The following is a 112,629-nucleotide window of genomic DNA, read 5'->3' as shown; positions in this document are numbered from 1 at the left end:
GGTACCCATTGAATGGGCGATGATGTCGATGCGCTTGGCGCCCGAGCGGGCAACCAGCCGCAGGGTCTGCTCCAGCGCGTCGCGCGCGGCCGTGGCGCTGTTGTTGTCATAGACGTAGTCGGAAAGCCTGCCGCCGGAGGCCCAGGAAAACAGCACCGGCGTTCCGGCATAGTTCGCGTCATGCACGATCTGCGTCAGTCGATAGACGGCGCTGTCGAAGGCCGTGTTGTAGCCATGGACGAAGACCAGCGCGCGACCGCCGCGCGCGGCGATGTCGGCTCGTAGCGACCTGGCAAAGGCATCGCTGCTGTCGAAGGTGGTGATGCCCTCGGCGGTGAAATATTTGGTAGGGTCGGGGCGCTGGCTCTGCTTGCGCCGCTCGATCGCGCCGGCCTTGTGGATGGCGGGTACCGTCATTGCCACCTCGGCGAAGCTCACCGTGGGGGAGCGCTCGCCGGCATAGACCTCGCGTGTATCGGTCGCCTTGGCACGGGTTGTGGCCACGAATATCTGATGCCGCCCGGCGATTGCCTCGGCGGGCGCCTCGACGGTCGAGCCGACAAGCAATTCGCGGGCGTTCTGGCCCGCGCAGCCGGCAAGCATGAGCGCCAGCACCGCAACAATCCCGAGCCTGACGGACAAAGACCGAAACATCATTTTAAACCTGATAGGGCGTGCAGCGCCCCCGGTCCAGCCGTGACGCCGCCGCGGCCCGCTCGATTGTGCCGGCTTGTTGCCGTCCGGAGACTCTACCGCCCCCAGAAGGTGGGCGTGAAAAGCACAAGCACGGAAAGGATTTCAAGTCGCCCCAGGAGCATCGCTGCCGACAGGATCCATTTGGCGGTGTCGGGCAGGGAGGAGAAATTGCCGGCCGGGCCGATTATCGGGCCAAGGCCGGGGCCGACATTGGTAAGCGCGGTGAGCGCCCCGGTCATGGCTGTGACCAGGTCGAGGCCGGTTGCCCCGAGAAGAATGGTGGCGATCGCCCACAATACGATGAAGGACGAGATGAACAGGACCACGGCGCGCTGCATGTCGGCATCGACGGTGCGTTCGCCATAGCGCACAGGCTGGACCGTGCTGGGATAGATCAGGCGGCGCAGGCCGTTGGCCAGCAGTTCGAACAGGATCAGGAACCGGTAGGCCTTGATGCCGCCGGTGGTCGAGCCGGAACAGCCGCCGAGAAAGGTGGCCACGAAGATGCAGGCGACGGCGAAGGGACCCCATTGCGTGTAGTCGTCGCTGGAAAAGCCGGTGGTGGTGATGATCGACATGAAGTTGAACGCCGAATGAGTCAGTGCCTCGAAAAAAGGCACGCCCTGTTCGATGCGCAGATAGATCGCCACCGCTATCGCAAAGACGAGGCAATAGCCGGCAAAGACCCGTATCTGAGGGTCGCGCAAGGCATCGAAACGCCCGCGAATGGCAAACAGGATCATGATGGAGAACGGCAGGCCGCCGATGAACATGAAAATCGTGCCGATCCATAATATGGCAGGTGAATCGGCATAACGGACGAAAGATGTGTCGTGTGTCGACAGACCCCCGGTCGCTAAAGTGGACATGGCGTGATTGACCGCATCGAAGGTGCCCATGCCGGCGGCCGTGTAGCAAATCGCGCAGACAGTTACGAGCGACGTATAGACGCCGATCAGGCTGACGGTGAATGTCTGGAAGCGCTCGAAGGGCCGATCCTCGATGTCGGACGATTCGATCTTGAAGTAGGAAATCCCGCCAATGTTCAGAAAAGGCAGGAGGAACAGGCCAAGTGCGATCACACCAAGCCCGCCCATGAAGTTCAGCAGTGAGCGCCAAAGCAGCAAGCCTGGAGGAGCGGTATCGAGACCATTGATCACGGTCGACCCGGTGGTGGTGATGCCGGAGACGGATTCGAAGAAGGCATCGGCAACACTGAGTTCTAGAGACGAGGCCATGAACGGCACAGCACCCGCAATTGCCAGGGTGAACCACAAGAGGTTGACGAGAAGGAAGCCAAAACGTGTGTTGACCGGGGGCGTATTGCCGCGTGTCGCCAAGGCTATGGCCAGGGCAAGGCCGCCCATGAACAGCGCCGAAAACCCAAAGGCCTGCCAGTCATTGTTGCCGTAGTAAAGATCGGTCGCAGCTGGAATCAGCATGGCGGCGGAGAGGTAGATGGCAAAGACCGCAGCAACGTGGATCGCGGCGCGAATGGCTATTCTATTCACGAAAAGACGAGACCCCTGCTGTCGCGGCCGTGCCGATCCCCTGGACGCGGCCGCAGGCGGGCGACAGTGGCGTCATCGCGGCGAATATGCAATAGGCGGGCGCGGGTCTCTTGTGTACGAAGCAGGCACGGCATGCTTAATCCGGCAGGCCCGGCAAGGAAACGCCGCCTGGGGCGGCGGCAAAGGACTGTTGTGATGACAAGTTTTGCCGACAAGGTTTCAGTGGCAGCAACCGCCTTGCGCGAACTGTTTCCGCAGACGCCGCTGCAGGAAAACAGCTATCTGTCGCGCAAGACGGGAGCGCATGTTTTCCTGAAGCGCGAAGACCTGTCGCCGGTCCGTTCCTACAAGATTCGCGGCGCCTTCAATTTCTTCCGCAAGACGCTGGCTGCCGGTAATAATGCCGAGCTTTTCGTCTGCGCATCGGCTGGCAACCATGCCCAGGGTTTTGCTTTCGTGTGCCGGCATTTCGGCAAGAAGGGCGTCGTCTTCATGCCGGTGACCACGCCGCAGCAGAAGATCGACAAGACGCGGCTGTTCGGCGGCGATTTCGTCGAAATCCGCCTCGTTGGAGATTTTTTCGACGCCTGCTATCGCGCGGCGCTCGATTTCACCGAAAGTGCAGGCGCCCACATGGTGCCGCCCTTCGACCACAAGGATATCATCGAGGGGCAGGCGACGGTCGCGCTTGAGATCATGGCCCAATTGCCTGAGGGCCGGACGGCAGATATGGTCGTGCTGCCGGTGGGCGGCGGCGGGCTGGCGGCAGGCGTGACCGGCTATTTTCACGAAATCGGCCAGGAGCCGCGCTTCGTCTTTTGCGAGCCGGCCGGCGCCGCAAGCCTGAAGGAGAGCCTGCGCACGGGCAAGCGCGTCAAGCTCAACCAGGTCGACAATTTTGTCGATGGCGCGGCCGTGGCCGAGATCGGGCGCGAGACCTTCCGCCATCTCAAGGAGTTCGACGAGAGCGCGGTGCGGCTTATCCCAGAAAATCGCCTTTGCGCCACCATGATCGAGATGCTGAACATTGAAGGCGTGGTGCTAGAACCCGCCGGTGCGCTGGCGATTGATGCCTTGAAGGATTTTCCGCGCAAGGAAATTCGCGGCAAGACGATCGTCCTGGTGGTTTCCGGCGGCAATTTCGATTTCGAGCGCCTGCCCGATGTGAAGGAGCGGGCGCTGCGCTTCGAAGGCTTGAAGAAATATTTCATCTTCCGCTTCCCGCAAAGGCCAGGCGCATTGCGCGATTTCCTCGGCCTGCTCGGGCCGGACGACGACATTGCCCGCTTCGAATATCTGAAGAAGTCGGCCCGCAATTTCGGCTCGGTGCTGATCGGCATCGAAACCAAGGACCGCAAGAATTTCGAGGTGCTGGCCAAGCGCTTCCACGAGGCCGGCTGGGCCTATCAGGACATAACAGACAATGAGACGATCGCCGGACTGGTGATCTGACCGGAGGGCAGATGACTGTCTTCATAATACTGTTTCGAGGCGTCGGCGGGGCAACCCAGCTTCCCACCAAGCCGTTGCGCGAGGCGCTGGGCAAGGCCGGCTTCGAGAATGTCGCCACCTATATCAATAGCGGCAATGCGGTGCTGAAGAGCAGGAAGGCACGCGAGACGGTGATCTCGACAATTGCCGCGATATGCGCACGGGAATTCGGCTTCGAGAAAGCGATCCACGCTGTGACGCAAGCCGAATGGGACGAATTGATCGCTAACAATCCGTTCCCCAAGGCTGTCTCCACGCCGAAGTTCCTGCATGCGGCCGTGCTGGCCGATGAGCCGGACAAGGGCAGGGTGGAGGCGCTGCGGGGTTTTGCAGCATCCGGCGAGGGAATCGAAGTGGTGGGCAAGGTTGCCTATCTGCATACGCCGAACGGTTTCGGCACGTCGAAGCTCGCGGAGAAGTTCGACAAGGGCATCGGCGTGGCCAACACAGCGCGCAATTGGAACACGGTGCTGAAGCTCGCCGAACTGGCGAAGACGGCAGCCGGATAGTCGGCCTGACCGCGTTTTGCTGCGCTGCACAAGAAATCATTTGCTTTTCCGCCTGCCTTGCCCCATATGCGGCATCATAGGCGCTTGGACCGGGCAATCCGGTTTTCCCCGAGGATGGGACTGGTTGCGTCTGTTTTCTCCTTTCCGATGAGCGGATTTCGGAGAAAGAGCCCTGCGGACATGGTGTCTGCGGGCACGACAGCGCAGCCGCGCGGGCAGAACGATGCCCGCCGCCTTGTCGTTTCCATAAATGATTTCGCCGGCAGGTTTGCGCCTTGCCGCGAGCGATTTTTGCGGCCTCAGGCTGCGTGAAAGAAGATTGAATTGACGAATGAAAACACTGCGGAACTGAACGGTTTCGCCAAACTTGGAATTTCCGGCGGCCTTTTGAAGGCAACCCATGCGGCCGGTTTCGATATGCCCAAGCCGATACAGGTCCAGGCAATCCCTGCACATCTGGAAGGCCGTGACGTGCTGGCTGTTGCCCAGACCGGATCGGGCAAGACGGCGGCCTTCAGCCTGCCGATCCTGACCAAGATCGTGGCGCTCGGCACCAAGCGGCTGCCGAAGACGGCGCGGGCGCTGATCCTGGCGCCCACCCGCGAACTTGCCGTGCAGATCGAAGACACGATCCGCGTGCTGACCAAGGGCCTGCATGTGTCGACGGCATTGGTGCTCGGCGGTGTGTCGCGCTTCAGCCAGGTCAAGAAGATGGCGCCCGGCGTCGATGTGCTGGTCGCGACCCCCGGCCGCCTGACCGATCTGGTGCGCGAGGGCGAGGTCAATCTGTCCGACACCCGCTGGCTGGTGCTGGACGAGGCCGACCGCATGCTCGACATGGGCTTCATCCATGATGTCCGGCGGCTGGCCAAGGCTACCCACAAGGACCGGCAGACGGCGCTGTTTTCGGCGACGATGCCGGCCGAGATCGAGGCGCTGGCCCGCACCATCATGAAGGACCCGGTGCATGTCCAGGTCGCCCCGCAAAGCACGACCGCAGCCGAGATCAAGCAGAGCGTGGTGCTTGCCCGGGTCAAGCAGAAGCGGCAGATTCTTTCCGAGATGCTGGCCGATGATGCGATGCGCTCGGTCATCGTGTTTGCCCGCACCAAGCATGGGGCCGACCGCGTCACCCGCGATCTCGGTCGCGATGGTTTCGAAGCAGCCGTGATCCACGGCAACAAGTCGCAAAATGCCCGCCAGAAGGCACTCAACGGTTTCCGTGACGGCTCGGTGCGCATTCTTGTCGCTACCGACATTGCCGCGCGTGGCATCGATGTTCCGGGCATCAGCCATGTGGTGAATTTCGACCTGCCGGACGAGGCGGAGAGTTATGTCCACCGCATCGGCCGCACCGGCCGCAATGGCGCCGACGGCATCGCCATCACGCTTTGCGACCCCTCCGAGAATGCCAAATTGCGGCAGGTCGAAAAGATCATCCGCATGAAGTTGCCGGTCGCAGCCGACTATCTCGACCAGCCCGACCCGAAAAGCCCGCCCCGCACCGGCCGCCCGCCGATCGAGGCGGCCAATGACAGCGATGCCAGGCGCGGTGAGGGCAGCGGACGGCCGCGCGGCGAGCAGAAGCCGCGAAACGGCTTCGGCAAGAAGCCTGCCGCGGGCAAGCAGGCGACCGACAGGCCGCAGGCCAAGAAACCGTTCCGCGGCAAGCGCCGCGGCTTTGGCGGACGCAAGCCGGCCACGCGGGCGGCCTGACCTGCAATTGGCCCATTTGGCAAGTGACTATGGGCTAATTGTAGAGAGCGAAACGATGCGCTAGGGCGGCTGTGGTGCCGTGTGTCAACTCGACGCGCGGCATCGTAAAAGCTGAAACGCCGCATGGCCGTCGGAATTGATTCTGATCGGCGTTGTGTGGCAAGGCGGTGCCTGTGCCGCTGTAGGGGACGTGATTTGTCCGGTATCGCCGCGCTCGCAATCGGCTATGTGCTTTCGCAATTCTATCGGTCGTTCCTTGCGGTCCTGACCCCGGTGCTTACGGCCGAGCTGGGCGCGAGCAAGGCCGATCTTTCGGAAGCATCCGGCGCGTTTTTCCTTTGCTTTGCCTTGTCGCAGTTCGCCATCGGCGTCTCGCTCGATCGTTTCGGCCCCCGCCGGACGGCCGGTGTGCTTCTGGGTGTGTGCGGCGGCGGCGGCGCGTTCCTGTTTGCCGTGGCGACGAAACCCTGGATGGTGACGGTCGCGATGGGATTGATCGGCATCGGCTGCGCGCCGGTGCTGATGGCCGCGCTGTTCATCTTCGCACGCATCTATCTGCCGGCGCGCTTTGCGGTGCTGGCATCGTGGATGGTGGCCTTCGGAACTGCCGGCAATGTCATCGGCGCATCACCGCTGGCCAACGCTTCGGAGGCATTCGGGTGGCGCCCGGTGATGGTGGGGCTCGGCGTGCTGACCGTGTTGACGGCAGTAGCCGCGCTGGTGCTGGTGCGCGACCCAAAGCAGTCCGCTAGCGAGCAGACAGGACGCTCAGGCTTTTCGGGCTATATCGAGCTCCTTTCCATGCGCAAGCTGTGGCCGATCATACCGTTGACGGCCATTGCCTACGCCCCATCGGCGGGTATTCGCGGCCTGTGGGCAGGCCCTTATCTGGCCGATGTGTACCATGCCGATACGATCCTGATCGGTGACGTCACCTTCTTCATGGCCTTGTCGATGGTGGCGGGAGCATTCGTCTATGGGCCGCTCGACCAGATCTTCCGCACGCGCAAATGGGTGGCGGTGGCGGGCACGCTCGTGAGCCTGGCTTCGATCTCCTACCTGGCTGTCAATCCACTCACGACGATAACCGGCGCGACGGTGCTGCTCGTGCTGATCGGCATTTCGGGCGGAAGCTATGGGCTGCTGATGGCGCATGCACGCGCCTTCCTGCCGGCGCATCTGACCGGCCGTGGCGTCACCCTGATGAATTTCTTCTCCGTCGGCGGGGTGGGCCTGATGCAATTCGCCACCGGAAGCGTGGTGACCGCGAATCTGGCGCCGAATGGCGAGGATGCCGCCTATGGTGCGCTGTTCACCTTCTACGCAGCCGCCCTGGGCATTGCCTTGCTTATCTATCTGCTTGCCCGCGACGCCAAGCCCCACCGGGACCTCGCCACCTGAGTCGAGGCGAGAGGCTTTTACATCTGCCGCTCGATGCGCGAGCGCCGGCAGGCCGCCATCGGTTTTTTCTTCCATCCGGTCGCCTTGTGGACGAACGCGTAGCGGATGGAAAAGGGCAGGACCCGCAGCAGTTTCATCAGCAGGGTGAAGCGCAAGGGGAAGCTCGTCTCAAAACCGCCGGTGCGAAAGGCGCGCACCATGCGCTTGGATGCGTCGGTGGCCGAGATCATCGCCGGCGCTGTAAGCCGGTTGCGCTCGGTGAGCGGGGTATCGACAAAGCCCGGATTGATGATCTGCAGGCGGATATTCATCTTGTCGAAATCATGCTTCAGTGCTTCGGCCATATTGTTCAGCGCTGCCTTGGAAGCGCCATAGGCGGCAGCCGAAGGCCAGCCGAAATAGGACGAAGCAGAGCCCACCAGCACGACATGGCCATGCCCGCGCAGGCGCATGCGGTCGACAACGGGAATCAGGCCATAGAGGACGCCATAGAGGTTGATCTCGAAGGTCTTCAGGATATTGAGGGCATCCAGCCGCTCGCCGCGCGTGGGAAAATAGCTTCCGGCATTCAATACGCAAAGGACGATCTTGCCGGCTTCCCGCTCGATTCGGGCAGCCATCGCCTCCATACCGGACTGATCGGTGACGTCGCAGGGGAAAGATATGATCTTTCCGCGCATTCCGGCAGTTTCTTCGACAAGTGTGGCAAGGCGCTCCTCGTCGCGCGAGGTCACGGCAACGGTATAGCCTTCACTTGCAAGCTCGCGTGCGAGGGCGCGGCCGATGCCGGTACTGGCACCAGTGATCCAGGCCACGCCGTCTTTCGGATTGGCCCGGTAAAGTCCAGTCATATAGTGGCTCTTGATCTCTAATGGCTCATCTGAACTTGAACGTAACTATCGTTCTCTATCGTCTATGGGAAGGGCAGAGACAGGATTTGCGGATGCGAAGGATATCGCATGGCTTCGATCCTGGCTGAAAATCGAAGCCATTGGCCTGCAAATGCCGGCCAATCCTGTCCGGATTACGTCTGGACCAAGCAATTTCCTACCTTGAAAGCGCCCGGCTCGGTTTTTAGTGTCACCCGCACAGCAGAAAGGAAAATCCCATGCACCGTTCGGTGATAGACGCTATCGGCAACACGCCGCTGATCCGGCTTCGGCGCGCTTCCGAGGAAACCGGTTGCGAAATCCTCGGCAAGGCGGAATTCATGAATCCCGGCCAATCGGTCAAGGATCGTGCCGGCCTTTTCATCATCCGCGATGCGGAGGAAAAAGGCTTGCTGCGGCCGGGCGGGGTGATCGTGGAGGGGACGGCCGGCAACACCGGCATCGGCCTGACGGTGGTTGCCAAGGCGCTCGGATACCGCACCGTGATCGTGATTCCCGACACGCAGAGCCAGGAAAAGAAGGATGCTTTGCGCGTTTTGGGGGCGGAATTGATCGAAGTTCCTGCAGTTCCCTACAAAAATCCGAACAATTATGTGAAAATATCGGGCCGTTTGGCAGAAAAACTTGCCAAAAGCGAGCCGAATGGCGCGATCTGGGCCAATCAGTTCGACAATATCGCCAATCGCGACGGCCATATCCGCACCACGGCGGAAGAAATCTGGGCGCAGACCGACGGCAAGGTCGATGGCTTCGTCTCGGCTGTCGGCACCGGCGGCACGCTGGCCGGCGTGGCGATCGGGCTGAAAAGCAGGAAAAGCAACGTCAAGATCGCGCTGGCCGATCCGCTTGGCGCCGCACTCTACAGCTTCTACACCAGCGGCGAGTTGAAAGCCGAGGGCAGTTCGATCACCGAGGGCATCGGACAGGGGCGTATCACCGCCAATCTGGAAGGCTTCACGCCGGACTTTTCCTACCAGATTCCCGATGCCGAGGCGCTTCCGATCATATTCGACCTGATCCAGGAGGAGGGGCTGTGCCTTGGCGGCTCGACCGGCATCAATATCGCCGGGGCGATCAGGCTGGCGCGCGATCTTGGCCCCGGCCACACCATCGTGACCATCCTTTGCGACTATGGCACGCGCTATCAGTCGAAAATGTTCGACCCGGAATTCCTGCGTGAGAAGGGCTTGCCCGTTCCCGGCTGGATGGACACGACCCCGCAGATCGAGGTTCCGTTCGAGGCGGTGGGGTAAATGGCATTTTCAACCCAGGCTGTCTTCCGCGATGATGCCTATCTCGCGGAAACGAAAGCGGTTGTCTCAGCCATCAATGAGCGTGGCGGCATCCTGCTCGATCGCACGATTTTCTACGCGACTTCAGGCGGGCAGCCGGGCGATACCGGCATCCTGACACGGGACGACAACAGCAAAATCTCCATAGCTTCCACCATCACAGGCGAGACCAAGAACGAGATCATCCATATTCCGGCACCCGGCCAGACGGTGCCGGAAATCGGCGAGGAGGTCGCGCTTGCCATCGACTGGCAGCGCCGCCACCTCCTGATGCGCATGCATACCGCCTGCCATCTGCTGAGCGTCGTCTGTCCCTATCCAATCACCGGCGCTTCGGTGAGCGAGGATGATTCGCGGGTCGATTTCGACCTGCCCGATGCCGGAATAACCAAGGAAGACGTGACCGAGCGGCTGATGGAACTCGTCAGGGCCGATCATCCGGTGTTCACGCGCCTGATCACCGAGGCGGAACTGGCCGCCAATCCGGGCCTGGTCAAATCCAAGAATGTGCGCCCGCCGGTCGGGACGGGCCAGATCAGGCTGGTCTGCATCGGCGACGATGCGCAAATCGACAGCCAGCCCTGTGGTGGCACCCATGTCCGCAGCACCGGCGAGGTCGGTGAAATCCATATCGGCAAGATCGAGAAGAAGGGACGCGAGAACCGCCGCTTCCGCATCCGTTTCGGGCCGCTGCCGGCTTAAGGCCGGCTGCGTCGGGTTTCGTAGAAGCTGGCGCGCTCGTCCCACCTTGTCAGAAGCTGCTGGGCGGCGCGCGGCACCGATACCGGATCGGCTGCTTCCGCCTTCAGCGGCGCAAGGTTCTTTTCCGTGTCGAAATTCATCACCCAGATGAATTCAACCTCGTCGGCCTCGATCCGGCGCAGCAGCTCCATGTTCTTGTAGCCGGGAAGCCGCAGCCCCTCGATTGCGGGAAACATCAGCGTATCCATGAGATGTTCATATGCGTCCGCTTTGTCAGGGGTGGTGTAGCTGCGCCAAATCCGCGTAATCATATGGTCCCTCGTCACTCGAATCCTGCTGCCGCCGCCGCAACTTTCCCGACGTGGTGACTGGGGCTGCGCAATGCAAGGTATAGGGCGTTAAAAAAGCGGTGGAGATGCGAGGCTCCTGCCACATTCCGGCGAAGCGTTCGGCGCCAATATGGAGCGCGGCGGCGAACGGACTTTTCCTGACCTCGCTGCGGGTCTATGCATGAGTCTAGACATATCCTGAGTTGGAGATGGACATGCCCGAAAAGAGCCCATTCGTGATCGACGCCGACTGGCTGCAGCAGCGGCTCGGATCGCCGGGCGTGGCGCTCGTCGATGCCTCTTGGTATCTGCCGGCGCAAAAACGCGATGCGCAGGCCGAATACGATGCCACTCATATTCCGGGTGCCGTCTTCTTCGATCTGGACCAGGTGGTCGATCCTGATTCGGACCTGCCGCATATGCTGCCGCCGCCTGAGGTGTTTGCCCGCTATGTCGGTTCAATGGGCATTTCGGCTGACGATACGGTGGTGGTCTATGATGGTCCCGGCTTTTTCTCCGCGCCGCGCGTGTGGTGGATGTTCCGCGTCATGGGCATGTATCAGGTCTATATTCTCGATGGTGGCTTCGACCGGTGGAAGGCTGCCGGCCGGCCGGTGACCGCCGAGCCGACCAAGATCGCGCCCTGCGTGTTCCATGCACGCCTCGACAAGAGCCGGGTGGCATCGCTGGCCGACATGCGCGGGATCGTGGAACGCGGCGCAAGCCAGATCGCCGATGCCCGCTCGCCCGGCCGCTTTGCCGGAACCGATCCGGAGCCGCGTGCCGGTTTGCGCTCGGGCCATATGCCGGGTGCCCGGAACGTGCCGTCATCTGCCTTGTCCAGGGACGGTGAACTGCTGTCGGTGGAGGAATTGCGTTCCGTGCTGCAGGATGCGGGGCTGGACCTGTCGAAGCCGGTGGTCACGTCATGCGGCTCCGGCGTCACGGCAGCTGCCATCACGCTGGCATTGGAAAGTGTCGGCCACATCGACAACCGGCTCTATGACGGCTCATGGACCGAGTGGGGCGGGCAGGCCGATACGCCCGTTGCCACCGGCAAGGCCTGACCGATGCGCGACGACATGCGGCAATCCATTCCTGTCACGGTGACTTTCCTGGAGATGGCCACCCCGCCTGCCCACTATCCGCCTTTGCCAATGAACAAGCAGATCGCCTTGATGAGGGTGCGCGAGGTGCCGCTGCATTTCTATCGCTACCTGCTGGATCGGGTCGGACGGAAATGGAACTGGGTCAACGGACTTCGGCTCGATGACGAGGAGCTTGTCGCCGAGCTTCATCGCCCGGATCGTGATCTTCGCGTGCTCTATCTGGACGGTGCGCCGGCCGGCTTCTTCGACATCAAGCCGCATCTGCCGCGCGAGGCGGAACTCGCTTATTTCGGCATGATGGAGCATGCGATCGGGCAGGGGCTGGGCCGCTGGTTCCTGGGTGCTGCAATCGAGGCGGCATGGTCGCACAAGCCAGCGCGGGTGAGCGTGCAGACCTGCACCATGGACCATCCCGCCGCATTGCCGCTTTACCAGAAGTTCGGCTTCTCACCTGTCGGCCAGAAGAACGAAATCGTCCACACCATGACCTTTGCCGAACGCAGCGCGAGCGTGATGCGACCCTAGGACCAACGTCAGGAAACGGGTGGGCGCGCGGATACCGGGCGCGTAATTTCATGGCATCCCGATGACGAGGAGGATGCCATGTCACTTCGCTATATTGCTCTTCCCACCGACCGTGTCCGTGCGCTTCAAGCTGGAGCGGTTGACGATTACGGGCTTATGCCCGAGCGTCGCGTTTCCGACGGCGATGGAATGCCGTGCCGTCATTGCCTGAAAAATATCGAGGCGGGGAGCGGTTATCTTATCGTAGCCTTTCGGCCGTTTCCCGCCCTTCAGCCCTATGCCGAAACCGGGCCGATCTTCCTGCATGCGGAGGAATGCAAGCGGGCAGAGGAGGGTGATGTGCTGCCGCAGATGTTTCGGGAAACTCCCGACTACATCCTGCGCGGTTACGACCATGACGACCGCATCGTCTATGGCAGTGGCGCAGTCGTGCGCACGGAAATGATCGGCGACTATGCCGGCGAATTATTGCGGCAGCCCGAGATTGCCTATGTCCACATGCGTTCGGCCCGCAATAATTGCTATCAATGCCGGATCGAGCGGGTGCACACGGATTTGTGAAATGGCAGGGAATCCGGTCGCAGCGTCGTGATTTGTCGACAAAGCATTACGTACCTACCTGCCTGTTGTCGGAGACACCTCCCTGATCCGACGAATTGAAACTGGCAAGCCAGGGCTACCAAACGGCGATACGAACCTGACAGGGCGTTCGTCGAGCGGGATTGCATGGCCTGTCCGCGCAAGGTCGGACCACGACTTGCGACGAGGAGAAAATGAAATGAAAAAGATGCTTTTTGCTTTTGCAGCGATTTTGTTGGGTTCGGGTGCCGCACTGGCCGAATCTGCACCGGCTTCGGTGGTCGTCAACCCGGATCACGTCGTCCAGGACCGGATCGGCTCGGCGCTGGAGCTTGGCTATACCGGCCAGCAGGCGCTTAACAACCGCGACGGCGATGCCGCTCCGAATGTCAACATCGTCGCGGCCGGCCAGATCGACCGCACCGGCGTTGCCGCCATTCAGGCGCCGAGCCATGCCATAGGTTTCAATGACCGTTATGGCGACGCCCAGCCTTCCGTCCGTTGACGCGGTGTGAATTCAAACTGAATAACGGGCGGCGGGTTTCGATCCGCCGCCCTTTTTGTTCCGCCAATCAAGCCACCAGCGCGGCCATCGGTTCGGTCATTTCATAGCCGAGGGATTCGGCCACGGCGCGATTGGTGATTCTGCCCTTGTGCACATTGAGCCCGTTGCGCAGATGCGGCTCATCCTCCAGCGCCTTGAGGCCCTTGTCGGCAAGTTCGAGCCCGTAATGCAGCGTGGCATTGTTCAGCGCATGTGCGGATGTGATCGGCACCGCACCCGGCATATTGGCGACGCAGTAATGGATGATGCCGTCGACAACATAGGTCGGCTCGGCATGGGTGGTCGGGCGTGACGTCTCGAAGCAGCCGCCCTGGTCGATGGCGACATCGACAAGAACGCTTCCCTTCCTCATGCCAGACAGCATTTCGCGCGAAACCAGCTTGGGAGCCGCCGCACCCGGAATGAGCACGGCGCCGATGGCGACATCGGCGGTAAAGCATTCCTCCTCCACCGCATCGGTCGTGGCATAGCGGGTGTGGATGCGGTCGGTGAAGAGTTCGTCAAGATAACGCAGGCGTGCGAGCGAGCGGTCGATGATGGTCACGTCCGCACCGAGCCCTATCGCCATGCGGGCCGCATGCATGCCGACGACGCCGCCGCCAATGACCGTGACCTTGCCGGGAGAGACGCCTGGCACGCCGCCGAGCAGGACGCCACGGCCGCCATTGGCCTTTTGCAGCGCCGTCGCTCCGGCTTGGATCGACAGCCGGCCGGCAACCTCCGACATCGGCGCAAGAAGCGGCAGGCCCCCGCGCTCGTCGGTCACGGTCTCATAGGCGACCGCAGTGACGCCCGAATCCAGCAGGCCTCTGGTTTGTGCCGGGTCCGGGGCAAGATGCAGATAAGTGTAAAGGATCTGGCCTTCGTGCAGTTGCACCCACTCGGCAGGTTGCGGTTCCTTGACCTTGACGATCATGTCAGCTCTGGCGAAGACCTCTTCGGCCAGCTTGATGATGGTGGCGCCGGCGGCCTGATAGGCCTTGTCATCTGCACCTATTCCGGCACCGGCACCAGATTCAACCAGAACGTCGTGGCCATGTGCGGCATATTCGCGTACTGCGCCCGGTGTCAGGCCGACTCGGTATTCGTTATTCTTGATCTCCTTTGGACATCCCACACGCATTGCAGTTCTCCCCGCGCTCGCGTGATTTTTCCGTACCCTCCATGAGAACACACAAGGGGTCGCAGGTCCTTGCAAAATTACTTGAGAAATTTTGCAGAGATCGATATTAATTGCATAAATTGCTAGAAATTTCGAAGGAAATACCGAAATGTCCCTCGACCGGATAGATATTGCCATTCTCGACACGCTTCAGCGCGATGGCCGTATCCCCAATGCCGCGCTGGCCGAGAAAGTCGGACTGTCCCAATCGGCCTGCTCGCGCCGGCTGGATAACCTTGAAAAAAGCGGCATCATCCGCGGTTACCACGCAAGGTTGTCCAATGCCGCGCTCGGGCACCAGATGACGGCGATCGTGCATATTTCGCTGTCGGGGCAGTTCGAAAAGACGCTGACCGAGTTCGAAGCCGCCGTCAAACGCTGCCCCAACATCCTGTCGTGCCATCTGATGTCGGGCGAATATGATTACATCCTGCGCATCGCCGCCCGCGACCTTGCCGACTATGAGCGCATCCATAAGGAATGGCTGTCGGCCATGCCGCATGTCACCAAGATCAACTCGTCCTTCGCGCTGCGCGAGATCATCGACCGCACCGCGATGGGCATGAAGCCGGAACTGGCCTGACCTGCGTCAGATTGACTTCTCGGTGATGATCCGGTCCATCGGAATGTCATGGGCTTGCGGATGGATTGTCGCAATGCGGCCGATCTCATAGCCGATACCGATGACCAGCGCCTTTGTCGGCATCGCCGCAAGGGTCCGGTCGAAGAATCCGCCGCCATAGCCGAGCCGGTAGTTTTGCGCATCGAAGCCGACGATCGGCGAAATCACGACATTGGGAATCACGCTTTCGCCTTCGGCCGGGATCGGGATGTTCCAGACGCCTTTTTCAAGCTTGTCGCCGGGCTTATAGGCACGGAAAACCAGCGGATGGCCTTTCTCGACCACGACCGGCAGGGCGACAGCGCCGCCACGCTCGATGATCGAAATCATCCAGCCGCGCAGATCGGGCTCGCCGCGAAACGGCCAGTAAAGGCTGACCAGACGCCCCTTCATGTCGCCGATGGCTGCATCCAGTCCCTTGATGATCCGGGCTGCCATTTCGGCGCGCTTTTCAGCGGAAATTTCCAGCCGGGCCTCGATCAGCCTTGCGCGCTCGGCCTTTCGCCATGCCGCCACCTCGGGCCATGGCATTTGCTGGTCTTGTGCCTTGGTGCTCATCCTCACTCCTCAATTGATGCATGCCCAATGCATGAAACAGCAGATTAGGATTTGTGCAAGCGGACTATCGGCCAAGAAACGACGTTTCGCCGGCGCAGTAATCCATGCGAGGCGGTCATTTGCCTGTCACCCGATCCTGCTGGACTTGCCGGAATTTCGGCGCGAGACTTGCCGTTTCGACGTCGATTTTTCAAGGCAACCCACCAGGAGAAGTCCCAATGTCCCAGATGCTTCAATCCCTGTCGCGCCGCTCGTTTCTGGCTGGCGCGGCGGCCAGCGGAGCTATCGTGGTCCTGCATCCGTTTTCAGCGAGAGCACAGGCCAACCAGGCCCATCTGCGCATCATGGAGACGACAGACATCCATGTGAATGTGTTGCCCTATGACTACTACGCCGACAAGCCGAACGACACGATGGGACTGTCGCGTACTGCTTCGCTTATCGACGCGGTGCGCAAGGAAGCCACCAATGCCATGCTGATCGACAATGGCGACCTGTTGCAGGGCAACCCGATGGGCGACTACATCGCCTATGAAAAGGGCATGAAGGAGGGCGATCTCCATCCGGTCATGAAGGGCATGAACCTGCTCGGTTATGACTGCTCGACGCTCGGCAACCATGAGTTCAACTACGGCCTGTCCTTCCTCGACAAGGTGCTGGCCGGTGCGAATTTCCCCTTCGTCTGTGCCAATCTGGTGCGCGGCACCGAGCTTGCCGCCAATCCGCGCGACGACAAGCTCTATCTGAAGCCCTACATCATCCTCGACAAGACGATAAAGGACGGCTCGGGCGGCGAGCATCCGATCAAGATCGGCGTCATCGGCTTCGTGCCGCCGCAGATCATGATGTGGGACGCCAAGCATCTGACCGGCAATGTGGTCACCCGCGACATCGTCGAGGCCGCCAAGGCCTGGGTGCCGGAAATCAAGGAGGCCGGCGCCGATGTCGTGATAGCGCTTTCGCATTCGGGCATCGACATCAAGCAGGGCGACATGATGGAGAACGCCTCCTTCTTCCTCGCCGGCGTCGATGGCATCGATGCGGTGTTCACCGGCCACCAGCATCTGGTGTTTCCGGGCAAGAAGGATTTCCAGGACCTGGAGGCGGTGGACACGCAAAGCGGCACGCTGCAGGGCAAGCCTGCGGTGATGGCCGGTTTCTGGGGCTCGCATATGGGCCTCATCGATCTGCTGCTCGAACGTGACGGCAGCAAGTGGAAGGTGGTTTCGGCGACTTCGGAAGCCCGGCCGATCTTCAACCGCGTCGAAAAGGACAATGTGCCGACAGTGGCCGACGACCAGCGCATCGTTGACGCCCTGAAGGAAGACCACGAGGCGACGCTGAAATATGTGCGCACGCCGGTCGGCAAGACCTCGGCGCCGCTGCATTCCTATTTCGCGCTGGTTGCCGACGACCCGTCGGTGCAGATCGTCAGCCAGGCGCAGACCTGGTACATCAAGGACATGCTGAAGGACACGGAGTACAAGGATTTGCCGGTGCTTTCGGCCGCAGCTCCCTTCAAGTCCGGCGGGCGCGGCGGCGCCGACTACTATACCGACGTGCCGGTGGGCGATGTGGCGATCAAGAATGTCGCCGACCTTTATCTCTATCCCAACACGGTCCAGGCGGTGGCGATCACTGGCGCGCAGGTGAAGGAGTGGCTGGAGATGTCGGTCGGCATCTTCAATGCGGTGGAGGCCGGCAAGACCGACCAGAAGCTCATCAACTCCGATTTCCCGTCCTATAATTTCGATGTGATCGACGGGGTGAGCTACAAGATCGACCTGTCGCAGAAGCCGAAATATGACCCGAAGGGCGCGGTGCTCAACGCCGGGTCCAACCGCATCGTCGATCTGATGTTCGACGGCAAGCCGATCGATCCGGCGGCGAAATTCGTGGTGGCCACCAACAATTACCGTGCTGGCGGCGGCGGCAATTTCCCGGAGATCAATGGTTCGAAGGTCATCTTCCAGGCGCCGGACACCAATCGCGACGTGATCGTGCGCTACATCATCGATCAGGGCACCATCAATCCGGCAGCGGACGACAACTGGACCTTTGCACCGCTTGAGGGAACGACGGTGATTTTTGAGACCGGGCCGAAGGCCAAGGAGTTCATTGCCAGCGTCAAAAGCGTGAAGATCGAGCCGGCAGGCGAGGGCGCCGATGGATTTGCGAAATATCGCATCATGCTTTGAGCAACCGGTTTAGATCGGCAGGCATGGCCTTGAATCGACAAGGGCGGCAGACGACCTGCCGCCCTTGTCATTGGGCAGGGAAGGAATTTCCGGCAATCAGCGATTGTCGGCGCGCTGCTGGATGATCGTTGCGCGCTCCTGCAAATTGGTGGCACCGACTGTCGCGGTGACGGATGCGGTCGATGAATAGTCGACGCTGGTGGGCTGATTGACCACGACCGATGCGGGAGCGGCATCGGCATGAGCGGGATAGGCGGCACTCTGCGCGAAAGCCATGCCCGAGGTCATCATAAGAGCGGTAAAAGCAAGGACGGTATTCTTCATCGGTATTCTCCTAAATTATGCCGGTAGCGATCATTAGAAAATTAGGGATATACTTGGAGAGCCGACGTATTACGCCTGGGTTGCCATTCATGTAATGGCGTCTTCTTCCAATCCTTCAATTTCCAATGCTGCTTGACCAGCTACACCGGATATGACGCGGCAGGAGCGGAAAAGTAAGCCGGCTGACGATCAACAGAGCGAGAGCCGTGATCAGCAGCTTGTCACCGTGTTGTGATGACACTTTTTTGAGGCGCGAGCGTCTGCTGCCGCTTGTGACGGCCGGCGCGTACCGGGTGCGCTGCGCATGGGAATTTCGACGATGTAGGGCAGCCGTTGCGCTCACAAAAAAGTGAACCTGCCCCGGCTTCGATCCATAGCTGGAGCGTGATTCGGCTCAGACAAGTTTCGTGTCGGCCGATCACGCTCCGGTTCACGCGCGTGTGGTGGCGCGCGCTACGCTCACTGCGGCTGCGGCACGATACGGATATAAGGCTTCGGCGCTTTCCAGCCGTCCGGATAGGTGCGTTTTGCTTCTTCGTCTGACACCGAGCCGGAGATGATGACGTCTTCGCCGTTCTGCCAGTTCACCGGGGTCGAGACCTTGTGCTTGGCGGTGAGTTGGAGCGAATCGATGACCCGTAGCACCTCGTCAAAATTGCGCCCGGTGGTCATCGGATAGGCAATCATCAGCTTCAGCTTCTTGTCCGGCCCGACGACATAGACATTGCGTACGGTCTGGTTGTCTGCCGGGGTGCGGCCCTCGGAGGTGGAGCCGGCGCTGGCCGGCAACATGCCGTAGAGCTTCGAAACCTTCAGGTCGGGGTCACCGATCATCGGGAAATTCGGCGCATAGCCCTGCGTTTCCTCGATGTCCTTGGCCCATGAGGCATGGCGATCGACCGGATCGACGCTGAGGCCGATGATCTTGGTGCCACGCTTGTCGAATTCGGGCTTGAGCTTTGCCATATAGCCGAGCTCGGTCGTGCAGACCGGCGTGAAATCCTTTGGATGAGAGAACAGGACTGCCCATTTGTCGCCGATCCAGTCATGGAAGCGGATCGGACCTTCGGTCGTCTGAGCTTCGAAATCAGGCACGGTTTCACCAATCTGTATGGCCATGGAAATCTCCCTGGTTGCTGCCGATGCGGCTTTTTCAGGCGCGCTTTCAGCACGATTGTGGACGTGAACGGCAAAATGTACGGCTTTTCCGGCGCGTTGTCAGACGAAAACATTTACGAATGCGAGTCGCGCCGCTGGCGACCTTGCAGCAATTGGGGTGGCCGGGACCATCTGATTGCCGCCTGTCCCAAACGCCGAATCTGACGCATTGACGTTACGGCGATGACGAACCAAAAGACGCCAGCAGAATTCGGGAGACTGGGTTGATCCGGCATATCGTATTTTTCAGCGTCAAGCCCGACCATGATGTCGAGACTGTTCGCAACGGCCTGATGGAACTCGCTACGATACCGTATTCGAGCCATTTCGAGGTGACGGTCAACAGCAAGGTCGATCCGATGTGCGATCGCATCGACATCGTCGTCTATGCCGAATTTGCCGATGCCGCCGCTCTTGCCGCCTACAAGGCCCACCCGACCTATGCGGAGACGACACGCAAGGTGCGGCCGATGCGCGAATTGCGCTTTTCGGCCGATGTCGAGTCCACGACCTGAAGAAGGTCAGATCCAGCGGCGTACGCGCTTGGCGTAGTCGCGGTATTTCTTGCCGAAGCGCGCCTGCAAGTGGCTTTCCTCCGGGTCGATCGCAAGCTTTTGCGTGGCAAAGGCGGCAAGAAGGGCAATCAGGAAGAACCACAGGCTTCCTGTGATGAGGCCGATGCTGACCACCACCAGCGTATTGGCCAGGTAAATCGGATTGCGGGTCAGCCCGAACGCACCGCTGGTGACCAGATGCAGTGGGATGGAGCCGGGGCGTATCGGCGTGGCGGCGCGTCGCATGGCGCCGATGGCCGAGATATAGAGCGCAATCGCCGCCACGACCGCTAGCCCGCCGGCGGCAAACAGCACATCGGCAAACGGTCCCTGCAGCCAGGGCAGGGGATAGAGGCGGGTGAGCGCGCCCGCAGCGACGATCGCGACCAGATAGATGATCGGCGGCCAGGGTATGTGGCTGGATGTTGCCTGGATATCTGTCATGGCGTTCCTTCCTCGATTGCCTGCTCGTCGGCAGTGACCGTGCACAGGCCGGCGCTTTCCTCGATCCTGCTGCGCAGTTCGGCCGTCTCGTTGCCAGCGAAAAGCTGGTTGAGACTGTCGTCCTTTTCGAGCGTGTCGAGCATGCACGCACAGTAGCGCACGCAGAATTCGGCGTCGCGTGTCTGTTCGCAAGTCGCCTCGCAGGATTGGCGAAACCTCACCTCCTGCGTCTGCACCTGGGCAGGCACGACCTGCGAGAACAGCCACAAAAGAGCGATCAGCACCGGCTGGTGCACCAGATAAAACGCCAGGCTGTGGCGTCCGGCAAGGATGAAGGGGCGCGACCAGAACCCCGCCTGCATGCCGGCCAGACGGGTCAACAGGCCGGCAGACGCGGCAAGCCGGGTGAGCGCGATGCCGGCCAGCACCGCTCCGAACCAGGGAAACAGCGGCACGTAATCGTTGGAACGCGGATTGCTGGAAGAAAGGCCGACCCACCACCAGGCCGGATGGTCGAAGAAGGAAGAGCGCAGGAAAGAAGGAGCGGCGATTACCGCCGCCGCCAGAGCAAGTGTCAGCAGGGCGGGCAGGCGCAGGAACAGGAGGCCGAGCACACTGGCAAGGGTGATCTGGTGCAGGATGCCGAAGAAGATGAAGCCGCCGGGAACCGCGATATAGGTGACGAGCGAAATCGCCAGCGCAGCACCCGCAATCATCGCGAGCCGCCGCCAGAACCCTTTCCAGCGGATGCCGTTGCCATGGGCCAGATAGAGGCTGACGCCGACAAGAAACAGGAAGCTAGTGGCAATGCAGCGCGCAAAAAGCTTCCAGCCGCCCACCGCCGTCATGCCTGGATCGGTGTAGCCGAAGAACTCCAGATCCCAGGTGAAATGGTAGGCAGCCATGGCCAAGAGCGCCAGGCCGCGGGCAATATCGAGCGCCTGGATACGCCCAACCTGTCGTCCAGGCTCTTGAATCGATTGTGTTTGCGGATACATGCCGAGGGTGCCGATTGGTGGTCGCGGGCGCAATCCCTATCACGGATCAGGCCGGTAATGAATGAATGTGGAGACGGCGATGCACGGCGTGGATGCCAATGGCGCGAAAATACCCGCTCTCGGGCTGGGCACATGGACGCTGGGAGGCGAAGAATGCACCCAGATCGTGGCGCATGCGCTGCAGCTTGGCTACCGGCATGTCGACACCGCCCATATGTACAGGAATGAGGCTGCCGTCGGGGAGGGGTTGCGCCTCTCGGGCGTGGCGAGGAACGATCTGTTCGTCACGACCAAGGTCTGGCCGACCGACATCGCGCCCGGTGACCTCGAGCGTTCGGCAGAAGCCAGCCTGAAACTGCTCGGCCTCGATCAGGTCGATCTTCTGCTGATCCATTGGCCGAACTCCAAGATTGCGCTCGAAGGCTCAATCCGGGCGCTGAACAACGCCAAGCGTGCGGGGTTTACCCGCCATATCGGCGTTTCCAATTTCCCGACCGCGCTGCTTTCGCGAGCCTTGGAACTGTCGGAGGCGCCGCTGGTTGCCAATCAGGTCGAGAACCACCCCTATCTCGACCAGACCAAGGTCTTGCGCATGTGCCGGCAGGCCGGCATGGCGATGGTGTCCTATTGTCCGCTGTCTCGTGGCAGCGATCTGTTCGAGCAGGAGGCGGTTCGCTCGGCTGTCGTCCGTCACGGCAAGACGCCGGGGCAGATCGTGCTGCGCTGGCATGTGCAGCAGGAGGGCGTGGTCGCCATACCGTGCACGACGAAAAAGGAACGGCTGGCCGAAAACGCCGCCATTTTCGATTTTGCCCTCAGCGACGAGGAGATGAAGGCGATTTCTGCCCTGACGGTCAGGAATGCGCGCATTTGCGATGGCGAGTTCGCGCCCGAATGGGACGCCCCAGCGCTGTGAGCTGCGCCCGGCTTTGGGCCAAAGCCGGCTGCCTGCTGGACAGTGTGGTTTTGCGACTGCCCGGCGTCGGTTTCGTGACATCTGCCGGCGATTTTCCCCTGCAAATCTGAGGCAGTGACTTCAGGGCAGGTTCATGGCAACGCAGGTACGGCATCCGATCTGGCTTCCGGCAGTTCGACCGGCCGGCGCGCGCACTTTTGCCACGCTTTACACGCTGGAATCCTTTGCGCGCGCATCGATTGCCAGCGTGATTCCGATCCAGGCCTACGATCTGCTGCGCAGCGAGCAAAGTGTGTCGTTGCTTTACACGATGGTGGCGCTGATCGGGCTGTCGGTGACGTTGTTCATGCCGATGATCATCGGCTGGCTGTCGCGGCGCTGGGTCTATACGGCCGGTGTGTGCCTGCTTGCCGTCGGCGCGCTGTTTTTCATGACGGATACGCTATGGGGCCAGCTGATCGGCATGCTGGCCCGTGTCATGGGTGCGAGCGCGCTGGCGATCACGCTCAACCTCTACATCATGGACAATATCCGCAAGACCGAGTTCATGCAGTCCGAATCGCTGCGCATGGCGTCTTCGATGCTCGCCTGGACGGCCGGGCCGACGCTGGGCGTCTTTCTCTACAGCAATTACGGCCTGCTTGCCGCGCATGGCGTGGTGGTGCTGTTTTCGCTGACCCTGCTTGCCACATTCTGGTATTTCCGCCTGGGCGACAACAAGATGATCCGTGCCGGCAACGTCGCCGCCGTCAATCCGCTCGCAAATATCGGCCGGTTCGTTTCCCAGCCGAGATTGCGATTGGCATGGGTGATCGCCTTCGGCCGCTCCTGTTTCTGGACGACATTCTTCGTCTATGGGCCGCTGCTGATGGTGGTGACGGGGCAGGGCGAGCTTGCCGGCGGGCTGCTGGTATCGGCCGGCAATGCGCTGCTGTTCACGGCAATCTTCTGGGGCCGGGCCGGCAAGCGCTTCGGCGCCCGTGCCACGATGGCGTTTGCATTCGTCGCACTCACCGTCGCCTTGCTTGCTGCCGCCCTTGCCGGCGAATCGTTGCCGCTGATCGCGGGAGGTTTCCTGTTGTTCGCAGCCTTTTTCACCATCGCGCTCGACGCGCTTGGCTCGACTGCTTTTCTGCGGGCCGTGCGCAGCTATGAACGGCCGCAGATGACGGCCGTCTATCGTACCTTTCTCGATTTTTCCGAACTCATTCCGCCGCTGGTCTATTCGGTCGTTCTGGCTTTTTTCGGTCTTGGCGCGGTATTTTGCACGCTTGCGGTCTTTACGGCGATCTGTGGTTTCTTCACCTGGAAGTACCTGCCGAAGTCGCTTTGAACGCGGGTGAATGGAAGGTCCGGGCATGGCATCACGGGTAATGGCGCTGACACCGCAACTGCTGGCGCGCTGCCACCGTGTGATCGAGGATACCGGCCCCGAACCCGGCCTGGCCTATCTGGACGAGGCAGATTACGAAGCCATGCTCGACGAAGCGCTGGCGGGACATCGCATTGGCGAGCCGGTGTGGCTGTTTGCCTATGGCTCGCTGATCTGGAAACCGGAGCTTGAGCATCTCGACGAGCGTCTGGCACTGGTGCGCGGCTGGCACCGCTCCTTCTGCATAAGATTGACGCGCTGGCGCGGCACGCTCGACCGGCCGGGCCTGATGATGGGGCTGCATCGCGGCGGCCAATGCCGCGGCGTTGCCTACAGGCTGCCGGAGCAGAATCTGCGCGACCAGTTCGACAAGCTGTTCCGGCGCGAAATGACGGCAAAGCCTTCCACCTATCTGCCGCGCTGGCTGAAACTGGAAACCGCGGAGGGGCCGATGCGGGCGCTGAGCTTCGTCGTCAACCCGAAAGGCCGCACCTTTGCCGGCAAGCGCAGCGAGGACGAAGTGGCGCAACTGCTCGCAGATGCTTGCGGCCACCTCGGCTCCGGCGCGGATTATCTCTATCACACGGTGAAGAATCTCGAAGCGCACGGCATCCACGACCGGCATCTGTGGCGATTGCAGCAACTCGTGGCCGAGGTGCTTGCGCAGCCGGTCTGACGGCAGCGCGACGCCGCGCGTCCGACGGCGCCGAAATTGGTTTGCCCGGCTTCCGTTTCTTGCCTATAGTTTGACGATCGTCGGTTCCGCGAGGAATCAAGAGGGAATGCGGTGCGGGAATTTCCCAAAGCCGCGGCTGCCCCCGCAACTGTGTGCGGTTGGCCCTCTCCAAATGCCACTGAAGGATATCCTTTGGGAAGGCGGGGAAGGGCCGTGAACCGCAAGCCAGGAGACCTGCCGGCGATGGACAGAAACTAAATACCCTCGGGTGGAGGGTGAAAGGACATGATATGACTACGGCTTCTTCCGTATTGGGTAGCGCCGCGAATTCATCGTCGCGCGTGATCCAACTGGCTCTGGCAGCACTTCTCGGCACCTTCATCGTCGGCTTTGTCGGCTTCTCGCATATGGACGCCGTCCACAATGCCGGGCACGACTATCGCCATTCGATGGCATTCCCCTGCCACTGACGAAAGGCCGTTTCCATGACACTGTTTCGTAACGTCGTGTTCGTCGCGGCGCTAGCCGGGCTTTTGTCCGGAATATTGATGACGGCCATGCAGAGCTATGCGACCGTTCCCCTGATCCTGAAGGCCGAGACCTTCGAAAATGCCGGCGGCCACGACCATGGTGCGCCAGCGGAGGCTGCTCCGGCGGAAGCTGTGGCGCCGGATGCGCATAGCCATGACGCCGCCACGCCGGCGCATGAGCATGACGAGGAAGGCTGGGCGCCGGCCGACGGGTTCGAGCGCTTCGCCTATACCGCGCTCGCCAATATCGTGACCGGTATCGGCTTTGCGCTGATTCTGGTTGCGGTTTCGGAACTGGCGGGCGGCATCGCCAATTGGCGCCAGGGCATTTTCTGGGGCTTTGCCGGCTTCGCCGTCTTCACGCTGGCGCCGGGCCTCGGCCTGCCGCCGGAACTGCCGGCCATGCCTGCCGCCGATCTCGCCACCCGCCAGCTCTGGTGGATCGGCACTGTAGCCGCGACCGCCGCCGGCCTTGGCCTCATCGCCTTCCGCGGCTCGCTGCTGTTTTCGCTGATCGGCCTTGGGCTGATCGTCGTGCCGCATCTTATCGGCGCGCCGCAACCCGACAGCCATGAATCGCCGATCCCGGTGGACCTGCATCATCAGTTCGTGGTGGCGGTGACGGTAACCAGCCTGATCTTCTGGGTCGTTCTGGGCGCTGCCGCCGGCATTGCCCGGTCGCGGATATCCGGCACGGCGACAAGCCTGCGCGACAGCCTTGCCTGAGGCAGGCGAACTGACGTTCCTGCTTGGCGGTGCGCGCTCCGGAAAGAGCGCGCATGCCGAACGACTGGTGACGGCCTGGCCGTCGCCATGGACCTATATCGCCACCGCGCAGGCCTTCGACGAAGAGATGGTGGAGCGTATCGCGCTTCACCGGACGCAGCGCGCGCAGGGATGGCAGACCATCGACGCGCCGCTCGATCTGGTCGAGGCAATCGCCGACGTGCCGGACGGGGTGCCGCTGCTGGTCGATTGTCTTACGCTATGGCTGACCAATCATATGCTTGCCGAACATGATCTGGAGCAGGAAAGTGCTCGGCTGGAAGCGGCACTTGCCCGGCCGCGTGGGCCGTGGTTCGTCGTTGCCAATGAGGTCGGGCTGGGTATCGTGCCGGAAAATGCGCTCGCCCGCAGATTTCGCGATGAAGCCGGCCGGCTCAATCAGCGCATCGCCGCGCAGGCGGATGCGGTGTTGTTCATGGTCGCGGGATTGCCGCTGAAGGTGAAATGAGATGAAGACAAGCGAGGATGAACGCCACAAGGCCAAGATGATCAAGCGCAAGGCGGTTCAGGACGCCGAAGTCGCCAAGAAGACCATCGAAAAGGGTCTGCTGATCGTCAATACCGGGCCGGGCAAGGGCAAATCGACCGCCGCCTTCGGGCTTGCCTTGCGCATGCTGGGCTATGGCAGGCGGGTCGGCGTCGTCCAGTTCATTAAAGGCGCATGGCACACCGGTGAAAAGGACGCCTTCGCCGCCTTCGGGGACAAGGTGGTGTGGCACACGATGGGTGAGGGCTTCACCTGGGAAACGCAGGACTTGAAGCGTGACGTCGCCGCCGCTGCCGCCGCCTGGGAAAAGGCGCTGGAATTGATGGCGGACCCTTCAATCAGCCTTGTCGTGCTGGACGAACTCAACATTGCGCTGCGCTACGACTATCTCGACCTCGACAAGGTGGTGGAGGCGTTGCGCAACCGGCGCGAGGGGCTGCATGTCGTGGTCACCGGCCGTAACGCAAGGCCGACATTGATCGAGGCGGCCGATCTCGTCACCGAAATGGGGGCGGTGAAGCACCATTTTTCCGCAGGTGTGAAGGCGCAGCAGGGCATCGAGTTTTAAGGCAGGGTCCGATCAGCTTGCAGCCAAACCCGCCGCGCCGATCAATCCGAACAGCGTGATGAGCAGGAGATCGGCGGTCCAGTAGAGCCGCAGCGCGCGCCTGATGTCCTTGGGCGTGGCCATGCGCTCGCCGCCGATGGTCGGGTCGCCGACGGTGACGCCGCCATAGACGCGCGGCCCGGAGAGCGCCACGCCGAGTGCGCCGCCCATCGCGGCTTCCGGCCAGCCGGCATTGGGCGAGCGATGCTTGGCGGCATCGCGCCAGACCGCTCGCCAGGCTGCGCCGGCGCTTGCGCCAGGCGTGATCGCTGCGGCGACGACAAGGAGAAGTGCTGTCAGCCGCGAGGCGGGCAGGTTTATCAGGTCGTCGAAACGTGCGGCCGCCCAGCCGAAGGCCTGATGGCGCGGCGTGCGATGGCCGATCATGGAATCGGCGGTGTTGGCGGCCTTGTAGGCCACACCGGCCGCAAGCCCGCCAATCCCCAACCACAAGGCAGGAGCAACGATGCCATCGGAAAAATTCTCGGCAAGGCTTTCGATCGCCGCGCGGCTGACCCCTGCCTCATCGAGCTGGTCGGGGTCGCGGCCGACGATCAGCGACACCGCCCGGCGGCCTTCATGCAGCCCGTTATTTTCCAATGCATCGGCGACCGCCCCGACATGGGCAGCCAGGCTGCGTTGCGCAAGCAGGCTGGAGGCGACGAGGGCGACGACCACCATGCCGAAGGCCAGCGGAGCAAGCAGTGCCTCGACGGCAAGGGCGATGCCCGCCGGAATGCCGACAAGCAGGATCAAGGCGAGAATGCCGGCGATGCGACGCAAACTGTCGGTCCAGGTCACGCGGTTGAGCTTGCGGTCGAGGAAAGAAATGAGCTGGCCGATCCAGATGACGGGGTGGCCGATTGCGCGCACGAGCCGATCCGGGTAACCGAAGCCCAGTTCGATGACGAGTGACAGGAAGGCGAGCAGGAAGAACATGGAGCTTGCGATTGCAGGTGAGGTGGCCGCGGTGACTGATCATGGCGGCAGTCTCGATCGGGCCCGCGCGCTGTTTCCGCAGGCGCCGCTGCCCTGGATCGACCTTTCGACCGGGATCAACCCGCACTCCTATCCGCTTTTCGACCTGCCTGCCACCGCCTTGTCGCGCCTGCCGGAGCCGGCGCGCCTGCGGGAGCTGACCGGTCTCGCCGCCGAGGTCTATGGCGCGCCATCGGCCGACAATGTGGTGGCTGCGCCGGGCACGCAAATCCTGCTGCCGCGCGTTGCCGCGCTGGTCAGACCGGGGCGGGCGGCAGTGCTGGGGCCGACCTATGCCGAACATGCGCGCGCAGCAGCCCTTGCCGGCCATGTGGTGGATGAGGTGAGGGACTTCGCCGCGCTTTACGATGCCGACCTCGCCATAGTGGTCAACCCAAACAACCCGGATGGACGGATCGTGGAGCGCGAGATGCTGCTTGATCTGGCATGGCACTTGCGCGCCAAGGGCGGCCTATTGGTGGTCGATGAAGCCTTCATGGATGTCGGCCCGCAGGCCGAACGCATGGACGGCGACGTCAGCGGTGGCGGGCTGGTGGTGCTGCGCTCCTTCGGCAAGTTCTTCGGCCTCGCCGGACTACGCCTTGGCTTCGCTATTGCGGCCGCACCGGTTGCAACGGCGCTGGAAGCGAGACTCGGTCCATGGGCGGTTGCCGGCCCGGCACTGGAATATGGCATCAAGGCGCTCGGCGATCGTGACTGGCAGGAGGCGACGCGGCGCAGGCTTCAGGATGCGGCGGCACGGCTCGATGCGCTTCTTGCCGGATTTTCAATTCCCGTCGGCGGTGGCACCAGCCTGTTCCGGTTTATCAACATGCCTGACGCAAAGAGCCTGTATCTGGAACTGGGTACGCAGGGTATAGTGCTGCGCAACTTTATCTGGGATAATTCGGCGCTTCGCATCGGCCTGCCGGGAAGCGAAGACGAGTGGCGGCGCCTGGAGGCGGCATTGGCCGGCTGGGCGAAACGGAACATGCCAATCGATGCGGGAGCGCGCTCATGATCTATGTCTGCCCGCTGTCGAAACTGGACGAGACCGTGGCACTGTCGGGAGCCCGCCGGCTCGTCTCGCTGCTCACCGATCCCGCGATGATGACGCGGCCGGCGGTGATTGCGGCAGAAAACCACCTGCTTTTGACCATGCATGATATCAGCGAGCCGCTGGAGGGCATGTTGGCGCCAGGCGAGGAACATGTCGGCAGCCTGATCGATTTTGCCCTTCAGTGGGATCGTGCCTCGCCGCTGGCGATCAACTGCCTGGCCGGCATCAGCCGTTCGACCGCCTCGGCCTATATCGTCGCGTCGGCGCTGTGCCCCGGCATCAACGAACGCGAACTGGCTGACAGGCTGCGCAAGGCGTCACCCTCGGCGACGCCCAATGCGCGTCTGATCGCGCTGGCGGATGACATTCTGGGCCGCGGCGGGCGCATGGTGGACGCCATCAAGGGGATCGGCCGGGGCTCCGATGCCTATGAGGGCACGCCCTTCAGGCTGGATATCGATAGCTGATTACGGAAGCCATTCGGCCAGCTTTGCCTTGCGCATGTCCTGAAGCAGCCTGACGAAGCCTTCGGCCTGATGCTCGGCCGTCAGCCGGCCCTTTTCGGCAGTGGCGATTGCCGCATTGCCGACCGTGCCGTGGCTATTTAGGTCGCTTGCTATCCAGGCGAAGGCGTGCGTGCCGGTCTGGCGCAGCAGGTCGAAATTCTGCTCGGCCCTGGCGACATTGGAGACGAAATTCTCCGCCTTGGCCATGTCGACCAGGTCGGGGCGGAAATGCAGCATCAGCGATGTCTCGACGTCGCCGCCATGGATGCCTTGGCGGTCTTCCAGTTCGGGATACATGCCGGCCGGCCGGCCGAAGCGCTGCCAACTCGTCTTGACCGCCAGCATGTCGAAACGCACGCGCAATTCGCGCGTCACGATGCCCATGATTTCCTCATTGCCGCCATGCGAATTGACCACCACCAGCTTGCGAATGCCGGTGCGCGCGATCGAGACGCCGAGTTCGGTCCAGGCCTCGATCAGCGTGGTGGGGGGCAGGGTAAGTGTGCCGGGCGAGCGGATATGCTCGTTGGATTTGCCGACCGCCTGTATCGGCAGGATGCGGATATCGAGATCGTCGGGCAGGCGCGCAATCACCGTCTCCAGCATGCCCTGCATGATCGTGGTGTCGGTCGAGACCGGTAGATGCGGGCCGTGTTGCTCGATCGCGGCGACCGGCAGCACGGCGATCGTCGCCTCGCGGTCGAGCTCGACATATTCGGTGGTCTTGTAGTCGCCCCACCAGACGCGCCGTGCTGTTCCGGCCATATGAACCTCTTTTGCTTTCTGTCGTCGCGATTATGCAGCCGCGACCACTTCGATCTCGATCTTGAACTCCGGCCGCGAGAAACCCGACACGATGAGCAGGGTCGAAGCGGGCGCCGGATTTGGAAAGAGCCGGTCGCGGACTTCCATATAGGGCTTCATATGAGCCCGATCAGTGACGAATGCGTTGATGCGCACAATGTGGCCGAGCGTCAGCCCGGCTTCGCCGAGCACGGCCGCGATATTGCTGAAGCTTAGTTCCGTCTGCGCGCCGACATCATCGGGAACCGTGTCTTCAGGGCCGATTCCAAGCTGGCCCGAGCAGAAGACGAGCCGCTTGCCGGCCGGCACTTCGACGCCATGGCTGTAATTCGCGAAGGGTGGCCGGATCGATTTCGGCGTGAGGAATCTGAACATTGCGGTCTCCAATTCAACCAAGCCTAGGCCCGGATGTATCTTCTGTTCAAGCCACTTGTCCGGCGCTCTTAACATTCTGGACTTGCATCACAAAAATGGGCACTCTGAGGTTAGAGCGGCACGACAATCCTGATGGCTCGGCTCGATTGAAAGTGGGAACCAGAGCCCTGCTGTTTGCTTGATTGTCCAGAGCCTGACGGGTCAGGCCAAAACAGGGAGGCGGGCAGCATGATCGGAAGGTTCATCATTTCCGTCGGTTCGGCAGGAATTCTGGCCGCATCGGCGCAGTTTGCCGTAGCGGCCGAGGATGTCACCTTCGGTACCAACTGGTTGGCGCAGGCCGAGCATGGCGGCTACTACCAGGCCGTGGCCGACGGCACCTATGAAGCCTGCGGCCTGAACGTGACGATTTCCCCCGGCGGGCCGCAGGTGAGCGGGCGGCCGCTGCTCCTGGCCGGCAAGCTCGACTTCTACATGGGCGGCAACCTGCTGCAGGCCTTCGACGCCGTGCAGCAGAATATTCCGCTGCGCATCGTCGCCGCGAGCTTCCAGAAGGAGCCGCAGGTGGTGATGTCGCATCCGGGGCAGGGGCTGGACAAATGGGAAGACCTGAAGAACGCCGAGCAATATATCCTCGGTGACGAGGGCGCCCAGAGCTTCTTCCAGTGGATGATTACCGACTACGACTTCGATCCGGCCAAGCGGGTTCCCTACACCTTCAATCCGGCACCCTTCATCGCCAATCCGAAATCGATCCAGCAGGGCTATGTGACCTCCGAGCCCTTCGCCGTGGAGCAGGCCGGCGGCTTCAAGCCCAATGTCTTTCTGCTGGCCGACTATGGTTTCGACACCTATGCGACGACGATCGAGACGATGCAGGAGACGATCGACAAGAGGCCCGAGGTCGTGCAGTGCTTCGTCGATGGCTCGGCCAAGGGCTGGTACAATTATCTCTACGGCGACAACAAAGCCGCCAACGAGATGATCAAGAAGGACAATCCCGACATCACCGATGAGCAGATCGCCTTCTCCATCAAGCAGATGAAGGATTATGGCATCGTTGATTCCGGCGAGGCCGAGACGCTCGGCATCGGCGCCATGACCGACGAGCATATCGCCGGCTTCTATGCCAAGATGGTGAAGGCGAAGGTCGTGCCCGAAGGGATCGACATCAAGAAGGCCTATACGCTTGATTTCGTCAACAAGGGCGTGGGGCTCGACCTGAAAAAATAGGTCCTGACCCTAGCTCCGGCTCTCGCAGGATGCTTTCAAAAACAAAAGAGCGGATGGTGACGATGGGCAAGGGAGAAAAACCCCTCCTGGCCCTGCGTTCGGTCGGCAAAACCTTTTCCAACGGTGTCACCGCGCTCGCCGATGTCGACATGACGATCCGCGAAGGTGATTTCCTCAGCCTTCTCGGACCATCGGGCTGCGGCAAGTCAACGGCGCTGCGGCTCATCGCCGGGTTGATGACGCCCACCACTGGGCTGATTGACTGGGACCGCAAGGCCGGCGACGACATCTCCGTGGGCTTCGTGTTCCAGGAACCGACGCTGCTGCCCTGGGCGAGCGTGTTCGACAATGTCTGGCTGCCGCTCAGGCTCAAGGGCGTGTCGCGCGGCGAGGCAAGGCCGGCGGTGATGGAGCTACTGGAGCGGGTCCATCTCTCCGGTTTCGAGAATGCCGTGCCGCGCGAGCTTTCCGGCGGCATGCGCATGCGCGTCTCGATCGCCCGGGCGCTGGTGACCAGACCGCGCGTGCTTTTGATGGACGAGCCCTTCGCGGCGCTGGACGAGATCACGCGCTTCCGGCTCAACAACGATCTGCTCGAGCTTTGGCAGGACCAGCGATTCACCGTGGTTTTCGTCACCCACAGCGTTTTCGAAAGTGTGTTTCTCTCCAGCCGGGTGGTCGTCATGGCTGCGCGCCCCGGCCGCGTTTTCGACGAGATTGCAATCGACGCAGCCTATCCGCGCGACGCGGCGTTTCGGACGTCGCAAGATTATGCAGCATTTTGCCAGCGCACATCCGATGTGCTTGGGTCGGCCATGAACGCAACGGGCAGATCGCGCGATGACGGTCACTGACACGAATTCGGCTACGCAAGTGCTGGACCCGGAGGAGGCGCGCCGCCTGCGCAACGAGCAATTGGAGCGGATCGGCAGTTTCGTGCTGCCGGTGGCTATCATGGTGCTGGCGATCTGGCTGTGGGACCGCATCTGCGTGTGGAACGAAATCCCGCAATATATCCTGCCGCGCCCCGGCGTCGTGCTGCAAACCATTCACAGCGATGCGGCGCTGTTGTTTTCCTCGCTGCTGGTGACGCTGAAGATCACCTTTCTGAGCCTGCTTCTGGCGGTCATCGGTGGGGTCGGCCTGGCGGTGCTGTTCGCGCAGTCGAAATGGGTGGAGATGTCGTTCTTCCCCTTCGCGATCGTGCTGCAGGTGACGCCGATCGTGGCGATCTTTCCGCTGATCAACATCTATGTCGACAACCAGACGGCCAAGCTGCTCTTGTGTTCGTGGATCGTGGCGTTCTTCCCGGTGCTGTCCAACACCACGTTGGGGCTGAACTCTGTTGATCGCAATCTGCGCGACCTGTTCAAGCTCAACCACGCCAGCCGCTGGCAGGAATTGTGGCATCTGCGGCTTCCGGCGGCGATGCCCTATTTCCTCGGCGGGTTGAAAATCGCCGGCGGCCTGTCGCTCATTGGCGCCGTGGTGGCCGAATTCGTCGCCGGAGCCTCCGGCCAGTCCTCGGGCCTCGCCTCGCGCATCATCGAGGCGGGCTACCGGCTCAACGCCCCACGCCTTTTTGCGGCATTGATCCTGGTGTCGCTTGCAGGCATCGTCATCTTTCTGGTGCTGTCGCTGATCGCCCATCTGATCCTGCGGCGCTGGCACGAAAGCGCGCTGAAGCAGGAGCGGTGATGGTAGTTGCCCTGAAAGTTCCCCCTCATCCGGCCCTTCGGGCCACCTTCTCCCCGATGGGGAGAAGAGTGAGCGCGACCTTGCCGCTGCGGCCTCCTCTCCCCAGCGGGGAGAGGGTGGCTCGCGCAGCGAGCCGGGTGAGGGGGCATGTATCGACGCCGGGGCGATAGATGTCGATTTCCATCCCCACTTCCGGTTCGTTCAAGCTCGCCAATGTCCGCCTGCATGCGTCGCTGACGCCGGGACTTTCCGCGCCCGCCGATGCCGATGGCTTCGCGCTGGCCGATCTTGACGTGACGGATGGGCGGATCGAGCGGATTGCCGCCGCCGCGCGGGGGGAAGGGCGAGCCGGAGCCGTCGATCTCAAGGGCCGCATCGTGCTGCCTTGCTTCGTCGACTGCCACACCCATATCGACAAGGGGCATATCTGGGCGCGTAGCCCGAACGCCAACGGTTCCTTCGCCGGGGCGCTGGCAGCAACCGATGCCGACCGGGAAGCGCGCTGGAGTGCCAGTGACGTTGCCCGGCGGATGGAATTTTCGCTGCGCTGCGCCTATGCCCACGGCACGAAGGCGCTGCGCACACACATCGACTCGATCCCGCCGCAGGAGACGATTTCCTGGCCGGTCTTTGAGGAGATGCGCGAGCGCTGGCGAGGCCGGATCGAGTTGCAAGGTGCCTGCCTGTTCGGCGTCGAGCGGGTCGGCGACGAAGACTGGTTCGGCCGGATGGCGAGGCGTGTGGCCGAGGCAAGGGGCGTTCTGGGCACCGTCACCTATATGGTTCCGGATCTCGACGAACTGCTCGACCGTGTGTTCCGGACCGCGATAGCGCATCGCCTCGACCTCGATTTCCATGCCGACGAAACCGACGACCTTGCCGCCGTGTCGCTGCGCAAGATAGCCGAGGCCGCACAGCGCCACCGGTTCGAGGGCAGGATACTGGTCGGGCATTGCTGCTCACTGGCGCGCCAGCCCGACGCGGAAGTTCTCGATACGCTGGACAAGGTGGCGCGCGCCAACATCGCGGTCGTCTCGCTGCCGATGTGCAATCTCTACCTGCAGGACCGCCGCCATGACGGCACCACGCCGCGCTGGCGCGGGGTGACGCTGTTGCATGAAATGAAGGCGCGCGGCATTCCGGTCTGCGTCGCCTCCGACAATACGCGCGACCCATTCTATGCCTATGGCGATCTCGACATGCACGAGGTCTATCGCATGGCAACGCGCATATTGCATTTCGACCACCCGGTCGGTGACTGGCCGCAGGCGGTGACCGTCACCCCAGCGCAAGTGATGCGCCTCGAAGCAGCGGGCACGCTGCAGGTGGGCGGCCCGGCGGATTTCATCATCTTCAGGGGACGTAGCTGGACGGAGCTTCTGTCGCGACCCGAAGCCGGCCGCACCGTGGTGCGCGACGGCAGGCCGATCGATGCCGAACTGCCCGACTATGCCGAACTCGATGAGCTGATGGGCTGACGCGATGGATATTGCCACACTCAAACGCGAGCTCGACGGGCTGAAGATCGAGGACAATGAAAAGATCGTCCAGCAAAAGAGCCGCGACTTTTACTGGTACAGCCCGGTGCTGAAGCGGCAGCTCGACCATATCAGCGGCGACCTGATCGTCTCGCCCAAGAACGAGGTTGAGGTGGTGCGGGTGCTCGCCGCCTGCCATCGGCTGGGAATTCCGGTGACACCGCGCGGCACCGGCACGGGCAATTACGGCCAGGCGATGCCGCTCTCGGGCGGCGTCGTGCTGTCGCTGGCGGAAATGAACGAGATCGTTTCGATTGCGTCGGGGCGCGTGGTGGCAGGGCCGGGGGCGATCATTGCGGATATCGACCGGGCGACGCGGACCCATTCGGGCCAGGAACTGCGGCTGCATCCGTCGACCTACAATACTGCCTCGATCGGCGGCTTCATCGCCGGTGGTTCGGGCGGCGTGGGCTCGATCAATTTCGGCGGCTTGCGCGATTTCGGCAATGTGCTGCGCCTGCGTGTCGTCACCATGGAGGCAGGACCGCGCATATTGGACCTTACAGGCGAGGATTTGCATAAGGTCACGCATGCCTACGGCACCAACGGCATCATCACCGAAGTGGAAATGCCGCTGACGGCTGCCTATGACTGGATCGATGTCATTGTCGGTTTCGATACCTTCATGGGCGCGGCTCGCTACGGCAATGCGCTGGCCTGCCAGGACGGACTGCTGACCAAGCTGATCACCCCGATCGCAGCTCCGGTGCCACAGGACTATTTCAAGCGGCATCAGCGCTTCTTTCGCCCCGGCCAGAGCATCTGCCTGGTCATGGTCGCGCCGCATGCACTGGATGCCTTCCTCGCCTTCACAAGGCGCGAGGGTGGCGAAGTGGTGTTCAACGCCGCGACCGAAGAGGACAAGAAGGGCTTGCCGCCTGCCTTCGAACTGGCCTGGAACCACACGACGCTGCGGGCGCTTCGCGTCGATCCGTCAATCACTTACCTGCAATCGCTCTACCCGTTTCCCAACCAGCTTGCGCTGGTGGAAAGGATGGACGCAATGTTTCCCGGCGAAGTATTCTCGCATCTGGAATTCGTGCGCTTCGACGGCAACATCACCTGCTTCGGTCTACCGCTGGTAAAGTTCACCACCGAGGAACGGCTGGACGAGATCATAAGGCTGCATGAGGAAAATGGCTGCCCGATCTTCAATCCGCATCGCTACACGCTGGAGGAGGGCGGCATGAAGCAGACCGACGAGATCCAGCTTGCCTTCAAGCGCGAGGCGGACCCGCAGGGCCTCCTCAATCCAGGCAAGATGATCGCCTGGGAAGACTCCAGCTACGACTATCATTCCAGCAAGACGTTTCTGTTCAAGGGCCTGCAACGGGCAGGATAACGGGTGTCGCATGAAGGTTCTCGTGCTTTATGCCCATCCGGTCGAGACCAGCTATCATGCGGCGCTGCACCGCCTTGTGGTCGAAAGGCTTGTCGCACGCGGGCATGAGGTCGATGATTGCGACCTCTATGCGGAGGGCTTCGAGCCTTGCTTGAGCCGCGAGGAGCGCATCCGCTATCGCGACGTGCCGGAAAATACTGAAACCGTGTGCAACTATGTCGAGCGGCTGCGCCGGGCGGAAGGGCTGGTTCTCACCTTTCCGGTATGGAATTATGGCTATCCAGCTATTCTGAAAGGGTTTTTTGATCGCGTCTTCCTGCCGGGCGTGTCGTTCAAGATGGTCGGCGACAAGGCCAAGCCGTCGCTGCACACGATCCGCAAGCTCGCCGCAGTCACTACCTATGGCGGCAGCCGCCTCAACGCATTCCTGCTGGGCGACCCACCGCGCAAGCTGGTGAAGCGGGTGCTGCGGCTGACGGTGAAGCCCGGGGCGCCCGTTTCTTATCTTGCGCATTATTCGATGAATTCCTCGACCGAGGCTTCCCGCAAGGCGTTCATGGCCAAAGTGATGGCCAGGATGGATGCATTCTGACCAGCCGATTGGCACTTTGATTGAGCATCGGAATATTCCGAAAACCGGTCCCCACTTTTCGGTCCGATGCTTTACATGCGTACCCGTTCCGCCTTCGGATCATACATCGGCTTGAGCGAGGCTTCGGCGGAAAAACGTTCGCCGGCGATCTCGATCTCATAGGTCGAGGACAATATCTGTTCCTCGCTTTCACCCTTTGCCGGCACATAGCCGAGGCCGACCGCGCCGCCGAGATGATGGCCGTAATTGCCCGAGGTGATGGTGCCGACGATCTCGCCGTCGCGCACGATCGCCTCATTGTGGAAAAGCAGCGGCTCGGGGTTCGTAACGCGGAACTGGACGAGCCGGCGTGACAGGCCGGCTTGCCTTTTGGCAAGCACCGCGTCGCGGCCAATGAAGTCGCCCTTGCCGGTCCTAACCGCAAAACCGAGTCCGGCTTCCAGCACATGGTCCTCATCGGTGATGTCGTGGCCGAAATGGCGGAACGCCTTTTCGATGCGGCAGGAATCCAGCGTATGCAGGCCGCAGAGTTTCAGGCCGAATTCGCGTCCGGATTCCTCCAGCGCCTCGAAGACATGGGCGGCCTGGTCAGTCGAGATGTAGAGTTCCCAGCCCAGTTCGCCGACATAGGTGACGCGGTGGGCGCGCGCCAGCCCCATGCCGATCTCGATCTCCTGCCAACTGCCGAAGGGGTTGTGCTGGTTTGAGAAATCGTTCGGGCTGACTTTTTGGATCAACTCGCGCGACTTCGGCCCCATCAGGCAAAGCACGGATTCGGCTGCGCTCACATCGGTGATCACTACGAACTCGTCGTCAAGATGCTTTCGTAGCCAGGCAAGATCGCGCTGCAGGGTGGCGCCGGGTACGACCGCGAGAAAAGCGGTTTCCGACAGGCGCGAGATGGTGAGGTCGCTTTCGATGCCGCCGCGATTGTTCAGCATCTGGGTATAGACGATGCGACCGGGCGCGACGTCGAGATCGTTGGCGCACAGACGCTGCAGGAAGGCGAGCGCGTCGCGCCCCTCGATCCTGATCTTGCCGAAGGAAGTCATGTCGAATAGGCCGACATTATTGCGCACCGCCAGATGTTCCTCGCGGTTGTTGTCGAACCAGTTCTGCCGCTTCCAGCTGTAGCGGTATTCGCGTTCCTGGCCTTCGCGCGCGAACCAGTTGGCACGCTCCCAGCCGGTAACTTCGCCGAACACCGCGCCGCGCGCCTTCAAATGTTCGTGGATCGGCGAGCGGCGCACGCCGCGCGAGGTGGTGACCTGCCGATAGGGGAAGTGATCAGCATAAAGCAGGCCGAGCGTTTCTGAAACGCGCTCCTTGAGATAGGCGCGGTTCTTCTGGAAAGGCTGGGCCCGGCGGATATCGACCTCCCACAGGTCGAAAGGCGCTTCGCCGTCATTGATCCACTGCGCCAGCGCCATGCCCGCTCCACCGGAGGAGACGATGCCGACGGAATTGTAGCCCGCTGCGACCCAATAGCCTTTGAGTTCCGGCACTTCGCCGAGATAGTAGCGGTCGTCCGGCGTGAAGCTTTCGGGGCCGTTGAAGAAGGTGTGGATGCCGGCGCTAGCCAGCATCGGCATGCGGTTTACGCCCATTTCGAGGATCGGCTCGAAATGCTCGAAATCCTCGGGCAACTGATCGAAGCAGAAATCTTCGCGAATGCCTTCCATGCCCCACGGTTTTGCCCTGGGCTCGAAGGCGCCCAGCATCATCTTGCCGGCGTCTTCCTTGTAATAGGCGCATTCGTCCGGAACCCTGAGCACTGGCAGGCGCGACAGGCCGGGAATGGCCTCGGTGACGAGGTAGAAATGCTCGCAGGCGTGAAGCGGCACGGTCACGCCCGACATGGCGGCCAGTTCGCGCGCCCACATGCCGGCGCAGTTGATGACGATGTCGGTTTCGATCGTGCCCTGGTCCTGCCCTTGCGCCCAGGAAACGCCGGTGACGCGGCCGTCCTTCTGGTGAACGGCAGTGACTTTCACGCCTTCGACGATCTTGGCGCCGCGCTGGCGCGCGCCCTTGGCAAGGGCCATGGCGATGTTGGCTGGGTCGCACTGGCCGTCGAGCGGCAGATGCACGGCACCGACCACATCCGATACATTGAGATGCGGATACATCTCCTTGACTTCGCTGGGAGAAATCTCGCGCACATCGACATCGAAGGCGCGCGCCAGCGAGGCCTGGCGATAGATTTCGTGCTTGCGCTCCTCGGTCAGCGCCACGGTGATCGATCCGACCTGGCGCATGCCGGTGGCCACCCCGGTCTCTTCCTCCAGCTTGACGTAGAGGTCGGCCGAATATTTGGCGAGCCGCGTCATGTTCTGCGAGCCGCGCAACTGGCCGATCAGCCCCGCCGCGTGCCAGGTGGTGCCGCAGGTAAGCTGCTTGCGCTCCAGCAGCACGATGTCGCTCCAGCCGAGCTTGGCCAGATGATAGGCGACCGAGCAGCCCGAAACACCGCCGCCGATGATGACGGTGCGGGCCTTGGCGGGGATGGATTGCGCACTCATTCAGACAGGCTCCGATAGGTGGCGGCAAAGCGCCGGATGCGTAGGGCGGCTTCGGTGAGAACGGGTTCGGGCTGGCAAAGGCTGATGCGGATATGGCCGCTTGCCGCCTCGCCGAAGCTGGAGCCCGGCATGACGGCAAGCTTCTCGCCTTCCAGCAGCGCCCAGGCGAATTTCTCGCAGTCGGGCTCGATCCGGCTGATGTCGAGCATGACATACATGCCGCCTTCCGAACCGCGGACGGTGACATTGTTGAGGCCGCATATGGCATCGAGGAACACGGTGCGCCGCGCGGCATAGCGCTCGGCGATTTCCTTGACGCCATAGGCATTTTCCAGCGCCGCGACGGCGGCCCGCGAGACGAAATCGGTCAGGCCGTAGGTGGTGACGAGGTTGAGATTGACGAGCAGCGCGATCAGGTCGCGCGGTCCGGTCAGCCAGCCGATACGCCAGCCGGTCATGCCGTGGCTTTTCGACATGGAATTGATGACCAGCGTGCGCTCGGCCATGCCGGGCAGGGCGCGCGGCGAAACATGCTCGCCACCGCCAAGCGTCCAGTAGACCTCGTCGGAAAACAGCCACAGATCGTGCGTGCGGCAGATTTCCGCGATGCCATCCAGCGTGGCGCGCGAATAGACCGCGCCGGTCGGGTTGTTGGGCGTGTTGATGAGCAGCGCCCGCGTCTGCGGGGTAATGGCGGCCGCGATATCTTCCGCGCGCGGCTGGAAGCCGTCTTCCGCGCGGGCTTCGACCACCGTGAAGCTGGCGCCGGCTGCGCGGAACGTGCCGGGATAGGTGGCATAATAGGGCGCAACGACGATGGCGTGGTCGCCGGGGTCGAGCACCGCCTGTGCCGCCGCATAAAGCGCCTGCTGCCCGCCCGGTGTCGCAATCACCTCGTCGGCGCTGGTGGCAACGCCGGTGCATTGGGTGGAGACGCGCGCCATTGCCTCGCGCAGGCGGGGAATGCCGGGAAGCTGGGTGTAGTGGTGATAGCCGCCGCGCACGGCGCTGACGCAGGCTTCGACGGTTTCAGAAGGCGTGTCGAAATCATGGTCGCCGACCGACAGCATGATGATGTCCTCGCCGGCCTGGTGGCGCGTCATGGCGGTGAAATGCACCTCCCAGCCGTCCTTGCCGGAAGGCACGATGCGGGAAATGCGGGAAGAGGGTTTTGGCATGACTAGATTTCCATATCGCTTCGGCAAGCACCCCCACTCCGCCTCGCTTCGCTCGGCACCTCTCCCCCTGCCCGGGGGAGAGGAAGCACGGCGGCTAGGCAGGCTTCCTTCCTCTCCCCCGTCGAACGGGGGAGAGGTGGTTTGCGTAGCAAACCGGAGTGGGGGTCGAACATGAGCGCTCTCAGCTTCTCAGCCTCTCATTGAGCGGGTCCCAGAGTGGCTTGTCTTCCTGCACGATGGCAGGGCAGCTTTCGCCGAAGATCTCGACCTCGATCCTGGTGCCCGCAACGGCAAGGTCGGCCCGGATCATGCCGAGGGCAATGGATTTGTCCACCCGGTTGCCGAACCCTCCTGACAAGGTTTCGCCCACCACTTTTCCGTTGTGCCACAGCGTCGACATATAGGGCGCGTCGCACTCACCGGCCTCGACCACAAGCGTGACGAAGCGCTTGGTCTCGTCCCGCTGCTTTTCCTGTTCAAGGGCGGCCTTGCCCCGGAAAGCGGGCTTGTCCCATTTGACGAAACGCTCCAGCCCACCTTGCAGCACGGTGTAGTCGGTGGAGAGTTCCTGCTTCCAGGCGCGGTAGCCTTTTTCCAGCCGCAGGCTGTCGAGCGCAAACATGCCGAAGGGCTTCAACCCGTGTTTCTGGCCGGCCTGCCAGACTGCATCGAATATGGTGGCGGTGTCCTCGATCTTGGTGTGGATTTCCCAGCCCAATTCGCCGGCAAAGGAGACGCGCACGAGCTGGCACCAGCGGCCTGCGATCTGTACCGACTGATGCGAGAGCCAGGATTGCGTTAGGTCCGCATCGGTGATTTCCGCCAGAATGGCGCGGGACTTCGGCCCGCTGAGGATCTGGCAGGAGAAATCATCGGTCACGTTTCTCAATGAGATGCCGGATGCTTGCGGCAGGTTCTTCTGCAGCCATTCGAAATCATGCAGTTCGGCCGCGGCTGCGGTGATCAGGAAGAAGAAGTCCTCCTTCAGCGCCATGATCGACATCTCGGTGACGATGCGCCCGCCCTCGTCGGCGAAATAGCCAAGGCCGATGCGCCCCGGCTTTGGCACCACGCCGGTGATCATCGAGGACAGCCACTCGCGCGCGCCCGGACCCTCGAGGCGAAAACGTGAGAAGCCGGGTAGGTCGAGTACGCCGGCGGCATCCCTGACGGCGAGGCATTCCTCGCGGATACGCTTTTCCCAGGGGCCGGCGCGGTTGAAGGTCTGGGTGGAGGCCTCGGACGTATCGTCGCCCGGCGCGGCGTACCAGGTCGCGCGCTCCCAGCCATTATAGGCGTCGAACTGTGCGCCAAGGGCAGCGATGCGGTCGTGGATGGGGGAGAACTTGCGGTTCCTGCCCGCCGGCCAGGCGTGATGCGGGAAATGGATCGCATATTCGTTGCCGTAGACCTCCATGCCCTTGGCCACGCAATAGTCGTGGTCGGCGGCAAAGGCGGTAAAGCGGCGCGGGTCGCAGGACCACATGTCCCACTCGGTCCGGCCTTCGGTCACCCATTCGGCCAGCACCTTGCCGGCGCCGCCGGCCTGAGCGATGCCAAAGGTGAAGACGCAGGCCTCGAAGGCGTTGGGCACGCCGGGCATCGGCCCGATCAGCGGGTTGCCGTCGGGCGCATAGGGGATCGGTCCGTTGATCATCTTGGAAAGCCCGGCGGTGCCGAGGATAGGCACACGCTCGGTGGCGTCCTTGAGGTGCCATTCCAGCCGCTCCAGATCGTCGGGATAGAGCTGGAAGGAAAAATCCTCCGGCATCGGATCGTCAGGCGTGGCCCAATGGGCGCGGCAGTTCTTTTCGTAAGGGCCGAGATTCATGCCGTTCTTTTCCTGCCGCAGATACCAGGAGGTATCGACGTCGCGCAGCAGCGGCAGCTTGTGGCCGGCTTCCTTCGACCAGGCGGCGAGTTCGGGGATTTCCTCGAACAGGATGTATTGATGGCTCATCACCATCATCGGCACGGTGCGGCCAAACAGCCTGCCGACCTCTTGCGCGCGGTAGCCGGCGGCGTTGACCACATATTCGCAGCGGATCTCGCCATGCGGCGTCGTCAGCACCCATTCGCCGTTTTCGCGCCTTGCCGCCGTGACCGGGCAGAAGCGGACGATTTTCGCGCCCATGTCGCGCGCGCCCTTGGCCAGCGCCTGGGTGAGCTGTGCGGGGTCGATGTCGCCATCACTCGGATCATGGAGCGCGCCTTGCAGATCGTGCGTCTCGATGAAGGGGTAGCGGCTCTTGATCTCGTCAGGCCCGACCACCTCGATATCCATGCCCTGATAGCGGCCCATGCCCCTGGCGCGCAGGAATTCGCGCATGCGCTCCTTGCTGTGGCCGAGCCGCAGCGAACCTGTGACATGGTAGTTCATCGGATAGTCGACCTCTTGCGCCAGCCCGCGATAGAGCTCGGTCGAATAGCGCTGCATGTTCATCAGCGACCAGGAAGTCGAGAAGGTCGGCACATTGCCGGCCGCATGCCAGGTCGAGCCGGAGGTCAGCTCGTTCTTTTCCAGAAGCACGCAATCGGTCCATCCGGCCTTGGCCAGATGATAGAGCGACGAGACGCCGACCGCGCCGCCACCGATGACGACCACGCGCGCCGTTGATGGAATATCGGCCATTTCCTGCTCCTCCCTTAAGTCTCAATAAACTGGCGGCGAGATCACCCAAATCACCACCGCGGGTTCGTTTCCCGGGTTTTTCCAGCGGAACGGCTTGCCGGCGAAGGAGAAGCTGTCTCCTGCGGCCAGCTGATGCCAGCGCCCGTCGATCTCGATGTCGAAGCGGCCGGAAACGACATAGCCGGCCTCTTCCGTCGGACGCCGCGCCGATGCTGCCAGCTCGGCGCCGGCTGCGAATTGGGAGCGCACCATCTCGAAGCTGCCGCCAAGGTCGGGCGATAGAAGCTCTTCGACCAGGCCGGTATCGCTGCTGCCAAGCGGCCGGCGCCTTCCGGCGCGCACGATGACGCCGCGCTCGGCCTCGTCAGCCACATCATGGCCGAAGAACAGGCTGACCGGAACGCCGAACAGGTCGGCGAGCGCGCGAAGATCGCTGATCGAGGGGCGCGACAAGCCGCGCTCGACCTGGCTCAGCCAGCCGACCGAACGGCCAAGCTGGAGCGCGATTCCCGATAGCGTGAGCCCACGGGATTTGCGCAGCGCGCGGATATCGCGCGCCAGAAGCTCATCGGCGCTCAGGAAGCGGTTTTCAGCGAGTTCTTCCTGCGGGGCGAGCGAGACCGTCATGAAAAAACCTTTCAGAATTTCATATGAGAGCAAATTGATGAAAAATTCAACCTGAATTTCATGCAAGTCAGGTATAACTTGCGGCGGGCGGCCGGGTCGTGCAAATGCTGCACTGCGGCGAACAGGCCGCGTCGAGAAGGAACCATCCATGTTGTCACGAGGAACCGTAGCCAGTTCGCAGGGCGCCGGCGAGATCGTTGATGAAGCCATCGTCTCTCGCCGCTCGGTGCGCGCCTTCCTGCCCACGCCGGTGGACGAGGAGACGATCCGAGACATATTGCAGGTCGCGGCACGCGCGCCTTCCGGCACCAATATGCAGCCGTGGAAGGTCTATGTGACGACCGGTGAGACCAAGCAGCGCATTTCCGATGCCATCCTGAATTCCGGCATCCGCGCCGAGAAGGCGACCTGGGACGAGTACAAATATTACCCGGACCAGTTCTTCGAGCCCTATCTGCAGCGGCGGCGCGAGAACGGTTTCGGGCTCTACAGTGTGCTTGGCATCGGCCGGCGCGAGGTCGAGCGCATGCGCGCGCAGCATGACCGCAATTTCGTGTTCTTCGACGCGCCGGTCGGCATGATCTTTACCATCGATCGGCGGCTGAACAAGGGCTCCTGGGTCGACTACGGCATGTTCCTGCAAAACATCATGATCGCAGCGCGGGCGAGGGGCCTGCACACCTGCCCGCAGGCGGCCTTCGCGCCCTATCACCAGCAGATCAGGCCGGTGCTCGGCATTCCCGACGAGGAGATCGTGGTGTGCGGCATGGCACTCGGCCATGAGGATACGTCCAAGCCCGAAAGCACCTTCCGCACCAGCCGCGCACCGCTGGACGAATGGGCCGTCTTTGTCGACTGAGACCCAACCCCGCTCTTACTGGACCTCGTATCCTACCTCTTCGCTTGCCCGGCATAGAGCTTGCCAGAAGCTTCTGGCGAAGGAGCGGAAGACGTAAAGTTCGAACTGTGTCGGCGCGCTGCGCTGGATATGCACGAAAATCTCGTGATGGACGGTCGAGCGGCCGGCGCCGATGGGAAAGGCGGTCGCGGAAAAGTCGATCGCGAAGAATTTCGACAGCACCCATTCGGCCTTTGGTCCGGCAATGCGGATCGCCGTGCGGCCATGCGAGAGGTCAGTGACCGTTCCCGTCTCGATGTCGAGCGCCTGCGTAAAGCGTTCGGCCAGGCCCTCCTGCTCATCGATGACAAGGAATTTTCCCGGAGCGAAGCCGAAGGCTGCACGAGCCTCGCCGGGGGCACCGCCGCCGGCGCCATCCGGCAGCTTCAGGCCGGCAACCGCCTTGATTGCCTGTAGCACCGCTTTCTCCTTGCCGGCCCAGGCGGCAAGCTGGACGATCGATCCGGGCGCGCTCTCGCTCAGATAGACGCCGATGCCGGCGGCGAAATTGCCATGCGAGCCCGGTTGCCACACCGGCTTCAATGGTGATTCCTGCTCAACCATGCATGCGGCTCCCTTCGGGATCGTAGAAATGGTGGCTGACGATCTCGATGGGACCGAAGCGCCTGCGCAGCGGATCGGAGACGAAGGCGCGGCTGCCGTGCCGTGCCTTGCCGCCGCTCACCAGCGCCAGCCCGATATATCGCCCGAGCACAGGCGAATAGCAGGCGGCCGTGAGATGGCCGATCGAGCCATGCGGGTTGGCCTCGTCCAGATGCTCGACAATATGCGCGCCGCCGTTGAGCGGCCGGTTGTCGAGCGAGATTATGCCGACAAGCTGGAGCCGGTCTTCCGCTAGCAAGCCCTCGCGATCCATCATCGCCGAGCCGATGAAGGGCTTTTTCTTCGACAACATCCAGTCGAGATGCAGGTCGCGCGCGGTGGTGCGGCCGTCGATCTCGGCGCCGGTGACGTGGCCCTTTTCGATCCGCATCGTGCCCAGCGCCTCCAGCCCATAGGGCACGATGCCGAAATTCTCGCCCCCCTTCATCAGGGTCGCCCAGACATGGGTGCCGTGGCCGGCGCCGCAATAGACCTCATAGGCAAGCTCACCGGAGAACGAGAGGCGACAGATCATCACTGGCGCGCCGTCGATCTCGCCATGCACGATGCCCATGAAGGGCAGGGCGTCGTTATCCACGGCGGTTCCAGTGACACAGGCCGCCAGCACCTCCCGTGATTTCGGACCCGAGATCGCGGCCCCCGCCCATTGGTCAGTGACGGAGGTGAGGTGGACCCTGAGTTCCGGCCAGACGACATCGAGCAGATATTCCAGATGCTGCATGACCTTGCCGGCATTGGCCGTGGTGGTGGTCATGAGGAAATCATGCTCGCCAAGCCGCCATGTCGTGCCGTCATCGAGGACAAAGCCATCCTCGCGCAACATCAGCCCATAGCGCGCCTTGCCGACCGCAAGCGTGGAAAACATGTTGGTGTAGACGCGGTCGAGGAAAGCCGCGGCATCCGGCCCCTGCACGGCGATCTTGCCCAGCGTCGAGACATCGACCAACCCGACGCCACCACGCACGGCCTTCGTTTCGCGCACATAGGCCTGTTCGACGGTTTCTCCGGCAAGGCCATAAATCATCGGGCGGTGCCACAGGCCGGCGGCATAGAGCGTCGCGCCATTCTCGACATGCCAGTCATGCATCGGCGTCAACCGCTCGGGGCGGATGTCGCCATAGCGTTCGGCGGCCAGCGCTCCCACCGACACGGGCGCAAAGGGCGGGCGAAAGCGAGTCGTGCCGACTTCGGGGATCGGCTTGCCGAGCGTCTCGGCCATGATGGCAAGGCCCGGCACGTTGGAGGTCTTGCCCTGGTCGGTCGCCATGCCGAGCGTTGTGTAGCGCTTCAGATGCTCGACCGAGACGAAGCCTTCGCGATGGGCAAGCCGCACATCGTCGGCAGTGACGTCGTGCTGGTGGTCGACAAAGGCTTTCCCGGGCGCCTTAATCTCAAAGATCGGGGCGGGGCAAGGATCAAGCGAATCTGCATCGGCAATGGGGAGGTCGCCCGGCTCGGCACTCTTGGAGTCTGCTGCCTTGGCACCAGCGGCATGGCCTTGTGAAATCGCTTCCTGCGTGGAGAAACTGCCGGTGATGGCCCCGGCAGCGAGCCATTTTTGCGTCGGCTGCGGCGGCAAGAATGCCTGTAGTTGCTCAATCCAGACAGGCTTCAATCCGGCCTGGCTGGCGAGATGGATGGTTGGCGACCAGCCGCCCGACACCAGCAGGCAGTCGGCATGGAGACTGCGCGGATCGCCGGACACCGAGGCTGTCGCAATGTCGAAGGGCTGGACTTTTATGCCCGAGACTTGCTTGCCGCCCTCGGTCGCCACGACGGCATGGCCGGTCAGATGCTCGCCGACGACGCTCGCCGCGATCTGGCGCGCTGCGTCGGAAACCTCGCGGCGTAGGTCGATGATGGCGACGATGGCAGCCCCGGCTTTTTTCAGCGCGTGAGCGGCCCGGTAGGCGCTGTCATTATTGGTGAAGATGGCGATCTTCTCGCCCGGCAGCACGCCGAACTGGTTGACATAGCGCCGTGCTGCATCGGCCAGCATCACGCCGGGACGGTCATTGCCGGGAAACACCAGTGGCCGCTCCAGCGCCCCGGTCGCCAGCACTACGGTCTGCGCGCGGATGGTCCAGTGGCGATGGCGCGGCTCGCCCTTTGCGGGCGCGCTCTTGTGGTCGGTGACGCGCTCGACCGCCGCAAGCGTGTTGTCGTCATAATAGCCCCAGACGGTGGTGCGCGGCAGCAGCCGGACGTTTTCAAGAGCCTTCAGCTTGCCGACGGCCGAGCTTGCCCATTTCGCCGCCGGCATGCCGTCGATCGCCTCATCGGACCAGTTGGCCGAGCCGCCCGGAACTGCTTCGAGTTCCGCAAGGATGACTCGCGCGCCGCTTTCCGCGGCCGCTTGCGCTGCCATCAGCCCGGCAGGGCCGGAACCAACCACCAGCACGTCGCAGAATGCGTTCATGCGCTCGTAGCGCGCCGGGTCCTTCTCCAGCCCGGCGCTGCCGAGGCCGGCGGCGCGACGGATGAAATATTCGCACGCCATCCACAGGCGCGTACCCTTCAGCGGGCCGATGACCGGTCCCATGAAGGTCTTGTAATAGAAGCCCGCGCTCAGAAGCCTGCCGCCAAGCTGGTTCAATGCGCCGATGTCGTAGGAAAGCGTGGGAAAGCGGTTCTGGCTCTCGGCTGTCAACCCGTCGAATATCTCCACCGTGGTGGCGGGGATGTTCGGTTCGCGCACGCCGCCATTTACGATGGTCACCAAGGCATTTGGCTCGTTGACACCGGCGGTCATGACTCCGCGAGGCCGGTGATATTTGAACGAACGGCCGAACAGCGTGACACCGTTGGCCAGCAGCGCCGAAGCCAGCGTGTCGCCGGCATGGCCGGTGAACTGGTGGCCGTCGAAGGTGAAGCGGATGGTGCGCTGGCGGTCGATGCGCCCGCCGGCAGTGGCGCGGCGCGGGCTCATGCGTGGGCTCCCGGCTTGCGGTGGCGTTCGGATTTGCGGTGTCCCGCATCACGAGCGAAAGAGACTTCGGTGACAACATGCGTCAGCGTGTTGCGCGTTACGCGAAGATGAGCACGGCAGCCGCCGGAATGCTGCCAGATTTCATGATGGTCGCCGGCCGGATTGAGCCGATCATAGACATATTCGTTCCATGCCGCCTGGTCCGTTGAGGCGGGATCGGGGCGGGTGCGGTTGCCGTCGCCCTGATAGGTGTATTCGCTGACGTTGCGCGGGCCGCAATAGGGGCAAGTAATCAGCATCTGGAATTCCGCTCAGTGAAGCCGAGGGGTTGAGCCCTGGCCCTTGTCGTCGATGAGGATGCCGCGATGGAAGCGGTCAAGCGTGAAGGCTGCGTTGAATTCGTGCGGCTCGTCGCGGGCGATGGTGTGGGCGAAGCACCATCCGGAGGCGGGGGTGGCCTTGAAGCCGCCATAACACCAGCCGGCATTCAGATACATGCCGGGCAGGGGGCCGGTGGTGATGATGGGTGAACCGTCCATCGACATGTCGCATACCCCGCCCCATGAGCGCAGCACGCGCACGCGCGCCAGGCTTGGAAACAGCGCCAGCATCTCGCTCATGACATCTTCCATGACCGGCAGGCTGCCTCGCTGGGCGTAGCTGTTGTAGCCGTCGAGGTCGCCGCCATAGATCAGCCCGCCCTTATCGGATTGCGAGGCATAGAAATGGCCCATGCCGAAGGTGATGACCGTGTGCAGGAAGGGTTTGAGCGATTCCGACACGAAGGCCTGCAGCACATGGCTTTCGATCGGCAGGCGCTCGATGCCGGCAAGCTTCATGACATGGCCGGTATGGCCGGCAACCGCCACCGCGACCTTGCTGGCGCGGATTTCGCCGCGCGTCGTGGTGACGCCGACCACGCGGTCACCATCGCGGAGGAAGCCGGTGACTTCGCAATTTTCGATGATGTCGACGCCGCGCCGATCGGCCGCCCGCGCATAGCCCCAGGCAACCGCGTCGTGGCGCGCCGTGCCGGCCCGCCGCTGCATCAGCCCGCCGATGATCGGGAAGCGCGCCGATGCTGACATGTCGAGGCCGGGCACCAGCCGCTCGATCTGGGCAGGCGTCATCAGTTCGGCGTCGATGCCCTCATGGCGCATGGCGTTGCCGCGTCGCGCATAGTCATCGAGCTGGCCCGGCGTGTGCGCCAGGTTGAGGCAGCCGCGCTGCGAGAACATCACATTGTAATTCAGCTCATGGGAGAGGTTTTCCCACAATTTCATCGAGTGCTCGTAGAACCGGCTGTTTTGCGGCAGGAGATAGTTGGAGCGCACCGCTGTCGTGTTACGGCCGACATTGCCGGAGCCGAGCCAGCCCTTTTCGAGCACGGCGACATTGGCGATGCCGTGCTCCCTGGCAAGATAATAGGCGGTTGCCAGGCCATGCCCGCCGCCGCCGACCACGATCACCTCATAGGAAGGCTTTGGGTCGGGCTTGCGCCAGGCCTGCTTCCAGTCCCGGTTTCCGTTCAGCGCGTTTTTCAGGAGCGAGAAAGCCGAATATTCCGCCATGCATCTGGTCCAGGTGAGATAGGCCGGAGACTATAGAGCAGGCGAAGCCGCGAAAGCCAATATTGCGCCATGGCTTTTCATGACGCCGACCTGTTGCCCCGCTGTCCCGCCATCTTTATCACTATCGGACCCTTTTGCAGCCGGTTCGTGAGCCAGTGAGTCGCCCCGACAGACGATTGCGTGGAATTTTGTGCCGCCTTGTTGCGCTTCTGGCGATGCTGTTTGTGGCCGCCGGATGGCCTGACGCAGCGCTTGCGCAGGCTGTAACGCCGGCCAATGGAACGACCGGTGGGGTCGTTGCGGAACAGCGCCAGACGATCGAGAGGCTCGCAGCCCAGCTCGACACGATCGAAAAGGAAATCGAAGCCGGCGGCGAGGACGAGGAAGGCCTTGTCGAGAACCGGGCCGAACTGGAGACGATCGGCAAGTCTCTGCTGGGCAGCGGCGTGGCATTCCGGCCAAGGCTGACAGAAATCAACTCACGCATCGAGCAGCTGGGCCCCCCGCCGGCTGAGGGCCAGCCCGCCGAGCCCGAACTGGTTGCGAAGGAACGTCAGGCGCTGACCACCGAAAAGGCCGAAATCAACGTCCTTCTCGGCAATGCCGAAGACTTATCGGTTCGCGTCCACGGACTGATCAACACGATCTCGACACTGCGGCGCGAGCTTTTCACCACCATGCTGACCAAGCGCTACCGGCTTGGCGACGCATTCAGCGGCGAGGTGGGAGGAGCAGTCCAGCACGAGTTTGGCGCGCTCTATAAATCGATATCGTCCTGGCTGCGCTTTGTCGTCCAGTTCAAATACAATGCGGTGCTGACGGCGACATTCCTGGCGCTGCTGGCCGCAGCCGCATTGCAATTCGGCGGAAAACGCCTCTTTCGCCGGCTATTCTACCGCGACGCGGAAGACGAAGATCCGTCCTATCTCTCCCGGCTGTCGGTTGCCTTCTGGTCGACGCTTCTGCCAAGCATCGCCGTCAGCGTGTTCCTCAACGCGACCATTGGTCTTTACAATTATTTCAATGTGTTGCGTGGCGATATTGGCGTCCTGCTTAACGGCGTAGGCGTCGTCATCTTCATAGCCTTCTTCGTCAACCGGCTCAGCCATGCGGTGTTTTCGCCGGATATGCCGGCATGGCGGCTTCTGCCGATCGAGCCAAGGCCCGGCCGCCTGCTGGTCTGGCTCATGACGATAATGGCGCTGGTGGTCGGGTTCGATTATCTGATGGGCGTCATCAGCGAAACGCTGAGTTCGCCGCTTTCCGTCACCATCCTGAAAAGCCTCGTTGCCGCGATAACCGTCGGCCTGCTCCTGGTGCTGATAGGCACCGTCAGGCCCTTTGCCGATGAAGAAGGAGCGCCGCGCCCATGGCCGCCAACGCTGCGCTTCCTGTTCTATTTCCTCGGGGCGGTAACCATCATCTCGGCACTGTTGGGCTATGTCAGCTTCGCGCAATTTGTGTCGCGGCAGATCGTCATAACCGGCGCCATCCTGGCAACCGCCTATATAGGCTTCCTGTCCTCGCGCGCTATTGCCGAAGAGGGCAGTTTCGCCAACACCGCCGTCGGCCGCCGTCTGCAGGAACGCTACGGCACTGACGAGACCATGTTCGACCAGCTTGGCCTGGCCGCAAGCGTCCTGATCAACATACTGATTGTCGCCGTCCTGTTGCCGCTGGTGCTGTTCCAATGGGGCTTCCAGCCGGGCGATATTGCCACCTGGCTGGACAAGCTGGCGACCGGCTTCAAGATCGGCAGCTTCTCGTTCTCCCCCTTCGCCATCGTCACGGGGCTGATCGTCTTTGCCATCGGCTACTTCCTAACCAGATGGTTCCAGGGCTGGCTGGACGGCTCGGTCATGGCGCGCGGCAAGGTCGACACCGGCGTGCGCAACTCGATCCGCACTGTGGTCGGCTATGCCGGTCTGGCGATTGCTGCGCTGATCGGCATTTCGGCGGCGGGCATCGACCTTTCGAATTTTGCCCTTATCGCCGGCGGCCTGTCGCTCGGTATCGGCTTCGGCCTGCAGAATGTGGTGTCCAACTTCGTCTCCGGCCTGATCCTCCTGGCTGAGCGCCCGTTCAAGGCTGGCGACTGGATCGTGGCAGGCGCGGTATCGGGAACGGTCAAGAAGATCAGCGTGCGGGCGACCGAAATCGAGACCTTCCAGCGCCAGACGGTCATCCTGCCCAACTCCGAACTGATCAACAGTGCCGTTGGCAACTGGACGCACCGCAACAAGCTCGGCCGCATCGAGGTCAAGGTCGGCGTCGCCTATGGCTCCGACGTCAGGCGTGTACATGAAATCCTGCTGGAGATCGCCCGCAACCATCCGCTGGTGCTCAAGAACCCCGAGCCCTTCGTGCTGTTTGCCAATTTCGGACCGGCCGCGCTTGAATTCGAGATTCGCGCCTTTCTGGCCGATATCAACAATGGCAGCGGCGTCCAGAACGATATCCGCTTCGCAATTATCGACGCATTCGAAGGCGCCGGCATTCCCATTCCCTCAACGCCCCGTTTCATCGAGCCGCCGCCGGAACCCAAATGGCCCGCCGACGATGAGAAGGCCGAAGCACAGCATTACGAGGCCGAGCAGGCCAAGGCCCGGCAGGCGGCCGAAGCGCGACCGCGCCGCCGGTCGAAACGCCCCGACCCGGAATAACCCCGCGGGGCGGGGCCTTTGCCAAATTTGGCATGAATGTGTCATTCAGTTGCCGTTCAGCTTGCAACTCATATAAGGTCGCTGCAAAGGCGGCAGTGCCTTGCGAATGGCAACAGAGGCGGTGGGAACACCGACATTGCGATGATGAGATTTCTTCTTGCGGCGGGCGCTCTTGTCCTTGCCGGCAACACGGCCTTTGGCGCAAGCGCGATCAACAAGGACACCGAGCCGCGCACGCTGATCGTCACTGAAGGCGGCAGCAAGACCGAGCTTGCCCTTGCGGCTGGCGAAACCGTGGAGTTCTGCGCCAATGGCTGTTTCGTGACCATGCCCAATGGCGATCGCGAAGCACTGACCGGCAGCGAAACCATCGAGATTTCGGGCGGAGTGGCCCGTATCAAGTAAGTCGGCTCGAGTAGGATAGAAACAGGGAAGGCCGGGCAAATGTCCGGCCTTTTACTGTTTTCGGTAGCAGGCACTTAACGATGGCACGCAAAATTTGCGTCCGGCCTGTTTCTGCAACTGCTCGTTTAACCTTCCCTACCGCTATGGTCGCTATACCCCATGCCCAGACGCCGGCGAACGGCGCAACATCGAAACGGGGCAGGGCGGGCGAACAATGGATGCGCGATCCGACAATAGCGCGATACCGCTTGCCGTCGATCTGGACGGCACGCTGATTGCAACCGATCTTCTCTGGGAAGGTCTGTTCCTGCTCGTTCGCAAGAACCCGCTTTTCCTGTTTATGGTCCCCTTCTGGCTAGCCAAAGGCCCCGCCCGTTTGAAACAGGCGATTGCCGAACGGGTGGACATTGACCCGGCAGCCCTTCCTTATCGCGATGCGGTTGTGGCCCGTCTGCGGCAGGAGCACCAGGCCGGTCGTGAGATCGTTCTGGCCACCGGTACGCCACGCAAATTCGCCGAGGCTGTAGCGGCTCATCTTGGTCTCTTCGATTCCGTTCTGGCCACCGATGGCGCCGAGAATCTGACCGCCGGCCGCAAGCGCAGTGCGCTGGTCGCCGCCTATGGCGATGGCGGCTTCGACTATGCCGGCAACAGCCGGCACGACCTCAAGGTCTTCGATGCTGCCCGCAAGGCGATCGTCGTCGCTCCCGACAGGCAGGCGGCGCGTTGGCAGGCTGAGCATGGCTGCGAAACCGTCGCCGCGCCGAAGGTGACCGTGCGAACGGTCGCCAGGATGCTGCGCATGCATCAGTGGCTCAAGAATTCGCTGATTGCCGTGCCGATGGTGTTGGCGCACGAATATTTTGACGAACGGATGCTGCTGGCCTGTCTGCTCGCCTTCATCTCCTTCAGTACGGCGGCTTCGGCCATCTATATCGTCAATGATTTCTTCGATCTGGGGCTCGACCGGCGCCACCCGACCAAGCGCAATCGGCCCTTTGCCAGCGGTGCCTTGTCCATTCCCTTCGGCCTCGTGTCGATTGTCGTCCTGCTCGCTGTCAGCATCGGCGCTGCCCTATTCCTGCCGGTGGCATTTGCGCTGGTGCTGGCCGGTTATCTGGTTGCGACTACCGCCTATTCGCTGGCGGTCAAGCGCATGCTACTGATCGACGTCCTGATGCTTGCGGCCCTCTATACGGTGCGCATCCTCGCCGGTGCGGCCGCCACCGGGGTCAACGTCTCGTTCTGGCTGCTGGCCTTCTCGATCTTCTTCTTCCTGTCGCTGGCGCTGGTGAAGCGCTATGTCGAACTGCGTTCCTCGGTGCTCGTGCCGGGCGAGCGTATCGCAGGCCGCGGCTATCGCGCGGAGGATCAGGAAATCATCGCCCAGGCGGGCATGGCTTCGGCATTCTCGTCGGCGCTGGTGCTGGCGCTCTATATCGATAGCGCAGCGGTGCGCGAACTTTATCCGCATCCCTGGATGGTGTGGCCGCTGGCGCCGATCGTGCTCTACATGACGATGCGGGTCTGGATCCTGGCGCGCCGTGACGAGATGCATGACGATCCTGTCGTCTTCATCATTCGCGACTGGCGCAGCCAACTCGTGGCGCTGGGTGGCGGCCTGCTGTTGGTCGCGGCCGGGTTATGGCCATGAGCGACGTTTATGCAAGCTTTGGGATGGCCACGCCAGCGGCCGGACAGGCAATGGCGGCCGGCGACGCCATCGGCCTGCTGAAAGGCGGCGCTGCGGCGCCCGCGTCGTTGCTGGCCTATGGTAATGGCCGGTCCTACGGCGATACCTGCCAGAACGGTGCCGGCAGCATCGTCGAAATGCGCTCGCTGAGTCATATCCTTTCTTTCGATGCCGCGACCGGATTGCTGGAGGCCGAAGCCGGCACGCTGCTTTGCGACATCATTGCCCATGTCGCGCCGCATGGCTTCTTCCCGGCAGTGGTGCCGGGCACGCAATTCGTCACGCTTGGCGGGGCGATAGCCAATGATGTGCACGGCAAGAACCACCACCGACGCGGCACCTTTGGCTGCCATGTCGAGTCCTTCACCTTGCTGCGTTCCGATGGCAAGACCTACAATTGCTCCAACACCGAGAACGCGCCCCTGTTTCGTGCGACGATCGGCGGGCTTGGCCTGACGGGACTGATCCTGACGGCGACGATCCGCCTGATGCGCGTGCCGTCGCTCGACATTCTGGAACGGGTGGCGCCATTCCGCGACCTTGGCGAATTCTTTGATAGTGTCGAGGAAGCAGAATCGGCCAACGAATATGCAGTCGCCTGGATAGACCAACTGGCGGCGGCGCATGGGGCAGGGCGTGGCCTGCTGATGATCGGCAATCACGCCGCGTCCGGTGCTCGTTCGGCTGCAGGCGCAAAAAGCCTGCTCGGTGTCCCGTTCCAGCCGCCTGTCAACCTGCTCAACCGGCCGGTTCTCAAGGCTTTTAATACGGCCTACCGCATGCTGAAGGGCAGGCAGAACGAACCGCATGACGTTGCCTACCAGAAATTCTTCTTCCCGCTCGATGGCCTCAGCAACTGGAACCGCCTCTACGGGCCGCGCGGCCTGTTCCAGCATCAAAGCGTGGTTGCAGAAGAAGCTGCCCGAACAGCCATTCCCGCCTTGCTGGCTGCGACAAAAAAGGCGGGGCAGAGTTCGTTCCTGACCGTGTTGAAGCGCTTCGGTGCGGTGCGTTCGCCCGGCCTGATGTCGTTTCCGCGGCCCGGCTATACGCTGACGCTGGACTTCCCCAATCGCGGAGCCTCGACGCTGGCGGTGCTGAAAGAGCTGGACGCCATAACGATGGACGCTGGCGGCGCGGTCAATCCCTACAAGGACGCGCGCATGAGTGCCGAGACTTTCGCCGCCTCTTTTCCGGGTTGGCGGGAACTGGAAGCACTGCGCGATCCGGCTTTCATGTCGAGTTTCTGGATGCGGACAGCCGGGCGGCTTGCCTTGACGAAGACGAACATTCCGCAGGCGGCCGAATGAAAAGGGCCAGCCCCGGTTATCAATGAACAACGATATTCAGAAAGAAATGCGCTCGTTGTTTCACGGAATATTTTCGAGTTTATAATAGAGCGTCCGGCAGATAGCGGGGAAAGATGAAATACATAGGATTCATACTGTTCACGGTCATGACCAATGCGGCAGCCCAACTTATGTTGAAGCAAGGGATGCTGTCGCTTGGGGCGGTTTCATTCGAAGGCGTCAATCCGATCATCAGGATGCTCCAGATCGTCTTCAGTCCGTGGGTTTTCCTCGGGCTGTGCACCTTCGTCATTTCCATGGCTTCGCATCTCTATGTGCTGTCCAAGGTAGAGCTGTCCTTTGCCTATCCGTTCCTCAGCCTGGCCTATGTCGCGGTGGCGGTCTTTGCCTATTTCATCTTTCGCGAGGACCTCAATGCCTGGCGGATTGCCGGGATCGCACTCATCTGCGTCGGCACTGTGCTGATTGCCCAGAGCGACCGGTCGCACCGCGACACGACGGTGGCCTCTTCCTCCACATCCACTCAAACCAGCGAGTTCGTCCAATGAGACATATCATTTTCGGAGGCGACGGCTTTGTCGGTCGCCATCTTGCACCCAAACTGCTTGCCGAAGGCGAGGAGGTGATCGTCGCCGACATCGTCAGGAGCGAGCTCGCGCACTACCGCACCGCGCATTTCGTTCATTGCGACGTGACCGACCCTTCGGCCGTGGCGGCCGTGGGGATCAAGTCGGACGATATGGTCTACAATGTCTCGGCCAAGATGTTGTCGCCGCTGCAGGTACGCGCCAAGCGGCACGATTTCTTCTGGCCGGTGAATGTGCATGGCACGCAGCATATCATCCAGGCGATGGACAAGGCCGGCGCGGCTCGGTTCGTCCACTACACGACCGACATGGTCTACGGCCACACCTATACCTATCCCCAGACCGAGGACCATCCGGCCGTGCCGCTTGGCGAATATGGCCTGTCGAAGCTGAAGACCGAGGAGATGGCGGCCGAGTGGCGCGAGCGCGGCATGCGCATCTCGCTGTTTCGCCCGCGCCTTATCATCGGCCCCGGACGGCTCGGCATATTGGAGAAGCTGTTCAAGCTGATCGATTGGAACCTGCCGGTGCCGATGATCGGCTCGGGCAAGAACCCTTATCAGTTCATTTCGGTGTTTGACTGCGCTGAAGCGGCGCGTGCCGCCTGGAAGGCCGGCGTTCCCAACGAGGCCTATAATCTCGGCTCGCTCAACCCGCCGCCGGTGCGCAAGCTGCTGGGCGATCTGGTCAGGCATGCCGGATCGAAGTCGATCCTCCTGCCCACGCCGGCCTGGGCGGTGAAGCGCACGCTCGACCTGTTCGACCTGATCAACATGCCGATCATGGACCCTGAGCAATATCTGATCGCCGACGAGATGTGCATTCTCGATGTCTCTAAGGCCAAGCGCGACCTCGGCTGGGTGCCGCAATACCGCGACGAGGACATGCTGATCGCCGCCTACGACGAATATCGCGCCAAGAAGTCCGGCCAGGCGCTGGCAGCCAGTCACGTTCCGGCCGAATAGGAGAAATCTCGATGACAGTCATGACCAAACCGAGCACGGCCGATGGCCGCGCCGTCGTCGCAGCGCCGAGCCTCTCGCCGGCGGCACAGCTTGCCAAGCCCGCACTGCTCAGCGTCGAGCAGGCCAATGCGATGGATGTCGCGCGCATGACCGACCTGTTCAAGGCGCATCTCAATCCCGGCCAGCTGCATTTCATGAAGCTGCTCGGCTTTCACAAGGTGAAGATCGAACGTGCCGAGGGCATGTTCTACACCGACCAGAACGGGCGCAGGATACTGGACTTCTTCGGCGGCTTCGGGTCGCTGGCGCTCGGCCACAACCATCCGCGCATCCTGGCCGCGCGCAAGAAGTTCCAGGAGGAGAACCGGCACGAGATCGCCATCGCCTTCATGTCGCAATATGCGGCGGCGCTGGCTCATAACCTTGCGCAGATTTCACCTGGCGATCTCGATATGGTGTTTCTCGGCTCTTCCGGGTCGGAGGCGATGGAGGCGGCCATCAAGCTTGGCGAACGCGCGGCCGGGCCGAAGCGGCCGAAAATCGTCTATGCGGAGAATTCCTTCCACGGAAAGACAAGGGGCGTGCTGTCGGTCACCGACGGCCAGCTCTACCGGGGCGAGTTCAAGCTTATCGACAACACGCTGCGCATTCCCTTCGGCGACATAGAGGCGGTGGAAAACGCCTTCCGTTCCGATCCGCAGATCGGCGTCATCGTGCTGGAAACGATCCAGGGTGGCGGCGGTATCATCCAGGCGCCGGATGGCTATTGGCAGAAGCTGCGGGCGCTGTGCGACCAGTATGGCGTGCTGTGGATTGCCGATGAGGTGCAGTGCGGTGTCGGCCGCTCCGGCCGCTTCTACGCCTTCGAGCATTTCGGCGTGGTGCCCGACATCACGGCAGTCGCCAAGTCGCTCGGCGGCGGCAAATCGGCCATGGCCGCGATGATCGCGCGCCACGACGTCTATATGAAGGCCTATGGCACGCCCAAGACTGCGATGATCCATGCGGCCGCCACCTTCGGCGGCATCGGCGAGGCCTCGATCACGGCGATCGAAACGCTCAACGTGCTCTATGACGAGGGGCTGATCGATAACGCCGCCGTCACCGGTGACTATCTGCTGCTACGGCTGCGGCAACTGCAGGCGAAATATCCCAAGATCATCAAGGACGTTCGTGGCCAAGGCTTCATGGTCGGCCTCGAATTCCATGATTTCTCGCAGACCCTGCCCATGGTGCTGCGGCCGGTTGTCGGCGTGCTTGACGACAAGCTGAAGGGCTCGCTGTCGGGCTTCGTCGGGGCGCTGCTGCTTCGCGACTATGATGTGCTGGTTGCCTTCACCGAGTATAACCGCAATGTCATCCGCCTGCTGCCGCCGCTGATCTGTCAGCGCGAGCATGTCGACCAGTTCGCCGACGCGCTCGACAGCCTGCTGTCACGCGGCATCGTTGCGATCGTCAAGGATTTCGTCAAAAGCCAGATGAAATAGGCGATCGAAAAAGGAGCGCGCTTGAAAAGCCGGGCTCGCCCGGCTTTTTTATTGACTTGGCAAGCCCGGATCCGAGCCAAGTGATGCCTCGAATTTTGGGTGGATGAAAGCGTCGTAGCATTGATCCAGCCTGATGCGGCGGTGCTTGGTCAGCGCGTCCTTGTACATGTCGTAGAGCAACGCGTTTGCCGTGGTCGGAGGGCAGGTCGGGTACAGCACCAGGTCGGTGTCTGTGACCGCATTCTCCTCCTGGGAGCCAGGATCGGGGACCGCGCGCATCGGGTCGGCACCGATTGCGATGTAGAGCGGGGCCGAGCGTTCCATGAGCCATGGAAACGGATTGACGAAGTTCAGCGACATGATGGTATCGAAATGAATGCCGCGCCGGGCCTCTAGGCCCCGGATGGATTCGATGGCGATGTCAACTGCGCTCAGATAGCTGATCTGGAAATCGAAGTCGGAATAGAGCATCGGCGTCGGCAGTTCGCCCGCGGCGACGAGTTCTTCGAATGGCGCCCGGAGCTCTGGATATAAGCGCAGCATATGCTCGGTGCGCGTGGCGACTTCCGTGCGCATGTCGACGGCGCCGAGCGTTTTCAGATTGCGGTGTTCCAGGGGCACATTCTTCAACGCGCCGACATAGGTGCGTGCCGCGCGCTCTGCAACGCGAACGGCTGGCGGCAATGCGGTTGCGGCGACCAGCGCCATGATCAAAAGCACGAGTATAGGGCGATCCACGAGCTTGCCCGTCTTGAGGAAGGCGGAAAGCAGCACCGGCCACAGGAAGATCAGCGCCTGGCTTCCGGTGTTCTGCGTTTCAAAAAGGATGCCCGCGAAAAGAACCACGAGAAGCCATGGACCGTCATGCGTAAGCAGCGCCGGTGATGTACCGGCGCGCGAGGTCTGTTGCCCGCCAAAAACGCCGGAGGTTAAACTCCGTCGATCCGACCATAGAAGGAGAAGGGCCAGGCTGCCCGCGGTCGCCACGATGCCGAAATTGAGGGAGGTGGCCTGGAGGAAGCGCGGCAGCAAGGTTCCCTTGTTCATGGCAACGAGGCTCATGATGTCGAAGATATACTGGCTGGCCAGTCCGCTGGACAATTCTATGCCGGCCAGCACTGCAAAGAAGATGAGCGAGCACAGGATGGCGATCCTCCACGTCACCCGGCCCGAAAGAAGCGCATAGGCGGCGATTATGCCGCCGGCGACGAAGCCGGTGATCTTGAGGAAGAACAGCGCGGACATGGAGGCGGTGATGAGTATCGTCAGCAGGCGGCGGTCGCGCACGAAGAACAGTGCCGCTACCAGGATATACAAGACCTCGCTGGCCTGGCGATTATAGATGCCGAAGCCATCCGACCCCGGGAAGGGATAAAACTCGCGCGTATTGAAGGGCAGCAGCGCGAAAACAAGGAACGGTATCAGCAGCGCAAACGCGGTGCCGCGCGATCGCTGATCCACATGCCAAACCAAAAGTGCCATCAGCGGCGCGGTTACGGCAAGCAATGACCAATGCGCCAGGAGCACGGGCTGGGCATTCGGGAATATCGCCAGCCAACCGGCAAACAAATAATAGCCAAGCGGACCAACAGGCGTGAAAAAATCTGTGACTGGCACCTGGCCGTCGAAAATTCTGTTTGCGGCATCGTAATAGAGGAAAACATCCCAGTACATCGGACCGATCGGCAAAATGATCGGCAGTGTAAGCAGTGTGAAGACGAACAGAAGCGCGATCGCCAGTAGCGCCAGGGGCGATTTCAACAGTGCAAAGACGCCGGACGCACCGGTCGCTGTCGTGTTTTTGGCAGTTGAGGTCATAATAGGCTTCCAAGGGCCGCTGGGATTGAAATCCCAATCATTGTTTCTGCTTATCCGTAAATAGCGATGAAAATGTTAACCTTGTCGGCCAAGCTGGCCACAGCGCGACATGGCCTGTGTTCGGTCAAGTCGCGGTGCGTTTGTGCGGTGTCGCAAACAGGCTGTAATCGAGCCGTACCGCTCTATAGTGTGCCGGAAAATTCCATCTCGGAGTCAGGGAAAATGGCAGGATTTCCGGAACAGGCGAAGGTCGTCATCATCGGGCTGGGCGGTATCGTCGGCGCTTCGATCGCCCATCATCTGATCGAACGCGGATGGGACGATATTGTCGGCATCGACAAGTCCGGAATCCCCACCGACATCGGCTCGACCGCGCATGCATCTGACTTCTGCTACGCTACCAGCCATGATTTCCTGTCCTGCTGGACCACGCTCTACTCGATCGACTTCTACGAGAAGATGGGCCATTACGCCCGCGTCGGCGGCCTTGAGGTGGCGCGCGTGGGCGACGATGCGCGCATGGACGAGATCAAGCGCAAGGTTGCCTCGGGCAAGGCCTTTGGCACACGCGCACGCCTGATCGAACCTGCCGAGATCAAGGAAAAGTTTCCTCTGATCGAGGAGAGCCTGGTCCAGGGCGGGTTGTGGGACCCAGATGCAGGTCTGGTCATTCCGCGCTCGCAGACGGTCGCCGGCAAGCTGGTCGACCAGGCCGAAGCCTCAGGCAAGCTGAAGGCCTTCGCCAATACGTCGGCAACGTCGCTGCTGATCGAGGGTGGGCGCATCAAGGGCGTCGTGACCAACCGCGGCACCATCAAAGCCGATCATGTGGTGGTCTGCGCCGGCATCTGGGGCCGGCTGATCGCGGAAATGGCCGGCGAGGACCTACCGGTCATGGCAATCGACCATCCGCTCACCTTCTTCGGTCCGTATGAGGAGTTCGCCGGTACCGGCAAGGAGATCGGCTGGCCGCTGCTGCGCGATCAGGGCAACTCGGCCTATATGCGCGACACGGGCGATCCCAAGACCGCCGAGGGTGGGCAGATCGAATGGGGCTATTACGAGGAAACCAACCCGCGTCTCTGCCATCCGCGCGATCTGCTGGAGAAGGATCAGGCCCGGCTTTCGCCATCGCAGCGCGACCTCGACATGGAGCAGATCATCGAGCCGCTGGAGCGCGCCATGGAGCTGACGCCCATACTTGGCGAACTCGGCTACAATGAGGGCCATTCCTTCAACGGCCTGTTGCAGGTGACCACCGATGGCGGCCCTTCCATGGGCGAGAGCCAGAAGGTGAGGGGGCTGTGGTATGCCGTCGCCATCTGGGTCAAGGACGGGCCCGGCATGGGCAAGCTGATTGCCGACTGGATGACGGACGGCCGCACGTCGATCGATCACAACCGCATCGACTATGCCCGCTTCCAGCCGCACCAGCTTGAGGAAAAGCATATCGAGGAGCGCTGCACCGAGACCGCCATGAAGGTCTATAACCCGGCGGTGCATCCGCGCGAGCCCTTCGGCGGGGGCCGTAATGTGCGCCGCTCGCCCTTCTGGGAGCGCGAGAAGGAACTGGGCGGCTATTTCATGGAACTCGGCGGCTGGGAGCGCGCCCATGGCTATGCCGCCAATGAGCACCTGCTGGAAAAATATGGCGACCGCGTACCGGTGCGCGAAAACGAGTGGGACAATCGCCATTTCTGGCGCGTCTCCAATGCCGAGCACCTCGCGCTGAGCGAAGATTGCGGCATCATCAACCTGTCGCATTTCGCGGTCATCGACGTCGAAGGCCCGGATCACGTCGCGTTGATGGAGTGGCTGTGCGCGGCCAAGATCGGCGGCGACAACATGGTGGGCAAGGGCATCTACACCCACTTCCTCGACGACGAAGGCATGGTGCGCGCGGATTTGACCGTGATCCGCATGGAAGACCGCTGCCGCGTCATTGATGGCGCCGATGCCGGTCCGCGTGACTACCACTACATGCGCCGGGTGGCACAGGATAAGGGCTTTGACGTCACCATCACCGATGTGACCGAGAAATATGTTACCGTCGGCATCTGGGGCCCGAATGCCCGCACGACGCTGCAGAAGGTGGTGGAAGACCCGGAAGGCCTGTCGCTGGAAAACTTCCCCTTCGCGGCGATCAAGCCGGTTCGCATCGCTGGCAGGCAAGTAACGGCTTTCCGTATCTCCTATGTCGGCGAGCAGGGTTGGGAACTGCATATGCGCTATGAGGATGGCCTGGCCGTCTGGGATGCACTGCGTTCGACCGGCGTCATGGCTGTCGGCGTCGAGACCTATGCCAATACTCGCCGCATGGAAAAGAGCCTACGCCTGCAGAATGCCGACCTACTGACCGAATATAATCTCTTCGAGGCCGATCTGGCCCGCCCCAAGGTCAAGGAGGCGGATTTCCGTGGCAGGGCAAAGCATGTGGAATACAAGGCGCGGGCGCATCAGCCGGCAACGCTGTGCACGCTCGTCATGACCGATAATGTCGATTCAAAGGGCGTTGCCCGCTATCCGGTCGGCATCATGCCCGTGATGGACCCTGAAACCGGAAAAACGCTGGTGGATGAGCTTGGCCGCCGCTCCTACACGACTTCGGTCGCCTATGGCCCGACCATCGGCAAGAACATCGCGCTCGCCTATCTGCCATGGGCCTATTGCCAGGAGGGCCGCAAGCTGACGGTCGAATATTTCGGCGAGACCTATCCGGTCGAGGTGGCCAGCGTCGGCTACAAGCCGCTCTACGATCCGGAAAACCTCAAGCCGCGAAACTGATCCAAGGGGAATAGGCGCTCCACTCGCGAAAACGTGAAGAAACCGGGCCCGGAATTTTTCCGGGCCTTTCTTTTCAAATGCGGCTTTTCGCGTACCCTCATAGACATGTTTTGTCCGGCTTGTGTCAGGCATGCATTTTCCGGCAGTGCCGCCTTGGTGCTGGCGGTTTTTTTCGCCTCCCAAAGCCCCGCGGCCGAGCCGGTCGATGTCGAACTGGTCCTGGCCGCCGACGTCTCGCTGTCGATGTCGCCGGGCGAGCTGGAGATCCAGCGCCACGGCTATGCCGCCGCACTGACCCATGAAGATGTGCTCCAGGCGATCGCACAGGGTGCTTACGGCCGGATCGCGGTGACGTTCTTCGAATGGGCCGGATATTCCTCGCAATACATCACTGTGCCGTGGACGGTGATTGCCACGCGGGAGGATGCCGAACGGGTCGCGCGCCAGCTTTCGGCCAACCCGCCCAACAGCGCGCGGCGCACCTCGATTTCCGGCGCGCTGGAATTCGGCTTCGATCTGTTCGCCGAAAGCGCCTATGCCGGCAACAAGCGGGTGATCGACATTTCAGGCGACGGACCGAACAATCAGGGTCCGCCGGTCGCCGGCATTCGCGACCGGCTGATCGCCCAGGGCATCACCATCAACGGCCTGCCGCTGATGACCAATGGCGGGCTCGCCAGCGCTTATGACGTCCCCGACCTCGACCACTATTACGCGAATTGCGTCATCGGCGGGCCGGGGGCCTTCATGGTTCCAGTCAATGACTGGTCGCAATTTCCCGAAGCGATCCGCCGCAAGCTCGTTATGGAACTCGCGCAGAAGGACAGCCCGGCAGGCAACAAAGCAAGCGGCGAGGGGATGCCGGTCGTGTTGGCGGCGGCCGCTCCAGCCTATGACTGCTTGATTGGTGAAAAGCTCTGGCGCGACCGCTCCTGGATATGGGAGAGCCGCTGACGCTGCTTCGCGTTCAGTCGTGCCCGCCCTTTGCCTCCTGCGTCAGCGTGGCGATGAAGCGTTTCGTGCGCTCCCGCTGCGGGTTCTTGAAGACCTCGCGCGCCGGCCCCGTCTCCACCACCAGGCCGGCATCGAGAAACACCACCTGCCGGGCGATGGTGGAGGCAAGCCGCAGGTCATGGGTTGCCATCACCATGGTGGTGCCTTCGCGCGCAAGCTGGCTCAAGACCTCGACCACTTCCTCGGCAAGCTCCGGATCGAGCGCCGAGGTCGGCTCGTCGCACAACAAAACCTTTGGCGAGGGTGCCAGGGCACGGGCGATGGCGACACGCTGCTGCTGGCCGCCCGACAGCGTTGCCGGCCAGGCGTCGGCCTTGTGGGCAAGGCCGACCTTGTCGAGCAGTTCCAGCGCCCGTTCGCGCGCTCGCCCCGTCGGCCATTTCAGCACCGTCGTCAGCCCTTCCATGACGTTTTCGACGGCCGTGCGGTGGGGAAAGAGCTGGAAATTCTGGAAGACCATGCCGGTCTGGCGCCGCAATTTCTGGATGGCGCTTGTGGCCACCTTGCTACCGGGATGGAAGGTCAGCGCATCGCTGCCGATCCGGACCGTGCCGGAGGTCGGAATCTCCAGCAGGTTGATGCAGCGAAGCAGTGTGCTCTTGCCGCCGCCGGACGGGCCGACCAGTGCCATCACGCTGCCCTCGTCGATCTCGACGGAGACGTTCTTCAGCACCGTATGGTCGCCAAAGCGCTTTTCGATATTTTCCAGCCCGATCATTTGTGCGCCTCGATATAGCCGCCATAACGTCCCAGCCGATGCTCGAGACGGCCTTGCAGATGTGACAACACGGAGCTCATCGCCAGATAGATCAGCGCCGCCTCGATATAGAGGATCAGCGGTTCATAGGTTGTGGCGACAATACGCTGCGAGGCCTGGAACAGTTCGGGCACGGTAATCGCTGCCGCCAGTGATGTATCCTTCACCAGCGAGATGAAGGTGTTGGACAGTGGCGGCACCGCGACCCGTGCGGCTTGCGGCAGAATGGTGCGGCGCATCGCTTGCTGCCAGGTCATGCCGATGGAATAGGCTGCTTCCCACTGGCCCTTGGGGATCGAGCCGATGACGGCACGGATGATCTCGGACGTATAGGCGCCGATATTGAGCGTAAAGCCGATCAGGGCGGCCGGGAATGCATCAAGCACAATGCCCGCACTTGGCAGCCCGTAGAAGATCAGGAAGAGCTGGACCAAAAGCGGCGTGCCACGAATGATCCAGACATAGAACCGCACGATCGGCACCAAGGGTGCTGGCCCGAACAGGCGGATGAGCGCGACCACCAGGCCGAGCGTGAGGCCGAGCACGAAGGAAAGCAGGGTCAGTGGTGCGGTAAAAATCAGCGCGGCCCACAAGAGGGGCCCGAGCGAGTCGATCATCAATTGAAGCCAATGGGGCACGGGCGGGTCCTCCGGTCGGATCGCCGGACAGGTGTGGATTTATCGGGACAATATAGGAAAACAGGCGGCGGGCCGATCCCGAAGGAACGGCCCGCCGCAAATGTCACAAGATCTTACTTGGAAACGTCCGCTCCGAAATATTTCTCAGAAATCTTCTGATAGGTGCCGTCAGCCTGGATCTGCTTCAAGGCCTCATTGATGGCGGCAAGCAATTCCGGTTCGCCCTTGCGGATGATGACGCCGGAATAGTCGGCCTTGTCCTGCGTGGCGGCGATCTTCACATTGGCGTCGGGTTTCTGCTTCTTGAAGTCGAGGAAGGACAGGCTGTCATTGATGGTGGCGTCCGCACGGCCATTGAGCACGAGCTGGATCGACTGGTCGAAGCCGTCCGTTCCCACCAGTTCAGCGCCCGAGGCTTCGGCGAGCTTGCCGAAATTGCTGGTGAGAGACTGCGCCGACTTCTTGCCCTTGAGGTCCTCGAAGCTCTTGATGTCCTCATTGTCGGCCTTCACGATCAGCGCCGCCTTGGAGGCGATATAGGGCTCGGAGAAATCATATTTCTGCTTGCGCTCCTCGGTGATGCCGACCTGGTTGATAACCGCGTCATAGCGATTGGCGTCGAGGCCGGCGATCAGCCCGTCCCAGCGGCCTTCGAGGAATTCTGCCTTAACGCCGAGGCGCTCGGCAATGGCCCGGCCGATCTCGACGTCGAAACCGACCAGCGCGCCGGATGCGTCATGGAAGGTGAAGGGTGCATAGGTGCCTTCCGTGCCGATCTTGAGGACGCCGGCGGATTTGATGTCATCCAGATTGGAGCCGGCATGGCCCGGTGCCAGCGCCAGCAATTGCACGGCGGCAGCAACGAGCAGAGTGTTCAGCCATTTCATAGTCTTGGTTCCTGAGTTTGACGGCGTTGGTGCCGGTCGATTGAGATGGCGCAGAAATTGTCAGAACCACCACATTAATCGAAGGAAGAAAATTTCAATTATAGCGCATATTTGAAATATGGTTTCTTCGGTTGTTTGTCTGCCGGCATTTGTCTCCGCCCTCTGATTGTGCGGTTACGGCTCCTGCGGGAACAACCGGAAATAGGGCTGCGCCTCCTCCACAACTCGTGCGAAGGAAGGACGTTGCATCAGGCGGCCGAGATATTGAGCGACATGGCCGTGCGCCTCTCCAAACGGCTCGACCTTGTTGGCATAGAACAGGGCCGGGGCGGCGGCGCAGTCGGCAAGGGTGAAATCGTCGCCCATCGCCCAATGGTTTGATGCCATTTCACGTTCGATTATGGCATAGGCATTTCGCAGCTTTGTTTTTTCCTGTTCCACGCCATAGCTGTCTTTTCTGTCGGCTGGCCGAAGCCGGTCGGCGACGACGCGCTGCATGGGGTCGTGGACATAGAGATCGTAGAAGCGGTCGCGCAGCCGCGTCTGCAAGTCGAGATCGGGGTCTTCGGGAAGGAAGCGCGTTGCGCCGGGATAATGGCGGCCCAGATATTCGATGATGATCGAGGATTCAGGAATGGTGCGGTTCCGGCCATCGTCGTGCAACACGGGCATCTTGCCGAGCGGCGACAGCTTCAGGAATGCCGCGCGCGACTGCTCGTCGGCCGGATCGACCAGAACAGTCTCGAACGGCGTATCGTTCTCATAGAGTGCGATCAGCGCCTTCCAGCAGAACGATGCCAGCGGATGATAGTGATAGGTGAGGGCCATGACGATCTTAGCCTCGCTTGTTCCAGCGTTTCGTGAAGTCGACCCTATCGTGGCGGGTGAAAAAGGTGGTTGGCGACGCCTGAATATAACTCGGCCTGGACCGGCTGCGAACCACCATAGGTACGAACTGTGCCCACTGTGTTACGCTTCGGCCGGCCCTTGGTGAGTCGGGCCGCTTATCCGCGTCAGTCCCGTCTATGGAGCAGGTGCAAGCGCAAGGCCCGCGCAAGCGGCCTCCTCCATACTGACATGCGTATTCCCATGGCGTTAAGCGATCGGACGAGGGGAAAGCCGATGCTGCAACTGGACGACTGCCAAAAGCCGCGCTTGACCGAGCACGTCGACATATTGACGGCTGTGAACATATTGCGTTCGCGTGGCTACCAGGACGACGAACTGATCACGGAGATCACGAGGATATTCTACGTCGATCTGGATGCCTATAATGAGGTGATCCAGATGGCACAGAGCACGCATTGACGCCCGGCCGTGAAGGCCGTGTTCTTCGGATTGCTTTCAGCCACTGTGCGCCGCTTCACAGCGGGATGTTGTCGTGCTTCTTCCAGGGGTTATCAAGGTTCTTGTTGCGCAGCATGCGTAGCGCACGCGCCACCCGGCGGCGTGTGGAATGCGGCATGATCACCTCGTCGATATAGCCGCGCTCGGCGGCCACGAAGGGTGACAGGAACCTGTCTTCGTAGGAATTGGTGTGGGCGGCGATCTTTTCGGGGTCGCCGATATCCTTGCGGTAGATGATCTCGACGGCACCCTTGGCGCCCATGACGGCGATCTGCGCGGTCGGCCAGGCATAGTTCATGTCGCCGCGCAGATGTTTCGACGCCATAACGTCATAGGCACCGCCATAGGCCTTGCGCGTAATCACGGTGATCTTGGGGACGGTCGCCTCGGCATAGGCAAACAGCAGCTTGGCGCCATGCTTGATCAGGCCGCCATATTCCTGGGCAGTACCCGGCAGGAAGCCCGGCACGTCGACGAAGGTGACGATGGGGATATTGAAGCAGTCGCAGAAGCGCACGAAGCGGGCGGCCTTGCGGCTTGCATCCGAATCCAGCACGCCGGCCAGCACCATGGGCTGGTTGGCCACGAAGCCGACGGTGCGGCCTTCGACACGGCCGAAGCCGGTGACGATGTTCTTGGCGAAGCTCGGCTGGATCTCGAAGAAATCGCCCTCGTCGACGGTCTTCAGGATCAGTTCCTTGATGTCATAGGGCTTGTTGGCGTTGTCCGGGATCAGGCGATCCAACGACGGGTCGTCATCGGTGACGGACTGATAGCACTCGATCTCGGGAATTTCGGCGGTGTTGGAGGCCGGCAGGAAATCGACCAGCCGGCGCATCTGCAACAGCGTTTCCACGTCATTGTCATAGGCGCCGTCGGCGATGGAGGATTTGGTGGTGTGGATCGACGCCCCGCCGAGGCTCTCGGCCGTCACCGTCTCATTGGTGACGGTCTTGACCACGTCGGGACCGGTCACGAACATGTAGGAAGTGTCGCGCACCATGAAGATGAAATCCGTCATGGCGGGTGAATAGACGTCGCCGCCCGCGCAGGGGCCCATGATGACGGAGATTTGCGGAATGACGCCGGAAGCCAGCACATTACGCTGGAAAATCTCGGCATAGCCGCCGAGCGCCGCGACGCCCTCCTGGATGCGGGCGCCGCCGGCGTCGTAAAGGCCGATGATCGGCGCGCGGTTGCGCAGGGCCATTTCCTGCACCTTCACCACCTTTTCGGCGTGTGCTTCCGAAAGCGAACCGCCAAACACCGTGAAATCCTTGGCGAAGAGGAAGACCGTGCGCCCATTCACCGTGCCCCAGCCGGTAACTACTCCGTCACCCGCAATCTTGGTCTTGTCCATGCCGAAATCGGTCGAGCGATGTTCGACGAACATGTCGAACTCCTCGAATGAGCCCTCGTCCAGGAAGATCTCGATGCGTTCTCGTGCGGTGAGCTTGCCCTTGGCATGCTGGGCCTCGATGCGTGCCTTGCCTCCGCCGGCGCGTGCGATCTCGCGGCGCCTTTCGAGTTCCTTGAGCACATCCTTCATCGAAAAGACCCCCAGCAGAAACCGTGCCTGAAGCGTGTGGAAATGGATCAGGCTACACGCTTCAAGTTCTTGTTTTTTGCATGCCGCCCCGCTTCGGGCGGCATGCTTCTAGGTATCGGCAGCCGGTTTCCTGCGCAAGGGCGCTCGCGCGCCGGACGCCAGATTCACCAGGTGCCGGTATTGGCCATCGAGGCCCAGGGTTCGGCCCTGTCCTTGGCTTGCCCCTTTTGCAGCAATTCGATCGAGATGCCGTCCGGCGATTTGATGAAGGCCATGTAGCCATCGCGGGGCGGGCGGTTGATGGTGACGCCCTTGTCCATCAGGCGCTGGCAGGTCGCATAGATGTCGTCGACTTCATAGGCCAGGTGGCCGAAATTGCGGCCGCCGGTATAGGCTTCCGGGTCCCAGTTGAAGGTCAGCTCGACAAGCGGTGCCTTTTCGGCAATGCCTGCCTGTTCGTCACCGGGCGCGGCCAGGAAAATCAGCGTGTACCGCCCGTCCTTGTTCTCATAGCGGCGCACTTCGACCATACCCAGCTTTTGGCAGTAGAAGTCGAGCGAAGCATCGATATCGGTGATGCGGATCATAGTGTGCAAATAACGCATTTGGTTTCCTCGTATTAGAAAAACGAAACATAAGGCAGGTCCGTGTCCCGACAACCACAGATCCCGGAATAATCGAGTTTACAAGACCAGCCGCAGTATTGCCGGGGAAAAACGGCGGCGCAGGTCTTGCACAGTTCGCCAACACGCGTTGTTATCTCAATATACAGAATCAGCGTGTCGAAGTCGGAAAAAGGTGCGGTCGGATGGGGGACAGGGCCTCTTTCACGGGGCGGAACATGGGCGGCGAGGAAGCATTGAGCCATGATGAGACCGGCGAGGCGGCCGGCCTGGTCGAAGTCTCGGGGGCCATAAAATGGTTCGACGTGGCTAAGGGCTACGGCTTCATCCGGGCCGATTCCGGTTCTGCCGATATTCTCCTTCATGTGACTTGCCTGCGGCGGGACGGCTTCCAGACCGCGCTTGAGGGCGCGCGTGTCGTATGCCTGGCCCGACAGGGCGAACGCGGCATGCAGGCGTTTCGCGTGCTTTCAATGGACAATTCGACGGCGGTGCATCCCGCCGAAACGCAGGAGCCGCGTACCCATGTCGCCGTTGCCGCCGAAAGCGGGCTCGAGCGCGCCCTGGTCAAGTGGTTCAACCGCACCAAGGGGTTCGGCTTCCTGACGCGCGGCGAAGGAACGGAAGACATTTTCGTCCATATGGAAACGCTGCGCCACTACGGCCTGACGGAGTTGCGGCCGGGGCAAGTTGTGCTGGTCCGGTTCGGGCGCGGCGAAAAAGGCCTTATGGCTGCCGAAATTCATCCTGATATCGGAACCTTGCCGGTTTCGCATTAGATCGGACCGGCCGAACAGGATTGATTGATGCTCCGCAAGTTTGGGTTGCCGGGCGGCGCTATTTCCGCCGCTGTTATCTGTATTTTCACCTTTGTTGCGATGCTCGTACCTTCCAGCGCCGATGATCGGGCAATGGTGCTGCCGGTCGATCCGGCGCCACTGGTTGCCGAAACAAGTGCCGGCGAGCACTCCTTCAGCATTGAAATCGCCGATGACCCGCAGGAGCGTTCCGCCGGGCTGATGTTTCGCGAAACCATGGACGATGACCATGGCATGCTGTTCGTCTTTGAACAGACGCAACCAGTTGGCTTCTGGATGAAGAACACGCCGTTGCCATTGGACCTGATCTTCATTGGCCAGGACGGCAGGGTGAAGGAAATCCATCGCGGCGAACCATTTTCCGAAGCGCCGATCGCATCGCAGGAAGAGATACGTTTCGTGCTCGAACTCAAGCAAGGGACGGCGCAGCGGGTTGGCGTGAAAGAGGGCGACCTGGTCCGCCACCCGACCATCACCCGTGTTATGGGCGCCGGTTAGAACATTTTGTGCCTAAGTGGAATCACTTGACGGCGCACAGATGCGGCAAAGCAAACAGATGGAGCGGCAGCCCGGATTTGTCCGGGTGTTTGCCGCTCCGGCTTCAGACAGGAATTCGATCGTGACGCAGTTTTTCACCCATGAGGGTTTTGATCTGGCTTTTGAAGACCGGATGCCGGGCAGCGGGCGCGCCGAGCCAATCCTGCTTATCCATGGGTTTGCCTCCAGCCATATTGTCAATTGGGTCTCGCCCGGCTGGGTGAAGACGCTCACCGAGGCGGGCTACCGTGCGATAGCCTTCGACAATCGCGGCCATGGCCTGTCGTCCAAGAGCTATGATCCGGCCGACTACACGGCCGAAAAGATGGCGGGTGATGCAGCGGCATTGCTCGATCATCTCGGTATCGCGCGGGCCCATGTCATGGGCTATTCGATGGGCGCGCGGATAGCGGCCTTCATGGCGCTGGTAACGCCCGAAAAGGTGGCGACGCTGGTATTTGGCGGGTTGGGCTATGGCATGGTCGACGGGGTCGGGGATTGGGACCCGATCGCCGAAGCGCTGCTTGCGCCGGAGGCCGACAAGATCACGCATCGTCGCGGCAAGAGCTTCCGCGCCTTTGCTGACTTGACCAGAAGCGACCGCAAGGCGCTTGCAGCCTGCATATCCACCTCGCGCGGGCTTTTGACCGAAGCGGAGGTCGGGCGCATCATGCAGCCGACCCTGGTTGCCGTCGGAACCACCGACGACATCGCCGGTGCCGCCGCTCCTCTCGCCGACATCATGCCCAATGCCGAGAGCTTCGACATCGAGGGTAGGGACCACATGCTGGCCGTGGGTGACGGGACTTTCAAGAAGCGGGTGCTGGAATTCCTGGCGGATAACCCGATCTGACCAAGCGATTGCCCGGAGCGGCGCAGTGCGATGAGGCACACGCCGCTCCGGCCCGTCTAACCCTCCGCCTCTGTGTTTGAACTCAGGAGGCGAGGTTCCGGTCGTTGTCCTGCCAAAGCTCCAGGACCGCCAGGATCACGACAGCTGCCCCGAGCCCGACGTGCCACATGCGCAGTGGCCCGCCATATTCGAGCACAAAGGGCGCCAGCATTACCCAGGCGCCGCAGAGAAACGCCAGGAATTCCTCCCAGCGCCGCAGGAAAAGCTGTTCCACGCCACCGAGTATCAGGATGGCCGCACCAGCCAGCGCGATGGTGACCACCATCATCGTGTTGCTGGTCGTGTCGCCGAACATCGGAGATACGAGGATTGCGGCGCCGAGGATCATCACGACGATGTCCTGCCAGCGCCTATGCTCCACCAGCCTCAGGGAGCCCATTATTCTTGTTGCCATGACAATGCTCCTTCTCAGGTCATTTGAGCGTAACTCAAACACCTACTGGGAGCCCGGAGTGCGAAAACGATCGGACTCCTCAGCGAGATGTCCCTACGCACTGCCCGCATTATCGCAAGAAAACGCAAAAAGACCAACAAACTTGATGTGTGGCCTGTTTGATGGGCCGGGTTCGCCCTTGTCGAGGCAGTATTTTGTCGCTCTGCTCCGGATTGTTGCCAATCCAGTCCCCTTGACGATGAAATCAGGAAAATTGAGTTCAAACCTGCTATCATGTGCCCTATATGTGCAGGCGCTAACAGGCACATGAATTGATGGAGACGGCGGCCATGACCACCATCGGCGTAGCTCGCGCTGGGAAACTACAGCCTGTCGATCCGATCTGGCGTTCGATCCGGGATGAGGCGTTGGCAACAGTCACGCGCGACCCGCTGCTGTCGGCGTTCCTCTATTCGACCATCCTGAACCAGGAAAGCCTCGAGGACACGGTCATCCATCGCCTTGCCGAGCGCCTCGACCATCAGGATATGGGCGCGGAACTCATTCGCCAGACATTCCGGGCGATGCTGCGCGACAATCCCGATTGGAGTGAGACGGTCCGGGTCGACATCCAGGCCTATTACGATCGCGATCCGGCCTGCGACCGGTTCTTCATGCCGATCCTCTATTTCAAGGGCTTCCACGCAATCCAGACGCATCGCCTGGCCCATTGGCTGTGGAACCAGGGCAGGCGGGACTTCGCGCTTTATCTCCAGAGCCGATCTTCCTCCGTGTTCCAGACCGATATCCATCCGGCCTCCAAGATGGGCAAGGGCATATTCATCGACCACGCGACCGGCCTTGTGGTCGGCGAAACGGCCGTCATCGAAGACGACGTCTCCATCCTGCATGGCGTGACGCTGGGCGGTACCGGCAAGGCGGGCGGTGACCGGCATCCGAAAATCCGCTATGGCGTGCTGATCGGCGCTGGCGCAAAAATCCTCGGCAATATCGAGGTCGGCCATTGCTCGAAAATCGCGGCCGGGTCGGTGGTGCTGTCGGCGGTGCCGCACAACAAGACCGTTGCCGGCGTGCCGGCCCGCGTCGTCGGCGAAACGGGCTGCGACCAGCCCTCGCGCCAGATGGACCAGGCCCTTCCGTCGCAGAACATGGACCACGTCGTCAGCTTCGATATCTGATCGGGGTGGGGACATTGCCGCCTGCCTGAAGCAAAGCCGTTGACCGAGTACGCCAACGGCTCGCTTCGCCTTTACATCGCCATCCTTGGCGTGCCAGAAGCGCGTTCCAAGCGCATGATCCCGAAGGCTTGAAGCCGTTCGGAAGATTTCGCGTAAATGTCCCAACCCGCCACCGGGAGAGAAGTGTTGAAGCCGGAAGAAATCAGAAAACTCGAAGCCTATTTCAAGCGCACGTTCCAGAATCCGCAGTTGCAGGTGAAGGCGCGGCCACGCAAGGACGACTCGGCTGAAGTCTATATCGGCGACGAATTTCTCGGCCTCGTGTTCAAGGACGAGGACGACGGCGATTACAATTTCTCGATGGCGATCCTCGACATCGACCTGAACTGATCGGCGCTCCCCAAGGCAGGGTAAAACCTGCCGCGGGCTGGATCGCCATTGGCGATCTAAGCATCGGATTTGTCCGAAAGCCGGACTCCACCCTTTCGGTCCGATGCTACCGCGTCAGTTCCAGCGCCACCGGCACATGGTCCGATGGCTTTTCCCAGCCCCGCACATGCTTTTCGATCGACGCTGCGGCGAAGCGGTTCGCAGCTTCGGGCGACATCAGCAGGAAATCGATGCGGATGCCGTTGTTCTTCTGCCAGGCGCCGGCCTGGTAGTCCCAGAATGTATAGACGTCAGGCTCGTCGGTGACGGCGCGCACGGCCTCGGTGAAGCCCAGGTTGACCAGTCGCCGGAATGCCTGGCGGCTCTCCGGCTGGAACAGGGCGTCCCCCAGCCAGGCTTCCGGATTGCGAGCGTCAATGGGCTCCGGGATGACGTTGTAGTCGCCGCCGAGAATGAGCGGTTCCTCCAGGGCGAGGCGCTCCTCGGCCCATTTCTCAAGCCTTGCCATCCATGACAGCTTGTAGGGGAATTTCTCGGTGTCGATCGGGTTGCCGTTGGGCAGATAGAGCGACACGACACGCAGCACGCCCTTTTCGGTGGAAAACACCCCTTCGATGAAACGTGCCTGCTCATCGCCGTCGTCGCCGGGAAGGCCGCGATTGACCTCGTCGAACCGGATCTTTGACAGGATGGCGACGCCGTTGAAGCCCTTCTGGCCATGGGTTTCGACATGATAGCCAAGCGCCTCGATCTCGGCGCGCGGGAACTGGTCGTCGACCGATTTGATCTCCTGCAGGCAGACGATATCGGGGGCGCTGTCCTTGAGCCAGACGAGCACATTGCCCAGCCGCGCCTTGATGCCGTTGATGTTCCAGGTGACGATTTTCATGAAGTCCTCGGGGCAGGGCATGTGGCTGCAGGCCGGTGCGACCTGCCGCGAGGCCGCTTGGAGTTGCTAGACCGAAAAGCTGGTGCCGCAGCCGCAGGAAGCGACTGCGTTGGGGTTCCTGATCTGGAACGACTGTCCCATCAGGTCATCGACAAAGTCGATCACGGAGCCGCCCATATAGACGAGCGAAATATCGTCTATGAGGACGGTCGCGCCGTCCTTCTCGATGGCGACGTCATCGTCGTTTTTGGAGTCCACCAGATCGAATTTATAGGAGAAGCCTGAGCAACCGCCGCCTTCCACCGAAACGCGCAGCGCGATCTTGCCCGCATCTCCGGCGACGATCCTTACGATCCGCCTGGCGGCCGCGTCGGAAATCTCCACACCCTTCATGGTAGTCTTGGCATCTTCGCCCATCGGCGTCACCTTGCATTGGACTTGCCATCATAGGTATGAAGCGGCAACGGGCAAGTCAACTGCGGCGACACAATGCATGGCCAAGCAACTCGGCGAAATCGGTTTCGGCTATCGGCCGCGCGCACGCTATGCCTGCAATCCGGCCCGCTCGCGCGGCAGGCTGTTCAGCGAGCCTGAAAGCCCGACACGCACGCCGTTCCAGCGTGATCGCGACCGCATCATCCACTCGACGGCGTTCCGCCGCCTGAAGCACAAGACCCAGGTCTTCATCGCCCATGAAGGCGATCACTATCGCACACGACTCACCCACACCATCGAAGTGGCGCAGATTGCACGCGCGCTGGCGCGTGCACTGCGCTGCGACGAGGATCTGGCGGAAGCGGTCGCACTCGTCCACGATTTCGGCCACACGCCCTTCGGCCACACCGGCGAGGACGCGCTGAACGAAAAGATGGCGGCATGGGGCGGCTTCGATCACAACGCCCAATCACTGCGGGTCGTGACGCGGCTGGAGCGGCGCTATGCGGAATTCGACGGATTGAACCTGACATGGGAGGCGCTTGAAGGGTTGGTCAAGCACAATGGACCGCTGCTCGACGCCAATGGCAGGAGCCTGGCGGGCGATGTGCCCAAAAGCATACTGGACTATTGCGAGCGCCAGGACCTCGAACTCGACCGTTACGCCAGCCTCGAAGCCCAATGTGCGGCGATTGCCGACGACATCGCCTACAACACCCATGACATAGACGACGGGTTGCGCGCAGGCCTTCTCACCCTGGACATGCTGGAAGAGGTGCAACTGCCGGCCTCGATCCTTAAGGCCACGCGCCGCCGCTATCCCAATCTCGATGACGTGCGCACCGGGCATGAGCTGATGCGCCGCCAGATCACCATCATGGTGGAGGATGTCATCAGGACCGCGACTGCCAGGCTGGCGATGCTGCAACCGCGACGCGTCGCCGACATACACAATGCGCCGACCGCCATTGTGGCGTTCTCGGACGAATTGGCCCCGGCCGAGCGTGAGCTCAAGGCGTTCCTCTACAAGAATATCTATCGGCACGACGAGGTGATGCGGGTGCGTGCCGGCGCCGAGCAGATCGTGCTGGAACTTTTCGACGCCTATTTTGCTGATCCGAATGAAATGCCGGAAGGTTGGCACGAAGGCCTAGATCACGCGCTTGATCGCGTCAGGGCACGCCATGTCGCCGATTTCATCGCCGGCATGACCGATACCTATGCTATCAAGGAGCACCAGCGGCTGTTTGACCATACGCCGGAATTGGGATAGTCCAGCCCGGTTTTCCGGCAGAGCCGGCATCAATTTCCAGAGCAGGCCACCATGAACATCTTCGCCGATTTCAACGAGCGGGTAAAAAGAATCGTTGAAGCGCTTGATTTGAAAGACAAGGACGGCGGTGCAGCCGATCTGTCGCGCATCGCCGTAGAGCCGCCGCGCGATGCCGCCCATGGCGACCTGGCGACCAATGCGGCGATGGTTCTAGCCAAGCCGACCGGTCAGAACCCGCGAGCCTTGGCCGAAAAACTCGCCGAGGCGCTGCGTCAGGATGCCGACGTTTCGGCGGTCGAGGTGGCTGGTCCCGGTTTCGTCAATCTGCGGCTCAAGGAAAGCTTCTGGCACCGCCACCTGCAGGAGATTCTGGCCGAGGGCGTGGATTATGGGCGGGCGACGCTCGGCAACGGCCGCAAGGTCAATGTCGAATATGTCTCGGCCAACCCGACCGGCCCCATGCATGTCGGCCATTGCCGTGGCGCCGTGGTCGGCGACGCGCTGGCCAATCTGCTGGCCTTTGCCGGCTATGACGTCACCAAGGAATACTACATCAACGATGCCGGCGCTCAGATCGACGTGCTGGCCCGCTCGACCATGCTGCGCTATCGCGAGGCGCTGGGAGACAAGATCGGCGAGATTCCGCCCGGCCTCTATCCCGGCGACTATCTCGTTCCGGTAGGGCAAGCGCTGGCGCAGGAGTTCGGCCGCGAGCTGCTGCAAAAGCCGGAGGACGAGGCGCTCGCGCTCATCAAGGACCGGACCATCGATGCGATGATGGTGATGATCCGCGAGGATCTGGCCTTGCTCAATGTGCATCACGAAGTGTTCTTCTCCGAGCGCAAGCTGCACGCCGACAATGCTGCGGCCATCCGCTCGGCCATCACCGATCTGACGCTCAAGGGGCATGTCTACAAGGGCAAGCTTCCGCCGCCGAAGGGCCAGGAGGCGGAGGAATGGGAAGACCGCGAGCAGACCCTGTTCCGCTCGACGGAAGTCGGCGACGATATCGACCGGCCGCTGGTCAAGTCGGACGGCAGCTTCACCTATTTCGCCGCCGATGTAGCCTATCTGAAGGACAAGATGGAGCGCGGCTTCACCGACACGATCTTCGTGCTGGGGGCGGACCATGGCGGCTATGTCAAGCGCATGGAGGCGCTGGCCAAGGCGGTTTCGGACGGGCGCATGAAGCTGACGGTGCTGCTTTGCCAGTTGGTGAAGCTTTACCGGGGCGGTGAGCCGGTACGCATGTCGAAGCGCTCGGGCGACTTCATCACGCTGCGGGAGGTGGTGGAAGAGGTGGGGCGCGACCCGATCCGCTTCATGATGCTTTACCGCAAGAGCGATGCGCCGCTTGATTTCGATTTTGCCAAGGTGACGGAGCAGTCCAAGGACAATCCGGTCTTCTACGTCCAGTATGCCTCGGCCCGCTGCCATTCGGTGTTCCGTCAGGCGCGCGAGCAATTGGGCGAGGGCGAGTTCGATCGGCGCAGCCTTGGCCGGAACACTTCCTTGCTGACTGACGAGAGCGAAATCGGCCTGATCCGCAAGCTCGCCGAATATCCGCGCATCATCGAGTCCGCGGCCCTTTCGCAGGAGCCGCATAGGCTGGCTTTCTACCTCTACGACCTGGCCTCGAATTTCCACGGCCACTGGAATCGTGGCACGGAAAACCCGGACTTACGGTTTGTTAAGGTTAACGACCGAGAATTGACGCATGCCAGACTTGGGCTGGTGCAGGCGGTATCCGATGTTTTGACGTCGGGCCTGGCGCTGATAGGAGCTGAAGCTCCCGTGGAAATGCGCTAGGTTTCCGGGAAAAACCTGTCACCTTTTGCCCACATTGCGCTGGTAAGGCCCAACCTTACGCGACGTCTGTGGCGTCCGAATAGTGCGAGTTTCGGGAAAGAGTATGGCAGAGAAACCCCAACTGAGAATCGCCGACCAGGACCATTTCTCGGACGATGACCCGTTCGCCGAATTGACCCGGATCATGGGATTTGACCCTCGCGTGCCCGTACAGCGGGAGCCTGAGGCCGCAGCAGGCGAGCCGGAAGGCTCTGCCGCGCAGAATGCCGCCGACGATTTCGGCATCGATCTCGAAAAGGAACTGATGGGCGAATTCGCCGCCGAGGATACCGGTGATGCGAACCTTCATTCTGTTGAGCCGGCTGACGAGTACCAGCCGGAAGAGCCGTCATATGTCGGTGAGAGCGCGGCATATGAGGTGGCAGCCGAGCCGGCTGCGGCGGTTGACGAGACGGTTGCGCCCGCCGAGTTCGAGCCCGTGGTGGATTTCGAGCCGGCAACGCCCGAATCTTCTGCCGATGAAGCTCATGATTTCGACAGTGCCTTTGCCTCCTCGATGGAGCATGAACTGTCTCTCGATGGCGATTGGGTCGCGGCAGAGGAGGCCTCTATCGAGGCCGAGCCCGTCTATTTCGAGGGTACTGAGGATCAGGTCGAGCCGGCCGCGGGTGAGGATCGTCCGGTCGCCGAATATCAGCCGGCCGATTATCCCGATTCAAACCTTCAGGCGGATGCATATCAGGAACCGCAGCCGGTCTACGAATCTGCGCAGGAAGAGTTTGCTCCGGAAGGCAATTGGGTCGAGGCTGACGACAGCCATGCCTCCGGACAGGCAGACGAGCTTGCGGATGAGTTCGATGCGGCCCTGGCCGAAGTCGATATGGATTTCACCGCCATTCCGCTGGGCTCCGCAGGGCGGTCGGAAGCGGATCTGGATGCCGAACTCCAGCTTCAGCTGCAGCAGGATGCGGCTGAGGAAGCCGCTCCCGTAGCCGATGCCGGCCCGAGTCTCGAAGACGAATTGAATGCCCTTCTCGGCAATATGTCGGGGCGTGAGGAGCACCAGGCGGCGCCGGTCGTGATGGAAGACTATGCTCCGTCCGTTGATGTCGAGGCCGAGGCCGAAGTCCAGGATGAACAGGGCGGCGACGTCGACATGGCGCTTGCCGCCGACGAATTCGTAGCCGCTATGCCTGCCGCCATGGAGGCCCCGGCTCATGAGACCCCGGTGGATCGGTCCTATGCGCGCAGCAACTATCGCGACGAGGATCTGGCCTACACCACGCCGGTGTCGGATATTGCCCATGTGGAAGGCCGTGCGGCCGAGAGCGCCGACGCCGATATCGATCTTGGCTTCGATGACGAAGCCTTCGATGCGGCCTTTGCCAGCTCGATCGAAAACGAGCAGCCGGACTATGACGGCGAGCCGGTGGCGGCGGATGAGCAGGAAACGACTGCTGGTGCCGATGCCGATCCATATGCCGATCTGGCATCGTTGACGGCCCAGTTCGTGCCGACCGGTCCGGTCAGTTCATGGAGGGAGCAGTCGCCGCTGCCCGACCAATATGCCGTGCAGTATGGCGAGGCTGACTATGCATCGGCGGGTGACGATCAGGGGGCTACCACAGCTTACGACGACATTCCCGATATCGAGACAGTCGAAGTGCCGGAGCAGGCGGTGGCGCTGTCCGACGATCTCGACATTCCCGAAGTCGTCTATGAGGAAGAGCCGACGCCTTCACCGGCCTATGACGATATCGATGCCGAATTCGCCAATCTGCTCAATGATATGAACTCGCCGGAGCCGACCTCGGCTGCGCCATCCAACGATGCAGCCAATGAGGCGATCACCTCCGATACGCATGCGGAGGAGCGGGCGGATTATGCGGCCGATTTTGCCTATCCGGCTGCGGCTGCGGCCGGCGCGGTCGCCGCTGGCGCAATGGGTGCTGCCGCCGCCTATGGCCAGCGTCAGCCCATGGCCTCGCAAGGCAACGACTTCGACGGTCAGGATTTTGCCGCCGAAACGACGCATGCAGGTTACAGGCAGCCTATCTCCGATGATCTCGACTACGATCCCGATTTCGATGAGGAAATGGCGCTGCCAGCCATGGAGCAGGAGCGTCAGCGGCCGCAGCGCCGCGGCATGCTGATTGCCGCCATCGTCGGCGGTGTTGCCATCATCGGCGGCATTGGCGCTTTTGCGTTGTCCGGCGGTGGCGCGGATTCGCAGACCCCGGCCGTCGTCAAGGCCGATGACGGCCCGATCAAGGTTCGCCCGGAAAATCCCGGCGGCACGAAGGTGCCCAATCAGGACAATCAGGTCTATGACGCGGTTTCGCGCACTGCCGGTGCTGCCGCCCCGCAGCCGCAGCAGGAAAAGCTGGTGACTTCTGCGGAAGAGCCGGTGGACATGGCCTCTCAGGAACCTGAACCAAGTGAACCCGAGCTTGCCCAGGGCGTCGAGGCCGATGCGCCAGCCCCGATGGCGAAGTCGGAGGATCGCATCGAGCAGCTATTGGACGAAGGCGGAGCCGGGGCGGATTCCAGCGTGCCGGTCGTAGCACCGCGCAAGGTCCGCACCATGGTCGTCAAGGCCGACGGGACGCTGGTTCCGCGTGAAGAGCCGGCACCCGCGGTCGCCGCGGCACAGGATATGGACACCACGGCTTCCGAAACCATGATTGAACCGACATTGAGCTCCGAATCGACCGCGGCGGTGCCTGCAGCGCCGGCCGAGACTGCGGCAGCGCCGGCAGATGCTGAGCCTGTTCCCGCCGAGGCAGGAGCAGCGCCTAAGGTCGCCCAGCCGCAGCAATCCTCCACGACACCGAATTCGGTAGCCGTGGCCCCGACAAGGCCGTCGGATCAGCCGGTCGATGTCGTCGGCGAGGTCAAGGCCGACAAGGTTGCCGCGCTTGCGCCAGCTGCGGCCGGTGGCGGCTGGTCGATGCAGATCGCCTCGCAGCCGAGCGAAGCGGCCGCTCAGTCGTCCTATCAGGATCTCCTGCGGCGCTATGGCAGCGTGCTCAACGGCCATCAGGCCAATATCGTGAAGGCCGAGATTGCCGGCAAGGGCACCTTCTGGCGCGTGCGCGTGCCGGCAGAGACCCGCAACGATGCCATCAAGCTTTGCGAAAGCTACAAGGCGGCCGGTGGCAACTGCTTCGTATCGAAATAGAAGCCGTTCTGACGGCTCGACAGCAAAAGACCGGTGCGGCTTGTCCCGCACCGGTCTTTCTCGTTTCTTGCCGATAATGATGCGGCCGGCAAGACTTCGCGGTAGTCTTCACGTATGAGCGAATCAAAATCCATGATCCTCGGCTGCGCCGGCAAATCGCTGACGGCTGACGAAATCCGCTTCTATGGCGACGAACGGCCGTGGGGTTTCATCCTTTTTGCTCGCAATATCGGTGAGCCGCAGCAGATACGCGATCTCGTGGCATCGATGCGCGACAGCGTCGGCCGGCCGGGAGCGCCGGTGTTCATCGACCAGGAGGGAGGCCGCGTCCAGCGCCTGCGCCCGCCGATCGCGCCGAACTATCCGGCAGCGGCCGACATTTCTGCCCTCTACCAACGCGATAGCGAGGCCGGCCTGCGCGCCGCCTGGCTTCTGGCCCGGCTGCATGCATTCGATCTGTCGCGGCTTGGCATCACCGCCGATTGCCTGCCGGTGCTTGACGTGCCGGTGGAGGGCGCCAGCGACGTGATCGGCTCGCGCGCCTATGGCACCGACCCCGATACCGTGGCCCTGCTTGGCAATGCTTCGGCGGAAGGGTTGTTGTCGGGTGGCGTGTTGCCGGTGATGAAGCATGTTCCGGGCCATGGCCGCGCGCTCGCCGACACGCATTTCGAACTGCCGACGGTGGATGTCTCGCTCGAGGAATTGCGCTCGCATGACTTCGCGCCGTTCAGGGCGCTCAATCACCTGCCAATCGCGATGACTGCGCATGTCGTTTATTTGGCAATCGATCCGCACAATCCGGCCACGACGTCGGCTCGGGTTATCGAGGAAATCGTGCGTGGCGAGATCGGTTTTGACGGCTTGCTGGTCAGCGATGACACCTCGATGAAGGCGCTTTCTGGGGATTTCCCGTCGAAGGCCGCTTCCATCCTTGCAGCCGGCTGCGATCTGGTACTTCACTGCAACGGGGTCATGGAGGAAATGGCAGGCATTGCCTCGCGCACGACGGTTCTGCAAGGCAAGGCGCTCGAACGGGCCGAACTTGCCCAGATCTATGTGAAGAAGCGCGACGAGGCCGAGGAGGCCGAGGTGCGTTCGGAGTTCGCGAACTATTTCGATGCGGTGGTCTAGAGCATGATCCCGAAAAGTGGGAACCGGTTTTCGGAAAAAGATCATGCTCCGACAAAGAAAAAGGACATGATCCCGAAAAGTGGGAACCGGTTTTCGGACAAGGTCATGTTCCAACAGGGATAGGGAAAGATGACAAGTCGAGGAAAGGTCCTCTTTCTCTAGTGCTACAGGAGAAGACGCCGTTTTGGCGGAAAGGCTGGAAAGCAAGGTCGGCAAGGCCACTCCGATGGACCGCCTTTGGGCGGAGAACGACGATTCGCGCGGTTTGAGTGAGCCGGCGTTGCTGATCGACATTGCCGGTTTCGAAGGACCGCTTGACCTGCTCTTGCATCTGGCGCGCAACCAGAAGGTCGACCTGTCGCGCATATCGATCCTGGCGCTTGCCGAGCAATATCTGAAATTCATCGACAGTGCGCGCGCCATCCGACTGGAATTGGCCGCCGACTATCTGGTCATGGCCGCGTGGCTTGCGTTCCTCAAATCCAAGCTTTTGATCCCCAAGCAACCAGGTGATGACAGCGAAAGCGGCGAGGAAATGGCCGCGGTGCTGCAATTCCGCCTCAAGCGGCTTGAGGCGATGCGGGACGTGGCGGCGCGGCTGGTCAATCGGCATCGGCTCGGTCGTGACGTCTTTGCGCGCGGCATGCCGGAAATGGTCATCGTCGAAAAGCGCAACGAATATTCCGCATCGCTCTATGACCTGCTGACGGCCTATGCCATCCAGCGCCAAAGACAGGCGATCACCAATGTGCAGATCGCCAAGCGGGGCGTGTGGTCGCTGAAGGAGGCGCGCGACATCCTCACCCGCCTGGTGGGCAGCTTCAGTGACTGGACGGCGCTGGACCAGTTCCTGCTTGCCTATCTCACCACGCCCGAAGAGCGGGTGACAGCCATTGCCAGCTCCTTCGCCGCGACGCTCGAATTGGTGCGTGAAGGTCGTCTGGATTTGCGCCAGCAGGAGGCCTTTGCGCCGATCTACCTGCGCAACCGGGCATCAGCCGCCAAGCCCGGCGAGGGGGCGCGATGAACGAAAGCGCGAATGCAAAGATCGTGGCTTTCGAGCCCGGCGAGACGAATGAAACGCCGGCTCCGGGCAACCCAGCCGAGCGCTTGCATCTGGCCGAAGCGGTCCGCATGGCGGAAGCGATCGTGTTCGCCAGTGCCCAGCCGGTGACGGAAAAGCAGCTTGCGGCCCGGCTTCCGGAGGGCGTCGATATCGCCACTGCCATGGTCGAGCTTCAGCAAATCTATGCAAGGCGCGGCGTCAATCTGGTTCGTGTCGGTGATGCATGGGCGTTCCGCACGGCGGGTGACCTTGCCTTCCTGATGAGCCGGGACGCGGTCCAACCCAAGAAGCTGTCGCGGGCGGCACTCGAGGTGCTGGCCATCATCGCCTATCATCAGCCGGTCACGCGCGCCGAGATCGAGGATATCCGCGGAGTGGAGACCTCAAAGGGCACCCTGGACACGCTTTTGGAGACCGAATGGGTGCGCATGCGCGGGCGCAGGCGCACGCCGGGGCGGCCGGTTACCTATGGCACCACCGAGGCGTTCCTGGATCATTTTTCGCTGGAGGAGATCCGCGACCTGCCGGGCATGGAGGAATTGAAAGGGGCAGGGCTGCTTTCGGCGCGCATGCCCTCCAATTTCTCGATTCCGCTGCCGCCGGCCGATCCTGACCTGCTGACCGAGGACGAGGACCCGCTCAACGATATCGATCTTGAGGAACTCGGCCTGTTGACACCTCGCGTCACGGATGATTGAGGAAGGCGATGCGCCCGGCTGCGGCAGGAGTGCAAACCGCGAGGCTGATTTCAGGTGAAGAACGGACATGCGCAGACGGCCAGCCGGGTAACCGCAGGGGTTACCTTTGCCGCGCGTCTGGCATTCGAGAATATTTGCCATGCCTTCGGCCCGGACTCCGAGACGCTGCGCGATGTCACGCTGGCGGCCGAACCGGGCGAGGTACTGTGCCTGCTTGGTCCGTCCGGGTCCGGCAAGACGACGCTGCTGCGGATCGCCGCGGGAATAGAAAGCCAGTCCACCGGCCGTGTCCTGCTCAATGATCGCGAAATCGCCGGCCCTTCGGTGTTCCTGCCGCCGGAAAAGCGCTCGATCGGCCTGGTTTTCCAGGATTTTGCGCTGTTTCCGCATTTGACCATTCTTGAGAATGTTCGCTTCGGCCTGACGGCATTGTCGAGCGAGGAGGGGCGGCGCGAGGCGATGATTGCCTTGGCCCGTGTCGGCCTGGAGGACTATGCCGCCTCATATCCGCACGTCCTGTCGGGCGGGGAGCAGCAGCGCGTCGCGCTGGCGCGCGCCCTGGCGCCGCGCCCGGCTGTGCTGTTGATGGACGAGCCTTTTTCCGGCCTCGATTCCCGGCTTAAGGACAGCGTGCGCGCCGAGACACTGTCGATCCTGCGCGAAAGCCGCGCCACGGCGATCGTGGTAACGCATGACGCCGAGGAGGCGATGCGCATGGGTGATCGTATTGCCCTGCTGAAGGATGGCCGGCTGGTGCAGTCGGGCAGGGCGGAAGAGCTTTATCTGCGGCCGGCAAACCTGTTTGCGGCGGGCTTCTTTTCGGAGCTCAACGTCTTCCAGGCGCGTGTGAAGGACAAGATGCTAGATACGCCGGTAGGCAGGATCGCCTCGCCGGGATTTGCCGAAGGGGCGGAGACGACGGTTGCCGTTCGCCTGACGGGCTTTGATGTCAGCGAAACTGCGGGCGAATTCGAGGCAAGGATAGTGGCCCGCCGCTTCCTCGGTGTCGTTGAATTGCTTGAACTGGCCGTTTCGGGCACGGACGAGCCTGTGCGGGCGCGTGTACGCTGCGGCGCATTGTCTACAAAAGCGCGGGACATCTGGCTTTCCTTGCGAAAATCTGACGTACTTCTGTTTGAAACGCGGCGTGAAAGCGCATAGATCAATCTCGGGAAACACTTCGAAAGAGAGTTGCAATGGGTTCGTTTTCAATCTGGCACTGGCTTATCGTTCTGGTCGTGGTGCTGCTGCTGTTCGGCCGCGGCAAGATCCCCGAGTTGATGGGCGACATGGCCAAGGGCATCAAGAGCTTCAAGAAGGGCATGTCGGACGACGATGCCTCCGATGAGGCCAAGCCGGTGGACGCCCGCACAGTGGAGCATCGCGCCGACGAAACCGTGCCGACGGCGAAGGAAAAGACCAGCAAGGGCTGAACCTTTCGCCGTTGCAGCGCCGCACCTTCGGTTGGGCGCGGAAAGGCTGGCACTTGAATCAGCGCCTGTTCCTGACGAAAAATCGACCTCGATTTTTCGGAACCGTGCGCTAGGCAGGTTGGATCGTCATGTTTGATATCGGCTGGACCGAGATGCTCGTGATCGCGGTCGTCATGATCGTGGTCGTCGGGCCGAAGGATTTGCCGCGCATGCTGCGGACCTTCGGCAAGACGACGGCGAAGCTGCGCACCATGGCCGGCGATTTCCAGAGGCAGTTCAACGACGCGCTGAAGGAAGCCGAGCTTGACGATGTCAAGAAATCCGTCGATTCCCTGCGCAGCCTCAACCCAGCCGCCGAGATCAAGAAGCAACTCAACCCGTTCGAAAAGGCGGCAGCCGACGTGCGTGCCGGGCTTGACTCGGCAATGAAGCCCTCGCCGACTGCGACGGAAGAACCGGCAGGCGAGGTTGCCTCGTCGACTGAGGCAGCCAAGCCGGCCGAGCCGCTGAAGAACGGAGCAGCCGCCATGCCTGGTGTTTCGGGCCCGGAAGCCATGCCGGCGACTACGCCTGCCTTCCCGGTGGCTGAACCCGTCGCAAGCGCGGCGGCGCCAGCCGACAAGACTGCAGCGCCCGCAGCCAAGCCGGCGCCCACGAAAAAGCCTGCGGCCAAGACCGCCGCGTCTAGCGGTGGGAAGACTGCGGCAGCCGCAAAGAAGACGCCAGCGAGCGCCAGTGCAAAGAAAAAGCCGGCTGCGACGAAGAAATCAGCAGGAAGCGCCAAGTGAGCGAACGCGACGAAGACGAAATCGAGAAGTCATCGGCGCCGCTGATCGAGCACCTGATCGAGCTGCGCACGCGTCTGATGTGGGCGATAGGCGGCTTTTTCGTCGCCTTTCTCGGCTGCTTCTTCTTTGCCAAGCAGTTGTTCAACCTGCTGGTCATCCCGTTCAAATGGGCGACGAGTTGGGCGGGCCTCGACGCCCACAAGGTCGAGCTGATCTACACTGCGCCGCAGGAGTTTTTCTTCACCCAGATCAAGCTCGCCATGTTCGGCGGGTTGGTGATTGCCTTCCCGCTGATTGCGGCCCAAATCTACAAATTCGTTGCCCCTGGCCTTTACAAGAATGAGCGCAGCGCATTCCTGCCGTTCCTGATCGCCTCGCCAATCCTGTTCCTGATGGGCGCGTCGCTGGTCTATTTCTTCTTCACGCCGATGGTGATGTGGTTCTTCCTGGCCATGCAGCAGGTCGGCCCCGGCGAAGATGTCCAGATTTCGCTTCTGCCCAAGGTGTCGGAATATCTGAGCCTGATCATGACGCTGATCTTCTCCTTCGGGCTGGTGTTCCAGCTCCCGGTGGTGACGACGCTGATGACGAGGGTTGGCCTGTTGTCTTCGCAGGCACTTGCGGAAAAGCGCAAATGGGCGATTGTCATCGCCTTTGTGGTTGCTGCCGTGCTGACGCCGCCCGATCCGGTCAGCCAGATCGGCCTTGCCCTTCCGACGATCCTTCTTTACGAGGTCTCCATCTGGACCGCCCGGATGATCGAACGGAATCGCGAAAAGGACCGCGTGGCGCGCGAGAAGAAAGAAGCCGCCCAGGAAGCGTCCGAAAAGGCGTCGCTGCAAGATACTGGCGACAGCACCGCCGCAAGCTGACCGCCTTCGAGCAGCCGTCGCGGTCGTGTTGAATAGAGACTGCGACCGGACATTTTCCCATGCTTGATATCAAATGGATTCGTGAGAACCCGAAGGCCCTGGCGGCGGCGCTGGTCAAGCGCTCATGGGCGCCTAGCGACGCCGAGGCCACGGTCGATGACCTCGTGCTCAAGGATGAGGCGCGTCGTGCCCATCTGGGCAAGCTGCAGGTGGCGCAGGAGCGCCGCAACGCCGCTTCGCGCGAGATCGGCAACGCCATGCGGGCGCGCGATTCCGAACTGGCGGAAAAGCTGAAGGTCGAGATCGCCGATATCAAGAGCTTCATCCAGGGTGGCGAGGCCGAGGAACGCCGTCTCGACAAGGAGCTCAATGACGCGCTCGCCATCATCCCGAACGTGCCGCTGGACGATGTGCCCGTTGGCAAGGATGAGAACGACAATGTCGAGAAGCGCAGATTTGGCGAGATCGGCCCGCGCCAGAACTGGGTGAAGGAGCATTTCGAGATCGGCGAGGCGCTCGGCCTGATGGATTTTGAGCGTGCGGCGAAGCTTTCAGGCAGCCGCTTCACGGTGTTGAAGGGCCAGTTGGCCCGGCTTGAGCGGGCGCTCGGCCAGTTCATGCTCGACCTGCACACGACCGAGCATGGCTACATGGAGGTTCAGCCGCCGCTGCTGGTGCGCGACGATGCGCTTTTCGGCACCAATCAGCTTCCCAAATTCGAGGAAGACCTGTTCTTCACGCCGCATGGCGAATCGAGACTCGGCCTCATCCCCACCGCCGAGGTGCCGCTGACCAATCTGGTGCGCGAGGAGATCCTTGCCGGCGACAAGCTGCCCCTGCGCATGACGGCGCTGACGCCGTGCTTCCGTTCCGAGGCTGGCTCTGCAGGTCGGGACACGCGCGGCATGCTGCGCCAGCATCAGTTCTACAAGGTCGAACTTGTTTCGATAACCGATGCCGAAAGCTCGATCGCCGAGCATGAGCGCATGACCGAATGCGCCGAGGAAGTGCTGAAGCGGCTCGAATTGCCGTTCCGCACCGTGACCTTGTGCACCGGCGACATGGGCTTTGGCGCGCGCAAGACCTATGACATCGAAGTGTGGCTTCCAGGCCAGAACGCCTATCGCGAAATCTCGTCCTGCTCGGTCTGCGGCGATTTCCAGGCCCGGCGCATGGATGCGCGCTATCGGCCGGAAGGCATCAAGCAAACGAAATTCGTCCACACGCTGAACGGATCGGGCACTGCCCTTGGCCGGGCGCTGATCGCCGTCATTGAGAATTACCAGACGCAGGATGGCGGCGTAACGATTCCTGAAGTGCTGCGCCCTTACATGGGTGGGCTTGAAAAGATCGAGGCGAAGTGAGGCGGCGTGCGTATTCTCCTGACCAATGACGACGGCATCCATGCCGAGGGTCTCGCCTGTCTCGAACGCATAGCCCGCACCATTTCCGACGATGTCTGGGTGGTTGCCCCGGAGACCGACCAGTCGGGCTTTGCCCATTCGCTATCGATTTCCGAGCCCCTTCGCCTGCGCAAGATCGGGGAGCGGCACTATGCGGTGCGTGGCACGCCGACCGATTGCGTCATCATGGGGGTGCGCAAGCTTCTGCCGGGCGCGCCGGATCTCATCCTGTCCGGCGTCAATTCCGGCTCCAACGTCGCCGACGACGTAACCTATTCGGGCACGGTGGCCGGCGCCATGGAAGGCACGCTGCTCGGCATCCGCTCCATTGCGCTGAGCCAGGCTTACAATTTCTCCGAAGGGGTGCGTGACGTCCCTTGGGGAACGGTGGAGGCGCTGGCTCCAGCCCTCCTGGCCAAGTTGATCGCCATCGATTTGCCCGCGGGTGTCTATCTCAATATCAACTTCCCCAATTGCATGCCCGACGAGGTCGAGGGCGCGCGCGTCACCAGCCAGGGCAAGCTGGTGCACAGCCTCTGGCTTGACGAACGCGCCGATGGACGCGGCTTCCCGTATTTCTGGCTGCGATTTGGCCGCGAGGCGCCGGAATTGAAGGTCGGCACCGACGTGCATGCGGTGCGTAGCAAATTCGTTTCGGTGACGCCGCTGAAACTCGATCTGACTGCGCATGAAATCCGGGATCAATTGACCAAGGCTCTGGCATGAACGCACCGCTCGACGATCGCGAGGGCTTCGCGGCTTTCCTGTTGCGGTTGCGCGGGCGCGGTATCGTTCCGAAAGACCTGATTACCGCCTTCGAGGCGACACCGCGGCAGATGTTCATTCCCGGCCAGTGGCACGATATCGCCTGGTCGGAGAGGATGATCCCGATCGAATGCGGCGAGACGATTGAAGGCGCGGATTTGCAGGCAGCGGTGATTGCAGCCCTTGCCATCGAGCCGGGCAGCCGCATCCTCGAAATCGGAACCGGCTCCGGCTATTCCGCAGCCGTCATGGCGCGCCTTGCGGCTCGCGTGGTGACGGTGGACCGCTACCGTACCCTTACGGAACAGGCCAGGCAGCGTTTCGAGGCATTGGGCATCACCAATGCTTTCGCACGCCAGGCCGAAGGATCCAACGGGCTATCGGGGGAGGGGCCGTTCGACCGCATCGTGGTTTGGGCCTCGTTCGACAGCCTGCCGCGCGCCTTTGTCGATCAGTTGTCCAGCGGCGGCATCATGATCGCGCCGATCGGCCCGGACGAGGGCGAGCAGGTGATGGCCAAGCTGACCAAGCTCGGCAGCCGCTTCGAGCGCGAGGACATCGGCGTGGTGCGATTCCAGCCGATCGCAAACAGTGTCGCCGCCGCCATCTGAAGCGTATTCTGGCCCTACAGCGTGCAACTCCTGCGCGCGACACGTCGCCTCTTAACCGACCAGTAACATTAACGCGCTTTAATCATCCCAGTTTGGTGCCGGGTATACGCGGGTTATTGCGATGTCGATCAATATTTTGGCTGGAAATGAGCGTGTGTTGAAGCGCGGTGCGGCGATGATTCTCCTGGCCGGCCTTGTTGCAGGCTGCAGTGGCGGGGTTTCGCGCTTCAACGGTGTCGATGACGTCTTTACTGCGTCGACAGCGAATCAGCGCCAGATCTTCAACCAGAATCAGCCCTATCCCGGCGAGAGCCAGATCGCAGCCGCTCCGGTCGAGAGCGTCCAGCGCGGCGATGTCGGCCGCAGCAGCTTGCCGCCGGTTTCCTCGCAGCCTTTGCCGGCGCCGCAGGCACCTGCCGCGCCACGAATTGCAGACGCGCCGGCTCCGGTCGCGCCTGCTCCTGCCATGACTGCCAGGGCGCCGGTTTCGGCCCCGGACGGCAATCTCAAGATGGCAGAAGCGAAAACTGTAACCGGCACCAGGCAGGATACCCTCTCGCACAAGGCGCCGTTGCCTTCGGCCGCGCCAGCCATTCCACATCAGACAAAGGTGGCTGAGGCCAAGGCGGTTGCTGTGGGCAGTGCGCAGGGCGCCTATACGGTTCAGCAGGGCGACACGCTGTCGAGCATATCGAGGAAGACCGGCATCGGCGTGTCTGCGCTGCAGGCGGCCAACGGGCTTCAGGATGGAAACATCCGCATCGGCCAGAGCTTGCGCATTCCGTCCGCCGGAACGACGACGGTTGCCGCCGTGGCATCGGCATCACCGGCGGCACCCGCGAAGGCTGCAGTCCTGGCCGCCGATCCTGTCGTGACCGGCACCGCTACCACGGCTGCCGCGCCCAAGGCTGAAAAAGTTGCCGCCTATACGCCGCCCAAGAAAGCCGAGAAGGTGATCGAGCAGGCCGAGGAATATGCGGCCGCCGCGCCGGATTCGACCGGCATAGGCCGCATGCGCTGGCCGGTTCGCGGCCGTGTCATCTCCGCATTCGGCAAGGGCAGCGGCAAGGCCAACGACGGCATCGATATCCAGGTGCCGGAGGGAACGCCGGTCAAGGCAGCCGAAAACGGTGTCGTCATCTATGCGGGCGACGGGCTGAAGGAATTCGGCAATACCGTTCTGGTGCGCCACGAGAACGGCCTGGTCACCGTTTATGGCCATGCCAGCGAATTGAAGGTGTCGCGCGGCGACAAGGTCAAGCGCGGCCAGCAGATCGCCAGTTCCGGCATGAGCGGCGTGGCCGATTCGCCGCGGCTGCACTTCGAAGTGCGCAAGAACTCAGCACCCGTCGATCCGACGACGTTTCTCGAATAGCGGATAGGCAGACTGCATTTGATGGCGGCGATCACATCGCCGCCACTCGCCGGCTCAGTCCTTCAACGGCTGGCCCAGCCGCCCTGCCAGGTCCTGGATGAACTGCCAGGCGACGCGCCCTGAGCGGCTGCCGCGCGTCGTTGCCCACTCCAGCGCATCGGCGCGCAGCTCTTCAGGTTTGACGGCAAGGCCGTGATAGCGGACATAACCGTCCACCATGTCCAGATACTCGTCCTGCGAACATTTGTGGAAGCCCAGCCACAGGCCGAAACGGTCGGACAGCGAAACCTTCTCCTCGATCGCCTCGGAGGGGTTGATCGCCGTGGAGCGCTCATTGTCGATCATGTCGCGCGGCAGAAGGTGCCGGCGATTGGACGTGGCATAGAAGATCACGTTGGCCGGTCGTCCTTCCACGCCGCCCTCGAGCGCTGCCTTGAGCGACTTGTAGGACGTGTCGTCATGATCGAAGGACAGGTCGTCGCAAAACAGGATGAAGCGGAAGGGCGCCGCCTTCAGGATCGCCATCAGCTTTGGCAGCGTGTTGATGTCCTCGCGATGGATCTCGACCAGTTTCAGCATCGCATCGGCCTTTTGCGACGCATTGATCGAAGCATGGACGGACTTTACAAGTGACGATTTGCCCATGCCGCGCGCACCCCACAGCAGCACATTGTTGGCCGGAAGGCTCCTGGCGAAGCGTGCGGTGTTGTCCATCAGGATATCACGCATCCGGTCCACGCCACGGATCAGGTCTATATCGATGCGGTTGACGTGATGAACCGGCTCCAGGAAGCCGGGTTCGGCCACCCAGACAAAGCAATCGGCGACTGTAAGATCGGTCAGTGGCGCCGAGGGCGGTACCAGGCGCTCAATGGCATCGATCAGCCGGTCGATCTTGTGGGTCAGGGCTTCAAGCGTGTTCTCGGGCATTCGGCATTCCATATTCATGTCGGGCGGTGTCGTTACGCGATGTAACATGCGTGAACTTGGCGGAAAAGCCGCTATGCAAGCCGCTTGCGCAGTTGCAATGGAGGCTTTACCGACTATATTCCGGCCAACTTTCGCAGGGTGCGTTACCAGCCCGTCCTAACCTCATCAGGAGTTATTCGATGTTCGTCACACCGGCATACGCCCAGAGCACGGGCGCAAGCCCTGATATGTTGATCAGCGTCTTGCCGTTTGTGCTGATTTTCGTGATCATGTATTTCCTGATCATCCGGCCGCAGCGCACGCAGATGAAGAAGCGCGGCGAGATGCTTGCAGCCATTCGGCGTGGCGATACGGTGGTGACCGGTGGCGGCTTTGTCGGCAAGGTGACGAAAGTCATTGACGACAACGAATTGGAGGTTGACCTTGGCAATGGCACCAAGGTGACCGCCCTGCGTTCGACCATCGCGGATGTGCGCGTCAAGGGCGAGCCGATCGCCAACCAGAACGCCAAGAAATAGCCGCTCCGACAGCAAGCGCTGCTTGAATACGGCCTGATTTGACGAGGCAAAATGCTCTATTTTTCGCGTTGGAAGACCATTTTTATCTGGGCGATTGTCGCGCTGGGCGTGATCTTTTCCGCGCCCAACCTGCTTTCGCAGGCAGTGCGCGATGCCTTGCCGGACTGGCTTCCAAAGCAGGCGATGACACTTGGCCTCGACTTGCAGGGTGGGTCACACATTCTTCTGGCGATCGACCGGCAGGACCTCATCGATGAGCGGCTGGTTACCACGCGCGACGACATCCGCACACTGCTGCGCGATGCCAAGATCGGCTATACCGGCCTGACCGGCAGCGGCAAGTCCGTCCAGGTCCGCATTCGCGAGGCCAATGAGGTCGATAAGGCCAAGACGGCACTTGCGGGACTGACCCAGCCGATTTCGGCAAGTCTTTTCGGCGCTGGCTCCATCGTCGAAACCGAGCTCGAGGAACCCGAGCCCGGATTGCTGCGCTATACGCTCACCGAGGAAGGCATCGACTACCGGGTCAGCAATGCGGTTTCCCAGTCGATCGAGGTCGTCGGGCGGCGCGTCAACGAGCTTGGCACGACCGAGCCGATTATCCAGCGCCAGGGTGCGGACCGCATCCTCGTGCAGGTGCCCGGGTTGCAGGACCCGCAGCGGCTGAAGGATATTCTCGGCCAGACTGCCAAGCTGACCTTCCAGATGGTCGATCAGAGCATGCCGGTGCAGGAGGCGATTGAAGGCCGCCCACCGGTCGGAACGTCGGTCCTTTATTCACAGGACGATCCGCCGGTTCCCTATCTGATCGAGGACAGGGTCATCGTTGCGGGCGAAAACCTTGTCGATGCCCAGGCGACCTTCAATCAGCAGACCAGCGAGCCGGTCGTTTCCTTCCGCTTCGATTCCAAGGGTGCATCGCGCTTCGGCCAGGCGACCCAGCAGAATGTCGGACGGCTGTTTGCCATCATTCTCGACAATCAGGTGATTTCGGCTCCGCAGATACGCGAACCCATCCTTGGTGGATCGGGACAAATCTCCGGCAATTTCACCACCCAGAGCGCCAACGACCTCGCCGTGCTGTTGCGCGCTGGCGCACTGCCGGCCGACCTCACCATCATCGAAGAGCGCACGGTCGGCCCGAGCCTCGGTGCCGATTCGATTTCAGCCGGCGCCTATGCCTCGATGATCGCGGCCGTGCTGGTGTTTGCCTTCATGCTGCTGGCCTATGGCAGCCTTGGTCTGCTTGCCTGTATCGGCCTTGCCGCCAACGTCTCGATGATCATTGCGATCCTGACCGTGCTGGGTGCGACGCTGACGCTGCCGGGCATTGCCGGTATCGTTTTGACGATGGGCATGGCGGTCGATTCCAACGTCATCATCTTCGAGCGTGTGCGCGAGGAGCGGGAGCAGGGCAGGTCCCTGGTGCAATCTCTTGATTCAGGTTTCCAGCGCGCTCTGGCCACGATCGTTGACGCCAATTTGACCACCCTTATCGCTGCGGTGATCCTGTTCTATATGGGCACGGGGCCTATCCGTGGCTTCGCGGTCACGCTTGCCATCGGTATCGTCACCACTGTCTTCACGGCTTTCACCCTGACCCGTTGGCTGATTGCGGTGTGGCTGAAGCGCAGCAAGCCCACCAACCTGCCGGCGGGGCTGGTGCACTATCTGCCGCTTGACCCCAAGCTCAACATCATGCGCTGGCGTAACCTTGCCTTTGCATTATCGGCTGCCGCATCGATCGTGATTGCGGTGCTGTTCGCCACGGTCGACATGAATTACGGCGTCGACTTCAAGGGCGGCTCGATGATCGAGGTGCAGGCCAAGAACGGCGTTGCAGATGCCGGCGACGTGCGTGCACGTCTGGGTGAGGTCAATATCGGCGACGTCCAGGTGCAGGAATTCGGCGATGGCCGTGACCTGATGATCCGCGTGGAAGGGCAGGCGGAAGGCGGCGACAATGCCGAACAGTCGGTCCTGGAGAAAATGCGCGGCGCACTGGAATCGGACTATGATTTCCGCCGCGTCGAAGTAGTCGGGCCAACGGTGTCGGCCGAGCTTGCCATGACCGGCACGATCGGCGTCATCGCCTCGATGTTTGCCATGCTGCTTTATGTCTGGTTCCGGTTCGAATGGCAGTTCGCGGTCGGCGCCATCGTTTCCACGCTGCATGACGTGATCATGATGGTCGGCCTCTATGTCATTGCCGGCCTGGAATTCAATCTGTCCAGTATCGCGGCAATACTCACCGTGGTCGGTTATTCGATCAACGACACCGTCGTGATCTATGACCGCGTCCGCGAGAATCTGCGGCGCTACAAGAAGATGCCGATCATCGAGCTGCTCAATCTGTCATTGAGCCAGACGCTGTCACGAACCTTCCTGACGGGCCTGACGACACTGTTTGCCCTGATCGCGCTCTATCTGTTCGGCGGCGAGGTCATCAGTTCCTTCATGCTCGCCATGCTGTTCGGCGTGATCGTCGGCACCTACTCATCGATCTTCGTGGCCGGTCCGCTGCTGATCCTGTTCAAGCTGCGCGGCGACATGTTCGACAAGGGCACGGATGCAGTTGCCCCGCGGACGGCCCAGCCGTCGAAGTCATAAGGGTTTGCCATGTCGGCCGGGGTCGTGATCCGCGAAGCGCATTTTCCCGGCCGCGCTCCGGTCGAGGCCTATGGCAATGGCGGTTTCAGATTCGCCGACATGTCGCATCGCGGCTCGCTCCTCTGCCTGCCTTCGGGCATCTATGGCTGGGAGCCCGCCGACCCCCTGAAGCTCACGCCTCAGGACTTTGCCCGCGTGTTGGCAGAGGCAAGCGAGATAGAGGTTTTGCTGGTCGGGAGCGGCACGGATTTGCGTCCGCTCGGTGCCGACCTCAGGGCGGCATTGAAGCAGGCGCACATCTCGGCGGACCCGATGTCGACCGGGGCGGCGGTTCGTACCTACAATGTGCTTCTGGCCGAAGACCGCGCCGTGGCTGCCGCACTCATTGCCGTAGATTGACATGAATGATCGAGCCGCCATCGTGATGGAGGCGGTGCGCTCTGCCGACCGCGATCGTTATCTTTCCGTGCTCTATGCGCCGGAAGACAAGCGGCCAGCCCTGTTTGCGCTCTATGCCTTCAATGCTGAGATTGCAGGTATTCGTGACCGCATTCGCGAAGCATTGCCGGGCGAGGTTCGCCTGCAGTGGTGGCGTGACGTGATTTCGGCCGGGACCATGCATGCAGCCGCAGGACACCCGACCGCCGAGGCGCTGATCGGCGCGATCGTCGAGTATCACCTGCCGCAGGATGCATTCCTGAACTATCTCGATGCGCGGATATTCGACCTTTACGACGACCCGATGCCGTCTCGGAACGATCTTGAGGGCTATTGCGGCGAGACCGCCGGGGCCTTGATCCAGCTCGCCTCACTGATCCTCGATCCGGAGGCAGCACCCGAATGCGCCGATCTGGCAGGGCATACCGGCTGTGCCCAGGCGATAGCCGGCCTGTTGCGGCTGCTGCCGATGCACAAGGCGCGCGGCCAGTGTTTCGTGCCGAAGGACATCCTGGCAGCGGCTGGGTCCTCGCCGGAGGAATGTCTGAAGGGGCAGGACGGGGCCGGGGCCGCTGAGATCGTTGCTGCCATGAGTGCACTTGCCCGGGAGCATCTCGCCGCGTTCCAGCGCCGTGCGGCGGACTTGCCGCCAGGTTTGCGCCCGGCCTATCTGCCGGCATCGCTGAGCGGCGCCTATCTGAAGCGGATTTCTGCTGCCGGTGCTCGGGCGTTCAAATCCGCCCCGGAGCTGGCGGGCATCACGAGGCATTGGATCTTGTTTCGCCATGCGACGCGGGGGTGGTCGGCCGAGTAAGCTGAGGCTTTCTATTCGGCCGCCTGCGCACCTTCCGAAAGACCAAGCCACGCACGGCAATCGGCCAGCGCACGTGCGGTTATCGCATGGCGCTTGGCGACGATCTTGTCCTTGCCGCGCAAGCGCTTGCCTTCCGATTTCGGCGCTTCCACCGGCGGAAAGAGGCCGAAATTTATGTTCATCGGCTGGAAGGAGCGCTTGCCCGGCTCGTCTTCGGAAACGATGTGGCCGCCGGTGATATGGTTGAGCAACGCGCCGAACGCCGTCGTTACGGGCGGGGCGGAGGCTGAGCCGCCAAGGAGTTCTGCGGCGGCGAAACGTCCCGCCAGAAGTCCTATCGCCGCAGATTCGACATAGCCTTCGCAGCCGGTGATCTGGCCGGCGAATCGCAACCCGTCCCGGCCCGTGAGCTGAAGCGTGTCGTCCAGCAGGGTCGGCGAATTGATGTAGGTGTTGCGATGCAGGCCGCCCAACCGGGCGAAATCTGCATTTTCCAGCCCCGGAATGGTACGGAAGATGCGCACCTGCTCGGCATGTTTCAGCTTGGTCTGGAAACCGACCATATTGTAGAGCGTGCCGAGCGCGTTGTCCTGGCGCAATTGGACGACTGCGTAAGCCTTGACTGACGGATTATGCGCATTGGTGAGACCCATCGGCTTCATCGGCCCGTGGCGCAATGTTTCGGCGCCACGCTCGGCCATGATCTCGATCGGCAGGCAGCCGTCGAAATAGGGCGTGCCTTCCCACTGCTTGAACTCGGTCTTGCCGCCGTCGATCAGCGCCTGCACGAAGGCTTCATATTGCGGCTTGTCCATCGGGCAGTTGATGTAATCCTGGCCGGTGCCGCCCGGGCCAATCTTGTCATAGCGCGACTGGAACCAGCAGATATCCATGTCGATCGTGTCGAAATGCACGATCGGCGCGATCGCATCGAAAAAGGCCAGCGCATCGGCGCCTGTTTTCTGCGCAATGGCTTCTGCCAGTGAAGGTGCGGTGAGCGGGCCGGTGGCGATAATCGCCTGGTGCCAATCTTCCGGCGGCAGCCCGGCCATTTCCTCGCGGACAATGTTAATCAGCGGATGCGATTGCAGTTTTGCCGTCACAGCCGCCGAAAAGCCGTCGCGGTCGACGGCTAGCGCGCCGCCGGCAGGCACTTGATTCGTATCCGCACTTGCCATGATCAGCGAACCCGCCAGCCGCATCTCCGCATGCAAGAGGCCGACGGCATTCGCCTGTGCGTCGTCGGACCGGAAGGAATTGGAGCAGACCAGTTCGGCAAGCCCGTCCGTCTTGTGCGCATCGGTGCCGCGTACCGGCCGCATTTCATGCAGGATAACGGGCACGCCGGCATTGGCCGCCTGCCAGGCTGCTTCCGAGCCGGCAAGACCGCCGCCGATGACGTGCAAGGGTTTTGTTGTCATGCGCGGGAAATAGGCCGAAGAGTGGACGAAATCAATCGGAACAACGCCGTTGCCCTGTTGTGCTCGACTGCGGCTGGCGAATGTCTTTCCTTGCTCTGGCGAAAGTGCCCGGCTAGTCCTTGGCGATGACGTATCCTGCCCGCATGCGCGCCGCTATCCTGGTATTCGCCGCCTTTGCGGCCGGTTGGGGCCCGGCATTCGCCCAACCAGCGGGAGATAGCGCCAAAGGCGCCGCGCGGTTGAAAATCTGCCACGGTTTCGGCTGTCATTTCCAGTCGCAACTTGATCTAGGCGCCGCAGACGCAAGGCGCATCAGTGCAATCCTTGCCGCAGGCCGCGCCTCGCCGCACGCCGAACGCGCCGCCGTCTCCAAGGCGGTTCAGTATTACGAGAGCCGCGCTGCCAGCGTGGTCGGCGTGCGCGACCATGCCAAGTCGAATGCCAGGCAGTGGCACAGGCGCGGCCAGATGGATTGCATCGACGAATCGACCAACACCCGCACCTTCCTGCTCTATCTCGAAAGGCGCGGCCTGCTGAAGCATCACACGGTTCAGCGCAACGTGACCCGCGGCTTCCTGATCGATGGCCGCTACCCGCATTCGACAGCGGTCTTGCGGGACAGATCGGGAGAGAAATGGACGATCGATAGCTGGTATACGCCGACGGGTGGTCCTCCCGACATCATGAAGCTGTCGCAATGGTTGACCCGCGGCGTGATGGGCGTGCGGTGAGCGCGCGGCCTGGATCGTCCAAGCCCTGAAACGACAACACCCGCCGGGGGAGGAGGTCCGGCGGGTGTCGTTAGGGTCGGTCAGCAATCGGGAGGAGGTGAAAGCTGACCGTATCGGTCGGAACCTGGGAGGAGGTAGGCGCCGACAGAATTCTTTTCGCCATTTAGAGGCTGCGAAGGGCCTTTGGGTCACAACACCCGCCGGGGGAGGAGGTCCGGCGGGTGTCGTTAGGGTCGGTCAGCAATCGGGAGGAGGTGAAAGCTGACCGTATCGGTCGGAACCTGGGAGGAGGTAGGCGCCGACAGAATTCTTTTCGCCATTTAGAGGCTGCGAAGGGCCTTTGGGTCACAACACCCGCCGGGGGAGGAGGTCCGGCGGGTGCCGTTTGGGTCGATCAGCGATCGGGAGGAGGTGAAAGCTGATCGTATCCGTCGGAGCCCGGGAGGAGGTAGGCGCCGACGAAATTCCTTAGATGGCGCGGCGTGCCACGGAGTGAATCTCGCTGCGGCTGATGCCGAGGTCGGAGAGTTCACGGTTGGACAGGCGGCCAAGCTCGCTGACCGTTTCGCGATAACGGCGCCAGTTGCGGTAGTTGCGCAGGATGTTCATTTGTTCTTGCTTTCTATTGATCTGTTCGGTTCGGTATCTTGCCGGAGTCTCTTAGATGGACTTACGCGCGACGAAAGGAATGTCGCTGCGATTGATGCCCAGGTCTGTAAGCTCACGGTTCGAAAGGCGGCTCAGCTCGGAGACGGTCTCGCGATAGCGGCGCCAGTTACGGTAATTGCGGATCAGGTTCATCGTCTTGCTCGTTCGTCTTTGGATCGTCTATGTCTTTGTCTTTCGTGTACGATGTGTAGATAGGCTCGTTCACGAAGCATTAAAAGTGCTAACGGTGCATAGCAGCAATGCGTTTGTGCATTGCAACATTAATCGGCCTTAGGGTCTGTGGCGCAATTGGGGCCGGTTCATGAAAATGCCGTATTGCCAAAGGCTTGACGGCTGGGTGCACCGCACAGAAAGTCGGGAGAAGATCGTTGCCGAGTTATGTGTCGCGCCTGAAAGCGGATGTCTCGCGCTGGGTTGAGCAGGGCATGATCGACCAGGCGACGGGCCAGTTGCTCGTCGCGGATGCGGAAGTCCGCAATGAGCGTTCCTTCAATTTCGGCTCGGTGCTGGCGATCATGGCGGCGTTGCTGCTCGGCGCTGCGATTCTGCTTCTTGTCGCCGCCAATTGGGAAGCCATTCCCCGCCTTGTCCGGGTGGGGACCCTGTTTGCGCTCATCTTCGGCTTTTATGTCGGCGGGGCCTGGCTGAAGCAGCGCGGTCGTGACGCGCTTGCCGAAGCGTGCTGGCTGATCGCCGCTGCCGCCTTTGGCGGATCGATCGCATTGGTTGGCCAGATGTACCATCTGTCCGGCGACGAGGCCTCGGCAATTTTGACCTGGTGCGCCGGCACCGCGCTCGCGGCAGCGGCATTGCGTTCATCTGCGCTCACGGTCGCGGCCGTTGCCATCGCCATGGCGTGGATGGTGATGCGCGGCATCGATGATTGGGACATCGTCCCGCAATTCTATCTGGTCATGGCGGCAGCGTTCTGGCTGATCTCCTATTGGACACAAAGCCGCCCGGCACGACATCTGATCCTGCTGTCACTCATTCTATATATGTGCATCGTGGCCGCGCATCATGACACTATTGCCATTGGCATCGCGCTGGCCATCGGCTCGGCATTGCTGTTCATATTGGCTACGCGCGCGCCCGAACCGGTCGAAAGAATTGTGCTGCTCGACAGGCGCCTGCCAGTTCATTGCCTTCTGGGATTCCTGGTCGGACTCGCTTTGGCGCAGATCGACCTTGTCGATGAAGGCGGGCGACTGGCGCTGGCTGCCGTGGTTACATTTGGCGGCATTGCAGCAGCACTTATTATTGCCGGGCGCGAAAGCCGCATGTTGCGGTGGCTTGCCTACACCGGCTTCGGGCTCGAACTTGCCTTCATCTATGCGGTAATGATCGGCACCATGCTTGGCACTGCGGGGCTGTTTCTCGCCTCAGGCGTGGTTCTGGGCATCATCGCTCTTTTCATCATCAGGATTGAAAGGCGCATCAGGGCCAGGCCGGTACAAGGAGGGCAGGGCGCATGATGCAAAAAAACCGTCTCCTTATAATCGCGGTAGTTCTGGCGCTGGCGCAGATAGGGTTCCTGGCATGGATTATCGCCGGGCGGGCAGCGATCCTGCGCAATGGGCAGGACGTCCTGTTGAAGGTCGAGCCGGTCGATCCACGCGATCTTTTGCGCGGCGACTATGTGCGCCTCGGCTATGAGATTTCCAGCATTCCGGCAAATCTGGTTGCAAATGCCGATGCAAAGGCGCCCGCGCCGGACGCCATTTTCGTGCGGCTGAAGAAGGATGCCGACGGGTTCTGGCATCCGGTGTCGGGTTCGCTCGGCAAACCGGCGGGCACGCCGCTCGGAACGGATGAAGCGGAGATACGCGGCACGACCGATGCCGGCTGGAGCGCGCAGCAGAACGCCATCATCCGGGTCGATTATGGGATCGAGCGCTTCTATCTGCCGGAAGGCGAGGGCAAGGAAATTGAGCGCGACATGCGCATCCGCAGTTTCAGCATCCTCGCCGCTATCGGCAAGGACGGCACGGCGCAGATCAAAGCCCTTATGGACGGCGACAAGGTGCTGTTCACGGAACCGCTTTATTAGCCGCCATCCGTTCAGTCGGATGATAAGCAAAACACGCTCAGTCTGCAGGGCCGAACCCAAAGGGTTCGCAAGGGCGACCACCCGTCGATCAATCAGGCCGCCCCACGGAGCCGTGAGCGCAGCGAACTGGCGTGAGATTAAAAATGGTGCGGATGAGAGGAGTCGAACCTCCACGCCTCTCGGCACTGGAACCTAAATCCAGGGCGTCTACCAGTTCCGCCACATCCGCAATGCGCTGGAAATCTCATGCGGCCATCATTCTGTCAATCTCGCAACAGAACGATGTTGCCCAGAAAAGCATCCGGACGAGCCGTATTGAAACATGCGAAGAGTGTTGAAAATTCAGTCTGTCTGTGACAAAAGGCGTGTCAAATGTGAAGGGTTATTAAGGTCCGCTTCGGTTGAATGTGGTAGGAAGCAGGAAAAACAAAGACTTACCCACATTCTTGGAGCGCATTAAGAGCACTTGATGCCCGATGGCCAAGCCATCTCGGCCCACTTGCTTCACCCGCACCAAAGAATTATCCCGGCACGAATATCCGGCAGGCTGAGCGGCAGGGAGCCGTAAGTCAGCGGCATTGGCGAAAACAAAGGTTTGATGATGCAGGTTACCGAAACTCTCAATTCCGGTCTGAAGCGCGAAATCAAGGTGACCGTGCCGGCCGGCGACATGGAAGCCAAGCTGGTAGAGCGGCTTTCCGACGCCAAGTCGAAGGTGCGCATCAACGGTTTCCGCCCGGGCAAGGTGCCGCTGCAGCATCTGCGCAAGGTCTATGGCAAGTCCTTCATGGCCGAGGTCGTGAACGAAATCCTGTCGAATTCGACCCGTACTATCATTGCCGAGCGCGGCGAGAAGGCTGCTATGCGTCCGGAGGTCACCATGACCGAGGACGAGAAGGAAGCAGAAAAGATCCTGGCAGGCGGCGCCGATTTCGAATTCCAGCTCTCCTACGAGGTTATCCCGAACATCGAGATCCAGGACTTCTCCAAGATTTCGGTAACCCGTCAGGTTTTCGACGTGCCGGACGAGGAAGTGGAAGATCAGGTTCGCCGCGTGGCCGAATCCTCGCGCAGCTATGAGCCCAAGAAGGGCAAGGCCGAGGAAGGCGACCGCGTCACCATCGATTATGTCGGCAAGATCGATGGCACGCCTTTCGCCGGCGGTACCGGCTCCGACCAGCCGCTGGTGCTCGGTTCGAAGGAATTCATTCCCGGTTTCGAGGATCAACTGATCGGCACCAAGGCCGGTGATGAAAAGACCATCACCGTCACCTTCCCGGAAAACTACAGTGCGGCCGAACTGGCGGGCAAGGAAGCCACCTTCGACGTGTCCGTGAAGGAAGTCGGCAAGCCTGGCGAACTGGAGATCAATGACGAGACCGCTAAGAACCTCGGCCTGGAGTCGCTTGAGCGTCTGCGCGAGATCGTGCGCGGGCAGATCGAGAGCCAGTTCGGTTCGATGACGCGCCAGAAGGTCAAGCGCCAGCTGCTCGACCAGCTCGACGAGAGCTACAAGTTCGAGGCGCCGTCCAAGCTGGTCGAAGCCGAGTTCACCAATATCTGGAATCAGGTCGAGCGTGACCTTGCTGCAGCCGGCCACACTTTCGCCGACGAGGACACCACCGAGGAGGAGGCGCGGGCCGAATACCAGCGTCTTGCCGAGCGTCGCGTGCGCCTGGGGCTTGTGCTTGCCGAAATCGGCGAAAAGGCAGGCGTCCAGGTTTCGGACGAGGAACTGCAGCGCGCGCTGTTCGAGTTCGTGCGCCGCTACCCGGGCAACCAGCAGCAGGAAGTCTTCGACTTCTACCGCAACAATGCCGAGGCCCTGACCACGCTGCGCGCACCGATCTTCGAGGAGAAGGTCATTGATCATCTGCTGACGCAGATTTCCGTCACTGACCAGAAAGTCAGCAAGGAAGAGCTGATGGCCGACGACGAGGAAGGTGCGGAGGGGGCTGCCAAGCCGGCGAAGAAGGCCAAGAAAGCTGCGGCCAAGAAGACCGACGATGCCGAGGGGGCAGAGCTCAAGAAGAAGGCCGCTCCGAAGAAGAAGGCCGCAGCCAAGGATGCGGACTCCGAATAAGGCGCTCTCACAACCGGGTTTGAACAAAAGGCCGCTGGCATCCCAGCGGCCTTTTTGCTTTGATCGTCCTATGCGGAAGGGGGTTTGACGCCGCGTGCGGGAGATATTGAAAGTCCGCGCCAGCGCCTGAGCCGATTTGAGCTGGAAAATGACGTTGCACGCCAATACCAGGATCATCATCGGCTTGCTGGCAATGGGCACCTTCACCACAATTGCGCCCGCGGCCTTAGGGCAAAGTGACCCATGGCGCATCGTCAACGGCCGTGACGGGGCAATCACAGCATCGGTGGTTTCGATCGGCACCCTCAGCGTGGGATCGTCGCGGGTGATCGAATATCATCCCACTTTCACCATTGGGTGCCGCCCGACGGAAGGGGGCAGCTGGAGCCAATCAGTGCAACTCAGGGACCCGGTTGCCGGCGACCAGTCTGTCGATCTCTCCTTGCGCATCGACGGCAGCGTGGTTTCCGAACAATGGGCGCTCGGCTTCCAGAAGCGCAGTTTTTCCCGGGAGGGCAAGGACGGCATCGCTCGCCTGCTTGGCGCGAGGCGCCTGAAAATTGTCTGGCGCTTCGGTTTCCTGGCGGGCAATGGCGAGGCTGACTTCAACCTTGCCGGCCTCCGTGATGCTGTGGCCCGGATCGGCCGCATGTGCGGCGATGAACTGTCTTGACCAAGCCAGTTCGGAGGCAGGTCAGATCAGCAGCAGCCCCTTCATGCTGGCATAGCCCTTCTTGCCGATGATGATGTGGTCATGCACGGAGATCCCGAGCGGCTTTGCCGATTCGATGATCATCTTCGTCATGTCGATATCGGCGCGCGACGGAGTCGGGTCGCCGGACGGATGGTTGTGCACGAGGATGATTGCCGTCGCCGACAGTTCGAGCGCCCGCTTGACCACCTCGCGCGGATAGACTGGCGTATGGTCGACCGTGCCGGTCTGCTGCACTTCGTCGGCAATCAGCGCATTCTTCTTGTCCAGGAACAGGATGCGGAATTGCTCTCGTTCCTCGAAGGCCATGGCGGCGCGGCAATAGTCGAGCACCTGGCTCCAGGACGACAGAACCTCGCGTCCCTTGATTTCGCTGCGCGCCATGCGCAGTGCCGCCGCCGCCACGATCTTCAGGTCAAGCGCCGCCCCCATGCCGATATCGGGCACTTCGCACAGCAGATGTTCAGGCGCGCCAAGCACTTCGGCCAGTGAGCCGAATCGCTTCAGCAGGGCCTTGGCGCGTTCCTTGGTGTCGGCGCGCGGAACCGATCGGAACAGCAGCAGCTCGAGGATCTCATAGTCGGAGAGCGCATCGGCGCCGGCGTCGCGAAACCGGTCTCGCAGCCTTTGTCGATGGCCGAGATAATGCGGCTTGGCGTCAGCCGGCTTGGTCGGACGAATGGAGCGGGGCGATTGCTCGGCAAAAAAGCCGCGCTCGTCCTCCTGGTCTTCCATGGCCTGAACCCCTCCGCCGCACGGTTGCCGGTGGAAATATTAGGAGGCCAAACCTGGCCGGTCGAGCCCCTTGGGCGAGAGCGTAAAGATTTCGCAGCCATCCGCAGTCACGCCGACCGTGTGCTCATATTGCGCCGATAGCGAGCGGTCCCGCGTCACCGCCGTCCAGCCGTCTGACAGCACCTTCACATGCGGCCTTCCCAGATTGATCATCGGCTCGATGGTGAAGATCATGCCTTCGCGCAGTTCCACGCCTTCATTCACGCTGCCATAGTGCAGAATGTTCGGAGCGTCGTGGAAAAGCTGGCCGACGCCATGGCCGCAAAAATCCCGCACGACAGAACAGCGCTCGCCTTCGGCATAAGTCTGGATTGCAGCGCCGATGGCGCCGGTCCGGGCGCCGGGACGCACAGCGGCAACGCCGCGCATAAGACACTCATGCGTGACCTCCAGCAGGCGTTCGGCCGCCCGCTTGATCTGGCCGACGGGGTACATGCGGCTAGAATCGCCGTGCCAGCCGTCGAGGATATAGGTCACGTCGATATTGACGATATCGCCTTCCCTCAGCGGCTTGTCGTCGGGAATGCCGTGACAGACCACATGGTTGATCGAAGTGCAGGTGGACTTGGTATAGCCGCGATAATTCAGCGTTGCGGGCAGGGCGCCCTGGTCCATGCCGAACTCGAAGACGAAGCGATCGATCGTATTGGTGGTGACGCCCGGCTTGACGATATCGACGAGTTCGTCGAGGCAGCGCGCCGTCAGGTCGCATGCCTTGCGCATGCCGGCAAATGCTTCCTCGCCGTAAAGGCGGATCTGCCCGGTGTTTCGTGATGGAGCCGTGGCGGCGTCGAGATAGGTAACCATGAATGATCATCCGGCTTGGATACGGCCGGATGCGATGGACCAGCCGATATTGGCCCATGATGTGACATCGGATGGCCTCTGCTTCAAGTCCCCACAAGGCCGCAGCCGCCAAAAGGATACGGTTTGCTGCCCACGAATGGTTTCGGCACCAGACTCACCGACATTTCGCAGTGGTTGTCGCGTCTTGTTCTGTTGCAAGGATGGAGAGAATTTGGCCGACTGCAGGTCGGGGGCCGCTTCACCTGCAACCAACTGGCAACACCTGACCAGAAGTGGACGGTTTGATGAAGGAATGGGCTTGATTATGGCGCCGTCATTCGCCAATGCTGGCATCATGCTGGTTAGGGACGGTCGGGCCCAAGATCATCGATGACGTTCCGGACGTCGCGATGGTGGTGGTGCCGGTTTCGGGCGGGGGGCTTGGAGCCGGCACCGCTGCGGCGACAAGGGCATTGCGCCCGGTCGCCGCATCGCTCAGTGATAATTCCGCGTGCGGCACGCTTTTCTTCCGCCACAAGACGTGTTACGAGCCGGTGCCAATCCTGAAAGGGAAACGACAAGTTGGCGCTGCCTGTCAGGCTTCAGCGCCCGCTTCATGTATTGAAGGTTGGCCATGGCAAAAATCATTGAAACTGCGACCGGGGCCACCGCCCTGACTTTTGACGACGTGCTGCTGCAGCCCGGCCATTCCGACACGATGCCGGGCGAAACCGATATCCGCACGGTGATTGCCGGAGATATCGAACTCAATATCCCGATCCTTTCGGCCGCTATGGATACTGTGACCGAATCACGGCTGGCCATTGCCATGGCTCAGGCGGGCGGCATCGGCGTCATCCATCGCAATTTTTCGCCGGCCGAACAGGCAGAGCAGGTGCGCCAGGTCAAGAAATTCGAATCCGGCATGGTCGTGAACCCGGTCACGATCGGCCCGGACGCGACCCTGGCGGATGCGCAGGCGCTGATGCATGCCCATGGAATTTCCGGCATTCCGGTGGTCGAGAATGGCGGAACCGGCGGCCACAAGCTGGGCCGGCTGGTCGGCATCCTGACCAACAGGGACGTTCGCTTCGCCAACGATCCGGGCCAGAAGGTCTATGAATTGATGACGCGGGAAAATCTGGTCACGGTCAAGGAAACCGTCGACCAGACCGAGGCCAAGCGCCTGCTGCACACCCACCGCATCGAAAAGCTGCTGGTGGTCGACAAGTCCGGCAATTGCGTCGGCCTGATCACCGTCAAGGATATAGAGAAGTCGCAACTCAACCCCAACGCTGCCAAGGATGAACAGGGCCGGCTGCGGGCGGCGGCGGCGACTACAGTGGGCGATGACGGTTTCGAGCGTGCCGAACGGCTCATCGATGCGGGCGTCGACCTTCTGGTGATCGACACTGCCCATGGCCACTCGCAGCGTGTGTTGGATGCGGTGACTCGGGCCAAGAAACTTTCCAACTCCGTGCGCATCATGGCAGGCAATGTGGCGACGGCCGAAGGCACTCAGGCTTTGATCGATGCCGGCGCTGACGCAGTCAAGGTGGGCATCGGTCCGGGCTCGATCTGCACGACCCGCATTGTCGCCGGCGTCGGGGTTCCGCAATTGTCGGCGATCATGTCGGCGGTGGAAACCGCACAGAAGGCCGGCATCTCGGTGATTGCCGATGGTGGCATCAAGTTTTCAGGCGATCTTGCCAAGGCGCTGGCGGCTGGCGCCAGCGCTGCCATGATCGGCTCGCTGCTGGCCGGGACGGATGAAAGCCCGGGCGAGGTCTATCTCTACAAGGGCCGTTCCTTCAAAGCCTATCGCGGCATGGGCTCGGTTGGCGCCATGGCGCGCGGCTCGGCTGACCGCTATTTCCAGGCCGAAGTTCGCGACACGCTGAAACTGGTGCCTGAGGGTATTGAAGGGCAGGTGCCTTACAAGGGACCGGTTGCCGGGGTGCTGCATCAGCTTGCCGGCGGTCTGCGCGCGGCCATGGGCTATGTCGGCGGACGCGATCTTGCCGATTTCCGTCAGCGTGCCACCTTCGTGCGCATCTCGACCGCAGGCCTGCGTGAAAGCCATACCCATGACGTGACGATCACGCGCGAAAGCCCGAATTATCCGGGCGCGGTCTGATTTTCAGGGCAGGGAGAGGGTTAGATTCGCCTGCTCCGATAGGCGGAGCAGGCTGGATTTGCCTGGCTGAGGCTATTCAGTCTCGAAGATCGAAATCTTCTTGTTGTCGAATTTGAGCGCCAGCTCGCCGCGCACGAGCCGCGCGGCGACATTGCCGAAAACCTCCCGGCGCCAGCCTTGCATGGCGGGCACGTCGGCCTTTTCGCCCTCGGCCGCGATCCGGTCGATATCATCGCCTGATGCCAGCACCTTCGCCGCGACGCCCTGTCTGTCGGCAACCTGCCGCAAAAGGACTTTCAGCAGTTCGGATGCAGCGCCCGTGCCTTCCGGCGCCTGCGTGGCCTTGGGCAGTTTCGGCAGTTTCTCCTTGGGAATGTGGAGTGTCTTGTCGACGACCTCGAGCAGCGAGGCCGCGGTTGACGAGCGCTCCCAGCCCTTGGGGATAGTCCGCAACCGTGCCAGTGCTGCGGCATCGCGCGGCTGCTGCTGCGCGATTTCATAGATGACATCGTCCTTCAGCACGCGTCCGCGCGGCACGTTGCGCTCGCGCGCCTCATGCTCGCGCCATGCCGCCACGGCCTGCACCATGGCCAGTTCGATCGGCTTGCGCAGGCGCACTTTCAGGCGCTTCCAGGCATGGTCCGGAGGCGGATCATAGGTTTCGCGCGATGTCAGCACTTCCATTTCCTCGTTCAGCCAATGGGCGCGGCCTTCGCGTTCCAGCTGCGCCTGCAGGTGCAGATAGACATCGATGAGATGGGTGACGTCGGCCAGCGCATAGCTGAGCTGTTTTTCCGAAAGCGGGCGATGACGCCAGTCGGTGAAGCGGGAGGATTTGTCGAGATGGACGCCGGTCACCTTCTGTACCAACTGGTCGTAGGAGACGCTGTCGCCGAAGCCGCAGACCATCGCCGCCACCTGCGTGTCGAACACCGGATGGGGAATGAGCCCGCCGAGATGGAAAACGATCTCGATGTCCTGCCGCGCGGCATGAAACACCTTGATGACCGCCGTATTGGCCATCAGGGCGAAGAACGGCTTGAGGTCCAGGTCCGGCGCCAGCGGATCGATCAGCGCATTCACGCCGGGGGCGGCCATCTGGATCAGGCAAAGCTCCGGCCAGAAGGTCGTCTCGCGGATGAATTCTGTATCAACCGTGACGAAAGTGGATTTTTCGAGCGCGGAAATGACCGCTTCGAGCTCTTTTTGCGTTGTTATGACGTGCATGAAATTTCTTTTACGCGGAAATGGAATTTATTTCCTTTCAGTCTGGAGCGCGTTCGTCAAGCTTTGCGGAAGATTGCTCGCCGCCATTGGGCTTGCTAGGTTCGCCCGGGCGCCGCGCCAGGCGCGAGAAAATCGTCGAGGTTCGCAGCAATGCGGTAAAGGGCCGACGCCGGTTTGCCGGCACGCTGGTGGTTACCCGCATCCGGTGCAGCGTGATCAGCAGGAAGGTGGCGTAGACGGCAGCCGAGAAGCTGAACAGCGCATGGGGGCCGAAATATTGCATTACGGCAGCTGCGGCAAACGGGCCACCAATGGCGCCGAACGAGTAGAACAGCATCAGGGCGGCATTGACGAGAACGAATTCGCCTTTCTCGGCCCGGTCGTTGGCGTGGGCAGCCGACAGGGAAAAGAGCGGCATGGCGAAGGACCCGAAGAAGAAGACGAGCACGAAATTGGAGAGGGGCGCCTGGCCGGCGAGAAATACCAACGCCAGGGCCGCCAGCATCGCGCCGGTGGTCGTCAGCATCAGCACCATGCGCCTGTCCCAGCGGTCGGACAGATGGCCGAGGGGATATTGGATCAGCGCACCGCCGATGATGCCGACGCTGACGAAGATGACGACATCGGCGACCGATAGGCCGATCTGCTCGGCATAGACGGGCGAGAGCGTGCGGAAGGCGCTGTTGGTGACGCCGACGGCAGCACAGCCGATGCAGCCAAGCGGCGAAATGCGCCAGACCCGCGCCAGGTCGAGCTTGACGTCTTCCGGCGGCGACGGGTTGGAGCGGTCGCCGAGCGAAACCGGCACCAGCGACAGGGTGATCATGATCGACATGATGGCAAAGATGGAAAAGCCGTCGGCACCGAAGATCGGGATCAGGAATTGCGCCCCTGTGACGGAGCCGATGTCGATGACGCGATAGAGCGCCAGCACCCGTGCCCGATTGTGATTTGACACTCCGGAATTCAGCCAGCTTTCCATCGTCGTGAACAATCCAGCAAAGCAGAAGCCGGAGACGAAGCGGATGATCGACCAGGCGACAGGATCAATCACCAGGACAAGCAATAGTGAGCCCGCCGAGGCCAGCGCGGCCAGTGCTGCGAATGCGCGGACATGGCCGACCGCCTTCATGATGCGGCTGATGGCAATGCAGCCAAGCAGGAAGCCTGCGAAATAGGCGGTTCCCATGAAGCCGATGGTGGAGGCGGAAAAACCCTCCTCCGCGCCGCGCATCGCTATCAGCGTACCTTGCAGTCCATTGCCGCCAAGAAGGATACCTGCGGCGATGAGAAGGGGAATAAGCGGGCGGATGGATGACATCGGGCAATCTGTCCGGTGGAGCCTCCTTAGTGGACTATCGCGGCGGCGATTGCCAGCCATAGGACCAAAACACCGCTTCTCCTTGACAAAACATGGCCCGCATGCGCTTTTCCCGCCAATTTCAGGCGCGCCTGCGGGCGTGTGCCGCGTCATCCACACCAACACTCCGAACCGGAATTTTCATCATGCATCGTTATCGCAGCCATACCTGCGCTGAATTGAGGAAATCAGACGTTGGATCACAGGTCCGCCTGTCGGGATGGGTCCATCGCGTCCGTGATCATGGCGGTCTGCTGTTCATCGACCTGCGCGACCACTACGGCCTGACCCAGATTGTCGCCGATCCGGATTCGCCCGCCTTCAAGACGGCCGAGACCGTGCGTGGTGAATGGGTCATCCGCGTCGATGGCGAGGTCAAGGCGCGCATGGCCGAGACGGTCAATGCCAACCTGCCGACCGGCGAGGTCGAAATTTTCGCGGGCGAGATCGAAGTGCTCTCGGCGGCGAAGGAATTGCCGTTGCCGGTGTTCGGCGAGCCGGATTATCCCGAAGACATCCGCCTGAAATACCGTTTCCTCGACCTTCGCCGCGAGACGCTGCATCGCAATATCGTCGTGCGCAGCAAGATTATTGCCGATATGCGCCAGCGCATGAACGAGGTCGGCTTCACCGAATATTCGACGCCGATCCTGACGGCATCGAGCCCGGAAGGCGCACGCGACTTCCTGGTGCCGAGCCGCATCCATCCGGGCAAGTTCTTTGCGCTGCCGCAGGCGCCGCAGCAATATAAGCAGCTTCTGATGGTCGCCGGTTTCGATCGCTATTTCCAGATAGCACCCTGCTTCCGCGACGAGGACCCGCGGGCCGACCGCCTGCCGGGCGAATTCTACCAGCTCGACCTCGAAATGAGCTTCGTGACGCAGGAAGACGTCTGGAACACGATGGAGCCGGTGATGCGCGGCGTGTTCGAAGAGTTTGCCGATGGCAAGCCGGTCACGCAGCAGTTCCGGCGCATCCCCTACGACACGGCGCTGCGTACCTACGGCACGGACAAGCCGGACCTGCGCAACCCGATCGAGATGCA

108 protein-coding genes, 1 tRNA gene and 1 riboswitch (2 of these 110 running past the window's edge) are annotated in these 112,629 nt (G+C 61.7%); of the genes, 69 read left to right on the top strand and 40 right to left on the bottom strand.

The genetic code is table 11. The features are described 5' to 3' along the window. Together EET67_RS03570 and EET67_RS03565 are read right to left on the bottom strand one after the other, a co-directional pair. Nucleotides 1–657 carry the 5' portion of an alpha/beta hydrolase gene (locus EET67_RS03570; RefSeq protein ID WP_128624841.1) on the bottom strand. Its footprint begins 522 nt before the window's first position, so the window shows 657 of its 1,179 coding nt (coding positions 1–657); it begins with the start codon at nt 655–657; its stop codon lies off the left edge, out of view. 92 nt (nt 658–749) lie between these two features. Beyond that, the gene (locus EET67_RS03565) at nt 750–2,207 is read right to left on the bottom strand and encodes a TrkH family potassium uptake protein (RefSeq protein ID WP_128624840.1); all 1,458 of its coding nucleotides are present in this window, start codon (nt 2,205–2,207) and stop codon (nt 750–752) included. A gap of 195 nt (nt 2,208–2,402) precedes the next feature. On the opposite strand from EET67_RS03565, the gene ilvA reads away from it, so the two are divergent. The 4 genes from ilvA to EET67_RS03545 all read left to right on the top strand — a co-directional run bounded on the left by ilvA (nt 2,403) and on the right by EET67_RS03545 (nt 7,324). Continuing rightward, nucleotides 2,403–3,659 carry a threonine ammonia-lyase IlvA gene (ilvA, locus tag EET67_RS03560; protein WP_128624839.1) on the top strand — a complete coding sequence of 419 codons (1,257 nt, stop codon included), beginning with the start codon at nt 2,403–2,405 and terminating at the stop codon, nt 3,657–3,659. Between the two features lie 11 nt (nt 3,660–3,670). Continuing rightward, nucleotides 3,671–4,207: a DUF1697 domain-containing protein gene (locus EET67_RS03555; protein WP_128624838.1), complete on the top strand. Its 537-nt coding sequence runs from the start codon at nt 3,671–3,673 to the stop codon at nt 4,205–4,207. Nucleotides 4,208–4,531: 324 nt separating this feature from the next. Continuing rightward, the gene (locus EET67_RS03550) at nt 4,532–5,923 is read left to right on the top strand and encodes a DEAD/DEAH box helicase (protein WP_128624837.1); all 1,392 of its coding nucleotides are present in this window, start codon (nt 4,532–4,534) and stop codon (nt 5,921–5,923) included. A gap of 195 nt (nt 5,924–6,118) precedes the next feature. Beyond that, entirely contained in the window at nt 6,119–7,324 is a 1,206-nt protein-coding gene (locus EET67_RS03545) for an MFS transporter (protein WP_128624836.1), read from the top strand. Between the two features lie 17 nt (nt 7,325–7,341). On the opposite strand, the gene EET67_RS03540 is transcribed toward EET67_RS03545, so the two are convergent. After that, the gene (locus EET67_RS03540; RefSeq protein ID WP_165899780.1) at nt 7,342–8,175 is read right to left on the bottom strand and encodes an SDR family NAD(P)-dependent oxidoreductase; all 834 of its coding nucleotides are present in this window, start codon (nt 8,173–8,175) and stop codon (nt 7,342–7,344) included. A gap of 257 nt (nt 8,176–8,432) precedes the next feature. Here EET67_RS03540 and EET67_RS03535 point away from each other — a divergent pair, with 257 nt between their 5' ends. Both EET67_RS03535 and EET67_RS03530 read left to right on the top strand, forming a co-directional pair. Next, nucleotides 8,433–9,467: a cysteine synthase A gene (locus tag EET67_RS03535; RefSeq protein ID WP_128624835.1), complete on the top strand. Its 1,035-nt coding sequence runs from the start codon at nt 8,433–8,435 to the stop codon at nt 9,465–9,467. Next, nucleotides 9,468–10,208, top strand: coding sequence for an alanyl-tRNA editing protein (locus EET67_RS03530; protein ID WP_128624834.1), 741 nt, complete (start codon nt 9,468–9,470; stop codon nt 10,206–10,208). Here EET67_RS03530 and EET67_RS03525 read toward each other — a convergent pair. Then, a complete protein-coding gene (locus EET67_RS03525; RefSeq protein WP_128624833.1) occupies nt 10,205–10,519 on the bottom strand; it encodes an antibiotic biosynthesis monooxygenase in 315 nt (104 codons plus the stop codon). The two genes, EET67_RS03530 and EET67_RS03525, sit on opposite strands and share 4 nt — an antisense overlap. Nucleotides 10,520–10,752: 233 nt before the next feature. Here EET67_RS03525 and sseA point away from each other — a divergent pair, with 233 nt between their 5' ends. From sseA to EET67_RS03505, 4 genes are all read left to right on the top strand, one after another. Further along, nucleotides 10,753–11,604 (top strand): 3-mercaptopyruvate sulfurtransferase, encoded by an 852-nt coding sequence (gene sseA, locus EET67_RS03520; RefSeq protein ID WP_128624832.1) that lies wholly within the window; start codon nt 10,753–10,755, stop codon nt 11,602–11,604. Between the two features lie 3 nt (nt 11,605–11,607). Further along, complete coding sequence (locus tag EET67_RS03515) at nt 11,608–12,171, top strand: GNAT family N-acetyltransferase (protein WP_128624831.1); 564 nt, start codon at nt 11,608–11,610, stop codon at nt 12,169–12,171. Between the two features lie 78 nt (nt 12,172–12,249). Beyond that, the gene (locus EET67_RS03510; RefSeq protein ID WP_128624830.1) at nt 12,250–12,732 is read left to right on the top strand and encodes a DUF1203 domain-containing protein; all 483 of its coding nucleotides are present in this window, start codon (nt 12,250–12,252) and stop codon (nt 12,730–12,732) included. 217 nt (nt 12,733–12,949) lie between these two features. Then, entirely contained in the window at nt 12,950–13,255 is a 306-nt protein-coding gene (locus EET67_RS03505; protein ID WP_128624829.1) for a hypothetical protein, read from the top strand. A gap of 67 nt (nt 13,256–13,322) precedes the next feature. Here EET67_RS03505 and ald read toward each other — a convergent pair whose 3' ends face one another. After that, nucleotides 13,323–14,438, bottom strand: a complete 1,116-nt coding sequence (gene ald, locus EET67_RS03500) for an alanine dehydrogenase (protein ID WP_128624828.1) — start codon at nt 14,436–14,438, stop codon at nt 13,323–13,325. Between the two features lie 148 nt (nt 14,439–14,586). On the opposite strand from ald, the gene EET67_RS03495 reads away from it, so the two are divergent. Beyond that, nucleotides 14,587–15,060: an Lrp/AsnC family transcriptional regulator gene (locus EET67_RS03495; protein WP_128624827.1), complete on the top strand. Its 474-nt coding sequence runs from the start codon at nt 14,587–14,589 to the stop codon at nt 15,058–15,060. Nucleotides 15,061–15,066: 6 nt separating this feature from the next. On the opposite strand, the gene EET67_RS03490 is transcribed toward EET67_RS03495, so the two are convergent. Then, nucleotides 15,067–15,657, bottom strand: coding sequence for a 5-formyltetrahydrofolate cyclo-ligase (locus EET67_RS03490; protein ID WP_128624826.1), 591 nt, complete (start codon nt 15,655–15,657; stop codon nt 15,067–15,069). 218 nt (nt 15,658–15,875) lie between these two features. Here EET67_RS03490 and EET67_RS03485 point away from each other — a divergent pair, with 218 nt between their 5' ends. Next, a complete protein-coding gene (locus EET67_RS03485; protein ID WP_128624825.1) occupies nt 15,876–17,855 on the top strand; it encodes a bifunctional 2',3'-cyclic-nucleotide 2'-phosphodiesterase/3'-nucleotidase in 1,980 nt (659 codons plus the stop codon). A gap of 96 nt (nt 17,856–17,951) precedes the next feature. On the opposite strand, the gene EET67_RS03480 is transcribed toward EET67_RS03485, so the two are convergent. Both EET67_RS03480 and EET67_RS03475 read right to left on the bottom strand, forming a co-directional pair. Then, the gene (locus EET67_RS03480; RefSeq protein WP_128624824.1) at nt 17,952–18,179 is read right to left on the bottom strand and encodes a hypothetical protein; all 228 of its coding nucleotides are present in this window, start codon (nt 18,177–18,179) and stop codon (nt 17,952–17,954) included. Nucleotides 18,180–18,638: 459 nt separating this feature from the next. Continuing rightward, the gene (locus EET67_RS03475; protein ID WP_128624823.1) at nt 18,639–19,298 is read right to left on the bottom strand and encodes a peroxiredoxin; all 660 of its coding nucleotides are present in this window, start codon (nt 19,296–19,298) and stop codon (nt 18,639–18,641) included. 263 nt (nt 19,299–19,561) lie between these two features. Between EET67_RS03475 and EET67_RS03470 the strand changes: the two genes are divergently transcribed. After that, complete coding sequence (locus EET67_RS03470) at nt 19,562–19,852, top strand: Dabb family protein (RefSeq protein WP_128624822.1); 291 nt, start codon at nt 19,562–19,564, stop codon at nt 19,850–19,852. 6 nt (nt 19,853–19,858) lie between these two features. Here EET67_RS03470 and EET67_RS03465 read toward each other — a convergent pair whose 3' ends face one another. Both EET67_RS03465 and EET67_RS03460 read right to left on the bottom strand, forming a co-directional pair. Beyond that, nucleotides 19,859–20,335 carry a methyltransferase family protein gene (locus tag EET67_RS03465; RefSeq protein WP_128624821.1) on the bottom strand — a complete coding sequence of 159 codons (477 nt, stop codon included), beginning with the start codon at nt 20,333–20,335 and terminating at the stop codon, nt 19,859–19,861. Beyond that, a complete protein-coding gene (locus EET67_RS03460; protein ID WP_128624820.1) occupies nt 20,332–21,333 on the bottom strand; it encodes a heparan-alpha-glucosaminide N-acetyltransferase in 1,002 nt (333 codons plus the stop codon). Before EET67_RS03460 ends, EET67_RS03465 begins: the two co-directional genes overlap by 4 nt. 79 nt (nt 21,334–21,412) lie before the next feature. On the opposite strand from EET67_RS03460, the gene EET67_RS03455 reads away from it, so the two are divergent. The 7 genes from EET67_RS03455 to cobO all read left to right on the top strand — a co-directional run bounded on the left by EET67_RS03455 (nt 21,413) and on the right by cobO (nt 26,668). Continuing rightward, the gene (locus EET67_RS03455) at nt 21,413–22,249 is read left to right on the top strand and encodes an aldo/keto reductase (RefSeq protein ID WP_128624864.1); all 837 of its coding nucleotides are present in this window, start codon (nt 21,413–21,415) and stop codon (nt 22,247–22,249) included. 133 nt (nt 22,250–22,382) lie between these two features. Beyond that, the gene (locus EET67_RS03450) at nt 22,383–23,582 is read left to right on the top strand and encodes an MFS transporter (protein WP_128624819.1); all 1,200 of its coding nucleotides are present in this window, start codon (nt 22,383–22,385) and stop codon (nt 23,580–23,582) included. Between the two features lie 25 nt (nt 23,583–23,607). Then, the gene (locus EET67_RS03445; RefSeq protein ID WP_128624818.1) at nt 23,608–24,297 is read left to right on the top strand and encodes a gamma-glutamylcyclotransferase; all 690 of its coding nucleotides are present in this window, start codon (nt 23,608–23,610) and stop codon (nt 24,295–24,297) included. Nucleotides 24,298–24,361: 64 nt separating this feature from the next. Further along, nucleotides 24,362–24,553: riboswitch (cobalamin riboswitch) on the top strand. Nucleotides 24,554–24,587: 34 nt separating this feature from the next. Continuing rightward, a complete protein-coding gene (locus EET67_RS03440; protein ID WP_128624817.1) occupies nt 24,588–24,767 on the top strand; it encodes a CbtB domain-containing protein in 180 nt (59 codons plus the stop codon). A gap of 15 nt (nt 24,768–24,782) precedes the next feature. Next, nucleotides 24,783–25,553, top strand: a complete 771-nt coding sequence (locus EET67_RS03435) for a CbtA family protein (protein ID WP_128624816.1) — start codon at nt 24,783–24,785, stop codon at nt 25,551–25,553. Further along, the gene (cobU, locus tag EET67_RS03430) at nt 25,546–26,061 is read left to right on the top strand and encodes a bifunctional adenosylcobinamide kinase/adenosylcobinamide-phosphate guanylyltransferase (protein WP_128624815.1); all 516 of its coding nucleotides are present in this window, start codon (nt 25,546–25,548) and stop codon (nt 26,059–26,061) included. Before EET67_RS03435 ends, cobU begins: the two co-directional genes overlap by 8 nt. 1 nt (nt 26,062) lies before the next feature. After that, nucleotides 26,063–26,668: a cob(I)yrinic acid a,c-diamide adenosyltransferase gene (cobO, locus tag EET67_RS03425; protein WP_128624814.1), complete on the top strand. Its 606-nt coding sequence runs from the start codon at nt 26,063–26,065 to the stop codon at nt 26,666–26,668. 12 nt (nt 26,669–26,680) lie between these two features. On the opposite strand, the gene cbiB is transcribed toward cobO, so the two are convergent. Beyond that, on the bottom strand, nt 26,681–27,646 hold the full coding sequence (gene cbiB, locus EET67_RS03420; RefSeq protein WP_128624813.1) for an adenosylcobinamide-phosphate synthase CbiB: 966 nt from the start codon (nt 27,644–27,646) through the stop codon (nt 26,681–26,683). Here cbiB and cobD point away from each other — a divergent pair. Both cobD and EET67_RS03410 read left to right on the top strand, forming a co-directional pair. Continuing rightward, nucleotides 27,645–28,706, top strand: coding sequence for a threonine-phosphate decarboxylase CobD (cobD, locus tag EET67_RS03415; protein WP_128624812.1), 1,062 nt, complete (start codon nt 27,645–27,647; stop codon nt 28,704–28,706). The two genes, cbiB and cobD, sit on opposite strands and share 2 nt — an antisense overlap. Beyond that, a complete protein-coding gene (locus EET67_RS03410) occupies nt 28,703–29,212 on the top strand; it encodes a tyrosine phosphatase family protein (protein WP_128624811.1) in 510 nt (169 codons plus the stop codon). The genes cobD and EET67_RS03410 overlap by 4 nt, the downstream gene beginning before the upstream one ends. Here the strand turns inward: EET67_RS03410 and EET67_RS03405 are convergent, their stop codons facing one another. Both EET67_RS03405 and EET67_RS03400 read right to left on the bottom strand, forming a co-directional pair. After that, the gene (locus EET67_RS03405) at nt 29,213–30,016 is read right to left on the bottom strand and encodes a creatininase family protein (protein ID WP_128624810.1); all 804 of its coding nucleotides are present in this window, start codon (nt 30,014–30,016) and stop codon (nt 29,213–29,215) included. It abuts the gene before it with no gap. 30 nt (nt 30,017–30,046) lie between these two features. Continuing rightward, nucleotides 30,047–30,430: a RidA family protein gene (locus EET67_RS03400; RefSeq protein ID WP_128624809.1), complete on the bottom strand. Its 384-nt coding sequence runs from the start codon at nt 30,428–30,430 to the stop codon at nt 30,047–30,049. Between the two features lie 228 nt (nt 30,431–30,658). Between EET67_RS03400 and EET67_RS03395 the strand changes: the two genes are divergently transcribed. From EET67_RS03395 to EET67_RS03370, 6 genes are all read left to right on the top strand, one after another. Next, nucleotides 30,659–31,663: an ABC transporter substrate-binding protein gene (locus EET67_RS03395; protein WP_128624808.1), complete on the top strand. Its 1,005-nt coding sequence runs from the start codon at nt 30,659–30,661 to the stop codon at nt 31,661–31,663. Between the two features lie 62 nt (nt 31,664–31,725). Further along, entirely contained in the window at nt 31,726–32,517 is a 792-nt protein-coding gene (locus EET67_RS03390; protein WP_245450699.1) for an ABC transporter ATP-binding protein, read from the top strand. Beyond that, a complete protein-coding gene (locus EET67_RS03385) occupies nt 32,504–33,361 on the top strand; it encodes an ABC transporter permease (RefSeq protein ID WP_128624806.1) in 858 nt (285 codons plus the stop codon). The genes EET67_RS03390 and EET67_RS03385 overlap by 14 nt, the downstream gene beginning before the upstream one ends. A gap of 170 nt (nt 33,362–33,531) precedes the next feature. Further along, a complete protein-coding gene (locus EET67_RS03380; protein WP_128624805.1) occupies nt 33,532–34,839 on the top strand; it encodes a cytosine deaminase in 1,308 nt (435 codons plus the stop codon). Between the two features lie 4 nt (nt 34,840–34,843). Beyond that, nucleotides 34,844–36,241: an FAD-binding oxidoreductase gene (locus EET67_RS03375; RefSeq protein ID WP_128624804.1), complete on the top strand. Its 1,398-nt coding sequence runs from the start codon at nt 34,844–34,846 to the stop codon at nt 36,239–36,241. A gap of 10 nt (nt 36,242–36,251) precedes the next feature. Then, nucleotides 36,252–36,833: an NAD(P)H-dependent oxidoreductase gene (locus tag EET67_RS03370; protein WP_128624803.1), complete on the top strand. Its 582-nt coding sequence runs from the start codon at nt 36,252–36,254 to the stop codon at nt 36,831–36,833. Between the two features lie 71 nt (nt 36,834–36,904). Here EET67_RS03370 and EET67_RS03365 read toward each other — a convergent pair whose 3' ends face one another. The 4 genes from EET67_RS03365 to EET67_RS03350 form a co-directional block, all read right to left on the bottom strand. Then, nucleotides 36,905–39,355 (bottom strand): GcvT family protein, encoded by a 2,451-nt coding sequence (locus tag EET67_RS03365; RefSeq protein ID WP_128624802.1) that lies wholly within the window; start codon nt 39,353–39,355, stop codon nt 36,905–36,907. Then, nucleotides 39,352–40,533 (bottom strand): pyridoxal phosphate-dependent aminotransferase, encoded by a 1,182-nt coding sequence (locus EET67_RS03360; RefSeq protein WP_128624801.1) that lies wholly within the window; start codon nt 40,531–40,533, stop codon nt 39,352–39,354. Before EET67_RS03360 ends, EET67_RS03365 begins: the two co-directional genes overlap by 4 nt. Before the next feature lie 181 nt (nt 40,534–40,714). Further along, a complete protein-coding gene (locus EET67_RS03355) occupies nt 40,715–43,165 on the bottom strand; it encodes a GcvT family protein (protein WP_128624800.1) in 2,451 nt (816 codons plus the stop codon). Between the two features lie 21 nt (nt 43,166–43,186). Continuing rightward, entirely contained in the window at nt 43,187–43,792 is a 606-nt protein-coding gene (locus EET67_RS03350; RefSeq protein WP_128624799.1) for a helix-turn-helix domain-containing protein, read from the bottom strand. A gap of 148 nt (nt 43,793–43,940) precedes the next feature. Here EET67_RS03350 and EET67_RS03345 point away from each other — a divergent pair, with 148 nt between their 5' ends. Continuing rightward, nucleotides 43,941–44,651 (top strand): nitroreductase, encoded by a 711-nt coding sequence (locus EET67_RS03345; protein WP_128624798.1) that lies wholly within the window; start codon nt 43,941–43,943, stop codon nt 44,649–44,651. Between the two features lie 15 nt (nt 44,652–44,666). On the opposite strand, the gene soxG is transcribed toward EET67_RS03345, so the two are convergent. The 4 genes from soxG to EET67_RS03325 are packed head-to-tail and all read right to left on the bottom strand — an operon-like array spanning nt 44,667 to nt 49,814. After that, complete coding sequence (soxG, locus tag EET67_RS03340) at nt 44,667–45,254, bottom strand: sarcosine oxidase subunit gamma family protein (RefSeq protein WP_128624797.1); 588 nt, start codon at nt 45,252–45,254, stop codon at nt 44,667–44,669. After that, nucleotides 45,247–48,243, bottom strand: coding sequence for a sarcosine oxidase subunit alpha (locus tag EET67_RS03335; protein WP_128624796.1), 2,997 nt, complete (start codon nt 48,241–48,243; stop codon nt 45,247–45,249). Before EET67_RS03335 ends, soxG begins: the two co-directional genes overlap by 8 nt. Then, nucleotides 48,240–48,542, bottom strand: coding sequence for a sarcosine oxidase subunit delta family protein (locus EET67_RS03330; protein ID WP_128624795.1), 303 nt, complete (start codon nt 48,540–48,542; stop codon nt 48,240–48,242). Before EET67_RS03330 ends, EET67_RS03335 begins: the two co-directional genes overlap by 4 nt. Nucleotides 48,543–48,554: 12 nt before the next feature. Further along, the gene (locus EET67_RS03325; RefSeq protein ID WP_128624794.1) at nt 48,555–49,814 is read right to left on the bottom strand and encodes a sarcosine oxidase subunit beta family protein; all 1,260 of its coding nucleotides are present in this window, start codon (nt 49,812–49,814) and stop codon (nt 48,555–48,557) included. A gap of 215 nt (nt 49,815–50,029) precedes the next feature. On the opposite strand from EET67_RS03325, the gene EET67_RS03320 reads away from it, so the two are divergent. From EET67_RS03320 to EET67_RS03290, 7 genes are all read left to right on the top strand, one after another. Further along, nucleotides 50,030–52,477, top strand: a complete 2,448-nt coding sequence (locus tag EET67_RS03320; protein WP_128624863.1) for a mechanosensitive ion channel family protein — start codon at nt 50,030–50,032, stop codon at nt 52,475–52,477. 141 nt (nt 52,478–52,618) lie between these two features. Further along, nucleotides 52,619–52,882: a hypothetical protein gene (locus EET67_RS03315; protein ID WP_128624793.1), complete on the top strand. Its 264-nt coding sequence runs from the start codon at nt 52,619–52,621 to the stop codon at nt 52,880–52,882. A 214-nt stretch (nt 52,883–53,096) separates the two neighbouring features. Then, the gene (locus tag EET67_RS03310) at nt 53,097–54,536 is read left to right on the top strand and encodes a UbiA family prenyltransferase (RefSeq protein ID WP_128624792.1); all 1,440 of its coding nucleotides are present in this window, start codon (nt 53,097–53,099) and stop codon (nt 54,534–54,536) included. Next, nucleotides 54,533–55,885, top strand: a complete 1,353-nt coding sequence (locus EET67_RS03305; RefSeq protein WP_128624791.1) for an FAD-binding oxidoreductase — start codon at nt 54,533–54,535, stop codon at nt 55,883–55,885. Before EET67_RS03310 ends, EET67_RS03305 begins: the two co-directional genes overlap by 4 nt. Nucleotides 55,886–55,998: 113 nt before the next feature. Then, a complete protein-coding gene (locus EET67_RS03300) occupies nt 55,999–56,433 on the top strand; it encodes an EamA family transporter (RefSeq protein WP_128624790.1) in 435 nt (144 codons plus the stop codon). Continuing rightward, entirely contained in the window at nt 56,430–57,437 is a 1,008-nt protein-coding gene (locus EET67_RS03295; protein WP_128624789.1) for an NAD-dependent epimerase/dehydratase family protein, read from the top strand. The genes EET67_RS03300 and EET67_RS03295 overlap by 4 nt, the downstream gene beginning before the upstream one ends. Nucleotides 57,438–57,448: 11 nt before the next feature. After that, on the top strand, nt 57,449–58,924 hold the full coding sequence (locus EET67_RS03290; RefSeq protein ID WP_128624788.1) for an aspartate aminotransferase family protein: 1,476 nt from the start codon (nt 57,449–57,451) through the stop codon (nt 58,922–58,924). A 48-nt stretch (nt 58,925–58,972) separates the two neighbouring features. On the opposite strand, the gene EET67_RS03285 is transcribed toward EET67_RS03290, so the two are convergent. Further along, complete coding sequence (locus EET67_RS03285) at nt 58,973–60,742, bottom strand: hypothetical protein (protein WP_128624787.1); 1,770 nt, start codon at nt 60,740–60,742, stop codon at nt 58,973–58,975. Nucleotides 60,743–60,964: 222 nt separating this feature from the next. Between EET67_RS03285 and EET67_RS03280 the strand changes: the two genes are divergently transcribed. Together EET67_RS03280 and EET67_RS03275 are read left to right on the top strand one after the other, a co-directional pair. Further along, nucleotides 60,965–63,526, top strand: coding sequence for a GcvT family protein (locus EET67_RS03280; RefSeq protein WP_128624786.1), 2,562 nt, complete (start codon nt 60,965–60,967; stop codon nt 63,524–63,526). Nucleotides 63,527–63,631: 105 nt separating this feature from the next. Further along, a complete protein-coding gene (locus EET67_RS03275; protein WP_128624862.1) occupies nt 63,632–64,480 on the top strand; it encodes a DUF1194 domain-containing protein in 849 nt (282 codons plus the stop codon). A 13-nt stretch (nt 64,481–64,493) separates the two neighbouring features. Here EET67_RS03275 and EET67_RS03270 read toward each other — a convergent pair whose 3' ends face one another. The 4 genes from EET67_RS03270 to EET67_RS03255 all read right to left on the bottom strand — a co-directional run bounded on the left by EET67_RS03270 (nt 64,494) and on the right by EET67_RS03255 (nt 67,650). Then, nucleotides 64,494–65,258, bottom strand: a complete 765-nt coding sequence (locus EET67_RS03270; protein WP_128624785.1) for an amino acid ABC transporter ATP-binding protein — start codon at nt 65,256–65,258, stop codon at nt 64,494–64,496. Beyond that, nucleotides 65,255–65,935: an amino acid ABC transporter permease gene (locus EET67_RS03265; protein WP_128624784.1), complete on the bottom strand. Its 681-nt coding sequence runs from the start codon at nt 65,933–65,935 to the stop codon at nt 65,255–65,257. The genes EET67_RS03270 and EET67_RS03265 overlap by 4 nt, the downstream gene beginning before the upstream one ends. Nucleotides 65,936–66,048: 113 nt before the next feature. Beyond that, a complete protein-coding gene (locus tag EET67_RS03260) occupies nt 66,049–66,822 on the bottom strand; it encodes an amino acid ABC transporter substrate-binding protein (RefSeq protein ID WP_128624783.1) in 774 nt (257 codons plus the stop codon). 174 nt (nt 66,823–66,996) lie between these two features. Beyond that, nucleotides 66,997–67,650 (bottom strand): glutathione S-transferase family protein, encoded by a 654-nt coding sequence (locus EET67_RS03255; RefSeq protein ID WP_128624782.1) that lies wholly within the window; start codon nt 67,648–67,650, stop codon nt 66,997–66,999. A 294-nt stretch (nt 67,651–67,944) separates the two neighbouring features. Between EET67_RS03255 and EET67_RS03250 the strand changes: the two genes are divergently transcribed. Beyond that, nucleotides 67,945–68,130 (top strand): hypothetical protein, encoded by a 186-nt coding sequence (locus EET67_RS03250; protein WP_128624781.1) that lies wholly within the window; start codon nt 67,945–67,947, stop codon nt 68,128–68,130. 55 nt (nt 68,131–68,185) lie between these two features. Here the strand turns inward: EET67_RS03250 and EET67_RS03245 are convergent, their stop codons facing one another. After that, nucleotides 68,186–69,718: an acyl-CoA carboxylase subunit beta gene (locus EET67_RS03245; RefSeq protein WP_128624780.1), complete on the bottom strand. Its 1,533-nt coding sequence runs from the start codon at nt 69,716–69,718 to the stop codon at nt 68,186–68,188. Between the two features lie 164 nt (nt 69,719–69,882). Then, complete coding sequence (locus EET67_RS03240; RefSeq protein ID WP_128624779.1) at nt 69,883–70,323, bottom strand: VOC family protein; 441 nt, start codon at nt 70,321–70,323, stop codon at nt 69,883–69,885. 236 nt (nt 70,324–70,559) lie between these two features. Between EET67_RS03240 and EET67_RS03235 the strand changes: the two genes are divergently transcribed. The 3 genes from EET67_RS03235 to EET67_RS03225 all read left to right on the top strand — a co-directional run bounded on the left by EET67_RS03235 (nt 70,560) and on the right by EET67_RS03225 (nt 72,549). Next, a complete protein-coding gene (locus EET67_RS03235; protein ID WP_170313206.1) occupies nt 70,560–71,120 on the top strand; it encodes a cold shock domain-containing protein in 561 nt (186 codons plus the stop codon). Nucleotides 71,121–71,147: 27 nt separating this feature from the next. Continuing rightward, nucleotides 71,148–71,657 (top strand): DUF192 domain-containing protein, encoded by a 510-nt coding sequence (locus tag EET67_RS03230; protein WP_128624777.1) that lies wholly within the window; start codon nt 71,148–71,150, stop codon nt 71,655–71,657. Nucleotides 71,658–71,829: 172 nt separating this feature from the next. Next, nucleotides 71,830–72,549, top strand: a complete 720-nt coding sequence (locus EET67_RS03225; protein ID WP_245450703.1) for an alpha/beta fold hydrolase — start codon at nt 71,830–71,832, stop codon at nt 72,547–72,549. A gap of 82 nt (nt 72,550–72,631) precedes the next feature. Here EET67_RS03225 and EET67_RS03220 read toward each other — a convergent pair whose 3' ends face one another. Then, nucleotides 72,632–73,003 carry an SPW repeat domain-containing protein gene (locus EET67_RS03220; RefSeq protein ID WP_128624776.1) on the bottom strand — a complete coding sequence of 124 codons (372 nt, stop codon included), beginning with the start codon at nt 73,001–73,003 and terminating at the stop codon, nt 72,632–72,634. Nucleotides 73,004–73,332: 329 nt separating this feature from the next. Between EET67_RS03220 and cysE the strand changes: the two genes are divergently transcribed. Next, nucleotides 73,333–74,181, top strand: a complete 849-nt coding sequence (gene cysE, locus EET67_RS03215; protein WP_128624775.1) for a serine O-acetyltransferase — start codon at nt 73,333–73,335, stop codon at nt 74,179–74,181. 186 nt (nt 74,182–74,367) lie between these two features. Continuing rightward, nucleotides 74,368–74,571 carry a DUF3126 family protein gene (locus tag EET67_RS03210; protein ID WP_128624774.1) on the top strand — a complete coding sequence of 68 codons (204 nt, stop codon included), beginning with the start codon at nt 74,368–74,370 and terminating at the stop codon, nt 74,569–74,571. A gap of 106 nt (nt 74,572–74,677) precedes the next feature. On the opposite strand, the gene xth is transcribed toward EET67_RS03210, so the two are convergent. Next, entirely contained in the window at nt 74,678–75,460 is a 783-nt protein-coding gene (gene xth / locus EET67_RS03205) for an exodeoxyribonuclease III (protein WP_128624773.1), read from the bottom strand. Nucleotides 75,461–75,526: 66 nt separating this feature from the next. Next, nucleotides 75,527–75,877 (bottom strand): iron-sulfur cluster insertion protein ErpA, encoded by a 351-nt coding sequence (gene erpA / locus EET67_RS03200; RefSeq protein WP_128624772.1) that lies wholly within the window; start codon nt 75,875–75,877, stop codon nt 75,527–75,529. A 76-nt stretch (nt 75,878–75,953) separates the two neighbouring features. On the opposite strand from erpA, the gene EET67_RS03195 reads away from it, so the two are divergent. The 14 genes from EET67_RS03195 to EET67_RS03130 all read left to right on the top strand — a co-directional run bounded on the left by EET67_RS03195 (nt 75,954) and on the right by EET67_RS03130 (nt 92,303). Further along, nucleotides 75,954–77,168 (top strand): deoxyguanosinetriphosphate triphosphohydrolase, encoded by a 1,215-nt coding sequence (locus tag EET67_RS03195; protein ID WP_128624771.1) that lies wholly within the window; start codon nt 75,954–75,956, stop codon nt 77,166–77,168. A gap of 51 nt (nt 77,169–77,219) precedes the next feature. Then, the gene (gene argS / locus EET67_RS03190; RefSeq protein WP_128624770.1) at nt 77,220–78,977 is read left to right on the top strand and encodes an arginine--tRNA ligase; all 1,758 of its coding nucleotides are present in this window, start codon (nt 77,220–77,222) and stop codon (nt 78,975–78,977) included. A 103-nt stretch (nt 78,978–79,080) separates the two neighbouring features. Further along, a complete protein-coding gene (locus EET67_RS03185; protein ID WP_128624769.1) occupies nt 79,081–82,158 on the top strand; it encodes an SPOR domain-containing protein in 3,078 nt (1,025 codons plus the stop codon). Between the two features lie 114 nt (nt 82,159–82,272). After that, on the top strand, nt 82,273–83,292 hold the full coding sequence (gene nagZ, locus EET67_RS03180; protein ID WP_128624768.1) for a beta-N-acetylhexosaminidase: 1,020 nt from the start codon (nt 82,273–82,275) through the stop codon (nt 83,290–83,292). Nucleotides 83,293–83,518: 226 nt separating this feature from the next. Then, nucleotides 83,519–84,319, top strand: coding sequence for a segregation and condensation protein A (locus tag EET67_RS03175; RefSeq protein ID WP_128624860.1), 801 nt, complete (start codon nt 83,519–83,521; stop codon nt 84,317–84,319). Beyond that, nucleotides 84,316–85,056, top strand: coding sequence for an SMC-Scp complex subunit ScpB (gene scpB, locus EET67_RS03170; RefSeq protein ID WP_128624767.1), 741 nt, complete (start codon nt 84,316–84,318; stop codon nt 85,054–85,056). The genes EET67_RS03175 and scpB overlap by 4 nt, the downstream gene beginning before the upstream one ends. 54 nt (nt 85,057–85,110) lie before the next feature. Further along, nucleotides 85,111–86,217, top strand: a complete 1,107-nt coding sequence (locus EET67_RS03165) for an ABC transporter ATP-binding protein (RefSeq protein ID WP_128624766.1) — start codon at nt 85,111–85,113, stop codon at nt 86,215–86,217. A gap of 35 nt (nt 86,218–86,252) precedes the next feature. Further along, a complete protein-coding gene (locus EET67_RS03160) occupies nt 86,253–86,489 on the top strand; it encodes a twin-arginine translocase TatA/TatE family subunit (RefSeq protein WP_128624765.1) in 237 nt (78 codons plus the stop codon). Nucleotides 86,490–86,617: 128 nt separating this feature from the next. Next, nucleotides 86,618–87,277 (top strand): Sec-independent protein translocase protein TatB, encoded by a 660-nt coding sequence (gene tatB / locus EET67_RS03155; protein ID WP_128624764.1) that lies wholly within the window; start codon nt 86,618–86,620, stop codon nt 87,275–87,277. Beyond that, nucleotides 87,274–88,149, top strand: coding sequence for a twin-arginine translocase subunit TatC (gene tatC, locus EET67_RS03150; RefSeq protein ID WP_128624763.1), 876 nt, complete (start codon nt 87,274–87,276; stop codon nt 88,147–88,149). The genes tatB and tatC overlap by 4 nt, the downstream gene beginning before the upstream one ends. Before the next feature lie 59 nt (nt 88,150–88,208). Beyond that, entirely contained in the window at nt 88,209–89,513 is a 1,305-nt protein-coding gene (gene serS / locus EET67_RS03145; protein ID WP_128624762.1) for a serine--tRNA ligase, read from the top strand. Nucleotides 89,514–89,519: 6 nt separating this feature from the next. Then, nucleotides 89,520–90,278 carry a 5'/3'-nucleotidase SurE gene (gene surE, locus EET67_RS03140; protein ID WP_128624761.1) on the top strand — a complete coding sequence of 253 codons (759 nt, stop codon included), beginning with the start codon at nt 89,520–89,522 and terminating at the stop codon, nt 90,276–90,278. Next, complete coding sequence (locus tag EET67_RS03135) at nt 90,275–90,928, top strand: protein-L-isoaspartate(D-aspartate) O-methyltransferase (RefSeq protein WP_128624760.1); 654 nt, start codon at nt 90,275–90,277, stop codon at nt 90,926–90,928. The genes surE and EET67_RS03135 overlap by 4 nt, the downstream gene beginning before the upstream one ends. A gap of 121 nt (nt 90,929–91,049) precedes the next feature. Next, entirely contained in the window at nt 91,050–92,303 is a 1,254-nt protein-coding gene (locus EET67_RS03130; protein WP_128624759.1) for a M23 family metallopeptidase, read from the top strand. A gap of 54 nt (nt 92,304–92,357) precedes the next feature. On the opposite strand, the gene EET67_RS03125 is transcribed toward EET67_RS03130, so the two are convergent. Then, nucleotides 92,358–93,233 (bottom strand): ATP-binding protein, encoded by an 876-nt coding sequence (locus EET67_RS03125; protein ID WP_128624758.1) that lies wholly within the window; start codon nt 93,231–93,233, stop codon nt 92,358–92,360. A gap of 179 nt (nt 93,234–93,412) precedes the next feature. Between EET67_RS03125 and yajC the strand changes: the two genes are divergently transcribed. The 4 genes from yajC to EET67_RS03105 are packed head-to-tail and all read left to right on the top strand — an operon-like array spanning nt 93,413 to nt 97,613. Beyond that, nucleotides 93,413–93,751 (top strand): preprotein translocase subunit YajC, encoded by a 339-nt coding sequence (gene yajC / locus EET67_RS03120; protein WP_128624757.1) that lies wholly within the window; start codon nt 93,413–93,415, stop codon nt 93,749–93,751. 51 nt (nt 93,752–93,802) lie between these two features. Next, on the top strand, nt 93,803–96,361 hold the full coding sequence (gene secDF, locus EET67_RS03115) for a protein translocase subunit SecDF (protein WP_128624756.1): 2,559 nt from the start codon (nt 93,803–93,805) through the stop codon (nt 96,359–96,361). 9 nt (nt 96,362–96,370) lie between these two features. Beyond that, entirely contained in the window at nt 96,371–96,760 is a 390-nt protein-coding gene (locus EET67_RS03110; protein ID WP_128624755.1) for an Mth938-like domain-containing protein, read from the top strand. Nucleotide 96,761: 1 nt separating this feature from the next. Beyond that, entirely contained in the window at nt 96,762–97,613 is an 852-nt protein-coding gene (locus EET67_RS03105; RefSeq protein ID WP_128624754.1) for a phytoene/squalene synthase family protein, read from the top strand. Nucleotides 97,614–97,624: 11 nt separating this feature from the next. Here the strand turns inward: EET67_RS03105 and trmFO are convergent, their stop codons facing one another. After that, nucleotides 97,625–99,034, bottom strand: coding sequence for a methylenetetrahydrofolate--tRNA-(uracil(54)-C(5))-methyltransferase (FADH(2)-oxidizing) TrmFO (trmFO, locus tag EET67_RS03100; RefSeq protein ID WP_128624753.1), 1,410 nt, complete (start codon nt 99,032–99,034; stop codon nt 97,625–97,627). Between the two features lie 125 nt (nt 99,035–99,159). On the opposite strand from trmFO, the gene EET67_RS03095 reads away from it, so the two are divergent. Further along, nucleotides 99,160–99,765, top strand: a complete 606-nt coding sequence (locus EET67_RS03095) for a hypothetical protein (protein WP_245450695.1) — start codon at nt 99,160–99,162, stop codon at nt 99,763–99,765. A 468-nt stretch (nt 99,766–100,233) separates the two neighbouring features. Here EET67_RS03095 and EET67_RS03090 read toward each other — a convergent pair whose 3' ends face one another. After that, nucleotides 100,234–100,374, bottom strand: a complete 141-nt coding sequence (locus tag EET67_RS03090) for a DUF1127 domain-containing protein (RefSeq protein ID WP_128624752.1) — start codon at nt 100,372–100,374, stop codon at nt 100,234–100,236. A gap of 51 nt (nt 100,375–100,425) precedes the next feature. Next, nucleotides 100,426–100,566: a DUF1127 domain-containing protein gene (locus EET67_RS03085; RefSeq protein ID WP_128624751.1), complete on the bottom strand. Its 141-nt coding sequence runs from the start codon at nt 100,564–100,566 to the stop codon at nt 100,426–100,428. 236 nt (nt 100,567–100,802) lie between these two features. Between EET67_RS03085 and EET67_RS03080 the strand changes: the two genes are divergently transcribed. After that, nucleotides 100,803–101,909 (top strand): DUF2157 domain-containing protein, encoded by a 1,107-nt coding sequence (locus EET67_RS03080; protein ID WP_128624750.1) that lies wholly within the window; start codon nt 100,803–100,805, stop codon nt 101,907–101,909. Continuing rightward, nucleotides 101,906–102,484: a GDYXXLXY domain-containing protein gene (locus EET67_RS03075; RefSeq protein ID WP_128624749.1), complete on the top strand. Its 579-nt coding sequence runs from the start codon at nt 101,906–101,908 to the stop codon at nt 102,482–102,484. Before EET67_RS03080 ends, EET67_RS03075 begins: the two co-directional genes overlap by 4 nt. A gap of 144 nt (nt 102,485–102,628) precedes the next feature. On the opposite strand, the gene EET67_RS03070 is transcribed toward EET67_RS03075, so the two are convergent. Beyond that, nucleotides 102,629–102,713: transfer RNA gene (locus EET67_RS03070), tRNA-Leu, on the bottom strand. A gap of 372 nt (nt 102,714–103,085) precedes the next feature. Here EET67_RS03070 and tig point away from each other — a divergent pair. After that, nucleotides 103,086–104,567: a trigger factor gene (gene tig, locus EET67_RS03065; protein ID WP_128624858.1), complete on the top strand. Its 1,482-nt coding sequence runs from the start codon at nt 103,086–103,088 to the stop codon at nt 104,565–104,567. A gap of 148 nt (nt 104,568–104,715) precedes the next feature. Beyond that, nucleotides 104,716–105,240 carry a hypothetical protein gene (locus EET67_RS03060; RefSeq protein ID WP_128624748.1) on the top strand — a complete coding sequence of 175 codons (525 nt, stop codon included), beginning with the start codon at nt 104,716–104,718 and terminating at the stop codon, nt 105,238–105,240. 21 nt (nt 105,241–105,261) lie between these two features. On the opposite strand, the gene radC is transcribed toward EET67_RS03060, so the two are convergent. Then, nucleotides 105,262–106,014, bottom strand: coding sequence for a RadC family protein (radC, locus tag EET67_RS03055; RefSeq protein ID WP_128624747.1), 753 nt, complete (start codon nt 106,012–106,014; stop codon nt 105,262–105,264). A gap of 39 nt (nt 106,015–106,053) precedes the next feature. Continuing rightward, nucleotides 106,054–106,881: a type I methionyl aminopeptidase gene (map, locus tag EET67_RS03050; RefSeq protein ID WP_128624746.1), complete on the bottom strand. Its 828-nt coding sequence runs from the start codon at nt 106,879–106,881 to the stop codon at nt 106,054–106,056. 613 nt (nt 106,882–107,494) lie between these two features. Here map and guaB point away from each other — a divergent pair. Beyond that, nucleotides 107,495–108,997 carry an IMP dehydrogenase gene (guaB, locus tag EET67_RS03045; RefSeq protein ID WP_128624745.1) on the top strand — a complete coding sequence of 501 codons (1,503 nt, stop codon included), beginning with the start codon at nt 107,495–107,497 and terminating at the stop codon, nt 108,995–108,997. 72 nt (nt 108,998–109,069) lie between these two features. Here the strand turns inward: guaB and rnd are convergent, their stop codons facing one another. Next, nucleotides 109,070–110,224, bottom strand: a complete 1,155-nt coding sequence (gene rnd, locus EET67_RS03040) for a ribonuclease D (protein WP_128624744.1) — start codon at nt 110,222–110,224, stop codon at nt 109,070–109,072. Nucleotides 110,225–110,261: 37 nt separating this feature from the next. Further along, entirely contained in the window at nt 110,262–111,545 is a 1,284-nt protein-coding gene (locus EET67_RS03035) for an MFS transporter (protein WP_128624743.1), read from the bottom strand. Nucleotides 111,546–111,730: 185 nt separating this feature from the next. Here EET67_RS03035 and aspS point away from each other — a divergent pair, with 185 nt between their 5' ends. Further along, nucleotides 111,731–112,629 carry the 5' portion of an aspartate--tRNA ligase gene (aspS, locus tag EET67_RS03030; RefSeq protein ID WP_128624742.1) on the top strand. 892 nt of this gene lie beyond the right edge of the window, so only the first 899 of its 1,791 coding nucleotides appear in the window; the start codon lies at nt 111,731–111,733; the stop codon falls past the right edge of the window.

Origin of the sequence: Borborobacter arsenicus (genome assembly GCF_003934165.1) — a bacterium.
Taxonomy (GTDB): Bacteria; Pseudomonadota; Alphaproteobacteria; order Rhizobiales; family Rhizobiaceae; genus Pseudaminobacter; species Pseudaminobacter arsenicus.
This window is presented reverse-complemented; position numbering and strand designations above follow the sequence as displayed.

What these genes read in the sequence shown, in the direction of transcription:
- ilvA (WP_128624839.1), top strand. Translation starts at nt 2,403, where the DNA reads ATGACAAGTTTTGCCGACAAGGTTTCAGTGGCAGCAACCGCCTTGCGC.
- EET67_RS03555 (WP_128624838.1), top strand. Translation starts at nt 3,671, where the DNA reads ATGACTGTCTTCATAATACTGTTTCGAGGCGTCGGCGGGGCAACCCAG.
- EET67_RS03540 (WP_165899780.1), bottom strand. Translation starts at nt 8,175, where the DNA reads ATGACTGGACTTTACCGGGCCAATCCGAAAGACGGCGTGGCCTGGATC.
- EET67_RS03535 (WP_128624835.1), top strand. Translation starts at nt 8,433, where the DNA reads ATGCACCGTTCGGTGATAGACGCTATCGGCAACACGCCGCTGATCCGG.
- EET67_RS03530 (WP_128624834.1), top strand. Translation starts at nt 9,468, where the DNA reads ATGGCATTTTCAACCCAGGCTGTCTTCCGCGATGATGCCTATCTCGCG.
- EET67_RS03525 (WP_128624833.1), bottom strand. Translation starts at nt 10,519, where the DNA reads ATGATTACGCGGATTTGGCGCAGCTACACCACCCCTGACAAAGCGGAC.
- sseA (WP_128624832.1), top strand. Translation starts at nt 10,753, where the DNA reads ATGCCCGAAAAGAGCCCATTCGTGATCGACGCCGACTGGCTGCAGCAG.
- EET67_RS03515 (WP_128624831.1), top strand. Translation starts at nt 11,608, where the DNA reads ATGCGCGACGACATGCGGCAATCCATTCCTGTCACGGTGACTTTCCTG.
- EET67_RS03510 (WP_128624830.1), top strand. Translation starts at nt 12,250, where the DNA reads ATGTCACTTCGCTATATTGCTCTTCCCACCGACCGTGTCCGTGCGCTT.
- EET67_RS03505 (WP_128624829.1), top strand. Translation starts at nt 12,950, where the DNA reads ATGAAAAAGATGCTTTTTGCTTTTGCAGCGATTTTGTTGGGTTCGGGT.
- ald (WP_128624828.1), bottom strand. Translation starts at nt 14,438, where the DNA reads ATGCGTGTGGGATGTCCAAAGGAGATCAAGAATAACGAATACCGAGTC.
- EET67_RS03495 (WP_128624827.1), top strand. Translation starts at nt 14,587, where the DNA reads ATGTCCCTCGACCGGATAGATATTGCCATTCTCGACACGCTTCAGCGC.
- EET67_RS03490 (WP_128624826.1), bottom strand. Translation starts at nt 15,657, where the DNA reads ATGAGCACCAAGGCACAAGACCAGCAAATGCCATGGCCCGAGGTGGCG.
- EET67_RS03485 (WP_128624825.1), top strand. Translation starts at nt 15,876, where the DNA reads ATGTCCCAGATGCTTCAATCCCTGTCGCGCCGCTCGTTTCTGGCTGGC.
- EET67_RS03480 (WP_128624824.1), bottom strand. Translation starts at nt 18,179, where the DNA reads ATGAAGAATACCGTCCTTGCTTTTACCGCTCTTATGATGACCTCGGGC.
- EET67_RS03475 (WP_128624823.1), bottom strand. Translation starts at nt 19,298, where the DNA reads ATGGCCATACAGATTGGTGAAACCGTGCCTGATTTCGAAGCTCAGACG.
- EET67_RS03465 (WP_128624821.1), bottom strand. Translation starts at nt 20,335, where the DNA reads ATGACAGATATCCAGGCAACATCCAGCCACATACCCTGGCCGCCGATC.
- EET67_RS03460 (WP_128624820.1), bottom strand. Translation starts at nt 21,333, where the DNA reads ATGTATCCGCAAACACAATCGATTCAAGAGCCTGGACGACAGGTTGGG.
- EET67_RS03455 (WP_128624864.1), top strand. Translation starts at nt 21,413, where the DNA reads ATGCACGGCGTGGATGCCAATGGCGCGAAAATACCCGCTCTCGGGCTG.
- EET67_RS03450 (WP_128624819.1), top strand. Translation starts at nt 22,383, where the DNA reads ATGGCAACGCAGGTACGGCATCCGATCTGGCTTCCGGCAGTTCGACCG.
- EET67_RS03445 (WP_128624818.1), top strand. Translation starts at nt 23,608, where the DNA reads ATGGCATCACGGGTAATGGCGCTGACACCGCAACTGCTGGCGCGCTGC.
- EET67_RS03440 (WP_128624817.1), top strand. Translation starts at nt 24,588, where the DNA reads ATGACTACGGCTTCTTCCGTATTGGGTAGCGCCGCGAATTCATCGTCG.
- EET67_RS03435 (WP_128624816.1), top strand. Translation starts at nt 24,783, where the DNA reads ATGACACTGTTTCGTAACGTCGTGTTCGTCGCGGCGCTAGCCGGGCTT.
- cobO (WP_128624814.1), top strand. Translation starts at nt 26,063, where the DNA reads ATGAAGACAAGCGAGGATGAACGCCACAAGGCCAAGATGATCAAGCGC.
- cobD (WP_128624812.1), top strand. Translation starts at nt 27,645, where the DNA reads ATGGAGCTTGCGATTGCAGGTGAGGTGGCCGCGGTGACTGATCATGGC.
- cbiB (WP_128624813.1), bottom strand. Translation starts at nt 27,646, where the DNA reads ATGTTCTTCCTGCTCGCCTTCCTGTCACTCGTCATCGAACTGGGCTTC.
- EET67_RS03410 (WP_128624811.1), top strand. Translation starts at nt 28,703, where the DNA reads ATGATCTATGTCTGCCCGCTGTCGAAACTGGACGAGACCGTGGCACTG.
- EET67_RS03405 (WP_128624810.1), bottom strand. Translation starts at nt 30,016, where the DNA reads ATGGCCGGAACAGCACGGCGCGTCTGGTGGGGCGACTACAAGACCACC.
- EET67_RS03400 (WP_128624809.1), bottom strand. Translation starts at nt 30,430, where the DNA reads ATGTTCAGATTCCTCACGCCGAAATCGATCCGGCCACCCTTCGCGAAT.
- EET67_RS03395 (WP_128624808.1), top strand. Translation starts at nt 30,659, where the DNA reads ATGATCGGAAGGTTCATCATTTCCGTCGGTTCGGCAGGAATTCTGGCC.
- EET67_RS03390 (WP_245450699.1), top strand. Translation starts at nt 31,726, where the DNA reads ATGGGCAAGGGAGAAAAACCCCTCCTGGCCCTGCGTTCGGTCGGCAAA.
- EET67_RS03385 (WP_128624806.1), top strand. Translation starts at nt 32,504, where the DNA reads ATGACGGTCACTGACACGAATTCGGCTACGCAAGTGCTGGACCCGGAG.
- EET67_RS03380 (WP_128624805.1), top strand. Translation starts at nt 33,532, where the DNA reads ATGTCGATTTCCATCCCCACTTCCGGTTCGTTCAAGCTCGCCAATGTC.
- EET67_RS03375 (WP_128624804.1), top strand. Translation starts at nt 34,844, where the DNA reads ATGGATATTGCCACACTCAAACGCGAGCTCGACGGGCTGAAGATCGAG.
- EET67_RS03370 (WP_128624803.1), top strand. Translation starts at nt 36,252, where the DNA reads ATGAAGGTTCTCGTGCTTTATGCCCATCCGGTCGAGACCAGCTATCAT.
- EET67_RS03365 (WP_128624802.1), bottom strand. Translation starts at nt 39,355, where the DNA reads ATGAGTGCGCAATCCATCCCCGCCAAGGCCCGCACCGTCATCATCGGC.
- EET67_RS03360 (WP_128624801.1), bottom strand. Translation starts at nt 40,533, where the DNA reads ATGCCAAAACCCTCTTCCCGCATTTCCCGCATCGTGCCTTCCGGCAAG.
- EET67_RS03355 (WP_128624800.1), bottom strand. Translation starts at nt 43,165, where the DNA reads ATGGCCGATATTCCATCAACGGCGCGCGTGGTCGTCATCGGTGGCGGC.
- EET67_RS03350 (WP_128624799.1), bottom strand. Translation starts at nt 43,792, where the DNA reads ATGACGGTCTCGCTCGCCCCGCAGGAAGAACTCGCTGAAAACCGCTTC.
- EET67_RS03345 (WP_128624798.1), top strand. Translation starts at nt 43,941, where the DNA reads ATGTTGTCACGAGGAACCGTAGCCAGTTCGCAGGGCGCCGGCGAGATC.
- soxG (WP_128624797.1), bottom strand. Translation starts at nt 45,254, where the DNA reads ATGGTTGAGCAGGAATCACCATTGAAGCCGGTGTGGCAACCGGGCTCG.
- EET67_RS03335 (WP_128624796.1), bottom strand. Translation starts at nt 48,243, where the DNA reads ATGAGCCCGCGCCGCGCCACTGCCGGCGGGCGCATCGACCGCCAGCGC.
- EET67_RS03330 (WP_128624795.1), bottom strand. Translation starts at nt 48,542, where the DNA reads ATGCTGATTACTTGCCCCTATTGCGGCCCGCGCAACGTCAGCGAATAC.
- EET67_RS03325 (WP_128624794.1), bottom strand. Translation starts at nt 49,814, where the DNA reads ATGGCGGAATATTCGGCTTTCTCGCTCCTGAAAAACGCGCTGAACGGA.
- EET67_RS03320 (WP_128624863.1), top strand. Translation starts at nt 50,030, where the DNA reads ATGCTGTTTGTGGCCGCCGGATGGCCTGACGCAGCGCTTGCGCAGGCT.
- EET67_RS03315 (WP_128624793.1), top strand. Translation starts at nt 52,619, where the DNA reads ATGATGAGATTTCTTCTTGCGGCGGGCGCTCTTGTCCTTGCCGGCAAC.
- EET67_RS03310 (WP_128624792.1), top strand. Translation starts at nt 53,097, where the DNA reads ATGGATGCGCGATCCGACAATAGCGCGATACCGCTTGCCGTCGATCTG.
- EET67_RS03305 (WP_128624791.1), top strand. Translation starts at nt 54,533, where the DNA reads ATGAGCGACGTTTATGCAAGCTTTGGGATGGCCACGCCAGCGGCCGGA.
- EET67_RS03300 (WP_128624790.1), top strand. Translation starts at nt 55,999, where the DNA reads ATGAAATACATAGGATTCATACTGTTCACGGTCATGACCAATGCGGCA.
- EET67_RS03295 (WP_128624789.1), top strand. Translation starts at nt 56,430, where the DNA reads ATGAGACATATCATTTTCGGAGGCGACGGCTTTGTCGGTCGCCATCTT.
- EET67_RS03290 (WP_128624788.1), top strand. Translation starts at nt 57,449, where the DNA reads ATGACAGTCATGACCAAACCGAGCACGGCCGATGGCCGCGCCGTCGTC.
- EET67_RS03285 (WP_128624787.1), bottom strand. Translation starts at nt 60,742, where the DNA reads ATGACCTCAACTGCCAAAAACACGACAGCGACCGGTGCGTCCGGCGTC.
- EET67_RS03280 (WP_128624786.1), top strand. Translation starts at nt 60,965, where the DNA reads ATGGCAGGATTTCCGGAACAGGCGAAGGTCGTCATCATCGGGCTGGGC.
- EET67_RS03275 (WP_128624862.1), top strand. Translation starts at nt 63,632, where the DNA reads ATGTTTTGTCCGGCTTGTGTCAGGCATGCATTTTCCGGCAGTGCCGCC.
- EET67_RS03270 (WP_128624785.1), bottom strand. Translation starts at nt 65,258, where the DNA reads ATGATCGGGCTGGAAAATATCGAAAAGCGCTTTGGCGACCATACGGTG.
- EET67_RS03260 (WP_128624783.1), bottom strand. Translation starts at nt 66,822, where the DNA reads ATGAAATGGCTGAACACTCTGCTCGTTGCTGCCGCCGTGCAATTGCTG.
- EET67_RS03255 (WP_128624782.1), bottom strand. Translation starts at nt 67,650, where the DNA reads ATGGCCCTCACCTATCACTATCATCCGCTGGCATCGTTCTGCTGGAAG.
- EET67_RS03250 (WP_128624781.1), top strand. Translation starts at nt 67,945, where the DNA reads ATGCTGCAACTGGACGACTGCCAAAAGCCGCGCTTGACCGAGCACGTC.
- EET67_RS03245 (WP_128624780.1), bottom strand. Translation starts at nt 69,718, where the DNA reads ATGAAGGATGTGCTCAAGGAACTCGAAAGGCGCCGCGAGATCGCACGC.
- EET67_RS03240 (WP_128624779.1), bottom strand. Translation starts at nt 70,323, where the DNA reads ATGCGTTATTTGCACACTATGATCCGCATCACCGATATCGATGCTTCG.
- EET67_RS03235 (WP_170313206.1), top strand. Translation starts at nt 70,560, where the DNA reads ATGGGCGGCGAGGAAGCATTGAGCCATGATGAGACCGGCGAGGCGGCC.
- EET67_RS03230 (WP_128624777.1), top strand. Translation starts at nt 71,148, where the DNA reads ATGCTCCGCAAGTTTGGGTTGCCGGGCGGCGCTATTTCCGCCGCTGTT.
- EET67_RS03225 (WP_245450703.1), top strand. Translation starts at nt 71,830, where the DNA reads ATGCCGGGCAGCGGGCGCGCCGAGCCAATCCTGCTTATCCATGGGTTT.
- EET67_RS03220 (WP_128624776.1), bottom strand. Translation starts at nt 73,003, where the DNA reads ATGGCAACAAGAATAATGGGCTCCCTGAGGCTGGTGGAGCATAGGCGC.
- cysE (WP_128624775.1), top strand. Translation starts at nt 73,333, where the DNA reads ATGACCACCATCGGCGTAGCTCGCGCTGGGAAACTACAGCCTGTCGAT.
- xth (WP_128624773.1), bottom strand. Translation starts at nt 75,460, where the DNA reads ATGAAAATCGTCACCTGGAACATCAACGGCATCAAGGCGCGGCTGGGC.
- erpA (WP_128624772.1), bottom strand. Translation starts at nt 75,877, where the DNA reads ATGGGCGAAGATGCCAAGACTACCATGAAGGGTGTGGAGATTTCCGAC.
- EET67_RS03195 (WP_128624771.1), top strand. Translation starts at nt 75,954, where the DNA reads ATGGCCAAGCAACTCGGCGAAATCGGTTTCGGCTATCGGCCGCGCGCA.
- argS (WP_128624770.1), top strand. Translation starts at nt 77,220, where the DNA reads ATGAACATCTTCGCCGATTTCAACGAGCGGGTAAAAAGAATCGTTGAA.
- EET67_RS03185 (WP_128624769.1), top strand. Translation starts at nt 79,081, where the DNA reads ATGGCAGAGAAACCCCAACTGAGAATCGCCGACCAGGACCATTTCTCG.
- nagZ (WP_128624768.1), top strand. Translation starts at nt 82,273, where the DNA reads ATGAGCGAATCAAAATCCATGATCCTCGGCTGCGCCGGCAAATCGCTG.
- EET67_RS03175 (WP_128624860.1), top strand. Translation starts at nt 83,519, where the DNA reads ATGGACCGCCTTTGGGCGGAGAACGACGATTCGCGCGGTTTGAGTGAG.
- scpB (WP_128624767.1), top strand. Translation starts at nt 84,316, where the DNA reads ATGAACGAAAGCGCGAATGCAAAGATCGTGGCTTTCGAGCCCGGCGAG.
- EET67_RS03160 (WP_128624765.1), top strand. Translation starts at nt 86,253, where the DNA reads ATGGGTTCGTTTTCAATCTGGCACTGGCTTATCGTTCTGGTCGTGGTG.
- tatB (WP_128624764.1), top strand. Translation starts at nt 86,618, where the DNA reads ATGTTTGATATCGGCTGGACCGAGATGCTCGTGATCGCGGTCGTCATG.
- serS (WP_128624762.1), top strand. Translation starts at nt 88,209, where the DNA reads ATGCTTGATATCAAATGGATTCGTGAGAACCCGAAGGCCCTGGCGGCG.
- EET67_RS03135 (WP_128624760.1), top strand. Translation starts at nt 90,275, where the DNA reads ATGAACGCACCGCTCGACGATCGCGAGGGCTTCGCGGCTTTCCTGTTG.
- EET67_RS03130 (WP_128624759.1), top strand. Translation starts at nt 91,050, where the DNA reads ATGTCGATCAATATTTTGGCTGGAAATGAGCGTGTGTTGAAGCGCGGT.
- EET67_RS03125 (WP_128624758.1), bottom strand. Translation starts at nt 93,233, where the DNA reads ATGCCCGAGAACACGCTTGAAGCCCTGACCCACAAGATCGACCGGCTG.
- yajC (WP_128624757.1), top strand. Translation starts at nt 93,413, where the DNA reads ATGTTCGTCACACCGGCATACGCCCAGAGCACGGGCGCAAGCCCTGAT.
- secDF (WP_128624756.1), top strand. Translation starts at nt 93,803, where the DNA reads ATGCTCTATTTTTCGCGTTGGAAGACCATTTTTATCTGGGCGATTGTC.
- EET67_RS03110 (WP_128624755.1), top strand. Translation starts at nt 96,371, where the DNA reads ATGTCGGCCGGGGTCGTGATCCGCGAAGCGCATTTTCCCGGCCGCGCT.
- EET67_RS03105 (WP_128624754.1), top strand. Translation starts at nt 96,762, where the DNA reads ATGAATGATCGAGCCGCCATCGTGATGGAGGCGGTGCGCTCTGCCGAC.
- trmFO (WP_128624753.1), bottom strand. Translation starts at nt 99,034, where the DNA reads ATGACAACAAAACCCTTGCACGTCATCGGCGGCGGTCTTGCCGGCTCG.
- EET67_RS03095 (WP_245450695.1), top strand. Translation starts at nt 99,160, where the DNA reads ATGACGTATCCTGCCCGCATGCGCGCCGCTATCCTGGTATTCGCCGCC.
- EET67_RS03090 (WP_128624752.1), bottom strand. Translation starts at nt 100,374, where the DNA reads ATGAACATCCTGCGCAACTACCGCAACTGGCGCCGTTATCGCGAAACG.
- EET67_RS03085 (WP_128624751.1), bottom strand. Translation starts at nt 100,566, where the DNA reads ATGAACCTGATCCGCAATTACCGTAACTGGCGCCGCTATCGCGAGACC.
- EET67_RS03075 (WP_128624749.1), top strand. Translation starts at nt 101,906, where the DNA reads ATGATGCAAAAAAACCGTCTCCTTATAATCGCGGTAGTTCTGGCGCTG.
- tig (WP_128624858.1), top strand. Translation starts at nt 103,086, where the DNA reads ATGCAGGTTACCGAAACTCTCAATTCCGGTCTGAAGCGCGAAATCAAG.
- EET67_RS03060 (WP_128624748.1), top strand. Translation starts at nt 104,716, where the DNA reads ATGACGTTGCACGCCAATACCAGGATCATCATCGGCTTGCTGGCAATG.
- radC (WP_128624747.1), bottom strand. Translation starts at nt 106,014, where the DNA reads ATGGAAGACCAGGAGGACGAGCGCGGCTTTTTTGCCGAGCAATCGCCC.
- map (WP_128624746.1), bottom strand. Translation starts at nt 106,881, where the DNA reads ATGGTTACCTATCTCGACGCCGCCACGGCTCCATCACGAAACACCGGG.
- guaB (WP_128624745.1), top strand. Translation starts at nt 107,495, where the DNA reads ATGGCAAAAATCATTGAAACTGCGACCGGGGCCACCGCCCTGACTTTT.
- rnd (WP_128624744.1), bottom strand. Translation starts at nt 110,224, where the DNA reads ATGCACGTCATAACAACGCAAAAAGAGCTCGAAGCGGTCATTTCCGCG.
- EET67_RS03035 (WP_128624743.1), bottom strand. Translation starts at nt 111,545, where the DNA reads ATGTCATCCATCCGCCCGCTTATTCCCCTTCTCATCGCCGCAGGTATC.